General features: G+C 36.2%; 80 protein-coding genes. 36 read left to right on the top strand and 44 right to left on the bottom strand.

The window, feature by feature from the left end:
* Positions 1-773 precede the first annotated feature (773 nt).
* Positions 774-1,538 carry a hypothetical protein gene (locus KO509_RS04190; protein WP_215972036.1) on the top strand — a complete coding sequence of 255 codons (765 nt, stop codon included), beginning with the start codon at positions 774-776 and terminating at the stop codon, positions 1,536-1,538.
* A gap of 14 nt (positions 1,539-1,552) precedes the next feature.
* Here the strand turns inward: KO509_RS04190 and yaaA are convergent, their stop codons facing one another.
* Positions 1,553-2,326 (bottom strand): peroxide stress protein YaaA, encoded by a 774-nt coding sequence (gene yaaA, locus KO509_RS04185; RefSeq protein ID WP_215972035.1) that lies wholly within the window; start codon positions 2,324-2,326, stop codon positions 1,553-1,555.
* A 231-nt stretch (positions 2,327-2,557) separates the two neighbouring features.
* Here yaaA and tal point away from each other — a divergent pair, with 231 nt between their 5' ends.
* The 4 genes from tal (at position 2,558) to KO509_RS04165 (ending at position 5,510) form a co-directional block, all read left to right on the top strand.
* Positions 2,558-3,526, top strand: coding sequence for a transaldolase (gene tal / locus KO509_RS04180; protein WP_215972034.1), 969 nt, complete (start codon positions 2,558-2,560; stop codon positions 3,524-3,526).
* A gap of 157 nt (positions 3,527-3,683) precedes the next feature.
* On the top strand, positions 3,684-3,857 hold the full coding sequence (locus KO509_RS04175) for a DUF3545 family protein (protein ID WP_215972033.1): 174 nt from the start codon (positions 3,684-3,686) through the stop codon (positions 3,855-3,857).
* Between the two features lie 165 nt (positions 3,858-4,022).
* Positions 4,023-4,832 carry an alpha/beta hydrolase gene (locus KO509_RS04170; protein ID WP_215972032.1) on the top strand — a complete coding sequence of 270 codons (810 nt, stop codon included), beginning with the start codon at positions 4,023-4,025 and terminating at the stop codon, positions 4,830-4,832.
* A gap of 288 nt (positions 4,833-5,120) precedes the next feature.
* On the top strand, positions 5,121-5,510 hold the full coding sequence (locus KO509_RS04165; protein WP_215972031.1) for a hypothetical protein: 390 nt from the start codon (positions 5,121-5,123) through the stop codon (positions 5,508-5,510).
* 78 nt (positions 5,511-5,588) lie between these two features.
* Here the strand turns inward: KO509_RS04165 and KO509_RS04160 are convergent, their stop codons facing one another.
* Positions 5,589-6,428, bottom strand: coding sequence for a pseudouridine synthase (locus KO509_RS04160; RefSeq protein ID WP_215972042.1), 840 nt, complete (start codon positions 6,426-6,428; stop codon positions 5,589-5,591).
* A 92-nt stretch (positions 6,429-6,520) separates the two neighbouring features.
* On the opposite strand from KO509_RS04160, the gene KO509_RS04155 reads away from it, so the two are divergent.
* Genes KO509_RS04155 through KO509_RS04145 form a run of 3 tightly spaced genes read left to right on the top strand, consistent with a single transcriptional unit; the run spans position 6,521 to position 9,116 of the window.
* Positions 6,521-7,573, top strand: coding sequence for a DUF3549 family protein (locus KO509_RS04155; protein ID WP_215972030.1), 1,053 nt, complete (start codon positions 6,521-6,523; stop codon positions 7,571-7,573).
* A 47-nt stretch (positions 7,574-7,620) separates the two neighbouring features.
* Entirely contained in the window at positions 7,621-7,920 is a 300-nt protein-coding gene (locus tag KO509_RS04150) for a DUF3301 domain-containing protein (protein WP_215972029.1), read from the top strand.
* Positions 7,921-7,967: 47 nt separating this feature from the next.
* Entirely contained in the window at positions 7,968-9,116 is a 1,149-nt protein-coding gene (locus tag KO509_RS04145; protein WP_215972028.1) for a hypothetical protein, read from the top strand.
* A gap of 65 nt (positions 9,117-9,181) precedes the next feature.
* Here KO509_RS04145 and KO509_RS04140 read toward each other — a convergent pair whose 3' ends face one another.
* The 10 genes from KO509_RS04140 to KO509_RS04095 form a co-directional block, all read right to left on the bottom strand.
* The gene (locus tag KO509_RS04140; protein ID WP_215972027.1) at positions 9,182-9,589 is read right to left on the bottom strand and encodes a putative zinc-binding protein; all 408 of its coding nucleotides are present in this window, start codon (positions 9,587-9,589) and stop codon (positions 9,182-9,184) included.
* A 432-nt stretch (positions 9,590-10,021) separates the two neighbouring features.
* Positions 10,022-10,744 (bottom strand): DUF1456 family protein, encoded by a 723-nt coding sequence (locus tag KO509_RS18260; RefSeq protein ID WP_215972026.1) that lies wholly within the window; start codon positions 10,742-10,744, stop codon positions 10,022-10,024.
* Positions 10,745-10,923: 179 nt separating this feature from the next.
* Entirely contained in the window at positions 10,924-13,245 is a 2,322-nt protein-coding gene (locus KO509_RS04130) for a PKD domain-containing protein (protein ID WP_215972025.1), read from the bottom strand.
* Positions 13,246-13,667: 422 nt separating this feature from the next.
* A complete protein-coding gene (locus KO509_RS04125; RefSeq protein ID WP_215972024.1) occupies positions 13,668-14,957 on the bottom strand; it encodes a hypothetical protein in 1,290 nt (429 codons plus the stop codon).
* A gap of 2 nt (positions 14,958-14,959) precedes the next feature.
* Positions 14,960-15,577, bottom strand: coding sequence for an energy transducer TonB (locus KO509_RS04120; RefSeq protein ID WP_215972023.1), 618 nt, complete (start codon positions 15,575-15,577; stop codon positions 14,960-14,962).
* Positions 15,578-15,580: 3 nt separating this feature from the next.
* Positions 15,581-15,985 (bottom strand): biopolymer transporter ExbD, encoded by a 405-nt coding sequence (locus KO509_RS04115; protein ID WP_215972022.1) that lies wholly within the window; start codon positions 15,983-15,985, stop codon positions 15,581-15,583.
* A 12-nt stretch (positions 15,986-15,997) separates the two neighbouring features.
* Positions 15,998-16,522, bottom strand: coding sequence for a MotA/TolQ/ExbB proton channel family protein (locus KO509_RS04110; protein WP_215972021.1), 525 nt, complete (start codon positions 16,520-16,522; stop codon positions 15,998-16,000).
* Positions 16,522-17,832: a MotA/TolQ/ExbB proton channel family protein gene (locus KO509_RS04105; RefSeq protein WP_252727378.1), complete on the bottom strand. Its 1,311-nt coding sequence runs from the start codon at positions 17,830-17,832 to the stop codon at positions 16,522-16,524. The genes KO509_RS04110 and KO509_RS04105 overlap by 1 nt, the downstream gene beginning before the upstream one ends.
* 38 nt (positions 17,833-17,870) lie before the next feature.
* Positions 17,871-18,650, bottom strand: a complete 780-nt coding sequence (locus tag KO509_RS04100; RefSeq protein WP_215972019.1) for a DUF3450 domain-containing protein — start codon at positions 18,648-18,650, stop codon at positions 17,871-17,873.
* Positions 18,651-19,111: 461 nt separating this feature from the next.
* Positions 19,112-19,480, bottom strand: coding sequence for an MGMT family protein (locus tag KO509_RS04095; protein WP_215972018.1), 369 nt, complete (start codon positions 19,478-19,480; stop codon positions 19,112-19,114).
* 115 nt (positions 19,481-19,595) lie between these two features.
* Between KO509_RS04095 and KO509_RS04090 the strand changes: the two genes are divergently transcribed.
* Both KO509_RS04090 and KO509_RS04085 read left to right on the top strand, forming a co-directional pair.
* The gene (locus KO509_RS04090) at positions 19,596-20,051 is read left to right on the top strand and encodes a YaiI/YqxD family protein (RefSeq protein WP_215972017.1); all 456 of its coding nucleotides are present in this window, start codon (positions 19,596-19,598) and stop codon (positions 20,049-20,051) included.
* A gap of 186 nt (positions 20,052-20,237) precedes the next feature.
* A complete protein-coding gene (locus KO509_RS04085; protein WP_215972016.1) occupies positions 20,238-21,161 on the top strand; it encodes a hypothetical protein in 924 nt (307 codons plus the stop codon).
* Positions 21,162-21,180: 19 nt separating this feature from the next.
* On the opposite strand, the gene KO509_RS04080 is transcribed toward KO509_RS04085, so the two are convergent.
* Positions 21,181-21,732: a TrmH family RNA methyltransferase gene (locus KO509_RS04080; protein WP_215972015.1), complete on the bottom strand. Its 552-nt coding sequence runs from the start codon at positions 21,730-21,732 to the stop codon at positions 21,181-21,183.
* Between the two features lie 164 nt (positions 21,733-21,896).
* On the opposite strand from KO509_RS04080, the gene KO509_RS04075 reads away from it, so the two are divergent.
* Positions 21,897-22,772 (top strand): MYG1 family protein, encoded by an 876-nt coding sequence (locus KO509_RS04075; RefSeq protein ID WP_215972014.1) that lies wholly within the window; start codon positions 21,897-21,899, stop codon positions 22,770-22,772.
* On the opposite strand, the gene KO509_RS04070 is transcribed toward KO509_RS04075, so the two are convergent.
* Positions 22,773-23,603 carry an ion transporter gene (locus tag KO509_RS04070; protein WP_215972013.1) on the bottom strand — a complete coding sequence of 277 codons (831 nt, stop codon included), beginning with the start codon at positions 23,601-23,603 and terminating at the stop codon, positions 22,773-22,775.
* A 1-nt stretch (position 23,604) separates the two neighbouring features.
* Positions 23,605-24,261 (bottom strand): MBL fold metallo-hydrolase, encoded by a 657-nt coding sequence (locus KO509_RS04065; protein WP_215972012.1) that lies wholly within the window; start codon positions 24,259-24,261, stop codon positions 23,605-23,607.
* A gap of 168 nt (positions 24,262-24,429) precedes the next feature.
* Here KO509_RS04065 and KO509_RS04060 point away from each other — a divergent pair, with 168 nt between their 5' ends.
* On the top strand, positions 24,430-25,770 hold the full coding sequence (locus KO509_RS04060) for a sodium-dependent transporter (RefSeq protein WP_215972011.1): 1,341 nt from the start codon (positions 24,430-24,432) through the stop codon (positions 25,768-25,770).
* A 53-nt stretch (positions 25,771-25,823) separates the two neighbouring features.
* On the opposite strand, the gene KO509_RS04055 is transcribed toward KO509_RS04060, so the two are convergent.
* A complete protein-coding gene (locus KO509_RS04055) occupies positions 25,824-27,137 on the bottom strand; it encodes a DNA recombination protein RmuC (RefSeq protein ID WP_215972010.1) in 1,314 nt (437 codons plus the stop codon).
* 294 nt (positions 27,138-27,431) lie between these two features.
* On the opposite strand from KO509_RS04055, the gene ybeD reads away from it, so the two are divergent.
* Genes ybeD through KO509_RS04035 form a run of 4 tightly spaced genes read left to right on the top strand, consistent with a single transcriptional unit; the run spans position 27,432 to position 30,743 of the window.
* Positions 27,432-27,695, top strand: a complete 264-nt coding sequence (ybeD, locus tag KO509_RS04050) for a DUF493 family protein YbeD (protein ID WP_159821267.1) — start codon at positions 27,432-27,434, stop codon at positions 27,693-27,695.
* Between the two features lie 36 nt (positions 27,696-27,731).
* On the top strand, positions 27,732-28,427 hold the full coding sequence (gene lipB / locus KO509_RS04045; RefSeq protein WP_303495488.1) for a lipoyl(octanoyl) transferase LipB: 696 nt from the start codon (positions 27,732-27,734) through the stop codon (positions 28,425-28,427).
* On the top strand, positions 28,405-29,424 hold the full coding sequence (gene lipA / locus KO509_RS04040; RefSeq protein ID WP_215972009.1) for a lipoyl synthase: 1,020 nt from the start codon (positions 28,405-28,407) through the stop codon (positions 29,422-29,424). The genes lipB and lipA overlap by 23 nt, the downstream gene beginning before the upstream one ends.
* Before the next feature lie 44 nt (positions 29,425-29,468).
* Entirely contained in the window at positions 29,469-30,743 is a 1,275-nt protein-coding gene (locus KO509_RS04035) for a sodium:proton antiporter (RefSeq protein ID WP_215972008.1), read from the top strand.
* Between the two features lie 275 nt (positions 30,744-31,018).
* Here the strand turns inward: KO509_RS04035 and KO509_RS04030 are convergent, their stop codons facing one another.
* Positions 31,019-32,458 carry an NCS2 family permease gene (locus KO509_RS04030; protein ID WP_215972007.1) on the bottom strand — a complete coding sequence of 480 codons (1,440 nt, stop codon included), beginning with the start codon at positions 32,456-32,458 and terminating at the stop codon, positions 31,019-31,021.
* 569 nt (positions 32,459-33,027) lie between these two features.
* Here KO509_RS04030 and KO509_RS04025 point away from each other — a divergent pair.
* The 6 genes from KO509_RS04025 (at position 33,028) to KO509_RS04000 (ending at position 41,931) form a co-directional block, all read left to right on the top strand.
* Positions 33,028-34,500, top strand: a complete 1,473-nt coding sequence (locus tag KO509_RS04025) for an adenosine deaminase (RefSeq protein ID WP_215972006.1) — start codon at positions 33,028-33,030, stop codon at positions 34,498-34,500.
* Positions 34,501-34,510: 10 nt separating this feature from the next.
* Positions 34,511-35,482 (top strand): hypothetical protein, encoded by a 972-nt coding sequence (locus tag KO509_RS04020; RefSeq protein ID WP_215972005.1) that lies wholly within the window; start codon positions 34,511-34,513, stop codon positions 35,480-35,482.
* A 293-nt stretch (positions 35,483-35,775) separates the two neighbouring features.
* Positions 35,776-38,190 (top strand): TonB-dependent receptor, encoded by a 2,415-nt coding sequence (locus KO509_RS04015; protein WP_215972004.1) that lies wholly within the window; start codon positions 35,776-35,778, stop codon positions 38,188-38,190.
* A gap of 121 nt (positions 38,191-38,311) precedes the next feature.
* Positions 38,312-39,433 (top strand): purine nucleoside permease, encoded by a 1,122-nt coding sequence (locus KO509_RS04010; protein WP_215972003.1) that lies wholly within the window; start codon positions 38,312-38,314, stop codon positions 39,431-39,433.
* Between the two features lie 268 nt (positions 39,434-39,701).
* Positions 39,702-40,577: a 5'-methylthioadenosine/S-adenosylhomocysteine nucleosidase gene (locus KO509_RS04005; RefSeq protein ID WP_215972002.1), complete on the top strand. Its 876-nt coding sequence runs from the start codon at positions 39,702-39,704 to the stop codon at positions 40,575-40,577.
* Positions 40,578-40,629: 52 nt separating this feature from the next.
* Entirely contained in the window at positions 40,630-41,931 is a 1,302-nt protein-coding gene (locus KO509_RS04000; protein ID WP_215972001.1) for a nucleobase:cation symporter-2 family protein, read from the top strand.
* A gap of 269 nt (positions 41,932-42,200) precedes the next feature.
* Here KO509_RS04000 and KO509_RS03995 read toward each other — a convergent pair whose 3' ends face one another.
* From KO509_RS03995 to KO509_RS03930, 14 genes are all read right to left on the bottom strand, one after another.
* Positions 42,201-42,827, bottom strand: coding sequence for a TetR/AcrR family transcriptional regulator (locus KO509_RS03995; RefSeq protein WP_215972000.1), 627 nt, complete (start codon positions 42,825-42,827; stop codon positions 42,201-42,203).
* Between the two features lie 273 nt (positions 42,828-43,100).
* Positions 43,101-44,288, bottom strand: coding sequence for a urate hydroxylase PuuD (locus KO509_RS03990; RefSeq protein ID WP_215971999.1), 1,188 nt, complete (start codon positions 44,286-44,288; stop codon positions 43,101-43,103).
* A gap of 182 nt (positions 44,289-44,470) precedes the next feature.
* Positions 44,471-45,757, bottom strand: a complete 1,287-nt coding sequence (guaD, locus tag KO509_RS03985; protein WP_215971998.1) for a guanine deaminase — start codon at positions 45,755-45,757, stop codon at positions 44,471-44,473.
* 54 nt (positions 45,758-45,811) lie between these two features.
* Positions 45,812-46,318 carry an ureidoglycolate lyase gene (locus KO509_RS03980; RefSeq protein ID WP_215971997.1) on the bottom strand — a complete coding sequence of 169 codons (507 nt, stop codon included), beginning with the start codon at positions 46,316-46,318 and terminating at the stop codon, positions 45,812-45,814.
* 5 nt (positions 46,319-46,323) lie between these two features.
* Entirely contained in the window at positions 46,324-46,668 is a 345-nt protein-coding gene (uraH, locus tag KO509_RS03975) for a hydroxyisourate hydrolase (protein WP_252727373.1), read from the bottom strand.
* Between the two features lie 7 nt (positions 46,669-46,675).
* Positions 46,676-47,176: a 2-oxo-4-hydroxy-4-carboxy-5-ureidoimidazoline decarboxylase gene (gene uraD, locus KO509_RS03970; protein WP_215971996.1), complete on the bottom strand. Its 501-nt coding sequence runs from the start codon at positions 47,174-47,176 to the stop codon at positions 46,676-46,678.
* Positions 47,177-47,195: 19 nt separating this feature from the next.
* Positions 47,196-48,248, bottom strand: a complete 1,053-nt coding sequence (gene alc, locus KO509_RS03965) for an allantoicase (RefSeq protein ID WP_252727372.1) — start codon at positions 48,246-48,248, stop codon at positions 47,196-47,198.
* A gap of 85 nt (positions 48,249-48,333) precedes the next feature.
* Positions 48,334-49,704, bottom strand: a complete 1,371-nt coding sequence (gene allB, locus KO509_RS03960; RefSeq protein WP_215971995.1) for an allantoinase AllB — start codon at positions 49,702-49,704, stop codon at positions 48,334-48,336.
* 70 nt (positions 49,705-49,774) lie between these two features.
* Positions 49,775-50,665, bottom strand: a complete 891-nt coding sequence (gene xdhC, locus KO509_RS03955) for a xanthine dehydrogenase accessory protein XdhC (RefSeq protein WP_215971994.1) — start codon at positions 50,663-50,665, stop codon at positions 49,775-49,777.
* Positions 50,666-50,709: 44 nt separating this feature from the next.
* Positions 50,710-53,106, bottom strand: a complete 2,397-nt coding sequence (gene xdhB / locus KO509_RS03950; RefSeq protein ID WP_215971993.1) for a xanthine dehydrogenase molybdopterin binding subunit — start codon at positions 53,104-53,106, stop codon at positions 50,710-50,712.
* A complete protein-coding gene (xdhA, locus tag KO509_RS03945; RefSeq protein ID WP_215971992.1) occupies positions 53,099-54,559 on the bottom strand; it encodes a xanthine dehydrogenase small subunit in 1,461 nt (486 codons plus the stop codon). Before xdhA ends, xdhB begins: the two co-directional genes overlap by 8 nt.
* Positions 54,560-55,148: 589 nt before the next feature.
* Entirely contained in the window at positions 55,149-55,607 is a 459-nt protein-coding gene (locus tag KO509_RS03940) for a thioredoxin family protein (RefSeq protein WP_215971991.1), read from the bottom strand.
* Positions 55,608-55,853: 246 nt separating this feature from the next.
* Complete coding sequence (locus KO509_RS03935; protein WP_215971990.1) at positions 55,854-58,247, bottom strand: ATP-binding protein; 2,394 nt, start codon at positions 58,245-58,247, stop codon at positions 55,854-55,856.
* Between the two features lie 118 nt (positions 58,248-58,365).
* Complete coding sequence (locus KO509_RS03930; RefSeq protein ID WP_215971989.1) at positions 58,366-58,851, bottom strand: zinc ribbon-containing protein; 486 nt, start codon at positions 58,849-58,851, stop codon at positions 58,366-58,368.
* Positions 58,852-59,063: 212 nt separating this feature from the next.
* Between KO509_RS03930 and leuS the strand changes: the two genes are divergently transcribed.
* From leuS to KO509_RS03880, 10 genes are all read left to right on the top strand, one after another.
* A complete protein-coding gene (leuS, locus tag KO509_RS03925; protein ID WP_215971988.1) occupies positions 59,064-61,706 on the top strand; it encodes a leucine--tRNA ligase in 2,643 nt (880 codons plus the stop codon).
* Between the two features lies 1 nt (position 61,707).
* Positions 61,708-62,256: an LPS assembly lipoprotein LptE gene (gene lptE, locus KO509_RS03920; protein ID WP_252727370.1), complete on the top strand. Its 549-nt coding sequence runs from the start codon at positions 61,708-61,710 to the stop codon at positions 62,254-62,256.
* A 36-nt stretch (positions 62,257-62,292) separates the two neighbouring features.
* Complete coding sequence (holA, locus tag KO509_RS03915) at positions 62,293-63,357, top strand: DNA polymerase III subunit delta (RefSeq protein ID WP_215971987.1); 1,065 nt, start codon at positions 62,293-62,295, stop codon at positions 63,355-63,357.
* A gap of 75 nt (positions 63,358-63,432) precedes the next feature.
* Entirely contained in the window at positions 63,433-64,104 is a 672-nt protein-coding gene (gene nadD / locus KO509_RS03910) for a nicotinate-nucleotide adenylyltransferase (protein WP_215971986.1), read from the top strand.
* A gap of 116 nt (positions 64,105-64,220) precedes the next feature.
* Entirely contained in the window at positions 64,221-64,544 is a 324-nt protein-coding gene (rsfS, locus tag KO509_RS03905; protein ID WP_215971985.1) for a ribosome silencing factor, read from the top strand.
* Positions 64,545-64,561: 17 nt separating this feature from the next.
* Positions 64,562-65,032, top strand: coding sequence for a 23S rRNA (pseudouridine(1915)-N(3))-methyltransferase RlmH (rlmH, locus tag KO509_RS03900; protein WP_215971984.1), 471 nt, complete (start codon positions 64,562-64,564; stop codon positions 65,030-65,032).
* Between the two features lie 114 nt (positions 65,033-65,146).
* Positions 65,147-67,120 (top strand): penicillin-binding protein 2, encoded by a 1,974-nt coding sequence (gene mrdA / locus KO509_RS03895; RefSeq protein ID WP_215971983.1) that lies wholly within the window; start codon positions 65,147-65,149, stop codon positions 67,118-67,120.
* The gene (gene rodA / locus KO509_RS03890) at positions 67,110-68,225 is read left to right on the top strand and encodes a rod shape-determining protein RodA (protein ID WP_215971982.1); all 1,116 of its coding nucleotides are present in this window, start codon (positions 67,110-67,112) and stop codon (positions 68,223-68,225) included. The genes mrdA and rodA overlap by 11 nt, the downstream gene beginning before the upstream one ends.
* Before the next feature lie 131 nt (positions 68,226-68,356).
* On the top strand, positions 68,357-69,205 hold the full coding sequence (locus KO509_RS03885) for a septal ring lytic transglycosylase RlpA family protein (RefSeq protein WP_252727369.1): 849 nt from the start codon (positions 68,357-68,359) through the stop codon (positions 69,203-69,205).
* Between the two features lie 158 nt (positions 69,206-69,363).
* A complete protein-coding gene (locus KO509_RS03880) occupies positions 69,364-70,560 on the top strand; it encodes a serine hydrolase (RefSeq protein ID WP_215971980.1) in 1,197 nt (398 codons plus the stop codon).
* A 93-nt stretch (positions 70,561-70,653) separates the two neighbouring features.
* Here the strand turns inward: KO509_RS03880 and KO509_RS03875 are convergent, their stop codons facing one another.
* The 5 genes from KO509_RS03875 to KO509_RS03855 all read right to left on the bottom strand — a co-directional run bounded on the left by KO509_RS03875 (position 70,654) and on the right by KO509_RS03855 (position 74,865).
* Positions 70,654-71,772 (bottom strand): beta-ketoacyl-ACP synthase III, encoded by a 1,119-nt coding sequence (locus tag KO509_RS03875; protein WP_215971979.1) that lies wholly within the window; start codon positions 71,770-71,772, stop codon positions 70,654-70,656.
* A gap of 146 nt (positions 71,773-71,918) precedes the next feature.
* Positions 71,919-72,269, bottom strand: coding sequence for a ribonuclease E inhibitor RraB (gene rraB / locus KO509_RS03870; RefSeq protein ID WP_215971978.1), 351 nt, complete (start codon positions 72,267-72,269; stop codon positions 71,919-71,921).
* Position 72,270: 1 nt separating this feature from the next.
* Positions 72,271-72,861 carry a 1-acylglycerol-3-phosphate O-acyltransferase gene (locus KO509_RS03865; protein ID WP_252727368.1) on the bottom strand — a complete coding sequence of 197 codons (591 nt, stop codon included), beginning with the start codon at positions 72,859-72,861 and terminating at the stop codon, positions 72,271-72,273.
* A 428-nt stretch (positions 72,862-73,289) separates the two neighbouring features.
* Positions 73,290-73,787, bottom strand: coding sequence for a YcxB family protein (locus KO509_RS03860; RefSeq protein ID WP_215971977.1), 498 nt, complete (start codon positions 73,785-73,787; stop codon positions 73,290-73,292).
* Between the two features lie 268 nt (positions 73,788-74,055).
* A complete protein-coding gene (locus KO509_RS03855) occupies positions 74,056-74,865 on the bottom strand; it encodes a crotonase/enoyl-CoA hydratase family protein (protein WP_252727367.1) in 810 nt (269 codons plus the stop codon).
* Between the two features lie 335 nt (positions 74,866-75,200).
* Here KO509_RS03855 and nagB point away from each other — a divergent pair, with 335 nt between their 5' ends.
* A complete protein-coding gene (gene nagB / locus KO509_RS03850; RefSeq protein WP_215971975.1) occupies positions 75,201-76,007 on the top strand; it encodes a glucosamine-6-phosphate deaminase in 807 nt (268 codons plus the stop codon).
* 150 nt (positions 76,008-76,157) lie between these two features.
* Here the strand turns inward: nagB and KO509_RS03845 are convergent, their stop codons facing one another.
* The 5 genes from KO509_RS03845 to rppH all read right to left on the bottom strand — a co-directional run bounded on the left by KO509_RS03845 (position 76,158) and on the right by rppH (position 81,626).
* Positions 76,158-77,009 carry a thymidylate synthase gene (locus KO509_RS03845; RefSeq protein ID WP_215971974.1) on the bottom strand — a complete coding sequence of 284 codons (852 nt, stop codon included), beginning with the start codon at positions 77,007-77,009 and terminating at the stop codon, positions 76,158-76,160.
* The gene (gene lgt, locus KO509_RS03840) at positions 77,009-77,869 is read right to left on the bottom strand and encodes a prolipoprotein diacylglyceryl transferase (protein WP_215971973.1); all 861 of its coding nucleotides are present in this window, start codon (positions 77,867-77,869) and stop codon (positions 77,009-77,011) included. Before lgt ends, KO509_RS03845 begins: the two co-directional genes overlap by 1 nt.
* Before the next feature lie 41 nt (positions 77,870-77,910).
* Positions 77,911-78,702 carry a sulfite exporter TauE/SafE family protein gene (locus KO509_RS03835; RefSeq protein ID WP_215971972.1) on the bottom strand — a complete coding sequence of 264 codons (792 nt, stop codon included), beginning with the start codon at positions 78,700-78,702 and terminating at the stop codon, positions 77,911-77,913.
* Positions 78,702-81,020: a phosphoenolpyruvate--protein phosphotransferase gene (ptsP, locus tag KO509_RS03830; RefSeq protein ID WP_215971971.1), complete on the bottom strand. Its 2,319-nt coding sequence runs from the start codon at positions 81,018-81,020 to the stop codon at positions 78,702-78,704. Before ptsP ends, KO509_RS03835 begins: the two co-directional genes overlap by 1 nt.
* A gap of 78 nt (positions 81,021-81,098) precedes the next feature.
* A complete protein-coding gene (rppH, locus tag KO509_RS03825) occupies positions 81,099-81,626 on the bottom strand; it encodes an RNA pyrophosphohydrolase (protein WP_215971970.1) in 528 nt (175 codons plus the stop codon).
* A 138-nt stretch (positions 81,627-81,764) separates the two neighbouring features.
* Between rppH and mutH the strand changes: the two genes are divergently transcribed.
* Positions 81,765-82,454: a DNA mismatch repair endonuclease MutH gene (mutH, locus tag KO509_RS03820; protein ID WP_215971969.1), complete on the top strand. Its 690-nt coding sequence runs from the start codon at positions 81,765-81,767 to the stop codon at positions 82,452-82,454.
* 302 nt (positions 82,455-82,756) lie between these two features.
* Here the strand turns inward: mutH and KO509_RS03815 are convergent, their stop codons facing one another.
* The 3 genes from KO509_RS03815 to KO509_RS03805 form a co-directional block, all read right to left on the bottom strand.
* On the bottom strand, positions 82,757-83,635 hold the full coding sequence (locus KO509_RS03815; protein WP_215971968.1) for a D-hexose-6-phosphate mutarotase: 879 nt from the start codon (positions 83,633-83,635) through the stop codon (positions 82,757-82,759).
* Positions 83,636-83,715: 80 nt separating this feature from the next.
* The gene (locus KO509_RS03810) at positions 83,716-85,926 is read right to left on the bottom strand and encodes a patatin-like phospholipase family protein (protein WP_215971967.1); all 2,211 of its coding nucleotides are present in this window, start codon (positions 85,924-85,926) and stop codon (positions 83,716-83,718) included.
* Between the two features lie 255 nt (positions 85,927-86,181).
* On the bottom strand, positions 86,182-87,024 hold the full coding sequence (locus KO509_RS03805; RefSeq protein ID WP_215971966.1) for an HDOD domain-containing protein: 843 nt from the start codon (positions 87,022-87,024) through the stop codon (positions 86,182-86,184).
* A gap of 246 nt (positions 87,025-87,270) precedes the next feature.
* Between KO509_RS03805 and yegQ the strand changes: the two genes are divergently transcribed.
* Both yegQ and KO509_RS03795 read left to right on the top strand, forming a co-directional pair.
* Complete coding sequence (yegQ, locus tag KO509_RS03800) at positions 87,271-88,677, top strand: tRNA 5-hydroxyuridine modification protein YegQ (protein ID WP_215971965.1); 1,407 nt, start codon at positions 87,271-87,273, stop codon at positions 88,675-88,677.
* 3 nt (positions 88,678-88,680) lie between these two features.
* Positions 88,681-88,929 (top strand): YfhL family 4Fe-4S dicluster ferredoxin, encoded by a 249-nt coding sequence (locus tag KO509_RS03795; protein ID WP_215971964.1) that lies wholly within the window; start codon positions 88,681-88,683, stop codon positions 88,927-88,929.
* The last annotated feature ends 284 nt before the right edge of the window (positions 88,930-89,213 follow it).

Below are 89,213 nucleotides of genomic sequence, written 5' to 3'. Positions count from 1 at the left end.
AAGTAAAATGATGTGTTACTGCTCAATGAATTCTGTCGTGATACCAGCAAAGCTGATATCGCATTACATAGTCGCTACCTATCTCGCTAGAAATAAGTAACTATATTTATTTGCATGAACATCATTCATTAAGCGTTTTTTTGTTCCGCTTTCCTAAGAAAGAAGAACTATGTAAAAACAAGTTAATGTGAGTATTCACACAAATTGCATGATAACTAATTGTTAAAGAAGATATCGAGTAACTAGGTTAGTCGATATAGATGAGAGTCGCATTCGCTCTTCATCTGAGCAGGTTAAGTCTAACTTAATCTGCGTTGCTCGTTGCTGTTGCCCCGAAGCAGGATGCGTATCATACGCTTCCGAGTTTTAATGTCAACGTTTTATTTTGATTTTTTAAAAGTTTTTGCAAACTCTTAAACACTTCACTACTTAAATCAAAAGTAAACGTTAAGTTAACTATTTAGCATTAAATGAAAGTAGATAACTTATTAAAACAGCCCGTTGATGATTCGTTTTGCCTGAACCCCTTGGAACTGGAGCGCATTGTAGAGATTTTTAAAAAAGGGTCAAGACTTTTCTTTAAACTTTTATTCGTTCGAAGATATATTGAACTAAATGCATTTTTATTAGACTAAAGTATGGACTTCCTGCTACTTTTGGGCTTTTATAGATATCAATCACACTATTTTTACTTGTGTCATTGAATGTATTCTCGCTTATGTAAGTTGATGGAACAATATGAGAAATTTTTATTAATCAATTGGAACCCCACTATGAAGTTACTACCTCTGTTATGTTTAATTGGTTTTCTTTTTTCATTTGCAGCTAATAGTACTGCATATAGTTTAAAGCAAACTCGACAAATAGCAGTTTTATCAACGATGTTTGATCAACTTATCCACCGTCAGATTAATTCTGAAATGGCTGTCGAAAGAAGTGTTAATGCTTTACTTAGGAGTTATCCAGAACAAATAGCTTCAGTCTTGAAAATAGCTGTAGCGAAATATCCTCAAGAATACGAACAAATTATATGTGGTGCTATAAGAGCAGAGCCGGCATTAACGAGTGATGTTATTGATATTATATTAAGATCTAATGTTGCTAGCATTGAAGATATTATAAGCTTTGCAGTGACAGAAGAGCCTGCCTATGCTGTTGAAATAGTCAATGCAGCGGTTTCACATAAACCTTCTAAACTAGAAAATATTGTCCGTGTTGCTATAACTACAGAGCCAATAATGGCTAAACATATTGTAGACTCAACAATGCAAAGTTACCCTGAAAAAATATTGGATATTCTTGCTGTAGCAATTAAAGCCTTACCCGAACAAGTGGTTAGTATTGTTAGAGACACGTTAAGGATTTCACCCGATAATACTGAGGTTGTTAGTATTGCTGTAAATTCATCTAGTGGCAATAAAGCACGTGAAATTATATCAACAGCAGTAAAATCGGGGATCTCTCAAGAATCAGCAACCGCTGCTGCAATTGCTGGTGGTGCATTGGAAGCAGATATAGCTAAAGCAAATGAAGAATAAGGCTATAAATAATTTTATACTGACTTTCTTGTAAACACTAAATCATTACCTTGAGTCAAATCACTACTGTATTGATATCCGGCTAAATCAAAGCTCTTTAGCTGTTCAACGTCTGTGATTTGATTTTGAATAATATAACGAGCCATTAAACCTCTCGCCTTTTTCGCATAAAAGCTAATAATTTTATATTGATCATTCTTCCAATCTTTAAACTGTGGAGTGATGATCTTTGCATTTAATAGTTTTTTATTAACAACTTTAAAATATTCATTAGAAGCTAAGTTAATTAAAATATCACTATTTTGCTCTGCTAAAACTTCATTTAACTCATCTGTGATTATATTTCCCCAAAACTGATACAAGTTGCTACCGCGACAATTATCAAGTTTGGTTCCCATCTCTAATCGATATGCTTGCATTAAATCTAATGGTTTTAATAATCCATACAGGCCCGATAATATTCGTAAATGTTTCTGTGAAAAATCAAAGTCAGCATCACTAAACGAAGGAGCATCAAGACCACTATAAACATCGCCATTAAAAGCTAAGACCGCTTGGCGTGCATTCTCAGTAGTAAAGGGTTGGGACCATTCACCAAACCTTGCGGCATTCAACCCTGCCAATTTATCACTTAACTTCATCAATGAGGCTATTTGATCTGAAGATAACTTAACACAACGCTCAATTAATAGTTCGCTATGCTCAAGTAGGCTTGGTTGACTCGTTTTAGTGGTTGCTAAAGGGGATTCAAAATCTAATTTTTTTGCAGGAGAAACAATGATTAGCATAACATTTCCGTTTCGATTATTTTATAAACATATTAAAGCAAATGATAACATAGCTTTAATTCAAGTAAGAAGGAGCAATTACAATATATAATAGGATCAGTATGAAAATCAGTAACAATTGAATATTTGCTAAGTATTTGCACCGTAAAGGGGTACATTAACAGAATTTATGTAGTAACATTTAATCATACAAATCCATTAATTAATTTTAGCAACCTATAGGTCGTATTCATGACAAACTTATCTTCTCAACTTGAACAATTAAAGCAAATGACCACTGTCGTTGCCGATACTGGTGATATTGAAGCTATAGCTAAATTTCAACCACAAGACGCTACTACTAATCCATCATTATTATTAAAAGCAGCTGCATTACCATTATATAAAAATTTATTATCTGATTCTGTTATTTGGGCAAAAGAGCAATCTAATGATAAAAATCAGCAAGTTATTGATGCAGCAGATAGGTTATCAGTATTAATTGGTCTAGAAATTTTAAAAACAGTCCCTGGCCGTATCTCCACTGAAGTAGATGCTCGATTATCTTTTGATACAAAGGCCTCTATTGCTAAAGCTCACAAATTAATAGCAATGTACAATGAAGCAGGTGTGAGTAATGATCGTATTCTGATCAAGCTAGCTTCAACATGGGAAGGCATTAAAGCCGCGGAGCAGCTTGAAAAAGAAGGCATTAATTGTAACCTAACATTACTCTTTAGTTTTGCACAAGCAAGAGCTTGCGCGGAAGCCGGTGTTTATCTGATATCACCTTTTGTTGGTCGTATACTTGATTGGTTTAAAAAAGATACTGGTCGCACTGAATACCCTAGTGATGAAGATCCAGGGGTTATTTCTGTTACTGATATTTATAATTATTACAAGAGTAAAGGTTATAACACTGTTGTTATGGGCGCGAGTTTTAGAAATACGGGGGAAATTTTAGCACTTGCTGGTTGTGATAGGTTAACTATTAGTCCTCAATTGATGGATGAATTAGCCAACAACAATGCACCTGTTGAACAGAAACTTAGTGCTAACAACATTAATGATACAGGATCTACTGAAACACCATTAACTGAACAAGAATGGCGCTGGCAAATGAATGATGATGCAATGGCGACTGAAAAGCTAAGTGAAGGGATTCGTAATTTTGCTATTGATCAAGTGAAGCTTGAAAAACAATTAGCACAAATGCTATAAAAAGAATCAATGATGTAAAATCAACCGATACGACTATTTAAAATGCACATTTTTATTAAAAAATGTGCATTTTTTATTTTAAGCACTTAAAAAGTATGATATTAAAAAGATGCAATTGATCTATGTTTTTAAAGAAAATCTATTAAGGGGTACTTTTATGGATAATTTAAACCAAGTTTTAGCATCAGTTAGTCAACCTGCAAAAGGAAAAAATGTAGCGACAAATAAAAGGAAGTGGCGAGAAATTGAACAATTAAGAGATAAATTCCAACTCGAAAAAGAATTACTAATATATGAGGACTCTCTGGAGTATATGTTAGAAGAGTTTTAGCTAAATTTTCTATTAAAATTGTTTAATATCAAAACCTGACTTAGTCAGGTTTTTAACATTTAATTCTACAACAAGTAGTTTCCTATCAAAATGATGATTGACAATATTCAAACAAGCGTTTAACTTCTTAATAGTTTATTATTAAAAACGGCTAGTTACAGTAATATGTCAAAAACACTTATTAACTTTGTTCATGCGAATGGCTTTCCTGCCGGCAGCTACCAAACACTATTTAATTATTTACCAACAGAATATCAAATCATATCACATGAAAAATATGGTCATGATGAAAGATATCCCGTTGAAAATAACTGGCAACCCTTAGTGGATGAACTGATTAACTTTGTGAAACAGCAATTAGCCTTACATAATCAAGAACAAGTATTCAATGTAGGTCATTCATTTGGTGGAGTCATTGCTTTCATTGCAGCTTGCCAACAACCAGCCTTATTCAAAGGCTTAATTATGTTAGATCCACCTGTAATAACCGGCGCTACCGCTTTAGGAATGAAACTTGTTAAGAATACTCGTTTTATTGACAAGTATAGCCCTTCGGGTAAATCCAAAATAAGAAGAACACATTGGCCATTAGATACCGATGTTGCAAAGTTATTCTCAAGTAAAAGATTATTTAAAAATTTTGATGAACGCTGCTTAAACGACTATGTTAAACATGGCATTGTTGAACGAAATGGTCAATTAGAATTAGCTTTCTCAGCCCAAGTAGAAACTGATATTTTCAGAAATTTGGCAGATAACTTATCGAGTTATAAAAACAAGCTTAACATCCCTGCTACATTAATATACGCAGAGAAAACAGATGTATGTCCTCATATATTCTTCAAGAAATTTGCTAAATTAAATAAAAGTATTAATGTAATCACAACTCCCGGAAGCCATATGTTCCCCTTGGAACAACCTGAAAATACAGCGAACCTAATCAAAAGCATTATAGATATGAATAAAGTAGAATAATTTAGCTAAGCAATTAACACATCAAAAAATTGACGCTAGCACTTCCCTCCTATTATAGAGAGTAATTTTATTTAGAATAACTCTCTTATGCCTCAAAAAAAACACTTTTTTTATTATTTTATTTCAACAACTTAAAATATAAAAAATATAGAGCTCCCGTGTCAAAAATTCAGTTGGCATAACACTTGCCTTTACATAGTTATAGAGATTATTTTGCTGTGAAGGTTTGTTATGTACTATTTAAGTTTACCCTGTTTGAGTTTACGCACTATTAAAAGTAGTACTTGTATGCTTTTGTGCTTATTTTTATTTGCGTGTAGTACCACGGAAAATGTAAATAATAATAATTTTGCAGACAATCGTTATGACAATAGTCGTATGAATAAGCACTTTTCTCATACCCAATTTACACCTATCAATAAAAGTACAAACAAAAAATCAATAAGCTCTGATCACGAGTTAATGATGTCGGTTTTGAATAGACCTATTCCAGAAGATCAAGCAATGATATTAGCCTTAAAGCAAGAAAGAGCTAGTTATGGCCCTTATTTTTCGAATTATACCGTTAAAATAAGAGGTGATAAAAATTCAGATACAACGAATGTTAGAACTGAAAATATCTATACTCAGCTTATATCACAAGATATTAATGCTATTAATATTAGTGCCCCCAACTAAAACTGCAGCTACTTCAATTTTGACATCTATTAAAATCAGTTAAAGAATCTGTGATATATAAAATAACATCGCAGCCATCTAACTTATGTCATCTGACCAATCGAGTGTATTAAAAAGGTACTGCCATTGCTGATCGAAGGCAGCATTAATTATTACTTTCTCATGAGTAATAGGATGAAGAAAACTTAATGACTTAGCGATAAGCATTAAACGCTTAAAACCAAAGTGATTCGTAAAAAACGGGTTTTGCTTATTATCTCCGTAATTTATATCACCAATAATAGGATGACGTAAGTGTGCAAGGTGACGTCGAATTTGATGTCTACGCCCTGTAATTGGTGTTAACCTTACTAAAGAATACCGAACACTATCAAACTTCCCCAATGAAATTGGTAAACTTGCTTGCTTTATTACGCGATAATTAGTTTGTGCCAATTGCGCGGGTTTATCTCGTCTAACATTTTTATCACCAATTTTATCTAGTTTTTCCTTAAGCGCATGATCTATCAAGGTATCGTGCTCAAACATTGCTAAGTGCCCACGTACTAAAGCAAAATAAGTTTTTGTTAACTCTGTATTGGTATATGCCTCTTGTGTACTATTTTCCCGAATGTTCACTTCATTTGATTTACTAGCAAAAGCTTCATTCATTTTTTGAGCTACCTCTTGCGTTAAAGCAAACAACAAAACACCAGATGTCGGTCTATCTAATCGGTGTACAGGATAAACGTATTTACCTATTTGATCTCGAACTAACTGCAAAGCAAAATAGATTTCATTCTTGTCCATAAAACTACGATGTACAAATAACCCTGCAGGTTTATCAACGGCAATAAGATATTCATCTTGGTATAGAATAGTTAAAACAGGTTTTTGATCGCTTATTTCAGAAATTGGCTTATTAAGTTGTAAAGGCATAGTCACATTTTAAATTTTGCTAGATAAACGCATTATCTCTATAATGGCGAGCAGACTCAATCCTTCTTTACTTTGGCTTACTAATTCTCCTTATGAATACTATAGATACTATTTCACAGCTTTTGCATTCATCGAACTCTCAGTTTCGTCTTTATGATATTGGTCGAAAAATAGAAAAAATCTCAAAAGAACAATTTGAAAAAATAGAACTAAATCAAATACCATACCCAACGCCTTTACAAGGTCATGCTTGTATTGCTATTGCTTTTTGGCAGAAAAAATCACCTCAACCATATTTATGGCTATTAAAATTTCCTCTTGATGAACGTGGATTACTAAATCAAGGAGCAAGAAACCATTTTATTGCTATTATCATTGAAGCTCTTGGTAGTAATTTAATGCAAGATGCTAATGAGAAACAAGAAGAGTTATTAAAAAGTAATCCTTACTTGTATACTCCTGCACAGTACAAATTAGCTACATTAAACAGTAAAATTAATTTTGAACTAAAACAAACACCGAGTGAATATTTATCGCCATTTTTAACTTACCTTTCAGGTGAATCTGGTTGGGATAATTGGCAAGTAGTAGGTGTTCAGGGTATTACCGACTTTGCCGTGCGTATAAATGAGAAAGAGAACAGCGAAAAACTGATAAATGCTCTACCTCACCTTCCTACCGAAGTATTATTTCCATTATGTGGAGCATTAGAAAATGAAAGTCTACCTGCAGCATTACTGAATACTTTAATAAGTTTACTAGAAAAAAACATAGCATTAATGAAAGAGAATAACGAAAATAATGATAACCTCCTTCAAACACAACAACATTTACTTCGTAGTTTAGCGAGTAATTGCCACCATATTCACGTTGAACAATTTATTAATATGCTGCTAGCACAAGATAAAATCGCTGCTGAGCTATTAATTACACTTTCTGGTCGTTGTTGGACTGTACTTGCAGACGCTAAGATGTTGATTACTTATTTTGAGCACCTTATTGCATGTGAAGATCAAGCTCTATTCAATAGTATATTTAAAGACTTGGTTGCAATACCATCAATTCGTCCCATTGTTTTTGAATGTATGCGTTCACCCAATAGAAGCAATGCATTATCGCAAGCAATTGGCCAACTATTTAACTAAATAAAGCAATTTATTCGGCTTTACGATTTAAGGTATATCTACACACTATGGAAAATATTTACTACTTATTAGTTGTCTGCTTAATTTTTTGGTACTTTATTTACCTAAGAAAAGTCGCTGAAGCCGCCCTTATTCATGCTACTCGGTATTGTGAACAAAGCCAGTTACAATTTATTGCTATTGCCAGACGTTCAAGCCGGTTAACATTTAATAAGAAACATGGTCTTGTGTGGTTTAGCTTATTTGATATAGAGTTTAGCGGCGACGGTGAGTCCAGTAATCATGCTACATTGAGTTTATATGGATTAAAATTAGATAATGTTGATGTTCCTCCTTATCGAGTTTAATAAAATCAATTATTTCAATTCCAACTCTAATTATATAGGAAGGTATAGTGCAGTTTTTAAAGTCACTTTTTTGTTTACACGGTCTTGATAATAGAACACGTTTTTTTACTATTTCTATTGGTGTGTATGTTTTATTTGTCATGCTAGTATCTGCTTTTAGCAATAGTATTATTATACCGCTAATATTGTTGGTAATGTTTTCTCTAATACTTGGGTTAACAAGCCTGCGACGCTTACATGATGCGAAACTCAATAAAAAGTGGTTATTGGCCCCCTGCTTAACTTTTTTATTAGTAGGCATCATTATTATCATATCTCAGCAGAGCAGCAGTTATTATTTACTCATTCTTCCAACTCTTTGCTCTGCGGTATTATTGACTTATCAAAGCACTAACAAACATAGCTATATATTGGGTTACTATGGCCCAGTTGATATGAATGAATATCGACAAAATAGCCACAAGAGTGCACAATCACAATATCGCATTGAACCTACACTTGTTAGTGATACTTCATCTAACAATTATTACTCACAAACCCATAATGATAGTAGTCAAGAGTATAATCAAACAGATAAAATTGAAGATGATAATTATTCTCATCATAGACAAGCTAATAAGCAAACTGATATTGGTGAATTGATTCGCTTAAACCTATTAAACAATAGAAAAGCACAATTAATTATAGTGGCTATCATCGGCATAACCTTAATTGGTGTTAGTACTTCATGGCTAATTCATTACTTAGACTCTGCGGACGAAACATTAATAAATCAAAATAACAATAAAGAGCAAGTTAGTGTTTTGCCTTCTATTTTAAGAAGTCACCCTCTTCCTATGCCCGATAACTATACCTTATATTTATCGGAGCACTCTGGCATTAGTATTAATTGGCAAGCTGATGAAGTTGAAAATTCACTTTTATGGTCACAATTAACAGCACAAGGAGATGAAAGCTGTAAAGAAATTAGCTTTAATAAAGGAAAGCCAATACGTACATTGTCAGTGAAAGTGGAAGAGAGTAATGGGATTAATTCTAACTATTTTGCTAGTTTTTCCCCTCTTGATAGTCAAGAGCTTATTCAGGCTTTAGCATTTCGTGGCAACTTCACTTTATGTGGTTATAATTTTTCATTAAAAGGCAGTCAAGCAGCATTAGGAACAAATAACCAGTATTCACACTGGGTTGAATACTAAATTAGAACAATTAATTAAGAACACCGTATTGTGTGTTGTTGCTAAAAGGGGCTTTTAGCGCTCATTTAAAGCTGAAAGCCTATTCCATTATCAAATAATTGCTCATAGATACTTTTTATTGCAATAGCATTATCTGTCAATGAGTCATCTAATTTACTGCGTTTTTCAAAGCCTAAATCACTAATTTGATAATAGTAATCTGCATGTAAACCACTCAATTCAAGACATGCTTTTGTACAAGATAAATCACAACCATCAATAGCAATAATTGGGCGACCAGAATTTGCCAGCTCCATCATAGGAATAACTTTTCCGACAACACCTGAAACACACGACATCTCGGCAATACCATCATCATCAAGGTTTAACGATATATTATGAGCCATTTCGGCTAAATTAGAACACCCAGAGCAGGCATATACTATTGGTTTTCCTTGTTTTATTGTTGGATTTTTTTTTGGATTATCTGACATGGAACTAATCTCCTTGCTTAGGAATAGATAGCGGTTATTATATAACTGAGTCTAAACACCATATAAAACGCGACTTTCTGATTCTAACAAGGCCGAAAAAGTTGGTTTTGATTTATATCAACCTTTAGAGCAATCAACTATGAATTAATCTATTTGACCTGTTCTCGATTTAAGATACTTTAAATTGGTCTTTTTAACTTTAATAAATAGAGGTGACTTACCACTAACTACTCAACAAGTATTAAAAAGTTTAAGAAGAAACGTTATGATGCTCCCTAAGCGCGCTATGTACTTATATAACTTGATGACTATGGGATTTATATATTAAGTTAACTTTTAAAGGCTAATCGGTTAGATATAGCCTTATTTATGGTTTAATTCACTCTATTGAAACCGTAACTTACATAATATTGGGATATTATAAAGATATGCTTACTTCTTAGATTGTTTGTAAATATCTTCTGGTTTTAACTTTAATACTTTACGAGAAGGCTTTGCTTGATCTGTTTTACTATTAGGGTTTTCATATATTGCACTAGCATTCGGTCTTGCACCATCAACCCATGTTTCATTGTTTTGATTTTTAGCTTTAAAGTTATTATTTGGGGTGTTGCTATTATGTGACTTATTCTTTTGAGACTTACCGCCTAAAGGTGTATTCTTATCAGCACTATTATTTTCAATTTTACTTGTTCTAGCAACATGATGCTTCTTATCAATAGCTTGTAATAAATTACGTAAAACTTGATCTTTACACTCTCTGTAATGTTGATGATCAACTCTTCTTGAAAAAGCACTTAACTCAGGTTTATTTAAGCGAAAATCAACACTTGCTAATAATTCAATCAATTCTTCCGCTTTTAAATTAAGAGCGATTTTTAATTTAGTAAGAACAATATTATTTGTTAAACGTTTCTCAGGTGTTGCTGGAGCCCCTTCTCTTTTACCGCGTTTTTCATTAATAAATCCATTTAGAAATGAAGCTAATTCGACATCTTGACAGCTTACAAAATCAGCATCATTATCTTTTTTTAACCATTGGCTTACTTGCTCTCTAGTAACCATCAATCCTGCTGATGAGAAAATCGCTATCATCTGTTTGTCATTATAGTTAAAAGTGTAGCGTAACCGGCGAAGAACATCATTATTGTTCAAAGTATTTCCTAATAAAAAAGTGTGAATACACAGTATGAGATAAATCTATTTTAGCAGTTTTAAGCTACTAATAAAATAATGGAATTTATTAAACTTAGGGGGATAATCATTACAATTAAAAAATGCCACTCACTTTCAATGAATGGCATTTATTTAAATTAACGAAAAATGTTAACACATTAATTAATCGATACTTTTCTTCTTACTACAATCATCAATAAAGCGAATAATCCGAACAAGGTGAAAGATCCACCACCGCCTGATGTATTCGTAGTGCTATCATCAATAGCTTCTGCCTCTCCAGCTTCAATATAAAAAGAAACAACAGTCGTATTACTGTCAACAGTACCATCGTTAACGGTTAATTGTACGCTTACACGCGTTAAGGCGTTAACTACAGGCGCTGTAAAGCTTAATATACTACCTTCGGATTTAATTGTTAATGTTGGCCCTTCTATTTGCGTCCAAGTATAAGTAAGTGCGTCGCCGTCACTATCAAACGATGATGAACCATCAATTTTACCTTCCTCCCCGCCATTAAGAAGTACTAAAGTTGCAACAGCTCTTGCTAACGGTGCAGTGTTAGCTAATGCAGCCAAAAGGCCTGGATCTTCAACCTGTTTATTCGCTACTCCGTCAGCGTCGTTAGGTCCACCATCTTCAATAATTAAACGAATACATTCGTGTCCTTGTGTTAGGCCCTTTTTCCAGCTTGTATCATAATAACTAGGACATATAGAGTCTATACGTGCTGCAGAATGAATTTCATTATAAGCATCAACTTCAAAAGATTTAAATATAAAATCATTATAAATACTTCGAGGGGTTAAAAATTTTGCATAAATGGCATTAACAGGGATTTTACTACTTTCTGGTAATGGCACAACAACAGCAACAGAGTCTCCTGCTTGAGCTAAGTTCGACGCAATAAACTCAATAAATAGAAAACCAGTCGAAAGATCCAAATTTTCCTCAATCCCAACTTCATCAGTAATATCATCAGGATCAACTGGCTGACCATTGTCTAAATAGTCAGTGAGGTCATTCGGATTCACTGCCGCCCCACTTGCTTCTTGCCCAAGCGCTAAAGAATTAATAGGACCTAAGCTTAACTGTATACCAGGTTCAGTTCTCATCGGCTCTTCGCCTAGTACAAGAGCTAAAGTAGAACGGTCTGATGAATTATCTAAATAATTAGGTATACCATCGCCATCGCTATCAGTAACACCTTCAGCAGAATCATTAATACCATCGCCATCAGAATCTTTATCGCTATCTAAAATAACATCATCATTTTGAGTACTTATATATAAAGTAAGGCCTGAAATCGCTGTTAGAGGGTCAGTTCTATTCTCTTCTTCAAGTTTAGCCGCAACGTTAATCACATTACCATACTCGCTAAGGTTAACGTAATGATAATTGTTGAAGTAGGTACTCGAATTATCTTCATTTTGGTAGCCTACCGAGTTACTATCATTAAACAAAATATCAAACTTAACGCTATCCCCGTTAGGGTCATAACCTTCTATAAAAACCACTATATTTTCCGATTCGTTTTCATTAAAAACGACATCTCTACTACTTTGTTGAGCACAGGTTACCTTCGCTGATTTGTCCGATTCTACAGCTGACACAGGGCGTTCATAACATTGTGGTGTATAGGCATAAAAGTCTAAAATAACAGGTGGTAAATTTTCATCCGTTATGGTGAAAGTTGTTGTTGTATTTTCATTGTCAATAGCACCATTGATAATCTCAACAATTTCTACATTCAATATATCGCCATCTTCCCAACCGGTTATATCATTAAAATTATAAAAATCATATTCAGAGGTTTTAGCTTCTTTAGATGTCCGTAATGGAGATAGATAACTTTGCATAGTGAATTTAAAATCACGTGCATCCACTTTACTTGTGTCACTGTTAATAGATAACTCGATAGTTAATGTTTTTTCATCCGGATCGTAACCACCATGATTATTTATTAATATGTTTTCAAGCTTATTGGTTAGGGCTGTACCACTCAATTTAAAAGTAATAATAATATCTTCGTCTTGATTAATATTGGTGGTTGATAAATTGGGGATAACATCAAATGTTGAAGTAGCAACCCCATCAATTACTGGTGATTCTAGTGCAATTTTACCTGTAGCAGGTAAACTAACAAATGGCGTAACATAAACGATTTGCTTTAGTGTTATTGTATCGTCCATATCTGGGTTTGTTACTTCCCATTCAACAACATGTTGTCCAGTAAATAATTGATAATCTTTAATTAGAGATAAAGAAGAGTTCTCAGGTAAGCCATCAAACTCTTCCGGTACTTGATTACTCAAGGTTAACAATTCAGTGGTAACCTTAGTTATATTACTTTCTGGGTTAATGGTGACAATAGTGTCTGAAAAAACATCTGAATCTGCATACGCTGAAACAGAAATACTTAAGCAGGCTATTGCAAAAGCACAAGCTTTACTTATATTGACAAGTTTATTAAATGACAAAATATATTCCTCTGGATGGGCGGTTTTTGTTGTTAGAATAAAAGACTGAATCAGAATAATATATTTATTTTAGTGAGTCGAATAATTTGTAACAATTTATTTTATTATTTCCGTCTCTAATTATCTCCACACAGGAATATATATTGTTGAACAGTGTTCAAAGGGATGGAACAACTTCATAAGGGATATAGAAAGAGTAAAAAGCTTATGCACAAGAGATTGGGTTAAACTGGTCGACTAATTAATCCGTTTGCTATTGCCAATATAAACTATGAATTATCGACATTAGTATTATATAAAATTTAGCTATATTATTAAGATCTAATTAAATTTTTACTATTGCTGCACTTATCATTAAACATAAAAAAACCAGTCCCCTTTAAAGAGTACTGGTTTTTTGATTAAAAGTTACAATATATTAATTAGATTGAAACATTTTTACGTCTAGCTGTATCTACAATGAAGCCTTTCCAACTACTAGCCGCTTTACGCGATTTAGGGTCTTTTATAGCTTTATTGATAGCAGCATAAGCTTGTTTATACTTTTCAAGATAAAAATATGATTCAGCTATGCTCATATACAAGCGTCCTTGATTCTTAATACCTAGATCAATGGCTTTATTTAGAGCCTGGATTGCTTTAGCAAATTGCTCGTCTTGCTTCAACAACATGCCTTGCTTGCTATAATGCTGTGCTTCACCAGTCATCTTAGCTAGCTCACCATAATATTTGGCAGCAGTACTAACATGTTGTGCAGCATGCCAAGCGTTAGCTAAAGTTGAGATGTTCTTGTCGTCTCTTTTAACTAAACCTGAAGCAATATGCTTCTCTAATAATAAAGCAGCTTTATAAGGTGATTCATTAGAAGAATATAAACTTGCTAATGTTTTAATCTGAGATTCTTTATCAAGAAACCCTTGCTTATAAGCTAGATCAAGTGTTTGTAATGCTTTAGGGTAATCTTCCACAAGTAAATAAAACATTGGTAATTGTGTCCACCAGGTTTTATTTTCAGGAAAAATTAAAATTACCGTTTCTAATACATCAATCGCTTCTTTATATTTTTTACGCTCATAATAAGAAGTTAATTTTAATATATAAGGGTTTTGGTTAGGTTTATCAGCAAATGCGGCGATTGCATTATCAGCAGGAACAATCATTTTATCCAATTGTTTTAACTCATAATTTGCTTGAGCTATTTTAACCCAAGTGTCACCATCATTTTTACCGGTAAAATCCATCCAAGTATAGTAATTACTTAAAGCACCTTTATAGTCTTTGGTTTGCATTTGCAAATCACCCAATAACTTTAAAGCTTCACCATGATCTCCTTCATTTAAAATATCAGGAGCTACAGCCATCTTAAGGTATTTTATTGCTTCTTCTTCATGGTCACCTTTAGTGGCATACATAACAGCAATAAAACGAGAAACATAGGCTTTATCATAATCTTGTTTGGCTTCAATATCTTTTAAGATAACTAAAGCACCATCAATATCATCAGCTGTATAAGCCTCAAAAGCTTTTTGTACCTTTTTACCAACAGATTGACCAACAAGCTGCGTAGGACGTTTCTTTTTCTCTTCTTGAGCAGCAGCCGCATTAGCATTTTCAGCAAATGGCACTTGCGCAATCAATAGAGAAGCAACAACAACTAAAGAAGTTGATACTTTCTTAAAAGACATACTTTCAAGGGTAAATTGTTTCGACATAATTAACTCCCTCCGTCCATTTTAAAGTCTAATTGCACTGTTAAACCTTCTTGTCTTAATGGTTTACCATCAACAACTTTTGGCTTGTATTTCCACTTTCTAAGTGCACGTTTCGCTTCCCTGTCAAAAACACGCTTAGGTTGAGCTTCAATTACTGTAACATCTTCAACACCACCAATCTCATTGATTGTAAATGAAAGCTTAACCCAACCTTCTTTACCATCACGAGCTGCTTGAATAGGGTATTTAGGCTCTATTCGTACAATTGGTGTTGCATCACCGTCACGGCCAAACCCTGCACCTGGTGCAGATAAGCCTGTTGATGCGCCAGATAATTGTAATCCTGGCATATTAAACTGCAAACCACCAGTGTCGTTACTTGCTTCAGGCTCAGGAGTCTGTTGCTTTGGCGGCGCTTTAGGCGGCGGCGGTGGCGGTGGCGGAACACGACGACGTGTTTCTGCTGAAGACTCTGGCGGTGTAGTATTCACTTCTACGATTATACTCTCTTTTGCCTCATCCTTGTGTCTATCACCGCTAGATACAAGGAAAGCCATAAAAGCAAATAGACCAAAGGTAACTACAGCGCCTAGTAGTATTGATACTAAAAAGCGTCCCATTCTCTACCCCTTCGCTGCAGCAATAGAGATTCTAAGATCACTTCCTGCTTCTTTAATTGCATCCATTACTTTAACAACAACGCCATGTTTAGCGTCTTTATCAGCTTGGATAATAATTACATCGGTCGGTTGTTCAGCAAGTAATTTTTCAATCCTTGCACCAACACGTTCGATGTCAACACGGCCTTTATCTAACCAAATTTCACCGTTATCTTTAATTGCTATAAAGATATTGGCATTTTTCTGCTTAGTTTGCTGTGCTGCTTTAGGTTTGTTTACTTCAATACCTGCTTCTTTAACAAAAGAAGTGGTTACAATGAAGAAGATCAGCATGATAAATACGATGTCGAGCATCGGTGTCATATCAATTACCGCTTCTTCGTCCTCACGAATTTTTTTACGTGCCATGAAAATATCTCTCTAGTGATGAGGTAAACTGTCAACCAGTTTAGCCTTTGCTAGTTTAACTTGAGCGTCTAGTCTTGAACTAAAAAACACACCAGATAACGCTGCTACCATACCGGCCATAGTCGGAATTGTTGCTTGCGATATACCTGCGGCCATTAATCGCGGATTACCTGTACCTTGTTGTGCCATTGTTTCAAACACACCAATCATACCGGTTACAGTTCCTAACAAACCAATTAATGGACACATTGCCACTAATGTTCTGATAGTTACCATGCGTTGTTCAAGCAGTTCGTTTGCTTCGGAAATCCAAGTCTCTCTAATACGATGTGCATACCAAGACGTTGTGTCTGAGCGTGCATCCCAACGAGAAACAATATCTTTCTTCATTGTTGGGTAGATTGCTGATAAGAACCAATAGCGTTCTATCATCATTATCCACATCAATAAGAGTGCAAAGGCAACAACGTACAGTACGTTACCGCCAGTTGCAATAAAACCCCTGACAGATTCCCAAAGCTCTATCAGGAATAACATTATTTAGACTCCTTCTCAGCAATCGCAGCAATTAAGCCTGCACTTTGCTCGTCTAGTTTTTGTAAAACGCTTTTCGCTTTACCTGCAACAATTGAGTGGATAAGAATAAGTGGTAATGCACAAATCAAACCTAATGCTGTTGTAACTAATGCTAGAGAGATGTTACCCGCCATAATTTTCGGGTCACCAGTACCAAACAATGTAATTGTTTGGAAAGTCATAATCATACCGATTACTGTACCTAATAGACCCATTAGAGGAGCTATAGCAGCAAACATTTTGATTAAGTTAACACCACGGTCAATTTTAGGTGTTTCACGTAAGATACCTTCATCAAGTTTAAGCTCTAATGTTTCAGCATCAACTGACTTGTTATCATGATAAATTTGAAGTAAACGACCTAATGGGTTGTTACTATTTGGTGTATCAAGATTTTTCTCTTGAGATTTAATCTTAGAAGTAATACTACCTAAAACGATAATACGTTCAAGCGCAATCAATAAACCAATGATTAAAAGAACCGTGATAGCGTAACCAACTTCTTTACCTTCATGGAAGAATTCTTCAAGTGTTTTCTTACGTGTTTCTAGTGATAAAATACCACCACGTGAAGGATCCACATATACACCAGCATAACCTGAACTAGTGTTGAAGAAACCAGATGCTGTATCAGAAATATAACCTGCTGGTTGTTTAGCTAACGGTTGAACCTGACCAACTTCATCGTTATAAGTTAAGTAACCATCTGCAGAAACTAGGTTAAATGTACCGATACGAGTAATCGTTTGAGTAGTTTTAGAACCATCTAAGTTTGTTACTTCAGCAGTAAACTTAGAAACTTTACCTGATTCAGTCATTTCAGTTTGTAAAGCAAACCATAACTCTTCAAGATCTTCTAAAGCAGGAATTTCTTTAGCATTCGCGATACGGTTTAACGTTTCGCCACGGCCAGGGAATTCTGCACTTACGATAGAAGTAGCAATTTGGCCATAAGCGCCTGCAGCTGCAGCACGAGAAACACCAAACATTTCACCTAATGTGCCTGTAGCATTATCAAGTTCAACTTCTTTTTGTGCTAATGCAATTTCGTTATCTGCATATTCTTTTGTTAAACGTGCGTTACGCGCATTTTGATTCGCAAGTTCTTTTTTAGCTTTATTTAAAAGTGCTTGTTTATCAGCACGTGCTGACGTAAATTCAGCTTCACGTTTTTTATCAAGTTTAGCTTCTGAAATACGATCAGATTTAACTTGTTTTAGTAAATCATCTAACTGATTCGCTTGTGTTGTTGCAACAAAACCAGCTGACATTACTACTGCTAGCGTTACAAAATTAATAACTTTTCTCATTATTCTGCTCCTGCTGCAAATACTGGTAATTTAGCTAAATCTGGTGGAAGTTGCTTACGCGCCATAGCGATAGCATCTTTAATAGGTTTTAAATATTCATCACCTAATTCTTCCCATGCACGACTTTGGTTATTCCATAACCAAGAACGTTTACCATCTAGAGATTGTGCAACAAAAGCGATTCTGCCCATATGAACGAAATCAGCTGTTAAGGTTGTACCACCAAAATCCATTTCTGCTTGATAAGCATCAAAGATTGTGCCGTAACCTGCTTCAATTTCATATGCTTCAAGTACTAAGCGGAACTGCTCAGAAGTAGTAACATTTGAATTTGACATTACGTTGTGTAAATTAGCAACACGCTCTTTACGACGTTCAATGTTCATTGGAACGTCAAGTTCGATATATTTTTCCAAGGTATCGATCATTTTGTACATCAATGGCACAACACCTTGTTTAATTTTATCAATACCATCAATTTGCTTTTGTAATGATGCGATATTTGCTTTTTGATCATCAACCATACGTTGAACATGATCATTATAACCACGTAAAACATCTGCTTCATCAACGGTATTACGGTATTCAGCAAGAAGTTCTTGCGTTTGTTCGTAAATAGTGTTGATTTTGGCTTGTGATTTAGCTGACTGCTTAAATATTGTAGCTTCAGCTTTTTGAAGATCTGTTAATGCATCAGCAGCAGCGATATTACTACCTGTTAATGCTAGTGCGCCTACCATTGCCGTAGCGATGAGGCTTTTCTTACTTACTTTGGACATAGTTCCCAACCAATTGCTATTTAAATTTTGATAACAAAGATTTTTGTTACCGCAAATATAAAAATCTGTCGTTTTATTATTTGTAACTTTTTTTTATACAACCTATCAATAATCCCAAATGACAAACAAACTGTCAAGGTGGTAGTTATAAAGTTATTTATTTATTCGAGTAATAAATAAAAAATATCACAAAATCATCATTAAATATCTGGATTAATAGATGCTTTAGATTCATATATGGTCTTTTTTGATTATTACTTGAGCAAAAAGGCCTAAAATAGACACATTTGTTTTTGCTATATATGTTTTACTAATTCATTCGTACTAAGTCAACTTTATTTACACTATTCGGCTATTAAAAACACGTTCCTCTTGGCTAAATCTTGTAATTAAACCTCTAAACAAGTCATTTTTGGGTGTTATTCAAACAAATATGTATATTTTAACCAGGTTTGAATGTTTTAAAATTTCAACAAAAATAGTAGTTCTGTATAGTCAGGCTGCCATTGAAAATCTTTCAGCTTAATTTTTACGCCCAGAACAACTATATTTTCACCTTGTAAAAGCTGCTTTTGCTCTAAAAAATATGGACTATTTATTGGAAATGAAATTTTACCTTGTGAATTAATAACACGATACCAAGGTACTAATTTTCCTTGCCAGCCTCCTTTAGGTATTTTACTTAAGGCTTTACCTACTAATCTTGCCCTACCAGGTAAGCCAGCGAGATCAGCGATTTGGCCATAACAAGCAACTTTTCCTTTAGGAATTAACTGTACTGTTTGCCAAATTTGCTCGTAATGCGGTTTAATTGATTCAGTGGTAGCCATTTATTTCTTTATTATTGACTTAAAATGAGCGCTATACTCATATTTGAATAATACGTTATCATATCAATATACATAATTATTGCTACAGCATGCATAATAAGATTGGGGAGCATTTATGAAAATTTGGGTTGATGCAGATGCCTGTCCAGTTGTAATAAAAGAAATATTATTTAAAGCGGCTGAACGAACTGGAATTGAAACGACACTGGTCGCTAATCATCATATTCGTATACCACCATCACGTGTTATTAATTTTATGCAAGTCAACTCAGGTTTTGATGTCGCTGATGATGAAATTGTAAAAAGAATCAATATAAATGATTTAGTAATAACGTCAGACATCCCTTTAGCTGACGAAGTTATTAGTAAATCGGCCATAGCTTTAAGCCCAAGAGGTGAGCTGTTTACCAAAGAGAATATAAAATCTAAATTAAATATTCGTGATTTTATGGATACCATGCGTGCTAGTGGTGTTCAAACAGGAGGACCATCAGCATTAAATCAAAGTGATCGTCAAAGCTTTGCTAATCACTTAGATAAAATTTTAATGCGTTATCAAAAGTCACAATAATGATTGCAACACATAAATAAACATATAAAGTGTTATACACAGGGTTTATTTACGACTTAAAAAGAATTATAGGTAAGAGCTACAAAAACTAATTGCATCTGTTGAGTGCTTTTCAAGAAGAAGTCATGTTAATAACCCTTTTTATTTACATTATCATTAAATTTACAAATATAATTAGAATAAGTAATGCATAAAGTCACTTTATACTTAATATTTCATCTACTTCTCATTTTTTCTACCTTCGCTAGTTATGCGCAAGAGATAGTCATTAGTGGCTTGCCTCATGAGATAACTAATTATAAAAAATGGCTAGGAAATAAAAAATGTACTGATATTAACAGTTATCAAAATGACTATGCTACGAAAGCTTCAACGCAAATAATGTTGATCTGTAAAGCTCTACAGCTTGGTGGGTTTAATGCAACCTTATCCTTTAATTCGATGCCAAATTATTCAAGAAGCTTATTCGAAGCTTATAAAGGTAGAATAGCAATACCTGGTGATTCAATTTGGTTATCACAAATATCTCAAAAACATTTTTATACTGCCCCACCTATATTTGCAGAGGGTGAATTTCAAAAAGGTTTCTTTGCACTTCCTGATAAACGAAAAGAAATTGAAGAACACATTAATATCAATAAATCAAAAGGTATTACATCATTACAAACCCTACGAGATTACATAGTTATAACATCCCAAAATTGGATATTTGATCAAGCAGCAATAAAAAATCTAGAACTCACCCACCTGTATACGACAAAAACAGAAAACATGTGCAATATGATTAAATATGGCCGAGGTGATTTGTATTTTGGTGAGTTAATTATGATTGGCAATAAAAAAATTGTTTTTAACTGCAACGGCTTAATTTTAGAGCCTATCAAAGGAATAAAAGTAGCATTTACAGAGTCTCGGCATTTTGTAGTATCGAAAAATATTGCTAACAGTTCAAAAATTTATGAGGCGCTTCGTAAAGGGTTAAATATATTACGAGCATCAGGTGAAATTGAGAAAGCTTTTTATCCTCATATTAACAATAAAAATATTATTGTTAATTGGCTAGACTTATTATCACTTTCACCCGAGCAAAAGCAGAAAAAAAATGATTAACTTATATCTAGCACTCACACTATTGAGTTTGCATTTCATGACGAATTTGACTTGTACATTCAGCTAAAATAATGGCACCCGCAGTAGATACATTCAAAGAATTCCCCATACCAAACATAGAAATATGAATTTGCTGATGACTTAACTTTAGTGCTACTTCACTAACACCTTTACGCTCATTCCCCAAAACTAATGCACAAGGAGACGGATAAGACACATTTTTATAATCGACTGACTCATGACATAGTTCTACACCAAAAATGGTGTAACCACTATTAATTAACGATTGTATACTTAATGCTGTACTATCACTGTACTCAATACATACCCATTTAGCTTCATTTCTAGAGGCTTTTCTTAATTTTTTATCTGAAATAGTTAACGCACCACAAACAATGATTTTTTCAATAGCAAAAGCATCTGCTAAACGAATAAATGAGCCTATATTATAGCTATTAGTAACATTATCTAATACCAATACAACAGGGGTTTTAGCTTTCTTTAAATATTCATCACGCGTAGGTTTCTTTTTTCTTAAATCTTCTTTACTAAGTTGTATTTCTAACGACATACTTCTGGCTCTTATAATAAACTGTGACGAATTTTAACTTATCTAGGCTATTTTTGTTAGTTATCTTCATATAGAATTCGCCTATAGCTTAACTTATCAATAGTTAAAATTAGGCCACAAACATGTAGCTGCTTCTTATTCCTTTCTAAAATGATACCAAACAAATGAATGATAAAACGATAGTAACCCATAATGGTAATTTTCATGCTGATGACGTTTTCAGTGTTGCAGCCCTAAAAAAGATTTTTTCTTCTTTTAATCTGATACGAACCCGTGATTTAGCTATTATTAGTAAAGCCGATATTGTGATTGATGTGGGTGGTGAATATAATCCTGACACAAATCGTTTTGATCATCACCAACGTGGAGGAGCTGGAGAACGTAACAACGGTATTCCATATTCTTCTTTTGGATTAATTTGGCAAAAATATGGTTTAGAAATTTGCCAAGGTAACCAAGATGTTGCCAATTCCGTAGATGCCGAACTTGTATCAACCATTGATGCTATAGATTGCGGACATGTTAAAGGTGTATCCACAGGAATTAGCCTTAGCCAAACTATTTCAATGTTTAATCCAACTTGGCAAGAAGATAGTCACTTTGATGACTGTTTTAATGAAGCTGTTGATTTTGCATTACGTGTTTTAACACGCTTTATTGCTTCTGCAAGTAGTGGAATCAATGCCAAAGAAATAGTCGCTAACGCTATTGAAAATTCAGTAGATCCAAGAGTTATTGTTTTAGAAAAATATACACCATGGAAAAGAACTGTACACGCACTTTCAGATGAAGCACTCTATATTGTTTACCCATCAGAAACTGGCCAGTGGCGAATTCAAACCGTACCAGCTGAGCTTGGTTCCTTTGATGATAGAAAACCTTTGCCCAAAGCTTGGGCCGGCCTAGCTGATGAAGCACTTCAGGCTATAACCGGTATTAGTGATGCCATGTTTTGCCATAATGGCTTGTTCATCGCAGGTACCAAATCTTTTGAAGGTACCATGAAAATGGCAGCAATGGCGCTTGAAGAAGCGCCATAATTATTTTGATTGTGTTGTTACTATCAAGCGTTTAATTTCTGCTAACTCTTGCTCAAGTTTATCAATTTGAGCACGACTTGCAGGCTCACCACCATCACCTGTTTCACCATGCTGCTCTGCTCGATGATTCTCATGTTCTTGACTCATCACCTCAAGCACTGTACCAACCATCATATTTAAGAAAATAAAGGCAGTTAGAAAGATGAAAGTTAAATAATAAATCCAACTAAAAGGATGGACTGCCATCGTTTCATACATTACGTCAGTCCAATCTTCAAAGGTAGCAACTCGGAATAACGTCAACATAGAAATAGACACATCACCCCATAATGTTTCATTAATTTGATGAAAGTACATGCTTCCCACGGCGGCATAAATATAAAATATAACAAACATTAGTAAAGCGATGTAGCCCATACGAGGAATGGCTTTAAGCAACGAATTAATCAGTAACCTTAACTCTGGCACCATTGAAACTAAACGTAAAACCCTGAAAACTCTTAACAACCTAGCTAATAGTACGCCCGATCCGCCAAGTGGAATTAAACTTCCAATAACAATAAAGGTGTCGAATACATTCCAACCACTACGAAAAAATTGCTTTTTATCTTGATGAGCAAAAAAACGAATGGTTATTTCAATAACAAAAAAGATAGTAATACACAAATCTAATAGCGTCAGTACAGCCATCGCATTCGCGGATAAATTATGTGTTTTTGCGCCAATCAATAATGCAGATAGCAAAATAACGGCAATAACAACGCCCTGAAATAATTTACTCGAGTCTATTATCTTTAAACGTCGTTGAGCTCTAAAAATAAAACTGTTCATACTATCTATTCACTCCTACAGCTTTATCACTTACATATGGATTAGTACGTCGCTCTTGTCCAAACGTTCCCATTGGACCATGACCAGGAATAAATCGTACCTCATCACCTAATGGAAAAATATTATTTCTAATAGAGTTAATCAAAGTCGCCTTATCTCCACGAGGGAAATCTGTTCTACCTATGGATCCCTGAAATAACACATCGCCTACTTGCGCTAATTTAGATTCTCGATGAAAAAAAATAACATGCCCAGGTGTATGTCCAGGACAAAAATAAACTTCTAAGGTAATGTTACCAAAGGTCACTCTATCACCTTGATCTAAAAATCGATTAGGTATGAAAGATTCTGCATATGAAAAACCAAAGCGTTGCTTTTGTTCTTCAATCAAGTCAATCCAAAACTGGTCTTCTTTATGTGGTCCTTCAATTTCAACACCATAATGTGTAGCTAGTGCATGAGTTGCGCCAGCGTGATCAATATGAGCATGAGTTAAGAGTACTTTATTTAAGGTTAATTGGTGCTTATCAATGGCATCAATCACTTTATCAATGTCTCCTCCAGGATCAATCACAGCAGCTTGCTTGGTTTCATCACACCAAAATAGAGTACAGTTTTGCTGAAAAGGCGTTACAGGAATGATTTGATACTGAAGCATATTTGTTGGATCTCAACACTAATTCAAAATTTTGCAAATGATAGCATAAATTATTTTGTTGGAAAGTAGCATTAATCACCGACAAGGATGATTATCACTTCCCCTTAGCGCTCATACTAGGTAAGCTCACAAGTTAATATATGTATTACTCAAAACAATTTATATTCTATGTCGATTTCTAACACTTCTCGTGATTCATTTCATTCTCGTATTGGCTTTGTATTAGCTGCTGCTGGATCTGCCATTGGATTAGGCAATATATGGGGATTTCCTACTCAAGCCGCTAATAATGGTGGTGGTGCTTTTTTATTTGTTTATCTTATTGTTACTTTGCTATTAGCCTTACCAGCACTCTATGCTGAAGTCTATATTGGTAACCAAGCACAAAAAAATCCTGTCAGTGCACTTGCTCAAGCTTGTGGTAAACGTTTTAATAAACTAGGTAGAAAAGCCGGTATTATTGGCCTAGTCGGCGCAATGATGATGCTTAGCTTTTATAGTATTGTTGCCGGTTGGATGCTTGCTCATGCCTTAAGTGCTTTATTTGAACTGGTAGGTTTTTCTGATTTATCTACTTGGTTATCAACATCAAGTACATTACGTAATGTAATGTTCACGCCCGTTTTTATTTTATTAGGAGCAGCAATAATTCACCAAGGTGTTCATGCCGGCATAGAAAGATGGTCCAGTCGTTTAATGCCTTTATTACTTATGATGCTAATTGGTCTTATTATTTACATTCTACAGCAAGAAGGCGCTGCTGACGGTGTTGCTTTATATCTAATCCCTGACTTTTCACAAGTAACTAGCCCGACATTAATTATATCAGCCATGGGGCAAGCATTTTTCTCATTGTCAATTGGCGTAGGTGGCATGATGGTCTATGGCTCTTATATGAAAAAAGGTGAGAATATTGGCAAGTTAGTTGTCTCTATTGCCGCACTTGATACTTTTATCGCCTTTTTAGCCGGGTTACTTATTATTCCAGCTTTATTCGTTGCACAACATGCCGGACAAGATGTTTTTAACAATGGTCACTTAATTGGTGAAGGCCAGCTTATATTTCAAATTTTACCTTCGTTATTTTCATCTATGGGTACTACAGGCTTAATTGTTGCGTTTAGTTTCTTTACTTTATTATCTATTGCAGCACTAACTTCAACCATTTCAACAACGGAAGTACCTGTGTCGTATTTAGTGGAAGATAGAAAACTTAACCGTAATCACGCAACTTGGTTAGTTTCTGGTGCTGTTTTAGTTGCTAGTATGACATTAGTTGCCTTTTTTGATGTCTTATTCGGGTTAGTTGTACAAGCCCTTACAACTATTTTACAACCATTAATGTCGCTGTTTTATTTCATTGTTATTGGCTGGATTTGGAATAGAGGTAATAAAATCACCGACATTGCGGTATTAAACAGTAATATAAAGTTAAAGCTATTTGGCTTTTATTTACGTTATATTTGTCCTGTTCTACTATTAATTGTTTTTGTTAATGTCGCATTTTAATATAAAAAATTGCCCCCCCCCTTTAATCTGAGTTTTTAATAAAGTAGTAAGCACTAACTTTTTTTAATCAAAGGGGGCTCTGAATCTTGTAATTCGACCTGCTCGATTTTTTCAAATCGAGTAGAAATTTTATCTGCCGACGTATGAATTTGTTTCACATCTACAGCCGCTTGATCAATATGTTTTGCTAAATTAGCAAATCGACCTTTAAAACGGTCAAAATCTTTGGCTAAATCAGATAAATGCGCTTGAATAATATGAACCTGCTTTCGAGTTGCTTCATCTTTTAATACTGACCGTGCCGTGGTGAGTATTGCCATAAGTGTTGTAGGAGAAGCTAGCCAAACACGCTTTTTATTAGCATAATCAACTAAATCACTTTGGTGTCCGTGAATCTCAGCAAAAATAGCTTCTGCTGGAATAAACATAATTGCACCGTCAGCAGTTTCTTTATCAATTAAATATTTGTCACTAATATCGTTAATATGTTTTTTAATATCAACTTTAAATTGTCGTTGTGCGGCTTTACGATCTGACTCTGCTAATTCAAAGTCCATCATTTTACGATAACTTTCTAGTGGAAATTTAGCATCTACAACTACGTTTCCAGTAGGCTCAGGTAAAAACAATACACAATCGGCAATTTTTCCATTTGATAACGTGTGCTGAAGCTTAAAACTTTGCTCTGGTAGCACATTGCGAATTAAACCACTTAGTTGTACTTCACCAAATGCCCCTCTAGAGCGTTTATCATTTAACACCTCTTGTAAGCTAACCACATTGGTTGATAATTCGGTGATTTTTTTCTGTGCGTCATCAATCAAGGCTAAACGCTGCAAAATATCACTAAAGGTTTTAGTTGTTTTTTCAAAGCCCTCTGCAAGCCGCTTTTCTACTTGACCGCTAATTTCTTGTAAACGTTTATCGGTCGCATTCGTTAACACATCAATACGTTTAGTCATTTGCTCACTGCTTTGTATTAATGATTTGCTCAACTCTTCTCTATTAGCCTGCGTGGTTTTATTTAAATGACTAATTAGTTGATCCAACGTTTGATTTTGATTTTGACTTAACGTTTGATTAAGTTGATCTTTTTGACTTCCTAACTCTCTTAGTAACTTCAATCTAAGATCAGCCATCTGTTGGTCAAAAGCGCTAGACAACTGCAATTGTTGTTTGTCGAAAAGTTGTATAAGCGCGCTATTTTGTGAAGATGAAGCTAATTCAAGCATGGCACTTATTTGGGAAATTTGATGATTTTGTTTTAAATTTTGTCTAAAAACAAACAGTAACGATAAAAGCAAAACAATAAGTGTGAGATAAATAGCAAGCTCTGCAATTTCTGCTTGCTGCAAAAATAATAACATTAAAAACCTTGTGCACTGTAAATATAAACAGTCATTTAAGCATAAGTTTTACTTAGCTGCTAGTTATTTATATTGATCCTTTTTGGTATATCTTAAGTATTGAATAAAGCAGATCAGAATGAAGTCATGTTTGCAGTAAACAAGATATTACACATCGCTATAATAAAGCATAAACGCTAATAGCACTTTTACCTCAATTAATGATAAAATATTGCAATTATTATTAAGTAGCAAAGTAACAACGAATACAACTCAAGTTACTAATTGATCCTATTACCTTTTGTAGAGAAAAACATGAAAACCCATTTCGACGAATTATTAGATTTTCCCACAGTATTGAACTTTAAAGTAATGGGTGTTGCCTGTGACGAACTGCCCGATTTAATTATTGCAGAATTACAGAAGCATACTCCTGGTGACTATACCACTAGAATAACCCCAAGCTCTAAAGGCAATTATCATGCTGTATCTCTTCCGGTAAGAGTTACCAGTAAAGAACATATTGAAAAAATTTACGAAACGTTAAATGCAATAGAGCAAGTGCGTTACGTTTTATAAAAGTACAAAGTACTTTAACTTTCTGTGAGATTTGTCGTGTCCGACTCTACCGTAACAGTAAACAAAAATAACTTAATTGTTCGACAATTAAATACTATGGATTACAGTAAAGTTTGGCATGCTATGCAAAATTTTACTGATAATCGTGATGACCAAACTAGTGATGAACTTTGGCTGGTCGAGCATCCCCCAGTTTTCACACAAGGACAGGCAGGAAAAGAAGAACATTTGCTAATGCCTGGCGATATCGAAGTTGTCAAAGTTGACCGAGGTGGCCAAGTGACTTACCACGGCCCAGGACAGCAAGTTATTTATTTTATGATAAATTTACGCCGTAGAAAAATAGGCGTTAGGCAATTAGTCACGTTAATTGAAAACGGAATCGTTGCTTCACTTAACGACTTTGATATCAAAGCATATCCAAAGCCTGACGCACCGGGTGTCTACGTCAATGATAAAAAAATAGCTTCTCTTGGATTAAGGGTTAGAAAAGGTTGCTCTTTTCATGGCTTAGCACTCAATGTGAACATGGACCTATCACCTTTTTTACGTATAAACCCATGCGGTTATGCTGGCCTTGAAATGATCCAAACATCTGACATTGAAGGTCCACAAAACATGACTGATGCTTGTAATGCATTAGTTAAACATTTAATCGCTTTGTTAGAAACTGACGAAGTAAGTTACCAAACAGGATTACCGAGCAATTATGAGCAACAACATGCCAACTAGCGACAGCAAAATAATAGAAGTTAACACTGCGGTAAAAAAATCATCAAGAATGGCGCCTGGTACAAAGCTACGTGATGCTGATAAGTTAGCGCATATCCCTATCCAAGTTGTTAGTTCAACTAAAGAAACTATGCTGCGTAAGCCGAGTTGGTTACGTATTAAATTACCACGTTCAAGTGAACGTATCGATAGTATTAAAGCTAATTTACGTAAAAATAACCTTCATTCAGTCTGTGAAGAAGCCTCGTGTCCTAATTTATCGGAATGTTTTAACCACGGCACAGCAACCTTTATGATTTTGGGTGATATTTGCACACGTCGTTGCCCATTTTGTGATGTTGGTCACGGTCGCCCATTAGCACCTAATAGTGATGAGCCTAAGAAACTAGCTAATAGCCTTAAAGATATGGGCTTAAAATATGTCGTTATCACCTCTGTTGATAGAGATGACTTACGTGATGGCGGTGCTCAACAATTTGCTGATTGTGTAAAAGAAATCGGTGAGCAAGCGCCAGAGACTAAAGTTGAAATATTAGTACCTGATTTTCGCGGCAGAATGGACAAGGCACTCGAAATATTAAATCAGCACCCTCCTCATGTATTTAACCACAATATGGAAAATGTGCCACGTCTTTATACTAAAGTTCGTCCCGGCGCTAACTACCAGTGGTCTTTAGATCTGCTTAAACGTTTTGGTGAAGCTAATCCTACTGTTGCTACTAAATCTGGCTTAATGGTGGGTTTAGGTGAAACTAATGAAGAAATTTTAGCGGTTATGCAAGATTTACGTGATCACGGTGTAACCATGTTAACCATTGGACAATACCTACAACCAAGTAAAGATCATTTAGCCGTTGAGCGTTATGTGCATCCAGATGATTTTGCCATGTTTGAACGTGAAGCTAAAAAAATGGGTTTTGTTCATGCCGCATGTGGCCCACTGGTTCGCTCTTCATATCATGCTGATAAACAAGCAGCCGGTGAAGAAGTTAAATAAATTTTAATTTAGACTTTATCTTATAGCACCATAACGAGAACACTATGTCAGTCTACTATACGCTTTGCTTTCTTGCGGCGGCAGCGATGCTCATCGCCTTCATCAATAGTAAAATAGGTAAAATGCAAACGACTATTGCTATTACCGCAGGATCGATGATTTTGTCCTTATTGATACTATTTTTTGGTCAAAATGAATGGTTCAATCTAAAGCAAGTAGCAACTGAAACGATGACAAGTATCAACTTTGAAGATTTTTTACTTAAAGGGATACTCGGATTTCTATTGTTTGCTGGTGGGTTAGGCATTAAATTGCCTAACCTTAAAGATCAAAAATGGGAAATTACCGTATTAGCGTTAGGTGCAACACTTTTTTCTACCTTTTTCATCGGTTTTTCTCTCTATGCTATTTGTCAATTAATCGGTATTAATTTAGATTTGGTATATTGCCTATTATTCGGTTCATTGATTTCACCGACCGACCCTATTGCTGTGCTCGCCATCGTAAAAAAACTGTCGGCTCCTAAACGAATTGCCACTCAAATTGAAGGAGAATCACTCTTTAATGATGGTTTTGGGTTAGTTATTTTTGTCACGCTATTCACCATTGCTTTTGGTCAAGAAACACCTACATTAGGCAGTGTGTCGCTATTGTTTGCTCAAGAAGCGCTTGGTGGCATTATTTACGGATTTTTATTAGGTTTACTTTTTCATTATTTAATCAGTGCGACTAATGATCACTCCATGGAATTACTATTAACAATTGGCGTACCTACGGCTGGCTATGTATTTGCCGATATTATTCATGTATCAGGACCACTAGCAATGGTTGTATCGGGTATTATGATAGGTAACTGGACAAGATTTGTTGGCTTTTCAAAAGAAAGTGAGGAACATCTGGATCATTTTTGGGAACTAGTGGATGAGTTTTTAAACGGTGTACTATTCTTACTAATTGGTCTATCTATGCTGCTATTTAAATTTCATGCCGAAGATTGGATCTTAATGGCTATTGCCATTCCTTTAGTACTACTCGCACGCTACCTTAGTATTTTTACTTCTTATATTGGTTTTAAATGTTACCGTAGCTACAACCCTTGGTCAGTAAGGATACTCACTTGGGGTGGATTGAGAGGTGGTTTAGCATTAGCTATGGCACTTTCTATTCCTCCGGGTGTATTAGTTATTCCTGATAAACAAATAGATGTCAGAGAACTTATTATGGTGATGACATACTCTGTTGTTGTATTTTCTATTCTTATTCAAGGCTCAACAATTACATCCTTGATTGATAGAGCAAAGAAAGCTGAAAAAGAATAAAACTCGAAGATGTAGAAAGCACATACCACTGCTTTACTTTAAGTACCTTTGTTGATAACACAGCAACATAATTAAACAGAGAGTTTTAGATAAAAATTAGCGATGAGCCTAGTTTAGAAGATTATAAAACTTAGTGCCATGCTGATAAGTAAGCGATTAACGAAAAAGTAAATTAATATTACTAACGGTAGCGACTACTTAATATATCGCTACCGTTTTAACATTATGTAAACAATAATACTCTCAAATAAAACATCAACTGGAAATCGGTTTATTTAGTGTTGTAAAAACATAAACTTCGCTACAAACAATGCTGTTAGCGCCCATACCCCACCCGATATTTCATTAGACTTACCTGCCCCCAACTTAAGCACTGTATAAGTAATAAAACCAAAGGCGATACCGTTTGAAATAGAGAAGGTAAATGCCATCATCACTGTTGTACACACGGCAGGGGCATACTCTGTTAAGTCATCCCAATCTAGACCTCTTAAAGAGCTCATCATCAACATAGCGACATAGATAAGTGCACCATCGACAGCAAATCCCGGTAGCATTTGTGCAAGTGGTAAGAAAAACATGCCGACAAAAAATAGCAAACCAATGGTTACTGCAGTAAGCCCTGTACGACCACCAACAGAAACCCCCGCAGCCGATTCAACATAAGAAGTAACTGGCGAACAACCAAAGGCAGTACCAATAACTGATGAGATAGAATCAGCCTTTAAAGATTTATTCAATCCTTGGATTTTACCGTTTTCATCCTGTAAATTGGCGCGTTCAGCAACCCCCATAAGAGTTCCAGCTGTATCAAAAATATTAACAAATAAGAAGGTAACGATCACAGGGATTAACGCAACTTGAAAAGCGCCAGCAATATCAGCTTTCCACAAAATAGGTTCAAGCGCTGCAAAATCAGGAATAGCTAACAAGCCGTTATAGCTCATAAAACCTGAAGTAGGAGCAAATGATTTAGCCGCTTCAGCAACAACAAAAAAGTCTGTTGGTAAAACCCAAGTCATTATAAATGCAACCAATGTAGTCACGGCAATACCAATTAATACAGCACCAAAAACGTTACGATAACTAAGAATAGAAATAAGTAAAAAACTTAAAAATCCTAATGCTGGTGCTTCTGGCCCAAAAGCACCAAAGCCAAAATGAGTTAAGTCTGCAATCGCTACAATATTATCAGGATCAGCAACAACTAGGCCGGTAAAACGTAAACCAATAAAACCAAGAAAGAGCCCAACACCAGCAGTCATCGCCAACCGTAAGCTCATCGGGATACTCTCTAGCATCCATTCTCTAAGCCGAGTAACACTCATTAACACAAAGAGCACACCTGAAAGGAACACTGCTCCTAATGCAATTTCCCAGCTGTATCCCATACTACCAACGACAGTAAAGGTAAAAAATGCATTCAACCCCATACCTGGTGCAAGGCCTACCGGCCAGTTTGCGTACATCCCCATTAAGATTGTCGCTATAGCAGCCCCAAGACATGTTGCTAAAAATAACCCATCAAAGGGCATGCCAGACTTAGACATAATTATGGGGTTTAAAAACATAATATAAGACATAGTTACGAAGGTGGTAAAACCTGCCATAACTTCTATTTTGACTGTAGTTTTATGGGAAGATAATTTAAACCATCGCTCTAAAAAACCGACACTTTTTACTTGTTTTTCATTAGTGTTACTAACTTTTTCCATAACTACAATTCTCTTATTTATTTGTAAAGAATATTTTATTTTTAAAGTGATTTTTTATTGCAAGGATAATTATAAAAGAGTAATTTTAGTTTAGGATCATTATATAAATGAATCTGAGTATAACTATCTTCTTAGTAACCGAAATAAAAATCAATAATTTATAAATACTCGTTAAAGTGCTACATAGCAAACCAATTCAGATGGCACTAAGAAATAAAATCTGATTAAGCAATGACTACTTATTAATAAATGCTCATGACTCATGTAACATGACGGGTGAAGTATCTACTTGTGAGAGTAGTAATCGACACAATTTAAGACATAACCATTGCTTATCCCACTAAGTAATCACAACAAAGTCACAAAATCTGACAAACATGTCAACATTTTTGTCGCGCAAACGAATGAATAATATTAACTTGTAGCATGAAATTAAATCACCTATAAACATTTATACACGTGATAACTTATCGAATACTATCCGGTGCTCGCAAATTAAATACTATACCGTGCCCAATATAAGTAAGTAACCAAGGTATAGTGCCTTAAAAAATAATTAAAGGAAAAATATGCATCCATCATTAAAAATATTAGCTAGCGTAATATTATTCACTGCACAATTAATACTTTGTCAAGAAAGCTCAGCTAAATCATGGGCTGAAGTAAACCAAAATAATGATAAATGGTTTGATGACTTCAAAAGCAAAGCAACAGATAAGCAACTATATCAATTTCTATATAATATGCCTAAAGGGGCTGATTTACATCAACACTCTAGTGGTAGTAACTTTCCTCGTTGGTGGTACGAAATCGCCACCAATAGTGAACTTAATGGTGGCTACAGTTATTACACCAAAGTCGCATTAAATTTATGCCAAGGTTATGGTCAAAATGCATTTGGTTTCAGCTCTCCTATGCTAACGTTCGTTAATATAAGTGCCCATACGTATCATCAGCTAAGTAAATGTGAGCAAAAAAATTATAAAGCTTTGTCATCATTAACAGCTTCCGAGAAAGAAGCATGGCAGCAAAGCTTATGGTTAGATAAAGATTTTGAAGGACGTGATGAGTTTTTTCAAGCTCACTGGCAACGCTTAAATGAGCTAACCAGTAACCCATATATCGCTGCTGAATTGTTTGTTCGTAATATGAAATCATTTTCTGATGAAGGTGTTATTTATCTTGAAAGTCAATTCAATGTATCTGCCTTTATGACGCCTGACGGTAAGCCACAAACACAAGAAAAAGCCCTAACAATTCTTAAACAACGATTAGCTCAAAAAGATGCGAAGGAAACAGGTGTCACAGTCAAATTGATCTATCAACTTTTACGATTTTCACCTATTGCAGAACAACAACTAACCGATATTTATAAGTTTGTTGATAAACATAGAGACATTTATGTTGGTATTAACATGGTCGGCAGAGAAGATAATGGAAAAGGCCATCCACTAAGGTTTTTATCGACTTTACGTGAATTAAGACAACAATATCCAGCCATTGCATTAACCATTCATGCAGGCGAAGTTGATGAACCCAATTTCCATATTAGAGATACCTTACTATTGGGCGCAGATAGAATTGGCCATGGTGTTAATTTATTAGGTGATCCCCAAACGCTACTGTTAATGCGTCATAACCATTACTTAATTGAAATTAATTTGATTAGTAATTTATTATTAGAATATATTGACGATTTTAAAAATCATCCCTTCCCTGAATACTTGCGCACTGGAATACCGGTTGCTTTATCAACAGATGATAGAGGTATGTTTCATTCAAACTTAACTGATGAGTTTTTTGTTGCGGTTAAATCGTTTAATTTATCTTGGCAGGAAGTTCTAAAATTGAGTAAAAATTCGCTTGAATATAGTTTTTTGAATATTGCAGACAAGCAACAAGTTAGTGATAAGTTTAACCAAAATATAAAATCGTTTGAGCAAAGCTTTAAAAAGGATGGTGTTGATAGTTTAACTAAACCAGCAGTCTTAAATGAATTTATTCGTCGTCAATACCCACAACTAAACAAATCTATCAATTAGGATCTTTTATATGTACAAGAGACTGCACTACAACAAACTAATTGTTAGCTTATGTTTTACCTTACTTTCATTTACGACTGTACAAGCCAAACAACCATATTCACAGGTAGTGGCTGCAGCAAAATTAACAGAAGTATCTGAGACCATTACTCTTAAAGAAAATAAAGCATCACAAAAAATAACAGGCAGCACTGAATATAATAGCGAAGAAGAAAAGTCAGCTATATTATTATCTAAACTAGGTTGTCTCCCCCAAAAAGAGGTTAATCAATTACAACAAAGCACTGCATTAGAAAATTGTGCTGCTCTTAAGCCGTTAACAATTGATTACCCAACAGTACCTACGTCACTGACATCATTATTGAATCAGCTATTAGCTGAAAATATAGTTGAAGGTTATAACATTAAAGCTCAAACAATGGCGACATCGAGTGACTCAGGTGACAATGTAATCCTTTACGGTCATAGTTCTTTGGTGCATGCAAAGCAACTCATTAGTTTATTAACCGTTAACAATGTTGACTTCACCTGGCAATTAATCGCAAAAAGTTCAGCCTTCAACATTCGTGAAAATTGGCAAGATACTAAAACAGAGGAAAAAAAATCAAACATTAGAACAGCGCAAGAGTATGATTTAAGATTCAACTTCGCTAATCAAGCTGAACAAAATACTTTCATGCCGCTAATCAATCAATTTGCCAAAAAAAATAGTGAAGGTCAAACGGGCTTAATTATTGATGCTTGGTGGCAACCGTTTTATCGTACTTTTCATCCACAAGCCTCTTTTATTGCAGTAAAAAGGATATCGCTGCAAGCCGATGGGTTTATCGCTTCAACACTTGTATTACCCCCTAATGTAGATAGTGTACTTAAGAAAATTAATAACACCTTATCTCAAGCAAAAATGAACGTTTCGCTTTCAAGCGAGGATGTTTGGGTCAATCCTGCTTTTTATCGCTACCTTAATGGCGACTATAAATAGTAATCCCCTTTTATAAATTAACGGTTATCAAAACAATTGCACCAGCATAAGTTGGTGCAATTGCTCCAATCTAGTGCTGTATAAATTTCCCTCAATTGTTCATTACCCATAAAAAATTTCACAAAGAAAATAAAACACAATAAAAACAATAGATTAAAGCGGGATAAAAAACTGACACTTAAGTCAACTACTTGGCATTAATTCTGCTTTATTAGTTCATATAATAATAAAAAATAAATACTGCTAATAATTGAATTAGCGTTCTGAACAAATTTTAAGGGAAACACTCTGACATGACACTACGTAACTACAAAACCACTTACCTTGCTTCTGCAATTGCATTAGGTCTTAGCTTAACTTCGAATGTATTCGCAGCAGATGAAGAAACTAAAAAAGTTGATGAGAATATTGAAAAAATAGAAGTAAGAGGTTCCCTAGGAAGCTTACCTGGCCAAGCAGTTGAATCTGTTTTTGGTTTTGGTGAATCAATACTAGAAACGCCACGCTCGGTATCAACAATTAGTAATCAGCAAATGGAACGTTTTGCTATCACTGATCTTGATGAGTTAGTTGCATTTTCACCTGGTACATTTACACAATCGTTTTTTGGCGTCGCTGGCTCTTTAGATGTTCGTGGTACACCTGGTGAAAACTACTTCAGAGGAGTTAAACGTCTTGATAACCCGGGTAACTTCCCGACCCCTATTGGTGCATCAAGTAGTGTTGATATTGTTAGAGGCCCTGCTTCTCCAATTCATGGCCCATCAAAAATTGGTGGTTATTTAAACTTTACCCCTAAGTCTTCTCGTGCCACTGGCGGACAATACTTAGATGAGAATAAAGGTGAATTTTCTATCACAACAGGTAGCTGGGATAAAAGTGTCATAACAGCTGAAGTTGGTGGCCCTGCCAAAATAGCAGGGAAAGAAATGGGCTTCTATCTGTATGGTGAAATTGAAAACTCAGGTAGTTTCTATGATAACTCTGGTACGGATCAAACTATATTTCAAGCCTCTTTTAATGGCGACATTACCGATAATTTCCGTTTTGAAGTAGGTGGCATGTACCATAAATACGATGGTAATCAAGTTGCAGGTTGGAACCGTTTAACACAAGACCTTATTGATAACGGCTCTTATACTACGGGTACATCGAAACCTTTAGATACCAATGGTGATGGCTCTATTTCACATCAAGAATATGGCGCAGTTAACTTAGCGGGTAACAGCTTATTTTATGTACCTGCAACCTCATTTAATGACGCTGAAGTAACTGAAGCGATGATGCTAGAGAACGCCGGTACAAGTACATTATCACATAACCAAGTACTCACCGCTGCCGACGATCAACTTAAAAATACCGCTGTTACGCTATATTTAGATATGTTTTATTACACTGATAATGGTTGGGAAATTAAAAACCAATTATTTTATGATGCCTATGACAATATCAATGAAAACGCATACGGTTTTGCTCAAAAACATGATAGTTATGTTGTTGAAAATAAGCTTGTATTTTCAAATGAATATGAATTCGATTCATTGATCGCACAAGTACAAATATCACCTTCAGTTCGATACACCAATTTCAAACATGCTGATGATTTTACCAATGAATATTTTAACCGTCGTGATCTAACCATGCCTTCAACTGCATTAGATCGTCGTTTACTCGCGACAAGAATTGATAAAGATTATGATAATTATGACGTAGGAAGTTATACCGATTACGGTATCGCCGCGATGTCAAATTTAAGTTGGGATTGGGGCTTAAATGTCTTATTAGGTCTTCGTTACGACACTATAGATATTGAAACAACCAGACTGGATTATAAATTATTAGGCTCTGCTGATTCATACGATACATCTAATACTACTGACGCGAGTAAAACAGAAGATGGTGTATCTTGGAATACCAGTATTTCATATAAGTCAGACTTTGGCTTAGTTCCTTATATTACTTTAGCTGAACAAGGAACATTGGTTGCAGGTCAAGGGGCAGAAATTGGTGTTGCTCAGTTAGAAAGTGGTGCTTTTGATGTTTCAAAATTAACTGAATATGGTGTAAAAGGTAGCTTTTTAGATGACAGCTTATACTTTGCATTATCATTTTATGAGCAAGAACGTACTGATTTTAATGCTCAGTCAATAACCACTAACGCCACTACGCGTAATGAAGGAACAGAATTTGAATTACGCTGGGTATTTAACGAACAACTTGTGTTAAGTGCAGGTTATACAAATCTTAAAGTTTATAACTTAACAGCCATACAAGATGGCGGTCAGTTTGGCTTCTTAGGTGCTGAAGATTTAGTTAACTTAAGTGATCCGGCTCTTATCTATGGTGGTAATGTTATTGGTTTAACATTAGTTGGTGATGAAGAAGGCGGACGTAAAGCGGGTATGCCTGAAGATATATACAGCGTGACCGCAACTTATGATTTCCAAAATGGCTTTGCCGCAAATGCTAGTGTGGTTAATGCCAGCTCAACTTACTCAGGTTTCTCACAAGCAGTAGAACTACCTTCATATACATTAATGAATGCTGGTGTGTTTTATGATGCCGAAACTTGGACTGCAAGTTTTACCGTTAAAAACTTAACCGATGAAAAATACTACCGTTCTAACTTCCCAGATCTATTTGGTGGACAAGTAGTATTACCTGAACTTCCACGACATGTTCAAGCAAAATTCAGCTACAAGTTCTAAAATTAGCTAGCTCACAAAAATGTCGTAAAGACTCATACTCAGTATATGAATATGAGTCTTTTTTAAGTTTATATAAAGTAAACATATTCCTGTTATTTTATCTTTATCATAGAGAGACCCAATGAAGTATTTATTAGTTCCAATAACCTTACTCGGTTTAATGTTCACCCTATCTAGCTGCAGTGCAGTAAAAACAGCTACACAAAATTCTGCCACGCAAACCATAGAAGAAACTAAGCCAATTCAAGTAAAAGTTGTTGTTGTTAACATGTTTGAAATTGGTGAAGATTCGGGCGATAAAGCCGGTGAATTTCAGCTATGGAAAGAAGGACAAGCCTTAAATACCAAGTATGAATTTCCACAAGGTTTCCACGATTTATACTTAAATGAAGAAACAGGTGTTTTAGGTATGGTAACGGGCATGGGCACAGCGCGTGCAACTGCTGCTATTATGGCTTTGGGCTTAGACCCTCGCTTTGACCTTACTCAAGCCTATTGGTTAGTCGCAGGTATTGCAGGTGTTGATCCTCATGATGCTTCCATTGGCTCTGCAGTATGGGCAACATGGTTAGTTGATGGTGATTTAGCACATCAAATAGACGCTCGCGAAGCACCTAAAGACTGGGCTACCGGATACTTTCCTCTTTTTTCACATGGGCCATATAAAGATGAAACAGTGTCAGACACTAAACATCAGCCTGCTGGTGAAGTCTATAAAATAAATGGTGAGCTTGCTGAATGGGCCTATCAACTAACTAAAAACACTCCACTGACTGATTACCCGGCAATGCAAAAATTAAGAGCTAAGTATGTTAACTACCCTAAAGCTCAATTACCGCCCTTTGTATTAAAAGGTGATCACATGGCTGCTTCTACATTCTGGCATGGTAAATTACTTAATGAATGGGCTAATTCATGGACAAAATTTTGGAGTGACGATCAAGCAAACTTTGTTACTTCAGGTATGGAAGATACGGGTAGTTACCAAGCATTAACTTATTTAGATAGCGCCGGAAAGGCAGATAAAAACCGCTTTATGGTACTTCGCACGGCAAGTAATTACAGTATGCCGCCAGACAGTTTAACTGCTGCTGAAAACTTAGCAATGGAAAGTGGTGAAGAGGGTTTTGCTGGCATGTTATCGTCTTTAGAGTCTGCTTATTCTGTCGGCAGTATAGTCGTTGACAATATAGTCGCTAATTGGTCTATATATAAAGAGACTCCTCCTTACCAAACGAAATAGACTAACTAAGCTCAGGCTAATGAGTAAATTCTGTAATTAATAAACTCTATCGCCTGATGCAACAATAAAGACAGCAATGAATAAGTCTAACTATTGCTGTCTTTATATTATTCGTCAATGCAACTATTCAACGGTACAACAATATCAGTTGGACATAAATTAGCGTAAACCATGTCGCGCAATGTGCTTTGATATAAATTAAAAGTTTAAATAGTTCATCTTTATTTATTTTTAAGCATTATGCTACCGCCCCATTAAGGACTGCCCTATGAATAAACTACTTACCCAATTCATATTACTGTTTACAGCGCTATTCATTCAACTGAATGCTAACGCAACAACAATGAAAAGTACGATTACAGAAAGTGCAGTGTTAGCACCACAACCAATTTTAATTGAAGCACCAATGCCAATTGAAGCCGAGTATCTAGCTAAAAGACTGTCAAATGTTCGAATAGAATACTCAGGTTATTTTACTTTTTATATTGGCACATTAGATAACTACCCTGTTATCGTCGCAGAAACAGGCAAAGGGCTAGAAAATACTGCCGCAGCAACAGCTATTGCCATAGAGAGATACCGACCTTTAGCCATCATTAACCAAGGAACATCAGGCGGACATGATCCTGCGCTAATGGTTGGAGATATAGTGTTAGGTAAAAGAACCGTAAATATTGGTAACTTTAAAACATCATATAAAAAAAACGGCCAAGGCTCAGATCCATTTTCGTGGATACCCATGGATATTATGGCATCAAAAGGTAGTGCTGGAGAGGACTCTGGTGCCCAAGATGCTGAGAAAATACGTTTTTATGCGGGTAGCCCAACACTATTAAATTCAGCTATCGCCGTCAAAGGCTTATATAAAAGAGGCAAGGTTGTCGAAGGTACAATCGGCTCAGCTAACTTTTGGAATAATGAAATTGATAGAATTCTCTGGTTCCATAAAAATTTCGGTACCAGCGCGGAAGAAATGGAAGGCGCTGCCGCTGCAATGATTGCCAGTGAATATAACATTCCAATGCTAAGTATTCGTGTGTTATCAAATAATCTAACTAATGGCGGAAAGTATGATCCTTCAACCGCGCAAGATTGTCAGCAATTCGTTCTAAATACAGTAAAGCATTATATAGCAACACTATAAAACGGAAATCCTATAAAAAAACATTCATTTTATAACAATTCAAGTAGGCATTATGGACATTTTATATAACGTTGAAGATAAACCGCCACTAGGGACATCCATATTACTCGCAGCACAGCATTTACTTGCTGCACTAAGTGCAATTATTACAGTCCCACTAGTCATTGGCGGAGTGTTAAAGCTTCCTGTAGCGGATATTGTTGTCCTAGTTAACGCAGCAATGCTAATTTCGGGCGTGGTAACTATTATTCAATGTAAAGGGCTTGGTCCTGTTGGTATTCGATTACCTTGTGTTATGGGCACGAGTTTTACCTTTGTTGGTGTCTCTATCGCGATTGGTTTTGAATATGGTGTGGAAGGCATTTTAGGCTCGGCTTTGGTTGCGTCACTTGTAATGATCATTGGCAGTTTTTTTATGCCAATAATTAGAAAATTTTTCCCGCCTATTGTTACTGGCACAGTGGTGACTTTAATAGGTCTATCATTAGTACCCGTAGCAATTGATTGGTTTGCTGGTGGTCAAGTAGGCCAAGATGACTATGCTTCGCTGTCTAATTTAGCCATAGGTTTGCTAGTTTTAGCAACCGTGGTTACATTATCTATCTTTGGTAAAGGTATTTTATCTGCCGCTGCTGTCGTTATTGGCATGCTTGTCGGTTACCTTGTTTGTTTAGCCTTAGGGGTAATCGACTTTAAGCCAGTAGAAAGTTCGCCATTATTTGCCTTACCCAGTCCTTTCCATTTTGGTTTAAGCTTTCCAATTAGCGGTATTATTGGAATGTCTATCGCTTACCTAGTAACAATAGTGGAATCTACCGGAGATTTTCTTGCACTGTCTAACGTAACAAAAACTAAATTAACCGGAAAAAAACTATCAAGTGGTATTTTATGTGATGGATTAGGTTCAGCGCTAGCATCGGTATTTTCAACGACGCCTTTTTCTTCCTTTTCACAAAATGTTGGTATTGTTGGGATGACAGGCGTTGCCAGTAGATATGTGGTTGCTATTACAGGTGCAATGTTAGTTCTGGCAGGTTTATTCCCAGTTTTAGGGGCTATGATTGTCTCTATACCTCTACCTGTATTAGGTGGTGCAGGCTTAGTTATGTTTGCCATGATTATTACTGCAGGGGTGAATATTTTATCTACCACTCAACATACGAAACGAAATGGCATGATTATCGCTGTCAGCATTGCTACCGGTATGGCAGTCACTGTTCGTCCTGAATTATTAAGTCACTTACCTGAATTTCTCAAAGTTATTTTAGCTTCAGGGATAACGACTGGTTCAATTATTGCCTTATTGTTGAATGTAGTACTACCAAATGCCGATATTATTACGGATACTGAATAGTGAGCTAATACCAGTTTCATTAATTAAGTGAACAAATTTATACGTAGAAAAAATTGCCAAATACAAGGCGTTTATTTCAATAACTAGTTGTGCTAATTATTAAATAAATAACGATGTAGTTGGTGATTTTAGCAAGTAGAAATGATCACATAGTTAGTGAGATTGGTATAAAACGACTGTTCAATGGAAACTCAGTGATTAAATATCGCTGAGTTTCATCAAAAAAGGACAGGAAAAGTTAGAAGTTAGGCAGCTTAAAAACAACAACATTAGCTGATGCCACAACCTTTAAGAATAACATGCGTTAATGTAGCAACAATCGCTTCAAAATCGTCGTCATCCATAGCCCTCTTATCGAGTGCTGCAACAACTTGCACATTAAAGTCAGCATAATGTTGCGTAGAACTCCAAATTAAGAATAGCAAATGATGTGGATTAACATCATCAATCAAACCTTCTTTTATCCAAGCCTCAATAACGACAACTTTACTTTGCAACCATACTTTAAAATCATTATTTAGGTAATCATGCAGAACAGGTGCGCCATGAATTAATTCACTAGCAAATATTCGAGAGGCATCGGGATCATTTTTAGAATGCATTACCTTAGATCTAATGTATGCACTAAGCGCGGCTTTTGGCTCACTACTCGCATTTAACGTATCATAATCTCTGTTCCAAACTTCGATAATATTACTTAAAATTTGCTGATACAAATCGGTTTTATCTTTAAAGTAGTAATGAATATTAGCACGAGCAATCCCAGCCCGCTCTGCAATACGCTTGATCGATGCACCTTTAAAGCCATGAGTAACAAACTCTTTTTTAGCAGCTTTAAATATAAGAGCTTTATTCTTTTGTCGAATAGCCCCTTCTGTTTCTTTCACTTTTTTCACAAAAATCCCTATTTAAAAATCGCGAGTAAACAAATGTTAAAAAAACGAGTCCTAACACACAACTTTAGTAAATTTTATTTATAAACAATTGGTTATAAATAAGTTGTTATAAATAATCACTGGTTAAAAACAATATAATTTAAATAGCTTTAAATAACCTGTTCAAACCAATAATTATTAGATAATAAATATTGGTATTTTTCAACCAAGATCAACAACTTCAGTTATTATTTTACTTTTTCACTATTCAAAGCTTGCCTAGCTTAACTTCCTTTATTTTTGAGTTAACCAAATAGCTAAACGAGTCCGCTCATCTTTTGTCATGTTAGTTTTATTCATAAAAGGCATATCTTGAGCATCAATAACCCGAGCTTTTATACGTGGTGCCCATTGTTTAATTGAATTAATATCATTAAACACAATTCCTGCTTGTGCCGTTTTAAACATATCATCAGTGTTGTTATTTGAATGACAAGCGCTACAACGTTGTTCAATAATTTGCATTGCTTGTGTATCACTTACCGTTAATTGTTTTTGTGCTTCGTTTAACTCAACTGATTTAGGCGCGATTAGAAAAGCTAAAACAATCGTTGCGACCACAGAGCCAACCAACACTAAGGGCTTTTGCTTACCAAAATGACGTAATACGAAATATTGTCGCACTGAGGCAGTAATTAAAATAATCGCGATTAATACCAGCCAATTAGCACTATGGTTATAAGTCATCGGATAATGATTTGATATCATAATAAAAATGATAGGCAGTGTTGTATAAGTATTATGTGTTGAGCGAACTTTGGCATTTAATCCATAGCTAGGATCTGGTGCACGTCCTTCTTCAACCGCTTTAACTAAAGCTCGTTGCGACGGCATAATACCGAAAAATACATTACCTGCCATAATAGTGCCTATGATTGCCCCCATATGCATATAGGCACCACGTGCACTAAATATCTGCGTTAAACCATAAGATAAAGCCGTTGCGACGGCAATTAAAATCAAACCTAAAACAATGCCATGATTTCTTAACTTAGTACGTACTAAAAATTCGTAAATACCGACACCAACCACAATAGAGCCAAGACCTAATACAATCGCTTGTAATTGTGTTAAATCGGCAACCCGTCGGTCAATTAAGTATGATTCTGCACCAACATAAAACATCAGTGACAATAATAAAAAACCAGTAATCCACGTAGTATAGGCTTCCCATTTAAACCAGTGTAACGTAGTTGGTATTTTAGGTGGGGCAAGCTTATATTTAGCTACTTCATAGAAACCACCGCCATGAATGGCCCATAAATCACCGCCAATACCCTTATCCATTTTTTCTTGTGGTGGTGTTTCTAAATGATTGTCTAACCAAACAAAATAGAAAGAGGCACCTATCCAAGCGATACCAGTAATAAGATGAGCAAACCTGATAATTAGGTTTAACCATTCATTAATATACGGATCCATAAACTTCCTCATTTTTTATGTAAACACTTCTTATTAAAATAAGTGTTTTTATTGTGAACAGAGCGTTATATAACGCTTGCTTTGTATTTTTATCTCTTCATTTAAACTTGGTTTATAATCAACTTATGATAGCGCTAATTTATAGGAATATAATAAAGAGTAATGATAACTAAAACCGATAATTAAACTTTTTCCCCCATGATATAAGTTGCTTTTACGTGTCGTTCATCACCTAACATACTTAAAATAAAGAGTTTTTCAGATAAGTTTTTACAATGGCTCATTCGTCTAGCCATTAAGGGAGTGGCATGACAATCAAGCACAACAAAGTCAGCTTCAGCTCCTTGAGTAAAGTTACCGATAGTGCCTTCAAGATCTAAGGCAATCGCGCCACCTAATGTTGCTAAATAAAACGATTGAAATGGGCCAAGTTTATCGCCACGTAGTTGCTGTGTTTTATACCCTTCATTTATTGTACTTAGCATAGAAAAGGTTGTTCCTGCACCAATATCAGAGCCCAGTCCAACATTCACATTATGCGTTTGTGCTTGCTTAAGATTAAATAAACCACTGCCTAAAAATAGGTTCGAGCTAGGACAAAAAGCAATTGCTGAATCTGTTTCACTTAAACGCTGACATTCACTGTCATGTAAATGAACACCATGAGCAAAAACACTGCGACGGCCTAATAATTTACTTTGATCATAGACATCTAAATAACCATCACTGTCAGGAAAAAGATCTTTTACCCACGCAATTTCAGCTTTATTTTCACTTAAATGAGTGTGTAAATAAACACTCGGATTTTCAGCCAATAATTGCCCAGCTTTATTTAATTGCTCTGTTGAGCAAGTAGGAGCAAAGCGCGGAGTGATGGCATACTGTAAGCGGTCAGTATTATGCCATTTTTCGATTAATGCCTTACTGTCATCATAGCCACTTTGTGCGGTATCTGATAAATAATCAGGGCAATTTTGATCCATTAATACCTTACCACAAATCATGCGCAGCTTTTTCTGCTGAGCAATGGTAAAAAAGGCTTCAACCGACTCTTTATGCACAGTACCAAATACTAAAGCTGTTGTTGTTCCTGCATCAAGCAGCTGATCTAAAAAGAACTCCGCAACTTTCTTACCATGCTCAAGATCTGAAAATTGACGTTCAAATGGAAAAGTATAACTTTCTAGCCACTCAAGTAATTGTTCACCATAAGACGCAATCATTTCGGTTTGCGGATAATGCACATGCGTATCAATAAAGCCCGGTATGATTAACCCTTTTTGGTAATGAGTAATCTCAATATCAGCAGGCAAGGTCGAAAACAATTCAGCAAATTCACCTATTTTTGCCACCAAGCCATTTTCAATAACTAGTAATCCGTCTTCTATATATTGATAGCTCTCTTGTAGAGGGACTTTGGCAGGATCAGCCAAAAAGTGCAGTAATTCTCCACGAAATACTTTTAACATTTATTCTCACCTTGATTTATAATGTCTTACTTGTTTGTGTGTCACACTATGTATTTATGTATTGGTAATAACCAATGAACCATCGAGTTCAAGTACATCGCAGTTATCGCCTTCGCCGCCTCTATCAACCACTAAAAAGTCACTTTCTCCGCCTAATGCTAAACAAAAATGGTGCCAAGTTCCTTTATGGTAATTAACGCCTTGATAAGATTTAGCAAGAAAAACTTTAATGCTATTTACATCAAACTCTCCTGCTGGTGCAACAACCACTAAATAATCATTGCTTCCCATAGGAATAAATGCCTGACTCCCTTTTGGGTGGCGTTCCATCATTTTGATAGCAATTGGTTGCACCAAAGGAGTTGAACGAAAAATATTGATTAGTGGATGCCCGTTATTATCATTTACATCAATTTTTGCTAGATCATGATAACGTTGAGTAAAGCCATCATTAATAGCAAAGTTATTTGCCTCTGAATTAGCTTCAATTACATCACCAAACACTGTAAAAGCATCTTTTGTTAATGGTTGTGGCGTCAGTATTTTTATATTGTCAGTCATTTGTTTTAGCTACCACGGTATGTTGAATAACCAAACGCAGTTAATAGCAATGGAATATGATAATGCGTGTTGCTACCATCAAGCTCAAAAACGATATCAACAAAAGGGTAAAAACCTTGTTCATTGTTCATGTCAAAATAAGTTTTGGTTGCAAAGTGCATACGATAAACGCCCGCTGGAAGCACAACATCATTAGCTAATAAATCAGTTATGCGTCCATCGGTATTTGTTATTCCCTTAGCAAGCTCTTGCCAACCATCTAGTGTTTGCGCAAAAAGGCTAATAGGTAATTTTTGTGCTGGTAGTCCGCGGGTAGTATCTAAAACATGCGTTGTTATTTGGCTCATCATTTTTGACTCATAGTAGTTTATCAATTCTAAGGTGGAAAATTTTACGCTGCTCTTCCGCTGCATTTGCTAATTCAGTTGCTCTATTATTGGGTAAGCGCTCGAGTAACAAAGCTAGCATTTCTGCAGCACTTTTACCTGTAGCACAAACAATAAAAATAAAACCAAACTTATCTAAGTAATCAGCATTACCCTTGGCTAAATCAACGAGCACTTGCTCACTTGCTTGATTTACTGAACTTTGTTCACCACTGGCTAATTCTTTTGTATTCGCGTATTTCGCTCGCAAAGTTGCCACATTGCCGATTTGAGGATGCCCTTCAAAGGCTTCTAAATAATCTTTTTCTTCTAACCTTTGCCATACTAAATCTGCTTGCGTCGCAATTGCTCTACTGTCGCTAAAAGGCCTTGCCTTCACCATAGCTTCAACCCAAGCAGAAGCTGTGCAACATTGCATAAAAGCATGCGTTGCTTGCTCAACAGACAAGGTATTTAATTCTTCTATATTCATATTTTACCCTATCGCTAAGCTAGACTTTCCCAAACACTCTCATACGAGAAATACCACCGTCAGGAAATATATTTAAACGTACATGGGTAAACTTTTCAGTGTTTGCCGGTATAATTTCATTTAAAAACAGATGTTCGCGATGTGCGTACAATTTAGTTTTAGCAATAATAGGTTGCCATTTGTCTGCTTGCTTACCATCAGTAAAATCATCACTGTCAGTTACCATGCCTTCTAAAGTAAAGGTATCCGGAAAGTTACCTTTAAAGTGACAGGTATCTACAATGACTTTTTCAATACTGCCCTTAGCCGCAAGTTTTACAATTGACCAATCTGGCCCCGGATCACGGCGTCGTTTAGTTTCCCAACCATCGCCCATATCTTTACCACGACCAGGCATAATAAGATTATTTTTATCACTAAAGAACATGTCACTAACAAGCAGCGCTTTGCCACCATTTTTAATGTAGGCTAAATCAATTAACTCTCCATCAACAAAATTTTTCCAGTTAACGTCGGCTTCCCCATAAACACGAAAACGTGCAATACCACCATCAGGAAACATATTTAAACGCACATGCGTCCAAGCGGTATTATTATTAATTTCAAAAATATTCTGACTGTGAGCATTTACCGCTACTTCAGTTAAAATAGTCTGCCAAACCGTATCTTCATTAGGTTGAACATCACTTACACAAGCTTCTACTGACACTGTTTGAGGCGCGTTACCACGAAAATAATTAGTGTCGATATCAAAACCACGTATTACTCCTTTGATACCAAGACGAATAATGCACCAGTCGAATTCTCTGCCATTGTCACGGCCATAGCTGCGTCGAGATTCCCAACCGTCCATCCACTTGCCACGATCAGTAAACTTACCATCGATAAAAATACCTCGACCCGGTTTAAGCAAGTTTTCCATGCCGGCAAAAAAGTCATCGCTACACGATAATGTTTCACCGCCAACCCGTTCGCTGGCTAAGTCAACACAGTTAGTTTTCAACTGAGTAACTAATGCTAATGAAGCACCTGTTAATTTGTTCTGCTCTTGTGTATTTATATCTAGCATCATTGCTTGTTGTTCCTACTTAAAATTTTTAATCGTTAACACGTATCGTCAAGGTTAATTGCTGACGTTAGTATAGTTAGCTACCAGCTTAAAGTTTCCCTTTAAGTAACGGACGGCCTTTGGGTGTGTTGATAAATTGATCTTGTTGATAAACATGGTGACCACGTACAAAGGTATGCTGTACCTGACCTGTCACTTTTCTACCCGCGTATGGTGTTATATTATGACGATGCTTAATCATTTCGTTAGTAATAGTGAATTCAACATTGGGATCAAATACTAAAAAATCGGCATGATTACCTACTTTTATTGCCCCTTTCACTGAGTCTAAACCAGCAAATTTTGCCGTTTCGGTCGACATCAAACGAGTAATATCAATTAAACTAAAACCACGTTCTTTGGCTTCAGTCCAAATTAATGAAATACCGAATTGTAGCGCTGAAATACCACCCCATGCTTTTTCAATATCACCGGTATCAATATGCTTTAATTCAGGTGTGCAAGGTGAGTGATCAGAAACAATAAAACTTAAACGACCATCACTAATTGCTTGCCATAAATGTTCACGGTTCTGGTTTTCACGAATAGGAGGACAACATTTAAATAAGGTTTTACCATCAGGAATATTTTCAGACGCAATGGTTAAATAATGTGGGCAGGTTTCTGCTGTAAAACGTAAGCCCTCACTTTTAGCTTGCGCGATAGTATCTAACGCTTCATCCGAAGATAAATGCACAATATGTACCTTACAATTATCTCCTTTCTGCTTAGATTCACGCGCCATATCTACCATTAGTGATATCGCATCGTTTTCCCATTTTTTAGGGCGCGACTCAAGAAAACTATTATATTTCTTGGTTATTTCAACATCATTAAAACCACCACAGTCTAGCTCTGCATGAATTAAGTAAGGTACATCATGTTTTGCTAAAATAGGCATTGCAGCACGAATATCTGTTGCTGATACATTAGGGAATTCTTCAATACCCGAGTCAATCAAAAACGATTTAACACCCAATACACCAGCATTAAGCAATTCGTCTAAATCAGCAATGTTTTGTGGAATCACACCGCCCCAAAAACCACAATCAACCCATAATTTATCTTCAACAGCGTCGAGTTTTTCTTGAAAGGCAGCCTTAGTAGTAGTAACAGGTATACAGTTTAATGGCATATCAACCAGCGCGGTAATTCCGCCGGCGGCAGCCGCTTGTGTTGCCGTATTAAAGCCTTCCCATTCTGTACGGCCGGGTTCATTAATATGTACATGAGAGTCAACTAACCCCGGCATAATAACGTATTCAGCATAATCTAAAACTTCACACGGTAACGTTTGTCCATACGGATGGATAGCATAAATATGCTCATTTTTAATTTCTACACAAGCAGGAATCATTGAAGATTCACCATTGTTAGTGCTTACTATTACGTTTTTACTTTGTAGGGCAAAATGAGACACTTTGCTACTCCTGTTTAAACTGATCATATTACTAATAAAAAATTACTGCTTGTTATGTAAATCTAAGTAACTATTGCGCAGTAAGTAACTGCTTAATTTCTTGCCAATGAACACCTTGCTGTGTTGATGGCGACTTACTACTTTTTGATGTATTTTCATTTAATTGATGCGCTTTTTGAGCTTGATAAGTATTGATAATTTCGCCTGCGATAGAAACAGCAACTTCTATTGGTAACTTTCCACTGACTGCTTTCAATCCTATTGGGCAATTCATTCGCGCCACTTGTATTGGATCAATGTCACGGTGTTTATAACGTTGCTGAAAACGACGCCACTTAGTATCAGAAGCAATTAACCCTAAATAGGTAAAATCCGCTCGCTTTAAAATAGCTTGCGATATGTCAAAGTCCATTTGATGATTATGAGTCATCACAATGTAATAACTATTTTCTGGCATATTGGCCACTTCACGTTCAGGCTCTTCACTTACCACTTGTCTTACATTCTGAAAAGTATCAATATTATTTGGAAACTGTTCATTGCGGCTATCAACCCAGGTGATATGACACGGTAATTGCGTCAGTATTGGCATTAACGCTTTTCCAACGTGACCAGCACCAAACAGCATGATATTAACGCCGACAGCGGCAAAGCATTCGAACAATACACTGGCATTACCACCACAGCATTGTCCTAAATTACTACCTAATTGAAAGTGCTCTAAATGTTGACCACTTTTACCCACAGCTAGCATTTTTTGTGCATACTTAATTGTTTTATGCTCAAGATGCCCACCACCAATAGTGTCGTAAATGTCATCTTTGCTAATCACCATTTTAGTGCCACTATTTCTCGGTGTTGAGCCTGATACGCCGACAAGGGTTACTAAAACATAAGCTTGGCCTTGTTTACTCAATTGATATACTGCATTGTTCCAGTTATTACTGGTGGAAATAGTCATACTACGTCTCTCGTTCTTCGCTAATCATCACGTTTATCAACACGTTAAGCTATTGCTGACGACTGTGATTTTACTGCTTCAACAGCCCAAAGTACGCGTTCTGGGGTTGCTGGCGTATCAAGTTCAGGACTAATTTTATAATCAGCAATACTTGAAATAGCATCTTTCAATGCACACCAAACCGACATGCCCAACATAAACGGCGGCTCTCCTACGGCTTTAGAGTTATAAATAGTATGCTCGCGATTAGGCGCGTCAGGCATCAAGGTCACACGGAAATCTTGCGGAGTGTCATTAATCGCAGGTATTTTGTAAGTAGCCGGATTATTTGACAGCAAACGGCCTTGCTCATTCCACATCAACTCTTCAGTGGTTAACCACCCCATACCTTGAATAAACGCTCCTTCTATTTGTCCAATATCAATAGCTGGGTTAATTGAATGCCCTACATCTTGCAATATATCGGTACGTAACGTTTTATATTCACCTGTTAACGTATCGATTATCACTTCAGATACTGCCGCACCGGTTGCATAATAAAAGAACGGACGACCTTTACCTGTAGCACGATCAAAATGAATTTTAGGCGTTTTATAGAATCCAGTAGAAGATAAAGATACTCGGCCCATATAAGCAATCTGACAGAACTCTGCAAAACTAAACGTTTGCTCACCCACCACAATATTATTGTTTTCAAATATGACTTGCGATGCTGTAACTTGATATTTTTCACAGGCAAAATCAATTAAACGTTGTTTAATAATTTTAGCTGCGGCTTCTGCGGCTTTACCATTTAAGTCGGTTCCCGAAGATGCTGCCGTTGGAGAGGTGTTAGGTACTTTGTCAGTGCGGGCAGAAGAAACAGCCACAGTATCCACATTTACTTTAAACTCTTCGGCAACAATTTGTGCCACTTTGGTATTGAGACCCTGCCCCATTTCACTACCACCATGATTTAAGTGGATAGTACCATCAGTGTAAATATGTACGAGTGCGCCAGCCTGATTTAAATGCTGCACTGTAAATGAGATACCAAACTTTACCGGTGTTAAGGCGATGCCTTTTTTCAAAATAGGACTATTAGCATTAAACGCTGTAATGGCTTGACGACGTAATTGATAGTCAGAGCTTGCTTCAAGTGTCTCAATTATTTCAGATAAATTATTATGCTCTACCTTTTGATGATAATGAGTCATGTTACGTTCAATATCACCGTACAAATTTACTTTTCGAATCTCTAACGGGTCTTTACCTAGATGACGAGCAATATCATCCATAACCATTTCAATGGTCATCATGCCCTGAGGCCCACCAAAACCACGGTAAGCGGTATGAGACACTGTGTTTAATTTACATCGATTACCTGTAACGGTTGCTTGATCTAAAAAGTAAGCGTTGTCTGAATGAAACATTGCTCTATCAACAATTGCATCAGATAAATCAGGTGAATAGCCACAATTACCATTCACTTCAATATTAATTCCCTTAATTTGGCCATTGTTGTCAAAGCCAACCCGGTAGTTATTTTCAAAGGGGTGACGCTTGCCCGTCATGATCATGTCATCCATACGACCTAACTTGAATTTAACAGGTCGTTTGGTTTCATTGGCAAGTAAGGCGGCAATACATGCCCAAGGTGCAGCTTGCGTTTCTTTACCACCAAAACCACCACCCATGCGGCGCATATCCACTAAAACTTTATTTAATGGAATAGCTAACACTTCAGCGACTAATTTTTGTACTTCGCTAGGATGCTGTGATGAAGTGAATATTTCCATGCCACCATCTTCTGTTGGTACCGCAGTAGACACTTGACCTTCAAGGTACATATGCTCTTGTCCACCAACAACGATCTCGCCTGATAATTGATGTTCCGCATCAGCAATAGCAACGTCAGAATCGCCACGTTTCATCGTAAATGGCGGGCGAACAAAGTTCTGTTTTGCTAAAGCATCTTTTACAGTTAATACGGCTTCAAGCGCTTGGTATTCAATTTTTGCTAACTTGACCGCTTTACGCGCTAAGTCATAACTAGTGGCCGCCACCGCAAAAATGGGTTGACCAACAAACTCTACTTTACCAATAGCTAAAACGGGATCACCAGGAAATATCGGACCAATATCTGTATGACCAGGAACGTCGTCAACAGTGATTACCGCAACCACACCTTCGGCTTTTTTTACGGCAGATAAGTCTATCGAAAGAATATTCGCATGAGCGTGAGTAGATTGACCAACCGCAGCATGTAATTCACCGCGTAATGAAGGTCGATCATCGACATAAATAGCTTCACCAGCAACGTGCTTCTCTGCGCTTTCATGCTTTTTAGACCGACCGACACCACCTAAACCAACATTTTCTTGTCCATTAACAAGGTTTGCATCAGTATTTTTATGTACTTTGTTTGTATTCGCTTTTGCTACATCAATAAGACTACGCATAATTCACCACCCGTGTTTCTATCACATGACTTTGCAGCTCTAGGTAGCACTTTTCAATCAGGTTTTGCGCAACTTTCATGCGATACTTATCTGATGCGCGTACATCAGACATTGGATTAAAATCAGTTAATAATGCGGCTTTTGCTTGTTCAACAGATTCCTTAGTAAAGCTGCTACCTAATAGTGCTTTTTCAGCCAAAGATGCTCGTTTAGGTGTGGCAGCCATGCCACCAAAAGCTAAGCGAACAGTAGTGATTTTTTGCGCTGACTCTTCAATAAAAAAGGCTGCTAGTACCGCTGAAATATCATCATCAATACGTTTAGATATTTTATAAAGCTTCAAAGTTTGACCTACTGCAGGCTTAGGAATTTGTATTGATTTGATAAATTCCGATGGTTTAAGCACTGTTTTTTTGTAATCAACAAAATAATCTTCCACCAGTATTGTGCGTTCAACACCATTAAGATGTAATGTCATGGTGGCACCAAGAGCAATTAATGCTGGTGGCATGTCACCAATAGGTGATGCATTACCAATATTGCCACCTAATGTACCTGTGTTACGTATTTGCTTAGAGCCAATACGCTCAATCATGTCACCTAAATCAGGATAATAATGGTGTAATGTATCGATGAATTTACTGTATGGCAGTGCTGAGCCAATCACTATTTCAGACTCTGTTTCTTCTATGTTCATCAATTCATCAACATTACCGACATAAACCAGCTTATTAATGGTTGCTAAATTTTGAGTCACTGAAAGGGCTAAATCTGTACCACCAGCCACTAATGTTGATTCGGGCTCTACAGTTAACTCATATGCCAATTCATCGATAGTTAAAGGAGAAATATACTGATGACCATTACCCGCTAAGCTAGGTGCTGGTAACTTTTGTAGCTCAGTAAGCGTTGCAACAGTTTCTTGGTAATGTTTAGCGAAAGAGTCTTCATCACTACCAACACTTGAGGTAATAGCAGCTTCAATAATTGAACGATAGCCAGTGCAACGGCATAAATTACCCGCTAACGCCTCTAGTACTTCCCCACGACTTGGTGTTTGATTATGCTTATGTAAAGCAAAAGAAGACATAACAAAGCCGGGTGTACAAAAGCCACATTGAGAGCCATGATTATCAACCAGTGCTTGCTGAGCATGATGTAAGTTATTGTTCTCTTTTAAATCTTCTACCGTAATCAATTGTTTTCCATGTAAATTACCGACAAAAGTAATACATGAATTAATTGATTTATAATGAAGTTGCCCCGTGTTGTCACTATCTAACTCAGCAACAACGACAGTACAAGCACCACAGTCTCCAGAAGCACAACCTTCTTTACTACCAGTACTAAACTGTATTTCACGTAGATACTGTAAAACAGTTATATTAGGGTCTATATTCTCTATACTGACAACGTTATTTTTAAATAAAAAACGAACGGTATTATTTATCATAATCTTTTCCGTAATTCCTTGTTACTTTTCGAGACAAGCGGTAATGGTCTAAATATACCAGAGTAAAAAACTGACACAAGTGTCAATTTTTCACTTATACCCTATCAATTAGTTAAACACTATTATTATTGTTATTCTCATTAAATCTAACACAATGAAAAATATACAAATAGTAGTAAACACCACATTTGTAGCACCTATATTTATTGTTATTTATAAAATAAGATTATGTTAATTTAGTGACACTATAATAAAAATATAGTCGGTATTAAGGTTGTTTTAAAGTTTAGGGTGAACAAAAAAATCGTCATTCCGCAGTCGCTTAATACGGGATCCCATGAGGTTAGCACAGCGTAATTAAGATCCTGAATCAAGTTCAGAATGACGACTTAGAGTTCAGGGTGACAAATCAGTCATCATTCCGTAGATCACTTAATACGGAACCCTAATAGTATGGTTGAATAGTAGTTAGGATAACGAATCCATCAACTACGCAGCATAACGATTGGGATCCTGAATCAAGCTCAGAATGACGACTTAGAGTTCAGGATCACGAGAAAGTTACAGGAGTGATATGAGCAAGTAGCATTTACAAGCTCTGAGTTAAGTCTTGCGCCAATGACCCCGTTGGCTTTTCAATTACCCGAATTAGCTCTTTACCATTTTGTTTAACAATAAACGTAGGGGTGTATTGTAAATCGTTCGCCTCTGCTATACCGCCAGCATCACGTTTATCATAATCCACAGCTACATAGTTAATACTTGCAAGCTTTACTTTAGACTCTTCAAGTAACTTAATTAGTTTTGGCACTTCTCGCTCACTGTCGTGGCACCATGTTCCAAATAATACAATAAGCTCTTTGCCTTTTAACTTTTGCATTAATGCTATATCTTGCGCTGTTGGCGTAAACGCTTTGTATTGCTCGCTAAATTTATCATAATCGTTCAACAGTACATCAGTTGTAATACCGCCCGAAAACGGTGCATTAGCGACACAACCTAGCAATGGCATACTTAAAGCACACAATAAAATTAATTTTTTAAACATAAGGTTACTTTTAAAATGAGTAATTTAACGACTATACCCAATATTTAGTACGGTGTGAATAAAGAAAGGATACTCGCTTATAAAAAAATTAGTTGTAAAGTATGTGTTGTTCAAGTTTTAAGATAACAAATCAGTCGTCATTCCGTAGATCACTTAATACAGAATCTCATAGAGTACACACACCGTAATTAAGACCCTGAATCAAGTTCAAGATGACGACTTTAGGCTTTTAAAATAACGAAAAAGTTATTCCTCTTCACCTTCTAACAGTTGAGCAAAATGAGATAGCTTCTCTAAAGCTAAGCCATGAATTGATTGTCGAGGATAACGACCTGTACTATTCATTACGCCTGCCGTGTTTTTCATTAATAACTCTAATGCTTGATCAATCGTTTCTACTGCATAAATTGAAAACTCACCACGCTCCACCGCTTGTATAACTTCGTTATTTAACATTAAGTTAATAACATTGGTTTTGGGGATAATAACGCCTTGTTTGCCAGTTAATCCTTTATCTTTACAAAGTTGAAAGAAACCTTCTATTTTTTCATTAGCGCCGCCAATTGATTGCACTTCGCCATGCTGGTTAATAGAGCCCGTAATCGCTAAGCTTTGATCTATTGGTAATAAAGTAACCGCTGAAATCAATGCACATAGCTCTGCCATTGAGGCACTATCCCCGTCGATATGACCATAAGATTGTTCAATGGCAATATTAGCCGAAATAGCGACAGGAAAACTTTGACCATACTTATGCCCTAAATACCCTGTTAACAACAAAACACCTTTAGAGTGAATAGATTTACCTAAATCAACTTCACGCTCAATATCAGTTACACCTTGGCTACCAGCATAAACGGTTGCCGTGATACGTGCAGGAGTACCAAAAACACTATCACCAATTTCTAATACTGTTAAGCCATTTACTTTTCCAATGAACTCACCTTCCGTATTAATTAGTACTTGTTGCTCTTTAATTTCATCAAGCCAAGTTTCGCTTAATCTTCCTGTACGACGTTTTTTAGCTGCTAATGCCATAGCAACATGCTCAGACTTTAAAGTACCGTTTGCACCACTTTTATTCCACCAATAGTTCGCTTCATCTAATAAGTCATTTACTTGCACAATATTGGCAGAAATTTTATGTTGGTGCTCAGCTCGTCTTAACGAGTAACGAACAAGCTCAAGTACTGCTTCATCATCAATTTCAGGATAATTGTGTTGAAATGCACGTTGACGAATCAAATTACCGAAAGCAATTAAGTTATGATCTGTTTTCTCTAAATGACGATCAAAGTCAGCTAATACTCGGAATAATTCGGTAAATTCTTGATCGTAATCTTGCAGAGTGTAATAGATTTCAGCATCACCTAATAAAATAACCTTTACACTTAGCGGTATTTTTTCAGGCTGTAAACTGTACGAACCAGGTTGGCTTAACTCTGAGTAAGGATTCTCTATTGTTATTTGCCCAGTTTTCAACGCCAGCTTAAGACGAGACCATACTAAAGGCTGTGTTAATAACTTATCAGCATCAAGTAATAAATAACCACCGTTCGCTTTATGTAATGCGCCAGGACGAATTAATCGATAACTAGTATAAGTACTGCCTTGAAAGCTAGAATAATCTACATGACCAAATAAATTTTGATATGTTGGGTTTTGCTCATAGACAACAGGTGCGCCATCAGTTTCATTTCTAGGCACTAATAAATTGGGTAAAAAGCGTTCAACCATAAGTTTACGCAGTTCTTTATCATTAGGTGCATCATCTTCATTATTGACTAGAATTTCTAACGATACATCAACGACATGATTACTAACCTTGCTGAGGTATTTTAATATCCCTGCATTTTCACTAAACTCTTGTTCTAGTTCTTGTAAATAGGGTTTTATTGCTTGCTCTGCCGTTTCAATTTTCAGTTTACGTAATAAATCTGATGATTCACGTTTCCATAATGGCAACTCAATTAATTGTTCAGCCAGTGCAATTTCTAATTCGCCTAGCAATTTATAAAACTGAGCTCTTTCAGTTTCATTAATATTAGCAAATTCTTTATCATTTAATGGCTTACCATCAACTAAAGGAGCAAAACCTACTTCGCCATTTTCTTCATATAAGGAAACATTGTTTTTCAGCGCTATTTTTTCAACAGTAGAAATAGCTTCATCATATTTTTTATTAAAATCACGATCGATAGCAGACTTATATCGTTGATAGCCTGGGTTATCAAAAATTTCAGGAAATAAATCCATTAATTCATCAATAAACTTATTCATGCGTGACAACAACTGTTTACCATCACCGGGGTTAACATAAAGTTTATAAGGTGCATGGCTTTCATCAAAATTATTGATGTAACACCACTCAACTGGAGTCGCTTGTTCTTTTGCTAGTTTAGCTAATAACTGCTTAATTAATGTTTGTCTTCCTATGCCATGTTCTCCCATAGCAAACACATTAAAGCCTACAGACGACATTGAAAGACCAAAATCTAATGCCTCTTTAGCCCGCTCGTGGCCGACAAAAATTTGTTTTATTTCGCTAGCATCTTTTTTTTGAGAGAAAAGTTTGGCAGATAGAGTAGAGCTAAGTTGTTCAGCAGTAATTTTACACTGCAAAGCAGGTGTTGTTATCATGTATGTCCTTGAGAATATTACTTTTTAAAATAGAGCAAGCGAGATAAAGCTATAGCGTTAGTGTACTAGTTAAGCGCTTAGCTAACAATATAAATGCTTACTCTAGCTTAAAGATACTTTAAGGATCTAATGGTAAACGGGTAAAGCTATCTCCACCACATTTAACACATTCCGTCACTTCACTAAAATGCACAATATGCTGTTTATCACCACATTGTTGGCAAGCCAATTCACCAAAACCAATAAAATCACCCACTTTGTATAATCCATCATGTTCAAAATCTTCCACTAATTCAGCCCATTCAACTTGCGACTTATCGGTTAATTGAGCAAGCGTCGACCATAGTGTTTCATTGAGTAATCCTAAATAAGTAGAATCCTTAGCCTCTGATTGATTTTGCAAATAAAAATCATGTAAATCGTGTTTTAAGTTATCTGTAAATTGATTTACTTTTTCCTCTGACATCTCTTCAGCTGCCTTGGCATATAATTTCGCTTGCTTCACTAATTCGATAACTTTTGGCTTTTGTGACTCAGTCATTTCTTCCAGCCAATTACTGAGATCTTGGTAAATTTCTACAAGATAGTCTTTTTGATTTGCCATTACCTTTTCCTTTTCTCATTATATTTATGAATACACTTACTAACAGTATAGACAAAATTGCCAATATAAGCTTGTTGTTAGCACGCTAGATAAGGTATTCTATCACGATAATTTAAACTCAAGTTTATTGCGTGTTCCACCTGTTTTTTATTATAATCCAAGCAGATTAAACACCCTACAATAACATCTAAAATAGCGTTAGAGACCCCCTAATGGAAGCCATTTATAATCCCCAATTGATTGAAGCATCAGTACAAAAATTTTGGACTGAAAACGATACATTTAAAGCTGTTGAAGATGACAGCAAAGAAAAGTTCTATTGCCTTGCCATGTTCCCATACCCTAGTGGCCGTTTACATATGGGACATGTACGTAATTACAGCTTAGGTGACGTAGTTTCTCGCTATCAACGCCTACAAGGCAAAAATGTAATGCAACCTATGGGTTGGGATGCTTTTGGTTTACCTGCTGAGAATGCCGCGATTAAAAATAAAAGCGCACCAGGAAAATGGACTTATCAAAACATTGACTATATGCGCAACCAGCTAAAATCTTTAGGTTTTGGCTATGACTGGGGCCGAGAATTAGCAACCTGTAAACAAGATTATTATCGTTGGGAACAATGGTTTTTCACTAAGCTGTATGAAAAAGGCCTAGTCTATAAGAAAAATGCCACGGTAAATTGGGATCCGGTTGATCAAACCGTATTAGCAAACGAACAAGTCATTGACGGCCGCGGTTGGCGCTCTGGCGCAATCGTTGAAAAGAAAGAAATTCCTCAATGGTTTATAAAAATTACCGATTACGCACAAGAATTACTTGATGACTTAGATCAACTAACAGGATGGCCTGAGCAAGTTAAAACGATGCAGCGTAACTGGATTGGTCGCTCACAAGGCGTTGATATGACCTTTCAAGTTGATGGCTTAGTTGAAGGTAAACAAGAAAGCTTTGATATTTACACTACACGTCCTGATACCTTAATGGGCGTTACTTATGTCGCCTTAGCTGCTGAGCACCCATTAGCACTAATTGCTGCAAAAAATAATGCAGAAAAAGGCAATACAGCATTAGCAGACTTTATTCAAGAATGTAAAGGCAACCAAACCACAGAAGCTGACATGGCTGCGATGGAAAAGAAAGGTGTTGATACTGGATTTAAAGCTATTCACCCGCTTACAGGTAAATTAGTCCCTGTTTGGGCAGCTAACTTTGTTCTAATGGATTATGGCTCTGGTGCGGTAATGTCGGTTCCTGGTCATGATCAACGTGATTATGAATTCGCTAAAAAGTATGGTCTTGAAATAATTCAGGTGGTGACTACTTCAGCAGAAAATGGAGAAGCGGAAGACGATATAGAAAAAGCAGCGATTACAGAAAAAGGGATTCTAATTAATTCTGGCGAGTTTGATGGACTGAATTTTGAACAAGCATTTACTGCAATAAGCGAGAAGTTAGCTAGCGAAAACAAAGGAAAAGTAACAACTAACTTCCGCCTACGTGATTGGGGTGTATCGCGTCAACGTTATTGGGGTACACCAATTCCAATGATTAACCTTGCAAATGGTGAGTCAGTGCCAGTGCCTGAAAATGAGTTACCTGTTGTTTTACCAGAAGATGTAGTAATGAATGGCGTTACATCACCTATTAAAGATGATCCTGAATGGGCAAAAACGACCTTCAATGGTGAACCAGCTTTACGCGAAACTGATACTTTCGATACCTTTATGGAATCTTCATGGTATTACGCACGTTATTGCTCACCAAATGATGATACTCAAATGATCGACCCAGCTAAAGCAAATTATTGGCTGCCAGTTGATCAATATATTGGTGGTATTGAGCACGCTATTTTACATTTACTTTATTCTCGTTTTTTCCATAAATTGCTACGCGATGTTGGTTTAGTTGATTGCGACGAACCTTACAAAAAATTATTATGTCAAGGCATGGTGCTAGCAGATACATATTATCGAGAAGCTGATAATGGCGGACAAGAATGGATTGCACCTACCGATGTAACCGTTGAGCGTGATGAAAAAGGTCAAGTAACCTCTGCCATTAGTAATATTGATGGAAAACCCGTTATTTCTGCTGGCATGAGTAAAATGTCAAAGTCTAAAAATAACGGTATTGACCCACAGGAAGTTATTAATAAATACGGCGCAGATACTGTGCGTTTATTTATTATGTTTACCTCACCACCAGAGCAAACATTAGAATGGTCTGATTCAGGCGTTGAAGGAGCACACCGTTTTGTTAAGCGTGTTTATAAACTGGTACATGACTTCATTGAGATAAATGGAGAGTCAACAGCAGTCGATAATATTAACTTGAATGCTGACCAGAAAAAACTCCGTCGTGAACTACATAAAACAATTGCTAAAGTAACGGATGATGTAGGTCGTCGTAATACTTTCAATACGGCAATAGCTGCCATAATGGAGTTAATGAACCATTTAACTAAGGCACCAATGACCACTGATGAAGACAAAGCAGTAATGCTTGAAGCGCTTCGTGCGGTAGTTATTATGTTAACACCTATTACACCACACATGTGTCACTACCTATGGAACCAATTAACGCAACAAACCGAGGTTGATAACAACAACGCGGTTGAAAATGCACAATGGCCTGTAGTTGATGAAAGCGCGTTAGTTGAAGATGAGAAATTAATTATTGTTCAAGTAAATGGTAAATTACGTGCAAAAATTACCGTTGCTGCTGATGCGACTAAAGAGACCGTTGAAGCACTAGGCTTAAACAATGAACATGTACTGAAATTTACTGAAGGTAACACTATTCGCAAAGTTATCTATATACCTGGTAAATTATTGAATATAGTGGCTAACTAAGATGAATTTTTCACTAATGCAGTATGTAAGCCGTCGGGCTATTAAGCAACGGAGTTGTATTTTTCTTGTAATATTGTCCACTAGCTTTTTAAGCGCTTGTGGCTTCCATCTGCGTGGTGATTATTTGCTTAGTGATGAATTGCAAACCTTATACGTAAGCTCTAGTGATGTACATGGGGAGTTGACCCGCTTGTTAAAACAACACCTTTCGCGCAACCAGGTTAATGTACTAAAATATAAAAGTGCACAAAAGCCTGAACTGCGCATACTCTCTGATACGCTAGATAGAAGAACCTTATCAGTATTTCAAAACGGTCAAGTAGCTGAATATGAACTCATTTACACAGTTCATTATCAGTTACAATTTGGCTCTGCAGATGGTGAAGCACCTGAAGAGCCTCAAAACTTCAGCTTTGAATTAAACCGAGACTACCAAGATGATCCTAATCTAGCATTAGCAAAATCTCGAGAGTTATCACTATTGTTAAGCGAAATGAGAAAGTCTGCTGCCGATAAAATTTTACGAGATATGGCAAGAATTCAACGATAGCATCGACAATTTTCGCTAATTTAAAACAAGGCATCCATGAAGATTTACCACAACCAACTACAGCAAACACTAACACAAGGCTTTAAACCTGTGTGGTTGGTTTTTGGGGATGAGCCTTGGCAAAAAAATGATAGCTTAGCAACAATTAGAAATCATGCCTTGCAACAAGGTTTTAGTGAAGTAATTCGCTTTACTAGTGATAATAGTTTTGATTGGCAGCAGCTTATTGATGAATATCAATCAATGAGCTTATTCTCTAACCAACGTATTATTGAAGTAGAGTTAACTACGGTTAAGATTGGAGATCATGGTAATAAAAGCTTACTTGCATTGAGTGAAGTGATTGAAAAAAATGTCGCATTACAAGATGTCGTGTTTATTTTTCATGGCCCTAAACTTGATGGACCTAGTGCGAATAAAAAATGGTTTAAAACCTTCACCCAACTAGGCTGCTACCTGCCAATATATGATATTGATACCAAAAGCCTACCTCGATGGCTACAACAGCAAGCAAGAAATCTAAATATTAACCTAGCTCCTGAGTTATCCTCATTATTAATTGAGCTATGCGAGGGAAATTTACCCGCTCTAGAACAAGAGCTGCAGAAACTTTCACTACTATTCCCGACTAATAATCAACTAATTAGTTTAAATGAAGCAGAAAAACTAGTCACCAAACAGGCTAAGTTTAATCCATTTCAAATTATTGATGCATTATTACTAGGTAATTGCAAAAAGTGCGTTGTGATGTTGGATCAGTTACAACAGGAAGGCGCAGCTACCGGACAAATAATTTGGGTCTTTCACAAAGAAGTTAGCCAGTTATACACCATGCTAAGTAAGTTAGCACAAGGAACACCACTCAATGACTTATATAAAGAATATCGTATTTGGGATAAACGTAAACCTTTATATCAGCATGCGCTAACACATATAAGCTTGAAAAATGCCAAACGAGCGGTGTCACGACTGGCCGATATTGATTTAATCAGTAAAACAAGCAGTGAATTTAACGCTTTTATATTATTAGCAGATCTATGTATCACACTTTATCACGGCGAGACTACTCAGCACTTTTCACTGAACTATGAATATGGTTAATCTACATTTAACTTAAGCTAGTTAAGTAGAATAAAGAAGATAAAGAGTAAAAGATGATAAATACAGCAAATGTGAGTGCAAAGAACAGTGAATGATATTGGCATTTTAGGTGGTACCTTTAACCCCATTCATCTTGGTCATACTTTACCCGCCAAGGCAGTCGCGGAGCATTTGTCATTAGATAAAGTGCTAGTTATTCCTGCAAGCATTCCCCCTCATAAAGCAACGCCTAATGTCAGCGCCAAACAACGAGCTACCATGGTAAAGTTAGCCTGTGAAAGTGAATCTATCTTTAGTTGTGATGAACGCGAATTACACCGTAGTGGTTATTCTTATACTGTCGATACTTTAAAAGAATTAGCATTATCATATCCCAATTCACGTTTATATTTCATCATGGGCCTAGACTCTTTATTAACTTTTACGCAATGGCATAAGTATCAAGAAATATTATCGCTTTGTCATTTAGTGGTAAATACCCGACCAAACTATCAACTAGAGAACATCAACCACGCGACTCAAATACTACTCAATGAACACCAAGTTTCGGATGTACATGCATTGAAACAAAAAAAATATGGCGGTATTTTATTACTCCCTTGCAGCCTACCAAACAATGAAAAACACTTAAATATCAACCTTTCTTCTAGTGAAATAAGACAACGTTTAATTAATAAACAGAGCTGCCAAAAGTTATTAAATCCAAAAGTATTAGATTTAATCAACAAAAATATGCTTTATCGTTAACGGCTTCATCAAAAAGTGTTACTATTACCAACTTATATGGTGCGTATTTTAACGCAGCTATTATCGGTGCTTTAATACCGAGCTTAACAATAAACCTAACTCTAGGAAGAACAACCTTGCAAACTGAAGAACTTAATAAATTTGTTATAGAAAAACTTGATGATATGAAAGGAAGAGATATTGTTTCTCTTCATATTACTAATAAAGCAAGTTTTGCTGACTATATGATTATCTGCTCAGGTAACTCAAAGCGTCACGTAAAATCCATCGCCCAATCTGTTGCAATGGAATGTCGCGCTGCTGGCTCTGCTCCTCGTGGAATAGAAGGTAACGATGTTGGTGAATGGTCATTAGTTGATTTGGGCGATATTATCGTTCATGTGATGACAGATGAAGAACGCGATAAATATAATTTAGAACAGTTATGGGCAGAAGAATAATTTAGCTGGGCTTAATAATGAAACTAACTTTATATGCCGTCGGCACCAAAATGCCTAGTTGGGTCACTCAGGGTTTTAGCGAATATTCTCGTCGCTTTCCTCGTGACTTACCATTTGAGTTAGTCGAAATATCAGCAGGAAAGCGTGGCAAAAATGCAGATATTGCCCGTATTTTAGAAAAAGAAGGTGAGCAGTTACTCAACGCTATTCCCAAAGGAAACCGAATAGTCACTTTAGAGGTGGAAGGTAAACCTTGGGATACGCCACAACTTGCCAAACAACTTGAACGTTGGCAGTTTGACGGTAGAGATGTCGCATTATTGGTAGGTGGTCCAGAAGGCTTATCTCCTGCTTGCATCAAAGCCAGTGAACAAAAATGGTCTTTATCGTCATTAACCTTACCACACCCTATGGTAAGAATTCTCATTGCTGAAAGCTTGTATCGCGCTTGGAGCGTTAATACTAATCACCCTTATCATAGAGAATAGCTGTGACGACTTATTGTATAGCTGAACAAAGCTTTCTTTATAATATTATTTACAATAAGTGTGCTAATAAAAATATATTCGCTGCTAAAATAGTATGGCTTAAAGGAAATAATTGTGGCTAAACGTCGTATTACGATGCGTAATCATAGCGCAGAAGCAAACTTATTTGCTCGCCGTACCTTTATTATATTTATGGGTGTATTAATACTTATATTAATATTGTTTAATAATATTTATTCACTGCAAGTAAATTCATTCGAAAAATACCAAACACGTTCTAACTCTAATCGAATAAAACTATTACCTGTTGCCCCGAATCGCGGTCTAATTTATGATCGAAATGGTGTCATTCTTGCTGATAACAAACCAGTTTACAGCCTAGCAGTTATACCTGAGCAAACTGAAAATTTACAAGAGAGTATCGACGAAATTAGTACGTTACTTAACATAAGTGATGATAGAAAAAAAAGCTTTTTCAAATCGGTTAAACGTAAACGCCGCTTCAAACAAATAGAGTTACACCCTCGCTTAAGCGAGCAACAAGTTGCCCTTTTCTCCGTTAATCAGCATAAATTCCCTGGTGTTTTTGTCGATGCTCGGCTAAAACGTTATTACCCTTTTGGTAAGTTAACAACACATAACTTAGGTTATGTAGCACGCATAAATCGTAAAGATGCTAATCAACTTGAAATTGATGGCAAGTCTGAAAACTATGCAGCAACGCATGGCATAGGGAAGCTAGGTATTGAAAAATATTATGAAGATATTCTGCACGGTACCATCGGCCATCAAGAAGTTGAGGTAAATAGTCGAGGTCGAGTTATTCGAACATTAGATTATAAACCGCCAACACCAGGTAAGGACTTAACGTTAACACTCGACATTGAGTTACAGATGATCGCTAAACGTGCTCTGGCAGGAAAACGTGGTGCGGTAGTTGCGATGGATCCACGTACAGGCGATATTTTAGCAATGTACTCTAACCCTAGTTACGATGGTAATTTATTTGTCCATGGTATTAGCACTAAAGATTGGAATAAAATACGTAATTCAAAAGATTTACCCCTAATTAATAGAAGTGTGCAAGGTTACCCGCCAGCATCAACAGTAAAACCCTTCTTAGCATTAACAGGGTTAGAAGAAGGTATTATTACACCTGAAACCCGAGTTTGGGATCCTGGTTGGTATCAACTTAAAGGTTTACCTAATAAATACCGTGATTGGAAAAAGTGGGGCCATGGCTGGGTTGACTTAAATAAAGCAATTGAGCAATCCTGTAATATCTACTTTTTTGATTTAGCTTTTAAGCTCGGTATCACCAAAATTAGTACCATGATGGAACGCTTTGGCTTTGGAGATTACACTGGCATTGATATACATGAAGAAAGTAGCGGTATCATGCCTAGTGTCGAATGGAAGCGTGCTCGCTACAATAAAGCTTGGTATACAGGTGAAACCTTGTCGGTTGGTATTGGACAAAGTTATTGGACCGTTACCCCATTACAATTAACCCAAGCATTAACAACCTTAGTAAATCGCGGCAAACGCAGAGTACCACACTTGCTTAAATCAACTAAAGAACGCAGCAGAGACTCAGATATTGAAGAAGAAGTCATTTATGAAGAGCAAGCACCTTTAGTACTAAAAAATGACAAGCATTGGGACTTAATACTTAACGCTATGCACCGAACAGTTCAAGAAATTAGCGCAACAGCTCATGCACCATTTAAAGGTGCAAAATATGATGCCGCAGGAAAAACCGGTTCAGCACAGGTTGCGCGTATTAAACAAGACGAAAAATATGATGCAGAAAAAACAAAAGAAAATCAACGAGACAACGCAATGTTTATCGCTTTTGCTCCCTATAATGCACCTGAAATAGTCGTATCAGTGGCAATAGAAAACGTTTCAAAAGGTGGCGGTGGCACCAATGCAGGCCCTGTAGCAAGACAAATTATGGATCAGTACTTTGGCAACAGAGAAATTGCATCTAGCTATGGAAGTTCAACTATCGATACAGATGATGTTGCTCATCACCATACTCACTCGCCATTACAACACAATTTGAGCACTAGTCATGCGGAATAATAACGAAGCGCAAGAACAAACCTATAGTATATGGCAAAAATTGCATATCGATTTAGTTTTACTGCTCGGCATATTATCACTTATGGCACTAGGGTTATTTATTGTCTACAGTGCTGGCGGGCAAGATATAGACATAGTTTACCGTCAAGCGATTCGATTAGGCGTTGCTTTAGTTGTTATGGTAGCCGTTGCTCAAATTCCTCCCCTCTCCTATAAAAAATGGGCAGTACCTGTTTTTGTAATAGGAATATTATTACTCGTTTCCGTATTACTTTTTGGCCATGTAGGTAAAGGGGCACAGCGTTGGTTAGATTTAGGTTTTATGAAGTTTCAACCATCTGAAATAATGAAGCTCATTGTCCCTATTATGATTGCTTGGTTTATTAGCCAAGAAAGTCTTCCCGTAAAAAAAACCACGATGTTTTTCGCTTTTATTTTAGTATTAATGCCAACGCTATTGATTGCTAAGCAGCCTGATTTAGGCACATCATTATTAATCGCTAGCTCAGGTATTTTTGTCATATTCCTTGCTGGTGCAAGCTGGAAACTCATTGGTGTATGTGTTGGTTTAGGCTCAGCTTTTGCTCCTATTTTATGGATGTTTTTGATGAAAGATTATCAAAGACAACGCGTAATGACCTTTTTAAACCCTGAACAAGACCCGCTTGGCTCAGGCTACCATATTATTCAATCTAAAATAGCAATTGGCTCAGGCGGCGTTACCGGTAAAGGCTGGTTACAAGGTACACAGTCACAACTCGAATTCTTACCTGAACGACATACCGACTTTATTTTTGCCGTTTTCAGCGAAGAGTTTGGTTTAGTTGGCGTCGGCATATTACTCGCAGTATACTTACTTATTGTAATGCGCGGGTTATGGATTGCTACGCATGCTCAAGATGCATTTACAAAGTTATTAGCCGGTAGCATAACTTTAACCTTCTTCGTTTATGTCTTTGTAAACATAGGTATGGTATCAGGCTTATTACCAGTGGTTGGCGTACCACTTCCCTTAGTTAGTTTTGGAGGTACTTCAATGGTGACTTTGCTCGCCGGTTTTGGCATGCTTATGGCTATCAGTACACATAGGCGATTTCATGTATAATATTCAGTTATTTCGTCTTAATTTATTATCAACATAGCTTAACAGCGAACATAAGATATTACTTTTTACTAAAACCATAATAAATATACTGCAACTATAACAATCAAACGTTTTATACAATGAGTCAATTCATGAGAATTCTACAAACACTTTTCTTAATTATTTCGGTGCTTCTCGTCGCATCCTGTAGTAATGGCCGTTATCAAGATAAACACGATAGTATCCCAACTCGACTGCCAAACCAAAGCGAACAACAAGATGCTATTGCACGTGCCGAGCCATACAGTAGAGGGGGGAATAAAGACTATCAAGTACGTGGTATCAATTATAAAGTATTACCTAGTGCAGAAAATTTTGAACAAATTGGCACCGCTTCTTGGTACGGTAATAAATTTCATGGTCATTTAACCTCCAATGGCGAAATTTATGATATGTATGCCATGAGTGCAGCACATAAACATTTGCCTTTACCGACATATCTTAAAGTCACTAATCTTGCGAATAATAAATCAGTTATTGTTCGTGTCAATGATCGTGGACCTTTTCATCAAAATCGTATTATTGATTTATCCTACAGTGCAGCCTATAAGCTTGATATGCTAACAAGTGGGACTGCAGAAGTAAAAATCAGTGCGATTACTGAATTTGGAGAGAAGGTAACAGCAATGAGCCCACCTATCCCCAAAAAAGAAGCTGAAGCCAAGCCAGTCGTCAGTAAAACCATTGCTGACCATTTACTTGAAAAGTCACTAACGAAAGAAAAAGATCATATTCAAGTCTTTGCTACGAGTAAGCATGAACTTGCACAAACAATAGCGAAAGAAATCTCAGCTAAATATTCTCAAACAGTTAAATTTCCTAAAGAAAACGGTATATATCGCATTCAAATAGGCCCTATAGCGAATACAACAACCTTAAATAACCTCTTGCTAGAACTAAAAAAAGGTAGCTACCCAAATGCCTATTTAAAGGCTTTATAATAGACAAAATAATGCAACCGTTAAGATATTAATACTAATTGTAAATCGATTTTTACAATTTACTTAATATCAACCATAGCCATGTAAATTAGAGCTGTTATACTTTCCTCTAGCTTTATATTAATTCATCACTCTATCGAACCTAACATTAAATAATTATGCCTATAAAATCAAAAAATATCATACGTAATTTTTTCAAAGTAATATCAACTTCCTTACTTGGAACGACTTTAGCTTTTTCATCGATAAGTCATGCAATAACAATTATTCCTGAAGCACCACAAATTAATGCTAAAGGCTATATTTTAATGGATTTCACTACAGGCAAAGTTATTGCTCAAAGCAATGCTGATATGCAACTAGCACCTGCCAGTTTAACCAAAATGATGACAAGTTATATCATAGGAAAAGAGTTAAAAAGCGGTAACATATCCAATGATGATAAGGTAACAATCAGCGAAAATGCTTGGGCAAAAAACTTCCCTGACTCATCAAAAATGTTTATTGAGGTCGGCACAGAAGTTTCAGTTGAACTGTTGAATAAAGGGATTATTATTGCATCAGGTAATGATGCTTGTGTAGCTATGGCAGAGCACATTGCCGGTAGTGAAGGTGCTTTTGCCGATTTAATGAATGCTCATGCTGAGCAATTAGGTATGTCGAGTTCATTTTTTGAGAATAGTCATGGTTTAGATAGCTCATCGCATATGACTACACCTCGCGATATGGCAACTTTAGCAGGTGCAATCATTCGTGACGTACCTGATGAATATGCTCTTTATAAACAAAAGTCTTTTACATACAACAATATCAAGCAATATAACCGTAACTCATTGTTATGGGATAAAAGCTTAAATGTAGATGGCATGAAAACAGGCCACACATCAAATGCTGGCTATAGCCTAGTCACCTCGGCAACAAAAGGCAACATGCGTCTTATTACCGTAGTAATGGGTACTGAAAGCGAGCGTGCACGTAAAGTAGAAAGTAAAAAGTTACTTAATTATGGTTTCCGTTTCTTTGAAACATTCACGCCATATCAAGCTGGTGAAGTGTTTGCCACTAACCGTATTTGGATGGGTGACAAGAAAGAAGTAGATTTAGGCATAACCATGGATATTCCTATTACTATCCCTCGTGGTCAACGTAAGAATTTAGAAGCAACATTTGAATTAGATCAACAATTGAAAGCGCCGATAGCTAAAGGCACAGTTGTTGGTAAATTGTTCCTACAGTTAGGAAATGAAGAAATTGCACAATACCCACTGGTTACGCTACAAGAAGTTAATGAAGGTAGTTTCTTTTCTAAAGTTGTCGATTACATTAAATTATTCTTTGCACAGTTTTTTGAATAAAAACGTTACTTAAATAATTTACATAAAAAAACCACAGGTAATATATAACCTGTGGTTTTTTTGTTTTAATGTCTACTTCATTTTACACTGTCTTTAAACATACTCTAAGATTAAACAACATGCTGAATAACCTGCACCAAAAGAGCATAACACTGCTTTATCTCCAGAATTGAAACCATCATGATGCTTATGCAAAGCAATAATACAACCTGCCGAACTTGTATTAGCATACTCATCTAAAATGATAGGAGCTTCTTCAGGAGTAGGATCGCGACCTAAGACCTTCTTACCAATAAAGTTATTCATATTAATATTAGCTTGGTGTAAATAAAGACGCTTAATATTTTCTGGTGCTAGGCCAACCTTATCCATTTGCGATGCTATTAGGTTCGATACCATCGGCAGTACTTCTTTAAATACTTTTCGACCTTGCTGAATAAAATATTTATCCACATCATTCTCAGTGTCAGGGCTACATTGATTCATGTAACCAATATTACTTCTAATATTATTTGAAAATTGTGTAATAGGCTGCTCTGCAATGATTTTAAACTGATGCTCTCCTGTCGCAGTAGAAGAGTCTTCAACAATAGATGCAGTAGCAACATCACCAAAAATAAAGTGACTATCTCTATCGCGATAGTTAATTTGTGGTGTCAGTATTTCAGGGTTAATCACTAATACGGTTTTAGCTGTACCACTACGAATAGCATTAGCCGCATTGATAATACCAAAGGTTGCCGCAGAACAAGCAACCAACATATCAAATCCCCAACCTGAACAGCCTAGCGCTTGCTGTATTTCTATCGCCATAGCAGGGTAAGAGCGCTGTGTATAAGCACAAGCAACAATAATAAGATCAATATCTGCCGCGGTTTTATTGGCTGCAGCCATAGCTTGTTTCGCTGCAGCAACACCAATTTCGGCTTGTAAGGATAATTCGTTATTGGGACGTTCAACAAATGTCGGTCTCATAACATCAATATTTAATATGTCTGACTTAGACATAACATAACGGCTTTTGATACCTGAAGCTTTTTCAATAAAAGCGCTACTCGAATGAGCTAGCGCAGTAATATCACCGCTTTCAATAGCTTGTTTATTACTACTATTAAAGTGATCAACATAACGATTAAAACAAGTGACTAACTCATCATTGGAAATACTTTCAGGAGGAGTAAATAACCCCGTCCCACTAATTACAACAGACATAAAATTCTCTCAAACTTACAAAGAAGGTATGACCACTAGTGTATTTTATTTGATAGGTTTTGTCGATTATTCGCCTACTTATTAAAAAGTTCTTCCGATATAGCGATAATTATATATAAAGATAAATTATCTTAGATAATAAAAGCTTACTCTTCAAAGTAAGTGCCCCAGCCGTCATAGTCTACGTTGCATTTCTGTGCTAATTCAAACATCGCTTTGGTTTCTTTTCGTAGTAACTCAGCATTGAGCATTTGCTCGGTTACAATATCAAAGGCAAATACTTTGTCGCCATTTTCAAGCTCAGCTTCTTCTGGCTCTTCAATTTCTAATCCAAGTTTAAATGCAGCTATCGCGGCTTTCTCAAGTAGATCAAAATTCTCACTAGCAAAATGATGCTCAATAGTATGATATACCTCTTCGTTTGTTCCATCTGATAATAACTCACCTACAAGTGCATCGGTATGCTCCAACCAACCTTCTAATTCTTTATCAATCATTTTATTTACCTTCTGCTAGTTCTTTATCAAGTTGACTAATTTTTTCTTTCATTAATGCGTGTGTTTGCTCAGCGATATTACGTGCACTGACGCTATCATCATTAGGAATAACAATAGGCTCTAATAGCTCAATAAGAATTTTTCCATTATTCCAACGGCCCAATTTAATTGTTCCTATTTGATTGCTAACACAAATAGGAATGATAGGAACATTAGCTTGCATTGCCGTACGAAAAGCCCCTGTTTTGAAAGGTAAAAGCCCTCGCCCTTTACTCCGAGTACCTTCAGGAAACATCAAAATAGAAAGTTTATTTCGAATGATTTTTTTGACGGTAACATTCATTGTGCCCATCGCTTTATTCGAGTTTTTACGGTCAATTAATATATTTCCTGTTAGCCAGTACATTTGACCAAAAAAAGGGATCCATTTTAAACTTTTTTTACCTAGCGTGACCGTACCTGGTTGCACTGCATTAGCGACGGTAAATATATCATAATTGTCTTGATGATTAGCCACATAAATAGCAGGGCCGACAGCCTTAACTGACTCAGGAATTCTTACTTCAACATCAAAGCCTAATAACTTACTCATCTTGCCTAAATATTTAGACGTATGGTAAACATTATTTCGATGAAAAGGCCTTATCAAACAATACGAGCAAGAAACAATGCAAATAAATAGAAAGATAAAAGCCATCAAAATAAAACGAAAAAGAGTTAACAATAAAGGAATTCCTAGCAAAATTTGAGGTGGCGAGTATAGCAAGTTGCCATACTCAATAAAACAATTACTATCTTCAAGATAGCGATCAAAGACGTAATTTTCCAATATAAAATTAATAAAAACAAAGTAAAGACAAGATAGAATTTTAGCGCGTAGCAATAAGTTCACTTTCTATAAGCGCATAAAAAACACTCTTAGGAGGGATCGCTTTAGAGAGCAAATAACTAGAGAGAAAAGAATACGATTAAGATTAGTTAACCTTAAGTTAATAAACTTAAGGTTAACTAATGTGGCATTTAAGTAATTTCTGCCATTTTAATTTTAATATAAGATTGGGCATCACTTGATAGATGAGACTTAGATAAGTAGCTTTTCCCTGTATTTTTTCCTGCCTTAAAGTGCAAAACATACCCTAAGTCAGTTTCTGTTATGGTAGTAACGTCTTGCCATAATATTCGACCGGTATGATAAAAAGACTCACTAAGAACACCTTGTTCATCAACCGTTAATGTCACTTCGCTGTTAGAGGCTTTACTAAGCATTTGTCTAACAACCCACCAAGGTTGACTATAGTATAAACTTAGCGCTTCAAGTATCCCCAATGCTACAACAAACCAAGCAGCATACGCATTTACTGGGGTAAATATCAAAATAATTAAACCAAATGACATTAAAACACCTGATTTTAAAAAGGTCTTAGCAGAAAGCTCTAATGTGCTTGACTCACTATAGCACTCATTAAAATATGCTTTATCTAATATAAATTTACTTGTAAAAGAAGGAGATGGTTTCATTAAAAAAACTAACAATAAATAAAAATAATTCTAACAGAAATTTTTCACGAAGTAATGAAGGTAATTAAAGTTTCATAGTTATATCAACTAGATTAAATCTATTCTCTACTCAAGAGCATAGTTAATGTACAAGAACCAGGCCAGCGGACTACTTTAGAGTCATTCCAAAGCCAATAAAACCAATGATATACGCGCGTATTGTGCAAGCCGTCAAAAGACGACCTTTAATGTATACTGTGTCATCAAAACTATATATTTAGCTATAATGTTAAAAACTACTACGATCAACAAATGGCTTTGGCTCTTCATTTTTAGATAAACCATTCTTCATTGCTATCTTTTGGTTTTTTCGTCCTAACAATCGTAACTGAACTATTCTTTCCCAAAATAATGCCGCTCTGGTATCTTTTTTCCAAGTCTTTTTAAATAAATATTTTGCAGCAGCAATAGCATCAGGACTTTGTTGACAAATTTTTTCAGCCAACGCTTTCGCCTCAATGATAGGCGTTTCACTAACTTTTGAAACTAAACCATATTGCTCGGCTTCAACACCTGAGAAAAATCGTCCTGTCATTGTTAATTCTTGGGCTATATCTAGGCGAGTTAATCGAGATAACGTGACCATACCACTCATATCTGGAATTAATCCCCATTTCATTTCTAGAATCGATAGATTTGCATCAGGAGTCGCTATACGATAATCACAACCTAATATGATCTGCATCCCCGCCCCAAAACAATTACCATGCACAACCGCAATAACAGGCACTGATAAATCTCGCCAAACGTGTGCTACACGTTGAAACATATTATCTTTGCGCCAAGGCAGTTTGAAAAAGAACTTACCAATCATTGACGGGTTTTTAGCAACATAATTAAAATCTAATCCAGCACAAAATGAAGCACCTGCACCTTGTAAAATGACACAACGAATAGCACGATCTTCATTAATTTTTTTCGCTACTTGCACTAGTTCAAGTATCATTGGTTTATCTAAACCATTATGTTTATCCACTCTATTTAAAGTGACATAAGCAATGTTTTGCTCAACGTTAAATTTCACTCTTGCATTAGTCATAAAATTTACCATCTCCAAGTTAATCTTTTCTTGAGTGTGCCATAATTAAACTGGTAGTACCACAAGGCAAGATTATTTAGCCTTACGTGGTAATTTTCAGATCAAAAATGTGCATTTTTTCCTGAACTTTACCAATATATCGGATAATTTTGTGGTAAAGTTACTAAACGCACCTAGATTAATGTCATTGCAACAATAAAACAGCCTCAGGTTGATAATGTTAAAAATAAATAACATGCAATGATTACTGATACTTTCAGATGTCTACTATTTCAGACGTCTGCCCTTGGTATACCCTCTAAGGGATAATAGTTTAATTTTTCTAAGGAAATAACATGCAAGTTATTATTTTTGACGATGCACAACAAGTTGCCGTTAATGCTGCCGAATGGGTAGCTGAATTACTTACTAAGAAAAAAAATCCTGTGTTAGGCCTAGCGACAGGCAGCACTCCGATTAGCCTTTATCAACAACTTGTAAATAAATATAAAGCAGGTGAGTTAAGTTTTAAAAATACAACAAGTTTTAATTTAGATGAGTATTTGGGTATTGATGCTGATAATGCACAAAGCTATCGTCACTTTATGAATCAAAATTTATTTAATCATGTTGATATTAATATAGACAATACCTTTTTACCTACTTGTAACCAAGGTGAAAACCCTAGAGAGCAAGGTTTAGCATATGAAGAAAAAATCAAACAGGCTAATGGTGTTGATTTACAAATCTTAGGCATTGGTGCAAATGGACATATTGGTTTTAATGAGCCAACATCAAGTCTAGCGTCACGCACACGAATAAAAACATTAACACAACAAACCCTTACTGATAATTCTCGTTTATTTGATAAAGATGAATTTCAACCAACACTTGCTATGACCATGGGTATTGCAACTATTTTAGATGCGAGATATGTCCTGTTAATGGCAACAGGTGAGAGTAAAGCACAGGCAGTAAAAGACATGGTAGCTGGCCCACTTTCAGCTATGTGCCCAGCTTCAGCTTTGCAAATGCATGAAAACGCCATTGTATTATTAGATAAAGCGGCAGCAAGTAAGCTAGAAGATCAAGAATATTACCATTGGGCAAATAATCAAAATATTAAAGTAAATGAAGAGTTTGGTTTATATCACAACTATTAGTTTAGATAGTTTTCATTTAAGATGATATTAGCTTAGATAATTACCTACATTAACAATAAAAACCGACATTATGTCGGTTTTTTTATACCTGTTTAATTAAGTAAACAATTTTATATAGAGAACAAAATAGCTTAAGGTTAAAAATATCGCTTATACAGCAAACGGATATTTTATTGCTTCATGGCTCTGATAACCTTCCACTGAGAAATCATCCATTGTGACCCAGGTTTCTAAGTCTTTTAACGATTTAATATCCGGATTTATAATCAATTTAGGTAACGGCAACGGCTCACGTTTAAGCTGCACCTCTTTCATCAAGGCTAATTGATCCTCATAAATATGTGCATTTACTATTTTATGATAAGCAATACCAGGCTTTAATCCTGTAATTTGCGCCATGATAGCCAAGAAAAAGAATACCTGTACTTGGTTGAAGTTTAGTCCTAGAGGTACATCACACGAACGTTGAAAACTGGTTAAATAAAGTGTGCCATCTAATACTGAAAAATTGTGAGTATGCATGCAAGGCCTTAAACACCCCATATGAAATTCACCAGGGTTATAAAACGTCAGGATTTCAGCACGATCGTCGATACCTTGACTTAAGTTATCAACTATTTTTTGGAGCTGATCAATAGTGCCACCATCAGGTTTAGCCCAAGCTCGCCCCTGAACGCCATAAACACGCCCCATATCATCCTCACCTTTACGATGAACATTGTTTAACCAAGCATCATTTAAATTAGCATTCGCATCCCAGGTTTTTGTACCTAGTTTTCTAAAGTCAGCCGCATTATCATAGCCACGAATATAGCCAAGAAATTCAGCAATAGCCGATTTAAAAAAACTTTTTCGGGTCGTTATCATCGGAAATTCGTTATCGGCAACATTGTATTCCAAATCAGCATTAATAACGGTTAAACAACGCTTCCCGGTTCGACTATTTTCAACCCAAGTACCTTGGTCAACAATACGTTGACACAAATCTAAATATGCACGCATTATACTTTACCTTTATTAGCAGATGTTGTTTTGCTTCCTGTACGCTTTGTATTAGATATTGCTTCTTTTTCTTGAATTAAGTAACCCAAATAAATAATCAAAACTCCACCTAAAATCATCGGTAGACTTAAAATTTGCCCTTTAGTAATAAAAGAAAAATATAAGCCTAAATGAGCGTCTGGCTCTCTAAAGAATTCAATAATGGTTCTAAACACACCATACCCAATTAAGAAAGCGCCTGAAGCTAAACCTAAACTTCTAGGCTTACGTGTAATAACGTATAAAATAGCAAATAACACAACACCTTCCAGGAAGAATTCATACAATTGTGATGGGTGGCGTGGTAATTGTAATGGGTCGGTTGGAAACACCATAGCCCAAGGTACATCAGTTTGTCTTCCCCATAATTCAGCATTAATAAAGTTACCTAAACGTCCCATACCTAAACCAATAGGTACAAGCGGTGCAACAAAATCACCTACGGTTAAAAATGCTTTATTGGTTTTACGTGCAAATAGGTACACCGCAGCAATAACACCGAGCAATCCGCCATGGAATGACATACCGCCAGCCCAAATTTTGAAAAGGTACAATGGCTCGGCTAAAAAGTAGTCGAATTGATAGAAAAATACATAGCCTATTCGCCCACCTAAAATTACACCAAGAAAGCCATAAAATAATAAATCACTTACTTGTTCACGAGTCCACTCGCCACCACTTTTATCTGCGGCTTTATTTGCAATAAACATTGCACCCAAAAACCCGACTAAGTACATCATGCCGTACCAACGAAGAGCAACCGGCCCAATACTAAAAATAATAGGGTCAATAATGGGAAATTGTAAAAACTGGTCTGTCATTTTCTATCCAAATAAAGCTTCGCTTAAAAATGCGAAGAAAGTTAAGTTAACATCATTTTCATTGCCACAATAATAAGAAAAATGGCAAATAATTTTTTTAAAGTTTGTACAGGCACCTTAGCGGCATATTTTACGCCAACAGGCGCAAATAATGAAGATGTTAGCGCGATTCCGCTCAAAGCAGGTAAATAAACATAACCAAGACTCCAAGCTGGCAATAATTCATTACCAAATCCTGAAATGATATACCCCAAAGAGCCAAATAACGCCACCATAACGCCACATACAGTAGCAATACCGATACAATGTCTTAATGGCGTACCAAAGTACGTTAAAATTGGCACTAAAATAGCCCCACCTGCCATGCCCATTAAACTCGCAACAACACCGGTGAGTAAACTAATAAATTGTAACTTAATCTTTGACGGCATTTCTTTATAGCGCTGCAACCGAATAGATAGCAACATATAGGAGGCAAGTATTACAACCGCAATAGCAAAAAAGCTTGTTAATGCTTGAGCTGACAAATGATCAGCAATAAAAGCCCCTACTAAGGCCCCAAAAGCGACAATGAACATCAGTGGTTTCGTTATATTCCAAGGAATATTTCTATTTTTATGGTGCGCCAATGTGGCACTAGATGAAGTAATCACAATTGTCGATAACGAGGTTGCCAACGCCATTGGCATGATCACTTCATTACTAATACCTAGTTGAGGTAATAAGTAAACTAAAGCAGGCACTACAATTAAACCGCCACCAATACCTAATAGTCCAGCTAAAAAGCCGGTAATAGCGCCAAGGAATAAACAGCTAATAAAAATTAGAAACATTACAATCCAGCGCGAATAAAACCGCCCAAACCTAATTGTTCAAGTTGCTCATTTAAGTATGTATGCACTTGCTTCGCAGTAATCAATTTTAAGGTGTGAGATAAAATCAATTCTGCTCTTTGAAAATCAACATGGCGAATAACCCATTTAATACGTGCTATATTATGTCCATTCATACTGAGTTTATCAAAACCCATTGCTAATAATAACAAGGCACCCGCAGGTTCACCAGCCAACTCCCCACACAAACTTAACGGTATTGAATACTTTTTAGACTCTTTGGCAATCGTATACAATGCTCTAAGTACCGCGGGGTGATAAGCATCGTGTAAATCAGCCACTTGAGCATTATTACGATCTACCGCAAGTAAATACTGTGTTAAATCATTACTACCAACAGAGAAAAAGTCAACTCGTTGAGCTAACTCTTCAAGTTGAAATATCACAGAAGGCACTTCTAACATGATACCTATTTTGGGACGCGGAAGCTCCTTAATCTGCATGTCGTTGCCATGTTTATAAGTTATATCACTTTGCCGCTCGCTATTTATCTCAATACCCACTTCTAAATGCGCTTGATTAATTAAACGAATAGCGTCATCTACTTCATTAACATTTGAAATCATCGGTAGCATAATTGCTAAATTATTATACTGATGATTAGCCCGAATCATGGCACGCACCTGAACTAAAAATATTTCAGGGTGATCTAAGGTAATCCTGATCCCACGCCAACCTAGAAAAGGATTATCTTCGGTAATAGGGAAGTAAGGTAACGATTTATCTCCACCTATATCTAACGTACGCATGGTAACAGTTGCTTGAGAAAACTCTTTTAATGTTTGTTCATATAAATTCGTTTGTTCTTGCTCTGATGGAAAATAATGCCGATCCATAAAAGGTATTTCTGTTCGATATAAACCTATACCTAAGCTACCTAAATTTTCTGGTCGTTCAAAACCGGCAGACAAACCAGCATTTAATTGTAGCTCTATAGCTTGACCATCTTGCGTGATAGTTGGTAGATGAACCTCTTGCTGAATTTTACTGATCAATTCACTTTCTTGAGCAATTAAATGCCGATATTCACTTATCAATGCATCATCAGGATTAATAAACAATTCACCACTATAACCATCAACAATAGCTTGTTGATGGTTAAACTGAGCAATTGGAATGTTTGTAATTCCCATTATTGCCGGTAATTCAAGCGCATGCGCTAAAATAGCAGCATGAGAGTTAGCTGAGCCAGACAAAGATACAATGCCTTTTAAACCTTTATGTTGATATTCAGCCAGCATAGAAGCCGTTACATCTTCCGCCAGTAAAATAAAGGCTTTAGGCAATTTTACTTTTAATGATTTTTTCTTTTGTAAATTCAGTAATAAGCGATTACCTAAATCTCGAATATCGGTAGCTCGCTCTTTTAAATAACTGTCATCTATTGCTTCAAATTGAGTCACATAATGATCAATGATAAGCTTAAGAGCGCTTTCTGCTTGCCAGCCTTCATTGATTTTTTTTATCACGCCCTGACTAATATCAGCTTGGTCAAGCAATTGTATGTAAACATCAAAAATAGCTAAATTATCATTAGTAATAATATTACTTAATTTTTGACTCAGCTGTTCAAAGTCAGCTTTGGTTTTATTAACCGCAGTGGTAAAACGCAGCACTTGTTTACTTTGTTGAGCGACACTCACTTTTTGTAATGCTAGCGTAGCAAGCTCAACCTTAGGCTGATGTACAATAATCTCGCTCAGTGCTATCCCTGGAGCACCAGCAATACCCAACAACTGTTTTACATCTTTACTTTTTTCTGATTCCGTAAATAGATTTTTCACTTCAGCACTCGCTAGCGCATTAGCTAATTGAGCGGCTAACGTAACTAAAAAGGCTTCCTCATTTTCTGTAAAGTTCCTCGCATGCTTTTGTTGAATAGAAAGGATCCCCAACACTTTACGTCGGTGAATAATAGGTGTGCCTAGAAAAGCATTGAAATCATCTTCTTCAACTTCGGGGGCATGCATAAAATGTTGATGATTTCGCGCATCGGCAATATTTATTGGCTCTTCTCGTTGTCCTACTAGTCCAACTAAGCCTTCAGAAAACCTTATCGCGGTTTGCCCAAACGACTTTTGTGCTAAGCCATCGGAAGCCATTAATAAAAAGTGTTGTTGAGCGTGGTCAGCTAAATAAATTGAGCAACAGTCAGTATTTAGTGAATTTTTGATTTGGCTAACCATACGCTCTAATGCTATTTGCAGCTGCATTTCTTGACTAAACTCAAGCACAATACGACGTAGCGTGGTTAACATAATTTCCTTATTGAACGTATAAAATGAATAAAAAAGCCCACGTAAGTAGGCTTTTAATAAAATAACTCATAGTAATAATTACGCTTGGCGTTTACCTCGATTAGGCCGCCTATCAGGCCTTTTTTCATATGAAAAAGATAAAGCCTGTACGGCAAACTCTTTCATAACTTTACGATAAACATCGCGCTTAAATGACACTACTTGTCGAACTGGATACCAGTAACTCACCCAACGCCAATCATCAAATTCAGGATGAGAGCTATGTAGTAAATTGACCGATGATTCAGGTGCAGTTAATTTTAATAAAAACCACTTCTGTTTTTGCCCAATACAAACAGGTTTACTATCGTGCCTTATATAACGTTTTGGTAATTTATACTTTAGCCAGTGTTTAGTTGAAGCAACAATTTTAACATGTTCTGGTTTTAATCCTACTTCTTCATATAACTCTCGAAACATGGTTTGCTCAGCAGTTTCACCTTCATCAACACCACCTTGTGGATATTGCCATGAATGTTGCCCAAACCTTCTAGCCCAAAATACTTGTCCCCTGCTATTAATTATTACTATGCCGACATTGGCTCGGTAGCCTTCGGCATCGATCACAGGAACTCCTGAAAACTAAAAAATACTTGTGTAGATTCAACCATAATAACGCCAATGGAGCAAATGATTACTTTGATTTTTTTACCTAATAGCAAGATAATGGCTTTTTATTTACCAAGCATTAATGATTAATACTACATGAATATTCCCGCTTCTGAACAAGAGTTACTTGAAAGAGTGCATAACTTAGCTGGCTTAACCCTCGCAGAGGTTGCCGATGATGCGAAAATTGAAATACCTGTAGATTTAAAACGGAACAAAGGTTGGATAGGATTATTGCTTGAACATGTGCTTGGCGCCAGCGCAAGCTCAAAACCTGAACCTGACTTTCCTACACTTGGTATTGAATTGAAAACCTTGCCTATAAACTGTCAAGGTAAGCCACTTGAAACGACTTTTGTTTGTGTTGCGCCTTTAACAGGTTTAGTGGGCGTTAATTGGCAAAATTGTTGGCTTAAGCAAAAATTATCAAAAGTTCTATGGGTTCCTATCATTTGTGACACCCCTGACAACAAAAAAATTCCTTTAGCAGAGCGCCGAATTGGCAGCGCTTTCCTTTGGTCGCCTTCTGCTGAAGAAGAACAATTATTAGCAATGGACTGGCAAGAGCTAACCGATATGATTGTTTTAGGCGATGTTGAAAATATTCATGGTAAACATGGGCAAGTACTACAACTTAGACCAAAAGCTGCCAACGCTAAAGCGAAAACACAAGCTTATAATCGCCATGGCAAACCATTTATGACCTTACCTCGTGGCTTTTATTTAAAGATTCCTTTCACTCAAGCGCTATTAAATAAAAACTTACGTATCAATATTGATGTTTGATTTTAGTGTAATGCGCTATATCCTGAGCAACTACCGTCATCCTAAATAACCAACGTTATTCTGAACTTGATTCAGAATCTCAAACGTTATGCTGTGTAGTTTATATGATCCAGTATTCTAAGTACTATTCAACCACACGCATGGGATTCCGTATTAAGACACCAACGGAATGACGGAACTGGCGACCTAAAAAATGAACAAACCACGAACAAAAAAACAACCAAAGGATGAATAATTTATAAACAACCATGAGTGATTGATGAACAATTGAATGATTAAGTATCAAGCAATAAAAACAATAATTACTCATGGTTTACAATTGATATCTCTTGGGTAATTGTTTTACTTCCCCCCGCTGGGAGTAATTGCATTTCAGTGGTTGCTGCTTCTAAGCAAACAAACTCCTGTTCCCCATTAGGGTGAACGTCGGCCATTTTATTAGCTGCCTCAACACCTGGATTCCAAAAAACCCACTGCTTTGTATTTTGTGATTTCAGCTCAAGCGTTCGGCCCCAAGCATAATCCACTAGACTCAGATCTTTATTGCTATGGTAAATACGGTCAACAGGGCCTACACCATTTTTAAACACTTGTGGCTTACATAACTGTTCAGTTAACTTATCATAATAATCAGCTTGCCCTAGCGCCGCTATTTTTATTTCTGCAGGAGCACTCACCCGGAAATAACTATGCAGAGCACCAGTGTAGTATGCATCGGCATCACCAAGATTAGTCATTTGTAACGTTTGCTTAAACGAACGGCCAAAAAACAATACTTGTTTTAATTGACAAGCATTTGGCCATAGCTCGTTCATTGCTTCTCCCTGCCAACTCAAGGTGACTTCAACCCCCTGCTCGCTAATATCAATACTAACGACTTGCCATTGCTGCATTCGCACAAAGCCATGATTACCGGCAGTGTGAGCATTATCATTTGGATGCGCGCCAAACCAAGGCCAACACAAAGGTATACCGCCACGAATTGCTTTTCCTTGCTCAAAAAGGGAATCTTTTGATAGCCAAAAAACTTCTTTTTCACCATCAGGATGCCAGCTCAGTACTTGGCCACCATATAAACTAATCTTTGCTTTAACGACTGTATGCTCAATAGCTAATACAGATAAATCTTGAGCTAACTTGGTTTCAAGCACTTGGCCAAATTCGTTTTTAACTAATAACACTATATAAATACCTTATTTTTTTCTATATATTAATATGTCAGCGCGTCCAAAATAAAACTAACGATAAACGGAAGGTAAACTTAAAAGTTTTTACCTAATGATAAAAACACCGTATTTTCACCACCAGAAGCAAAGCCAAAACCAAAAACAGCGGGACCAAAATCAGTATCTGTCCCCAAATATAAGCTACCAGAACGTACCAAGTCGTCCATGGCAATTGATTCACTCACTTCCCACACGTTACCGGTTTCAAAACTAGCGCCTAAATATAACGGTAAACTTGCTTTTCCAAAAAGTTCTCGCCCTAAATCATACTGATAAACAACAGCAGCAAAAACTTTGTGTGCCCCAATTAAGGCATCTTTTTGATAACCAGACAGATTCAAAAAACCGCCTAATTCAGTAACATGCACAGTAAAGTCACTATCATTATTAACCGTTGCAAATGACGCTATGCTAACAAAAGAATGATTATTAACGTTAAAAGCACCACGCCAGTCTAACTGCACTTCTAATGATGTATCTTTAGGCTCAGTCCCTTCAATGTCTTGATAATGATCATTGCGCCAAAACATATTCACAGATAATTTATTACCATGGGTAGGGAAATTAATACTATTTAAACTGTCATAACTAAATGATAAGTAAGCACCATAAGATTCATAATCAAGTGATCCTCCTTGGTGATTTTCAAACGCAAGTTTTCCTGTTTCGCCAAGGAAGCCAAGCTCTATAACACCATCATTTAAGTAATCAAAACCTAATCCTAACTTAGCCAAATAATTTTTATTAATGAGCTCAACTCTATCATCTGTCGCTTCCCATTTATCCTGACTATATTGGATTCTTGTTCTAGCAAAATAATGTTGGTTTTCCGATAATGGTTGATAAAGCTCTGTTGCCAATAATGACTCCCAACCTAACTTTATTTCATTAATCCACATACCGCCATACGGCGTCACATCATTTAAAATATAAGCTAAATCAAGATCAATAACAGAGCCTTGTTTAAAATCACTTTCTAATTTAAAACCTAAGTGTAGGTAATTAGGCCCCCAAGATTGAGCACGGGTGGTCACTATCAGTTGCCTCCCTTCAGCTAGATCCAGAAATTCAGCATCAACATACTCAAACTTATCTAAGGAATAAATTCGTTCAATAGCTAATTGCAACTGCTCTTTACTAACAATATCTCCGATATTAATCGCCAACTTTTCCTCAATAATAGCCTGACTCACGGTTGAGTTATTCTGATATTCAATGCTCGTAATAGGTTGGGTAAAAGTATTAAACCAAGTAAGGGCTTTTTGCTTTTTTTCTTGTTGATACGTTGAGTACTCTTGCTCACTAACACCTAACAGTTTTAACGCGGCTTCGCTTTGTAATGCTGCTTGCTCACCTAGCTCAAGCGCTTGTGTCATAATTGAAAAATCTGTGGTACTTAAATAGTCAATTTTTGGACGGATTAATATATCGCTAGTCGATAAATACCGCATTTGAGCCTGAGTGGTATTATTCGTGATAATGGTTGATAACTGGTTAAATACATCAAACGTGCTATTAATATTTTCTTTTGGAAATAACGCTGAACCAATATCTACGGCGATAACAATATCAGCCCCCATCGCTTTGATAACATCAATAGGCATATTATTAGCAATACCACCATCAACTAATAATCTACCATCAATAGTTACTGGCTCTACGACACCAGGAACAGCGGCAGATGCTCGCATCGCCTTTGTAATACTTCCCTTATTAATCACCACCGCTCTAGCTGTTACTAAGTCTGAAGCAATGGCACGATAAGGAATAGCCAAATGATCAAAGCTCGCAAATTTCGCAACTACATTAGTTGACAATTTCAATAAACTATCTGCTGATTGCCCTAGCAAAAAACCATTGGATGACTTTAATTGCCCATCACGAATCCCTATTCGCATGGGAATATTATATTTATCTCTTAAGTTTTTATTTTCAAATGATAAAAACGCTCGAGGAATATAATCAGAATAGCTCCGCTCCCAAGGCAGGTTGAGCATAGTATTTTCGATTTCATCAACGCTATAACCTAGTGCATATAAGCCGCCAACATAAGCACCAATACTGGTACCAACAACATAGTCAATAGGAATGTTATTTTTCTCAATAACCTTTAGCACGCCAATATGAGCAGCTCCCTTAGCACCGCCCCCACTGAGAACTAAACCAATTTTAGGACGTGATTCTGCATAAAGTAATGGGCTTGTTAACGTAATACAGAAAATTAGAAAAAGAAAAGTAAGTCGCATAAAGTTAAAAAGGTTATGAGGAATGGAGACGTTACAAATATACAGTGTTATTTCTTTCTGTTCACCTTTAATTAAAAGTAGGATTAAAATTAAGCTAATATTGGTAAACTAAGCGCGAGTTAAATTCAATGTGAAATATAACTCACCGCTATAGGCAAGAACTTACTGTTGAACAATAGAAGGTTTATTATAGAATGAGCAATAATAAACCCTGCATGAAAAGTCAGGCTTGATGACAATAAATAATCAATAACGTTAGATAAACATTGATTTAACGTCGGCACACCTTGCTTTAAAGTCTTCAGTATCCATAAACGCAATATCAGGTAAAATACCTTTTTTCACATAACTCGTTAATAAGACTTCTTGCGTTGCTTTATTCTTAAAAATATTGTGATAAATAGCACCAGCTCGAATAAAATCTAGATAATGAATCTCGGTTGGTAAAATAGTTAAATCCCCCCAACTTTCCGCTAATTCAGTTAACTCTGCAGAAAATCCCCATGCACGTGTGACTTCTCCACCAATTTTACCTGAAAGCTTAGTAATAGCTTGCTGTAAAAATGTCGGATTAGCAAAGGTATCTGGATATTGCTCAGCTTCAGTTAAAATAGGTAAAACACCAATATTATGTACTAAAGAGCCTAAGGTAAGCGTATCTAAATTTAATGCCGTATGCTTATTATTTTCAAGATAAATTCCCATTAAACTAATTGATACAGAAGCGACATCAACTGTTTTTTCCCAAGACTTTTTCATGTAAGTAGCTACAACTTCATTTTTAGAAACAAACACTTGTTCAAGTGCCATCGCCGTAGCAATACCCTTAATTTGACGCAGCCCAATACGAGTTACGGCTTGAGACACACTCTCAACCTTAACCGTTCTTCCTAATAACGCGCTATTAGCTACTTTTATTAAGCCTAAAGAAAGCGCAGGATCTTTCGCGATAATGTCACTCATGTAATGTAAATTAACATCAGGATCGTCAGCCGCCTGTCTGACTTTAAATGCAACCTCTGGCAATGTAGGTAATACCAACGCCTCTTGATTGATTTTTTCCGTTAAAATCGTGTATAACGCACTTTCAGCCGCCATAAGAAATCCTCTTTATATTTACACTATCATTTTAACATAGCACAATTTTCTTTAACTCAATGGATTATTTACTTTTTTTGACTAAATATTTTTCACTTATAATAGTCGATAGGTCAATTAATAAGTATTTAACCATTTTCTTTGTTCTAGAACATACTTATCCCTGTTTTGGATTGTCCGTATTCACACTTTTTTTTATAATGCGCCCCCATTTATTCTGTACATAAATCAAACTAATTAAATTTTATGCTAAGACCTGAATTGCTTTCCCCTGCGGGTAGTTTAAAAAATATGCGATATGCTTTTGCTTATGGCGCTGACGCTGTTTACGCTGGACAGCCACGTTACTCTCTTCGAGTTCGAAATAATGAGTTCTCTCTCGAAAACATTCAAATAGGCATTAATGAAGCACACGCATTAGGCAAAAAGTTTTATTTGGTTAATAACATTGCGCCTCACAATGGTAAATTGAAAACTTTTTTAAAAGATATCTCTCCTGTCATTGCAATGAAGCCAGACGCTTTGATCATGTCAGATCCAGGTTTAATAATGATGGTACGTGAAAACTTTCCAGACATGCCTATTCATTTGTCTGTCCAAGCGAATGCGGTAAATTGGGCTACTGTAAAGTTTTGGCACCAACAAGGGGTTGAACGGGTAATACTATCGCGTGAGTTGTCGCTTGATGAAATTGAAGATATCCGCCTACACTGTCCTGAAATGGAGCTTGAAGTTTTTGTGCATGGCGCCTTATGTATGGCTTATTCTGGCCGTTGTTTATTATCGGGTTATATTAACAAACGTGATCCAAACCAAGGCACCTGCACCAATTCATGTCGATGGAAATATGACACACATAAAGCAAAAGAAACTGAAACAGGTGACATTATTGCAGTAGCTCCTTCGCCAGAAATATACACACCAAACAATAATATTATTACACTTGAGCAAGGACATGCTCAAAATCAGCCAGTCGACGACCTAGTATTACTTCAAGAGGAAGGCCGTCCTGGTGAATATATGCCGGCATTTGAAGATGAGCACGGCACATATATTATGAATTCAAAAGACTTACGCGCTGTTGAGCATGTCGAGCGTTTAGTAAAAATGGGAATACATTCATTAAAAATAGAAGGTAGAACTAAGTCGTTTTACTATTGTGCTAAAACTGCTCAAGTTTATAACCAAGCTATTAATGATGCTATGGCCAACAAGCCTTTTGATACTAATTTAAATTCTGAGTTAGAACATTTAGCTCATCGAGGTTATACCGAAGGCTTTTTAAAACGTCACCGTCCCTCAGAAACACAAAATTATGACTATGGGTATTCAAAAAGTGATACACAACAATTTGTTGGCGAAGTATTAGGAAGAAACGAAGATTCAGGATTAATTGAAATTGACGTTAAAAATAAATTTCTCATCGGCGATAAGTTAGAATTAATGACACCAAAGGGTAATATCAATTTTACTTTAACGAACATGATAAACAGTAAAACAGGTGAGGTAATAACCGATGCAAAAGGCTCAGGTCATAAAGTAGCTATTGCACTAAATACCGAATTAGATTTAACCTTTGGCATTATTATGCGCTACTTAACTGATGGTGGTACAACAAGACATCCTTTCGCCCAAAACCAAGTAAGTGAATAAATAGTGGCATTATATATTGAAGACAGTTGTATCAATTGTGATATGTGTGACCCTGAATGCCCTAATGAAGCAATAACATTAGGTGAACACATATATGAAATTGATACTGATAAATGTACAGAGTGCGTAGGTCATTATGATAAGCCAACCTGTGTCAGTGTTTGCCCTATAGATTGTGTAAAGCCTGATCCTAATCACGTTGAAAGCGAAGACGCGTTATTAGCTAAATTTATCAAGATGCATGTTGCTTAATTTTATTGTTAATTAAGCGACTTTAGTCGCCTGAACACAACACACCTCAATAACATAGGTATTATATTACACCTCATTATTAGGCGAATAAATTCGCCCCTACGGTGATGATAATCAATTCTTGTATTGGGTGTTTTTATATGGGGGCGAATAAATTCGCCTTTACGGTGATGGTAATCAATTATTTCGTAGGACGTTTTTGTAGGGGCGACTTCAGTCGCCTGAACACAATACACCTCAATAACATAGGTATTATGTTATATCCCATTATTAGGCGAATAAAT

This window comes from Colwellia sp. C2M11 (assembly GCF_018860915.1).
In the GTDB taxonomy this organism is placed as follows: Bacteria; Pseudomonadota; Gammaproteobacteria; order Enterobacterales; family Alteromonadaceae; genus Colwellia.
Note: the sequence above shows the minus strand (reverse complement) of the source record. Positions and strands in the feature narration are given on the sequence as shown.

Bases quoted from the DNA above. Each gene is read 5' to 3' on its own strand.
- KO509_RS04075 (WP_215972014.1), top strand. From the start codon at position 21,897: ATGAATGATAAAACGATAGTAACCCATAATGGTAATTTTCATGCTGAT.
- KO509_RS03990 (WP_215971999.1), bottom strand. From the start codon at position 44,288: ATGGATCCGTATATTAATGAATGGTTAAACCTAATTATCAGGTTTGCT.
- ybeD (WP_159821267.1), top strand. From the start codon at position 27,432: ATGAAAACCCATTTCGACGAATTATTAGATTTTCCCACAGTATTGAAC.
- KO509_RS04000 (WP_215972001.1), top strand. From the start codon at position 40,630: ATGGACATTTTATATAACGTTGAAGATAAACCGCCACTAGGGACATCC.
- KO509_RS04090 (WP_215972017.1), top strand. From the start codon at position 19,596: ATGAAAATTTGGGTTGATGCAGATGCCTGTCCAGTTGTAATAAAAGAA.
- KO509_RS04065 (WP_215972012.1), bottom strand. From the start codon at position 24,261: ATGCTTCAGTATCAAATCATTCCTGTAACGCCTTTTCAGCAAAACTGT.
- uraH (WP_252727373.1), bottom strand. From the start codon at position 46,668: ATGATGAGCCAAATAACAACGCATGTTTTAGATACTACCCGCGGACTA.
- KO509_RS04175 (WP_215972033.1), top strand. From the start codon at position 3,684: ATGGATAATTTAAACCAAGTTTTAGCATCAGTTAGTCAACCTGCAAAA.
- KO509_RS04120 (WP_215972023.1), bottom strand. From the start codon at position 15,577: ATGGGACGCTTTTTAGTATCAATACTACTAGGCGCTGTAGTTACCTTT.
- KO509_RS03980 (WP_215971997.1), bottom strand. From the start codon at position 46,318: ATGACTGACAATATAAAAATACTGACGCCACAACCATTAACAAAAGAT.
- KO509_RS04020 (WP_215972005.1), top strand. From the start codon at position 34,511: ATGTACAAGAGACTGCACTACAACAAACTAATTGTTAGCTTATGTTTT.
- KO509_RS04070 (WP_215972013.1), bottom strand. From the start codon at position 23,603: ATGAACAGTTTTATTTTTAGAGCTCAACGACGTTTAAAGATAATAGAC.
- alc (WP_252727372.1), bottom strand. From the start codon at position 48,248: ATGATGCTAGATATAAATACACAAGAGCAGAACAAATTAACAGGTGCT.
- yegQ (WP_215971965.1), top strand. From the start codon at position 87,271: ATGCTAAGACCTGAATTGCTTTCCCCTGCGGGTAGTTTAAAAAATATG.
- KO509_RS04125 (WP_215972024.1), bottom strand. From the start codon at position 14,957: ATGTCGAAACAATTTACCCTTGAAAGTATGTCTTTTAAGAAAGTATCA.
- KO509_RS03835 (WP_215971972.1), bottom strand. From the start codon at position 78,702: ATGTTTCTAATTTTTATTAGCTGTTTATTCCTTGGCGCTATTACCGGC.
- KO509_RS04080 (WP_215972015.1), bottom strand. From the start codon at position 21,732: ATGTCGTTAGAAATACAACTTAGTAAAGAAGATTTAAGAAAAAAGAAA.
- KO509_RS04105 (WP_252727378.1), bottom strand. From the start codon at position 17,832: ATGTCAGCTGGTTTTGTTGCAACAACACAAGCGAATCAGTTAGATGAT.
- mutH (WP_215971969.1), top strand. From the start codon at position 81,765: ATGAATATTCCCGCTTCTGAACAAGAGTTACTTGAAAGAGTGCATAAC.
- KO509_RS03885 (WP_252727369.1), top strand. From the start codon at position 68,357: ATGAGAATTCTACAAACACTTTTCTTAATTATTTCGGTGCTTCTCGTC.
- tal (WP_215972034.1), top strand. From the start codon at position 2,558: ATGACAAACTTATCTTCTCAACTTGAACAATTAAAGCAAATGACCACT.
- KO509_RS04115 (WP_215972022.1), bottom strand. From the start codon at position 15,985: ATGGCACGTAAAAAAATTCGTGAGGACGAAGAAGCGGTAATTGATATG.
- KO509_RS04190 (WP_215972036.1), top strand. From the start codon at position 774: ATGAAGTTACTACCTCTGTTATGTTTAATTGGTTTTCTTTTTTCATTT.
- KO509_RS04165 (WP_215972031.1), top strand. From the start codon at position 5,121: ATGCTTTTGTGCTTATTTTTATTTGCGTGTAGTACCACGGAAAATGTA.
- KO509_RS04025 (WP_215972006.1), top strand. From the start codon at position 33,028: ATGCATCCATCATTAAAAATATTAGCTAGCGTAATATTATTCACTGCA.
- KO509_RS04150 (WP_215972029.1), top strand. From the start codon at position 7,621: ATGGAAAATATTTACTACTTATTAGTTGTCTGCTTAATTTTTTGGTAC.
- KO509_RS04015 (WP_215972004.1), top strand. From the start codon at position 35,776: ATGACACTACGTAACTACAAAACCACTTACCTTGCTTCTGCAATTGCA.
- KO509_RS04155 (WP_215972030.1), top strand. From the start codon at position 6,521: ATGAATACTATAGATACTATTTCACAGCTTTTGCATTCATCGAACTCT.
- xdhC (WP_215971994.1), bottom strand. From the start codon at position 50,665: ATGACTATTTCCACCAGTAATAACTGGAACAATGCAGTATATCAATTG.
- lptE (WP_252727370.1), top strand. From the start codon at position 61,708: ATGAATTTTTCACTAATGCAGTATGTAAGCCGTCGGGCTATTAAGCAA.
- KO509_RS04055 (WP_215972010.1), bottom strand. From the start codon at position 27,137: ATGTTATTATTTTTGCAGCAAGCAGAAATTGCAGAGCTTGCTATTTAT.
- KO509_RS04095 (WP_215972018.1), bottom strand. From the start codon at position 19,480: ATGGCTACCACTGAATCAATTAAACCGCATTACGAGCAAATTTGGCAA.
- KO509_RS03855 (WP_252727367.1), bottom strand. From the start codon at position 74,865: ATGACTAATGCAAGAGTGAAATTTAACGTTGAGCAAAACATTGCTTAT.
- lgt (WP_215971973.1), bottom strand. From the start codon at position 77,869: ATGACAGACCAGTTTTTACAATTTCCCATTATTGACCCTATTATTTTT.
- KO509_RS04010 (WP_215972003.1), top strand. From the start codon at position 38,312: ATGAAGTATTTATTAGTTCCAATAACCTTACTCGGTTTAATGTTCACC.
- KO509_RS03875 (WP_215971979.1), bottom strand. From the start codon at position 71,772: ATGTCTGTTGTAATTAGTGGGACGGGGTTATTTACTCCTCCTGAAAGT.
- leuS (WP_215971988.1), top strand. From the start codon at position 59,064: ATGGAAGCCATTTATAATCCCCAATTGATTGAAGCATCAGTACAAAAA.
- KO509_RS04100 (WP_215972019.1), bottom strand. From the start codon at position 18,650: ATGTCCAAAGTAAGTAAGAAAAGCCTCATCGCTACGGCAATGGTAGGC.
- uraD (WP_215971996.1), bottom strand. From the start codon at position 47,176: ATGAATATAGAAGAATTAAATACCTTGTCTGTTGAGCAAGCAACGCAT.
- guaD (WP_215971998.1), bottom strand. From the start codon at position 45,757: ATGTTAAAAGTATTTCGTGGAGAATTACTGCACTTTTTGGCTGATCCT.
- rraB (WP_215971978.1), bottom strand. From the start codon at position 72,269: ATGATTGATAAAGAATTAGAAGGTTGGTTGGAGCATACCGATGCACTT.
- KO509_RS04085 (WP_215972016.1), top strand. From the start codon at position 20,238: ATGCATAAAGTCACTTTATACTTAATATTTCATCTACTTCTCATTTTT.
- rodA (WP_215971982.1), top strand. From the start codon at position 67,110: ATGCGGAATAATAACGAAGCGCAAGAACAAACCTATAGTATATGGCAA.
- xdhA (WP_215971992.1), bottom strand. From the start codon at position 54,559: ATGATAAATAATACCGTTCGTTTTTTATTTAAAAATAACGTTGTCAGT.
- rlmH (WP_215971984.1), top strand. From the start codon at position 64,562: ATGAAACTAACTTTATATGCCGTCGGCACCAAAATGCCTAGTTGGGTC.
- KO509_RS03865 (WP_252727368.1), bottom strand. From the start codon at position 72,861: ATGAGTAAGTTATTAGGCTTTGATGTTGAAGTAAGAATTCCTGAGTCA.
- KO509_RS04035 (WP_215972008.1), top strand. From the start codon at position 29,469: ATGTCAGTCTACTATACGCTTTGCTTTCTTGCGGCGGCAGCGATGCTC.
- KO509_RS04110 (WP_215972021.1), bottom strand. From the start codon at position 16,522: ATGTTATTCCTGATAGAGCTTTGGGAATCTGTCAGGGGTTTTATTGCA.
- KO509_RS03930 (WP_215971989.1), bottom strand. From the start codon at position 58,851: ATGGCAAATCAAAAAGACTATCTTGTAGAAATTTACCAAGATCTCAGT.
- KO509_RS03880 (WP_215971980.1), top strand. From the start codon at position 69,364: ATGCCTATAAAATCAAAAAATATCATACGTAATTTTTTCAAAGTAATA.
- KO509_RS03805 (WP_215971966.1), bottom strand. From the start codon at position 87,024: ATGGCGGCTGAAAGTGCGTTATACACGATTTTAACGGAAAAAATCAAT.
- KO509_RS04060 (WP_215972011.1), top strand. From the start codon at position 24,430: ATGTCGATTTCTAACACTTCTCGTGATTCATTTCATTCTCGTATTGGC.
- holA (WP_215971987.1), top strand. From the start codon at position 62,293: ATGAAGATTTACCACAACCAACTACAGCAAACACTAACACAAGGCTTT.
- KO509_RS03940 (WP_215971991.1), bottom strand. From the start codon at position 55,607: ATGTTTAAAAAATTAATTTTATTGTGTGCTTTAAGTATGCCATTGCTA.
- KO509_RS03935 (WP_215971990.1), bottom strand. From the start codon at position 58,247: ATGATAACAACACCTGCTTTGCAGTGTAAAATTACTGCTGAACAACTT.
- KO509_RS03845 (WP_215971974.1), bottom strand. From the start codon at position 77,009: ATGCGTGCATATTTAGATTTGTGTCAACGTATTGTTGACCAAGGTACT.
- yaaA (WP_215972035.1), bottom strand. From the start codon at position 2,326: ATGCTAATCATTGTTTCTCCTGCAAAAAAATTAGATTTTGAATCCCCT.
- lipA (WP_215972009.1), top strand. From the start codon at position 28,405: ATGAGCAACAACATGCCAACTAGCGACAGCAAAATAATAGAAGTTAAC.
- KO509_RS04140 (WP_215972027.1), bottom strand. From the start codon at position 9,589: ATGTCAGATAATCCAAAAAAAAATCCAACAATAAAACAAGGAAAACCA.
- KO509_RS04005 (WP_215972002.1), top strand. From the start codon at position 39,702: ATGAATAAACTACTTACCCAATTCATATTACTGTTTACAGCGCTATTC.
- KO509_RS04030 (WP_215972007.1), bottom strand. From the start codon at position 32,458: ATGGAAAAAGTTAGTAACACTAATGAAAAACAAGTAAAAAGTGTCGGT.
- nagB (WP_215971975.1), top strand. From the start codon at position 75,201: ATGCAAGTTATTATTTTTGACGATGCACAACAAGTTGCCGTTAATGCT.
- KO509_RS03810 (WP_215971967.1), bottom strand. From the start codon at position 85,926: ATGCGACTTACTTTTCTTTTTCTAATTTTCTGTATTACGTTAACAAGC.
- KO509_RS04170 (WP_215972032.1), top strand. From the start codon at position 4,023: ATGTCAAAAACACTTATTAACTTTGTTCATGCGAATGGCTTTCCTGCC.
- xdhB (WP_215971993.1), bottom strand. From the start codon at position 53,106: ATGCGTAGTCTTATTGATGTAGCAAAAGCGAATACAAACAAAGTACAT.
- KO509_RS03860 (WP_215971977.1), bottom strand. From the start codon at position 73,787: ATGAAACCATCTCCTTCTTTTACAAGTAAATTTATATTAGATAAAGCA.
- KO509_RS04160 (WP_215972042.1), bottom strand. From the start codon at position 6,428: ATGCCTTTACAACTTAATAAGCCAATTTCTGAAATAAGCGATCAAAAA.
- ptsP (WP_215971971.1), bottom strand. From the start codon at position 81,020: ATGTTAACCACGCTACGTCGTATTGTGCTTGAGTTTAGTCAAGAAATG.